At 68.7% G+C, this 83922-nt stretch carries 79 protein-coding genes and 1 pseudogene; 16 read left to right on the top strand and 64 right to left on the bottom strand.

The genetic code is table 11. The features are described from left to right. Positions 1–253 (top strand): HNH endonuclease signature motif containing protein (locus EFY87_RS20410; RefSeq protein ID WP_220093690.1); only part of this gene is annotated, 253 nt, incomplete at its 5' end. 368 nt (positions 254–621) lie between these two features. On the opposite strand, the gene EFY87_RS17460 is transcribed toward EFY87_RS20410, so the two are convergent. Further along, positions 622–1182, bottom strand: a complete 561-nt coding sequence (locus tag EFY87_RS17460; RefSeq protein ID WP_123272768.1) for a HutD/Ves family protein — start codon at positions 1180–1182, stop codon at positions 622–624. A gap of 154 nt (positions 1183–1336) precedes the next feature. Continuing rightward, a complete protein-coding gene (locus tag EFY87_RS17455) occupies positions 1337–2359 on the bottom strand; it encodes a zinc-dependent alcohol dehydrogenase family protein (protein WP_123272767.1) in 1023 nt (340 codons plus the stop codon). A gap of 197 nt (positions 2360–2556) precedes the next feature. On the opposite strand from EFY87_RS17455, the gene ppk2 reads away from it, so the two are divergent. Both ppk2 and EFY87_RS17445 read left to right on the top strand, forming a co-directional pair. Next, positions 2557–3459, top strand: a complete 903-nt coding sequence (gene ppk2 / locus EFY87_RS17450; RefSeq protein WP_425459372.1) for a polyphosphate kinase 2 — start codon at positions 2557–2559, stop codon at positions 3457–3459. Positions 3460–3533: 74 nt separating this feature from the next. Continuing rightward, positions 3534–4748 carry an MFS transporter gene (locus EFY87_RS17445; RefSeq protein ID WP_123272765.1) on the top strand — a complete coding sequence of 405 codons (1215 nt, stop codon included), beginning with the start codon at positions 3534–3536 and terminating at the stop codon, positions 4746–4748. Between the two features lie 11 nt (positions 4749–4759). On the opposite strand, the gene pdxY is transcribed toward EFY87_RS17445, so the two are convergent. Both pdxY and EFY87_RS17435 read right to left on the bottom strand, forming a co-directional pair. Further along, on the bottom strand, positions 4760–5608 hold the full coding sequence (pdxY, locus tag EFY87_RS17440; protein WP_123272764.1) for a pyridoxal kinase PdxY: 849 nt from the start codon (positions 5606–5608) through the stop codon (positions 4760–4762). 45 nt (positions 5609–5653) lie between these two features. Next, positions 5654–6601, bottom strand: a complete 948-nt coding sequence (locus EFY87_RS17435) for a quinone oxidoreductase family protein (RefSeq protein ID WP_123272763.1) — start codon at positions 6599–6601, stop codon at positions 5654–5656. 304 nt (positions 6602–6905) lie between these two features. Here EFY87_RS17435 and EFY87_RS17430 point away from each other — a divergent pair, with 304 nt between their 5' ends. After that, positions 6906–7538, top strand: coding sequence for a TetR/AcrR family transcriptional regulator C-terminal domain-containing protein (locus EFY87_RS17430; protein ID WP_123272762.1), 633 nt, complete (start codon positions 6906–6908; stop codon positions 7536–7538). A gap of 67 nt (positions 7539–7605) precedes the next feature. On the opposite strand, the gene EFY87_RS17425 is transcribed toward EFY87_RS17430, so the two are convergent. From EFY87_RS17425 to EFY87_RS20405, 12 genes are all read right to left on the bottom strand, one after another. Continuing rightward, positions 7606–7932, bottom strand: coding sequence for a rhodanese-like domain-containing protein (locus tag EFY87_RS17425; RefSeq protein ID WP_123272761.1), 327 nt, complete (start codon positions 7930–7932; stop codon positions 7606–7608). 130 nt (positions 7933–8062) lie between these two features. After that, on the bottom strand, positions 8063–8917 hold the full coding sequence (locus tag EFY87_RS17420; protein ID WP_123272760.1) for an Fpg/Nei family DNA glycosylase: 855 nt from the start codon (positions 8915–8917) through the stop codon (positions 8063–8065). Further along, positions 8910–9965 (bottom strand): App1 family protein phosphatidate phosphatase, encoded by a 1056-nt coding sequence (locus EFY87_RS17415; RefSeq protein ID WP_123272759.1) that lies wholly within the window; start codon positions 9963–9965, stop codon positions 8910–8912. Before EFY87_RS17415 ends, EFY87_RS17420 begins: the two co-directional genes overlap by 8 nt. A gap of 26 nt (positions 9966–9991) precedes the next feature. Further along, on the bottom strand, positions 9992–10432 hold the full coding sequence (locus tag EFY87_RS17410; protein ID WP_123272758.1) for a MarR family winged helix-turn-helix transcriptional regulator: 441 nt from the start codon (positions 10430–10432) through the stop codon (positions 9992–9994). A gap of 32 nt (positions 10433–10464) precedes the next feature. Continuing rightward, complete coding sequence (locus EFY87_RS17405) at positions 10465–11949, bottom strand: long-chain-fatty-acid--CoA ligase (RefSeq protein ID WP_123272757.1); 1485 nt, start codon at positions 11947–11949, stop codon at positions 10465–10467. A 53-nt stretch (positions 11950–12002) separates the two neighbouring features. Next, on the bottom strand, positions 12003–12914 hold the full coding sequence (gene murQ, locus EFY87_RS17400; protein ID WP_220093689.1) for an N-acetylmuramic acid 6-phosphate etherase: 912 nt from the start codon (positions 12912–12914) through the stop codon (positions 12003–12005). Next, positions 12911–13843, bottom strand: a complete 933-nt coding sequence (locus EFY87_RS17395) for a MurR/RpiR family transcriptional regulator (RefSeq protein ID WP_123272756.1) — start codon at positions 13841–13843, stop codon at positions 12911–12913. Before EFY87_RS17395 ends, murQ begins: the two co-directional genes overlap by 4 nt. A gap of 334 nt (positions 13844–14177) precedes the next feature. Continuing rightward, positions 14178–15707: an AMP-binding protein gene (locus EFY87_RS17390; protein WP_123272755.1), complete on the bottom strand. Its 1530-nt coding sequence runs from the start codon at positions 15705–15707 to the stop codon at positions 14178–14180. A gap of 108 nt (positions 15708–15815) precedes the next feature. Beyond that, on the bottom strand, positions 15816–17153 hold the full coding sequence (locus EFY87_RS17385; RefSeq protein WP_123272754.1) for a hypothetical protein: 1338 nt from the start codon (positions 17151–17153) through the stop codon (positions 15816–15818). After that, on the bottom strand, positions 17153–17929 hold the full coding sequence (locus EFY87_RS17380) for an ABC transporter ATP-binding protein (RefSeq protein ID WP_123272753.1): 777 nt from the start codon (positions 17927–17929) through the stop codon (positions 17153–17155). The genes EFY87_RS17385 and EFY87_RS17380 overlap by 1 nt, the downstream gene beginning before the upstream one ends. Beyond that, on the bottom strand, positions 17929–18741 hold the full coding sequence (locus EFY87_RS17375) for a CPBP family intramembrane glutamic endopeptidase (RefSeq protein ID WP_245988729.1): 813 nt from the start codon (positions 18739–18741) through the stop codon (positions 17929–17931). The genes EFY87_RS17380 and EFY87_RS17375 overlap by 1 nt, the downstream gene beginning before the upstream one ends. Positions 18742–18861: 120 nt before the next feature. After that, positions 18862–19950 carry a sunset domain-containing protein gene (locus EFY87_RS20405; protein WP_158607693.1) on the bottom strand — a complete coding sequence of 363 codons (1089 nt, stop codon included), beginning with the start codon at positions 19948–19950 and terminating at the stop codon, positions 18862–18864. 459 nt (positions 19951–20409) lie between these two features. Between EFY87_RS20405 and EFY87_RS17360 the strand changes: the two genes are divergently transcribed. Next, complete coding sequence (locus EFY87_RS17360) at positions 20410–21996, top strand: amidohydrolase (RefSeq protein WP_123272751.1); 1587 nt, start codon at positions 20410–20412, stop codon at positions 21994–21996. Positions 21997–22102: 106 nt separating this feature from the next. On the opposite strand, the gene EFY87_RS17355 is transcribed toward EFY87_RS17360, so the two are convergent. The 11 genes from EFY87_RS17355 to EFY87_RS17305 all read right to left on the bottom strand — a co-directional run bounded on the left by EFY87_RS17355 (position 22103) and on the right by EFY87_RS17305 (position 32450). Beyond that, the gene (locus tag EFY87_RS17355) at positions 22103–23521 is read right to left on the bottom strand and encodes an amidase (RefSeq protein WP_123272777.1); all 1419 of its coding nucleotides are present in this window, start codon (positions 23519–23521) and stop codon (positions 22103–22105) included. A gap of 113 nt (positions 23522–23634) precedes the next feature. Further along, complete coding sequence (locus EFY87_RS17350; protein ID WP_123272750.1) at positions 23635–24474, bottom strand: phosphoribosyltransferase family protein; 840 nt, start codon at positions 24472–24474, stop codon at positions 23635–23637. Between the two features lie 67 nt (positions 24475–24541). Then, positions 24542–25414, bottom strand: coding sequence for a phosphoribosyltransferase family protein (locus EFY87_RS17345; RefSeq protein ID WP_123272749.1), 873 nt, complete (start codon positions 25412–25414; stop codon positions 24542–24544). Continuing rightward, positions 25411–26100 carry an HAD family hydrolase gene (locus tag EFY87_RS17340; protein WP_123272748.1) on the bottom strand — a complete coding sequence of 230 codons (690 nt, stop codon included), beginning with the start codon at positions 26098–26100 and terminating at the stop codon, positions 25411–25413. The genes EFY87_RS17345 and EFY87_RS17340 overlap by 4 nt, the downstream gene beginning before the upstream one ends. Before the next feature lie 19 nt (positions 26101–26119). Further along, positions 26120–26710, bottom strand: coding sequence for a TerD family protein (locus EFY87_RS17335; protein WP_123272747.1), 591 nt, complete (start codon positions 26708–26710; stop codon positions 26120–26122). Positions 26711–26762: 52 nt separating this feature from the next. Then, the gene (locus tag EFY87_RS17330; RefSeq protein WP_245988728.1) at positions 26763–27887 is read right to left on the bottom strand and encodes a DUF475 domain-containing protein; all 1125 of its coding nucleotides are present in this window, start codon (positions 27885–27887) and stop codon (positions 26763–26765) included. Positions 27888–28168: 281 nt separating this feature from the next. Then, complete coding sequence (locus EFY87_RS17325) at positions 28169–28756, bottom strand: TerD family protein (protein WP_123272745.1); 588 nt, start codon at positions 28754–28756, stop codon at positions 28169–28171. Positions 28757–28784: 28 nt separating this feature from the next. Further along, on the bottom strand, positions 28785–29780 hold the full coding sequence (locus EFY87_RS17320; protein WP_148043392.1) for a hypothetical protein: 996 nt from the start codon (positions 29778–29780) through the stop codon (positions 28785–28787). Continuing rightward, positions 29777–30331, bottom strand: a complete 555-nt coding sequence (locus EFY87_RS17315; protein ID WP_245988731.1) for a TerD family protein — start codon at positions 30329–30331, stop codon at positions 29777–29779. Before EFY87_RS17315 ends, EFY87_RS17320 begins: the two co-directional genes overlap by 4 nt. 181 nt (positions 30332–30512) lie before the next feature. Next, positions 30513–31043: a hypothetical protein gene (locus EFY87_RS17310; RefSeq protein ID WP_148043390.1), complete on the bottom strand. Its 531-nt coding sequence runs from the start codon at positions 31041–31043 to the stop codon at positions 30513–30515. Positions 31044–31052: 9 nt separating this feature from the next. Beyond that, positions 31053–32450 (bottom strand): toxic anion resistance protein, encoded by a 1398-nt coding sequence (locus EFY87_RS17305; protein WP_245988727.1) that lies wholly within the window; start codon positions 32448–32450, stop codon positions 31053–31055. 206 nt (positions 32451–32656) lie between these two features. Between EFY87_RS17305 and EFY87_RS17300 the strand changes: the two genes are divergently transcribed. Beyond that, entirely contained in the window at positions 32657–33235 is a 579-nt protein-coding gene (locus tag EFY87_RS17300) for an NADPH-dependent FMN reductase (RefSeq protein WP_123272741.1), read from the top strand. Between the two features lie 78 nt (positions 33236–33313). Here EFY87_RS17300 and EFY87_RS21220 read toward each other — a convergent pair whose 3' ends face one another. The 3 genes and pseudogenes from EFY87_RS21220 to EFY87_RS17290 all read right to left on the bottom strand — a co-directional run bounded on the left by EFY87_RS21220 (position 33314) and on the right by EFY87_RS17290 (position 36182). Beyond that, positions 33314–33958, bottom strand: a complete 645-nt coding sequence (locus tag EFY87_RS21220) for a P1 family peptidase (protein WP_281276221.1) — start codon at positions 33956–33958, stop codon at positions 33314–33316. Positions 33959–34097: 139 nt separating this feature from the next. Then, positions 34098–34469 (bottom strand): annotated as a pseudogene (locus EFY87_RS21215) (P1 family peptidase); the annotation flags it as partial. 144 nt (positions 34470–34613) lie between these two features. After that, positions 34614–36182 (bottom strand): MFS transporter, encoded by a 1569-nt coding sequence (locus EFY87_RS17290; RefSeq protein WP_123272740.1) that lies wholly within the window; start codon positions 36180–36182, stop codon positions 34614–34616. Between the two features lie 110 nt (positions 36183–36292). Here EFY87_RS17290 and EFY87_RS17285 point away from each other — a divergent pair, with 110 nt between their 5' ends. Next, a complete protein-coding gene (locus EFY87_RS17285; protein ID WP_123272739.1) occupies positions 36293–36919 on the top strand; it encodes a TetR/AcrR family transcriptional regulator in 627 nt (208 codons plus the stop codon). Here EFY87_RS17285 and EFY87_RS17280 read toward each other — a convergent pair. Then, on the bottom strand, positions 36910–38709 hold the full coding sequence (locus EFY87_RS17280) for an ABC transporter ATP-binding protein (protein WP_123272738.1): 1800 nt from the start codon (positions 38707–38709) through the stop codon (positions 36910–36912). The two genes, EFY87_RS17285 and EFY87_RS17280, sit on opposite strands and share 10 nt — an antisense overlap. Next, entirely contained in the window at positions 38706–40553 is a 1848-nt protein-coding gene (locus EFY87_RS17275) for an ATP-binding cassette domain-containing protein (RefSeq protein WP_158607692.1), read from the bottom strand. The genes EFY87_RS17280 and EFY87_RS17275 overlap by 4 nt, the downstream gene beginning before the upstream one ends. Before the next feature lie 90 nt (positions 40554–40643). On the opposite strand from EFY87_RS17275, the gene EFY87_RS17270 reads away from it, so the two are divergent. After that, positions 40644–41243, top strand: coding sequence for a hypothetical protein (locus tag EFY87_RS17270; protein ID WP_148043389.1), 600 nt, complete (start codon positions 40644–40646; stop codon positions 41241–41243). 83 nt (positions 41244–41326) lie between these two features. Here the strand turns inward: EFY87_RS17270 and EFY87_RS17265 are convergent, their stop codons facing one another. After that, positions 41327–42166, bottom strand: a complete 840-nt coding sequence (locus EFY87_RS17265) for a TrmH family RNA methyltransferase (protein WP_123272735.1) — start codon at positions 42164–42166, stop codon at positions 41327–41329. A gap of 105 nt (positions 42167–42271) precedes the next feature. Between EFY87_RS17265 and EFY87_RS17260 the strand changes: the two genes are divergently transcribed. Further along, a complete protein-coding gene (locus tag EFY87_RS17260) occupies positions 42272–42976 on the top strand; it encodes a class I SAM-dependent methyltransferase (protein WP_123272734.1) in 705 nt (234 codons plus the stop codon). A gap of 63 nt (positions 42977–43039) precedes the next feature. Here EFY87_RS17260 and EFY87_RS17255 read toward each other — a convergent pair whose 3' ends face one another. Genes EFY87_RS17255 through EFY87_RS17245 form a run of 3 tightly spaced genes read right to left on the bottom strand, consistent with a single transcriptional unit; the run spans position 43040 to position 46424 of the window. Next, the gene (locus EFY87_RS17255) at positions 43040–44899 is read right to left on the bottom strand and encodes an ABC transporter ATP-binding protein/permease (RefSeq protein WP_123272733.1); all 1860 of its coding nucleotides are present in this window, start codon (positions 44897–44899) and stop codon (positions 43040–43042) included. Further along, complete coding sequence (locus tag EFY87_RS17250; RefSeq protein WP_220093688.1) at positions 44899–45861, bottom strand: extracellular solute-binding protein; 963 nt, start codon at positions 45859–45861, stop codon at positions 44899–44901. Before EFY87_RS17250 ends, EFY87_RS17255 begins: the two co-directional genes overlap by 1 nt. Positions 45862–45905: 44 nt before the next feature. Next, positions 45906–46424 (bottom strand): PadR family transcriptional regulator, encoded by a 519-nt coding sequence (locus EFY87_RS17245; protein ID WP_123272732.1) that lies wholly within the window; start codon positions 46422–46424, stop codon positions 45906–45908. A gap of 93 nt (positions 46425–46517) precedes the next feature. Here EFY87_RS17245 and EFY87_RS17240 point away from each other — a divergent pair, with 93 nt between their 5' ends. Next, positions 46518–47150, top strand: a complete 633-nt coding sequence (locus tag EFY87_RS17240) for a TetR/AcrR family transcriptional regulator (RefSeq protein ID WP_123272731.1) — start codon at positions 46518–46520, stop codon at positions 47148–47150. A 4-nt stretch (positions 47151–47154) separates the two neighbouring features. On the opposite strand, the gene EFY87_RS17235 is transcribed toward EFY87_RS17240, so the two are convergent. The 5 genes from EFY87_RS17235 to EFY87_RS17215 all read right to left on the bottom strand — a co-directional run bounded on the left by EFY87_RS17235 (position 47155) and on the right by EFY87_RS17215 (position 51639). Continuing rightward, on the bottom strand, positions 47155–48360 hold the full coding sequence (locus tag EFY87_RS17235; protein ID WP_123272730.1) for an NAD(P)/FAD-dependent oxidoreductase: 1206 nt from the start codon (positions 48358–48360) through the stop codon (positions 47155–47157). Between the two features lie 181 nt (positions 48361–48541). Further along, a complete protein-coding gene (locus EFY87_RS17230; protein WP_123272729.1) occupies positions 48542–49579 on the bottom strand; it encodes a zinc-dependent alcohol dehydrogenase family protein in 1038 nt (345 codons plus the stop codon). A 10-nt stretch (positions 49580–49589) separates the two neighbouring features. Next, a complete protein-coding gene (locus EFY87_RS17225) occupies positions 49590–50189 on the bottom strand; it encodes a copper resistance CopC family protein (protein ID WP_148043388.1) in 600 nt (199 codons plus the stop codon). 5 nt (positions 50190–50194) lie between these two features. Then, complete coding sequence (locus tag EFY87_RS17220) at positions 50195–50938, bottom strand: YcnI family copper-binding membrane protein (protein WP_123272727.1); 744 nt, start codon at positions 50936–50938, stop codon at positions 50195–50197. Continuing rightward, positions 50935–51639, bottom strand: a complete 705-nt coding sequence (locus EFY87_RS17215) for a GntR family transcriptional regulator (protein WP_181445509.1) — start codon at positions 51637–51639, stop codon at positions 50935–50937. The genes EFY87_RS17220 and EFY87_RS17215 overlap by 4 nt, the downstream gene beginning before the upstream one ends. 110 nt (positions 51640–51749) lie before the next feature. Between EFY87_RS17215 and EFY87_RS17210 the strand changes: the two genes are divergently transcribed. Next, positions 51750–53183 carry an aminopeptidase P family protein gene (locus tag EFY87_RS17210; RefSeq protein WP_123272725.1) on the top strand — a complete coding sequence of 478 codons (1434 nt, stop codon included), beginning with the start codon at positions 51750–51752 and terminating at the stop codon, positions 53181–53183. On the opposite strand, the gene EFY87_RS17205 is transcribed toward EFY87_RS17210, so the two are convergent. The 7 genes from EFY87_RS17205 to EFY87_RS17175 all read right to left on the bottom strand — a co-directional run bounded on the left by EFY87_RS17205 (position 53184) and on the right by EFY87_RS17175 (position 60427). Next, a complete protein-coding gene (locus EFY87_RS17205; protein WP_123272724.1) occupies positions 53184–54632 on the bottom strand; it encodes an aldehyde dehydrogenase (NADP(+)) in 1449 nt (482 codons plus the stop codon). A 20-nt stretch (positions 54633–54652) separates the two neighbouring features. Next, entirely contained in the window at positions 54653–55654 is a 1002-nt protein-coding gene (locus EFY87_RS17200) for a proline racemase family protein (protein WP_123272723.1), read from the bottom strand. A gap of 19 nt (positions 55655–55673) precedes the next feature. Continuing rightward, positions 55674–56594 carry a dihydrodipicolinate synthase family protein gene (locus tag EFY87_RS17195; RefSeq protein ID WP_123272722.1) on the bottom strand — a complete coding sequence of 307 codons (921 nt, stop codon included), beginning with the start codon at positions 56592–56594 and terminating at the stop codon, positions 55674–55676. A 37-nt stretch (positions 56595–56631) separates the two neighbouring features. Then, positions 56632–58011, bottom strand: a complete 1380-nt coding sequence (locus tag EFY87_RS17190; RefSeq protein ID WP_245988726.1) for an FAD-dependent oxidoreductase — start codon at positions 58009–58011, stop codon at positions 56632–56634. Then, complete coding sequence (locus EFY87_RS17185) at positions 58004–58363, bottom strand: (2Fe-2S)-binding protein (RefSeq protein WP_220093687.1); 360 nt, start codon at positions 58361–58363, stop codon at positions 58004–58006. Before EFY87_RS17185 ends, EFY87_RS17190 begins: the two co-directional genes overlap by 8 nt. After that, positions 58363–59541 carry an NAD(P)/FAD-dependent oxidoreductase gene (locus tag EFY87_RS17180; protein ID WP_220093686.1) on the bottom strand — a complete coding sequence of 393 codons (1179 nt, stop codon included), beginning with the start codon at positions 59539–59541 and terminating at the stop codon, positions 58363–58365. The genes EFY87_RS17185 and EFY87_RS17180 overlap by 1 nt, the downstream gene beginning before the upstream one ends. 130 nt (positions 59542–59671) lie before the next feature. After that, a complete protein-coding gene (locus EFY87_RS17175; protein ID WP_220093685.1) occupies positions 59672–60427 on the bottom strand; it encodes an MgtC/SapB family protein in 756 nt (251 codons plus the stop codon). A gap of 258 nt (positions 60428–60685) precedes the next feature. Here EFY87_RS17175 and EFY87_RS17170 point away from each other — a divergent pair, with 258 nt between their 5' ends. Beyond that, positions 60686–61432 (top strand): GntR family transcriptional regulator, encoded by a 747-nt coding sequence (locus EFY87_RS17170; RefSeq protein ID WP_220093684.1) that lies wholly within the window; start codon positions 60686–60688, stop codon positions 61430–61432. Positions 61433–61445: 13 nt separating this feature from the next. On the opposite strand, the gene EFY87_RS17165 is transcribed toward EFY87_RS17170, so the two are convergent. Genes EFY87_RS17165 through EFY87_RS17145 form a run of 5 tightly spaced genes read right to left on the bottom strand, consistent with a single transcriptional unit; the run spans position 61446 to position 66262 of the window. Continuing rightward, complete coding sequence (locus EFY87_RS17165) at positions 61446–62267, bottom strand: alkaline phosphatase family protein (RefSeq protein WP_220093683.1); 822 nt, start codon at positions 62265–62267, stop codon at positions 61446–61448. Continuing rightward, positions 62264–63346: an ABC transporter ATP-binding protein gene (locus EFY87_RS17160; RefSeq protein ID WP_123272718.1), complete on the bottom strand. Its 1083-nt coding sequence runs from the start codon at positions 63344–63346 to the stop codon at positions 62264–62266. The genes EFY87_RS17165 and EFY87_RS17160 overlap by 4 nt, the downstream gene beginning before the upstream one ends. Then, on the bottom strand, positions 63343–64200 hold the full coding sequence (locus EFY87_RS17155) for an ABC transporter permease (protein ID WP_123272717.1): 858 nt from the start codon (positions 64198–64200) through the stop codon (positions 63343–63345). Before EFY87_RS17155 ends, EFY87_RS17160 begins: the two co-directional genes overlap by 4 nt. Next, positions 64188–65114: an ABC transporter permease gene (locus EFY87_RS17150; protein WP_123272716.1), complete on the bottom strand. Its 927-nt coding sequence runs from the start codon at positions 65112–65114 to the stop codon at positions 64188–64190. The genes EFY87_RS17155 and EFY87_RS17150 overlap by 13 nt, the downstream gene beginning before the upstream one ends. After that, positions 65111–66262: an ABC transporter substrate-binding protein gene (locus EFY87_RS17145; protein WP_123272715.1), complete on the bottom strand. Its 1152-nt coding sequence runs from the start codon at positions 66260–66262 to the stop codon at positions 65111–65113. Before EFY87_RS17145 ends, EFY87_RS17150 begins: the two co-directional genes overlap by 4 nt. A gap of 219 nt (positions 66263–66481) precedes the next feature. Here EFY87_RS17145 and EFY87_RS17140 point away from each other — a divergent pair, with 219 nt between their 5' ends. Continuing rightward, positions 66482–67153, top strand: a complete 672-nt coding sequence (locus EFY87_RS17140) for an HAD family hydrolase (RefSeq protein WP_123272714.1) — start codon at positions 66482–66484, stop codon at positions 67151–67153. A gap of 10 nt (positions 67154–67163) precedes the next feature. On the opposite strand, the gene EFY87_RS17135 is transcribed toward EFY87_RS17140, so the two are convergent. Genes EFY87_RS17135 through EFY87_RS17115 form a run of 5 tightly spaced genes read right to left on the bottom strand, consistent with a single transcriptional unit; the run spans position 67164 to position 72232 of the window. Further along, entirely contained in the window at positions 67164–67910 is a 747-nt protein-coding gene (locus EFY87_RS17135; RefSeq protein WP_220093682.1) for a gamma-glutamyl-gamma-aminobutyrate hydrolase family protein, read from the bottom strand. Between the two features lie 2 nt (positions 67911–67912). Next, positions 67913–68692: a 3-oxoacyl-ACP reductase gene (locus EFY87_RS17130; protein ID WP_123272713.1), complete on the bottom strand. Its 780-nt coding sequence runs from the start codon at positions 68690–68692 to the stop codon at positions 67913–67915. Between the two features lie 47 nt (positions 68693–68739). After that, positions 68740–70095: an aldehyde dehydrogenase family protein gene (locus tag EFY87_RS17125; protein WP_220093681.1), complete on the bottom strand. Its 1356-nt coding sequence runs from the start codon at positions 70093–70095 to the stop codon at positions 68740–68742. Between the two features lie 5 nt (positions 70096–70100). Beyond that, positions 70101–71480 (bottom strand): glutamine synthetase family protein, encoded by a 1380-nt coding sequence (locus EFY87_RS17120; RefSeq protein ID WP_123272769.1) that lies wholly within the window; start codon positions 71478–71480, stop codon positions 70101–70103. 17 nt (positions 71481–71497) lie between these two features. Next, a complete protein-coding gene (locus EFY87_RS17115; RefSeq protein ID WP_245988725.1) occupies positions 71498–72232 on the bottom strand; it encodes a FadR/GntR family transcriptional regulator in 735 nt (244 codons plus the stop codon). 146 nt (positions 72233–72378) lie between these two features. Here EFY87_RS17115 and EFY87_RS17110 point away from each other — a divergent pair, with 146 nt between their 5' ends. After that, a complete protein-coding gene (locus tag EFY87_RS17110; RefSeq protein WP_148043387.1) occupies positions 72379–73497 on the top strand; it encodes an LCP family protein in 1119 nt (372 codons plus the stop codon). A gap of 138 nt (positions 73498–73635) precedes the next feature. Here the strand turns inward: EFY87_RS17110 and EFY87_RS17105 are convergent, their stop codons facing one another. From EFY87_RS17105 to EFY87_RS17085, 5 genes are all read right to left on the bottom strand, one after another. Beyond that, the gene (locus EFY87_RS17105; RefSeq protein ID WP_123272710.1) at positions 73636–75048 is read right to left on the bottom strand and encodes a phytoene desaturase family protein; all 1413 of its coding nucleotides are present in this window, start codon (positions 75046–75048) and stop codon (positions 73636–73638) included. 13 nt (positions 75049–75061) lie between these two features. Further along, a complete protein-coding gene (locus EFY87_RS17100) occupies positions 75062–76837 on the bottom strand; it encodes a DUF3556 domain-containing protein (protein ID WP_123272709.1) in 1776 nt (591 codons plus the stop codon). Positions 76838–77059: 222 nt separating this feature from the next. Continuing rightward, complete coding sequence (gene phaZ, locus EFY87_RS17095; protein WP_123272708.1) at positions 77060–77884, bottom strand: poly(3-hydroxyalkanoate) depolymerase; 825 nt, start codon at positions 77882–77884, stop codon at positions 77060–77062. Beyond that, complete coding sequence (locus tag EFY87_RS17090; RefSeq protein ID WP_123272707.1) at positions 77881–79563, bottom strand: PHA/PHB synthase family protein; 1683 nt, start codon at positions 79561–79563, stop codon at positions 77881–77883. The genes phaZ and EFY87_RS17090 overlap by 4 nt, the downstream gene beginning before the upstream one ends. A 133-nt stretch (positions 79564–79696) precedes the next feature. Next, positions 79697–81202, bottom strand: coding sequence for a class I adenylate-forming enzyme family protein (locus EFY87_RS17085; protein ID WP_123272706.1), 1506 nt, complete (start codon positions 81200–81202; stop codon positions 79697–79699). A gap of 159 nt (positions 81203–81361) precedes the next feature. On the opposite strand from EFY87_RS17085, the gene EFY87_RS17080 reads away from it, so the two are divergent. Next, positions 81362–82654: a PucR family transcriptional regulator gene (locus EFY87_RS17080; protein ID WP_123272705.1), complete on the top strand. Its 1293-nt coding sequence runs from the start codon at positions 81362–81364 to the stop codon at positions 82652–82654. 185 nt (positions 82655–82839) lie between these two features. Continuing rightward, positions 82840–83424, top strand: a complete 585-nt coding sequence (locus EFY87_RS17075; protein ID WP_123272704.1) for a TetR/AcrR family transcriptional regulator — start codon at positions 82840–82842, stop codon at positions 83422–83424. Here EFY87_RS17075 and EFY87_RS17070 read toward each other — a convergent pair. Further along, positions 83356–83787 carry an aldehyde dehydrogenase family protein gene (locus EFY87_RS17070; RefSeq protein WP_245988730.1) on the bottom strand — a complete coding sequence of 144 codons (432 nt, stop codon included), beginning with the start codon at positions 83785–83787 and terminating at the stop codon, positions 83356–83358. The genes EFY87_RS17075 and EFY87_RS17070 overlap by 69 nt on opposite strands. Between the last annotated feature and the right edge of the window lie 135 nt (positions 83788–83922).

The following is an 83922-nucleotide window of genomic DNA, read 5'->3' as shown; positions in this document are numbered from 1 at the left end:
GTTACGCACCGCCGTCATCACCCGAGACCACGGATGCACCTTCCCTGGGTGTGACCGGCCACCGGGCATGTGCGAAGTCCATCACGTGAACCCGTGGTGGGCCGGCGGCACCACCTGCCTGATCAACTCGGCCATGTTGTGCGCGTTCCACCACCACCTGGTCCACCGGCTCGGGCTGCTCGCAGCCGTCACCGCCGCCGGGGTGTGCTGGGACCTGACCCCCGACCGGATGCCCACCCGCGACGCAGCCTGAGGAGCAGCGGAGCGGCCGCCTGAGCGGCATCGGACCAGTTCGACAAGCGTGGCCCCGCGACGCCCGACGCATGCCAGGCCGGACCACGCCTCACCTAGCGGGGTACGGCCGCGCCGACCGGCGTACGACCTCGGGCTGCGCGCTCCTCTCGCCGAGCGGGGTGGAAGCCCACCGACCGGGGTACAACCACGCACACTCAAACCCCGGATATCTACCCCGCTCGACACCGAAGTACCCCGCTCGACGACGGGACGATCGGGCCTCGATACGCCGCCCTCCGCTTCGTCCTTCGATACGATCCCCCGCTTCGCCCCTCCACGACTCAGGACCGGCTTCGCCCTCGCTTCCCGGCCGCGAGCGCTCCGAATCTAGTTTCTTCCTGATACATCACTAGCGGACCGGATCGAAACAATCGCCGCCGCGCCGGATGCCGCGTCCACTTCCGTCGCCCCCGCCAGGCGCACGAGGTCGAAGACGCCCAGCTGCGCACCACAGGCGACCTCGCCGTCGAGGCAGACCACGAAGACGTCTGCGCCGGGAGATGCGTCGACCACGGCGCGATCGCGCACGACGGTCGAGACGTCAGCGACATACCGTCCACGACGCGTCATCACATTGAAGTCGCGCGTCGGTCCGTCCGGCACGGTGCACCTGATCTCGGCTCCGCCGTCGAACGCGTATGGCGAAAACCGTTGCAAATCAACAGATCCCGCGGAGTGCAGCGCCATACGACCGGCCGAGCACAGCACGATGACCCGATCGACCCCGGCAAGCCTGGAGAAGTCCCCGTCCTGCTCGACCTCGGCGACGCTCAGTCGCCAGCCGAACTCGCCCTCGGCCGGGTAGCGCGCCAACTCGTGGGTGACGCCACCACCACCCAGCCAGGGCATCGTCGATGCGTCCGCGAAACGGACGGGTTCACTGAACATTCCGCAATCCTTCGATCATGCGCATTCGCACGCCGGCCCCGGCCCGCCGAGTGACGGCGGATTCCCCGAGCGACGGTGCAATCCCGCCGTCATTCGGCGAGGAAGCCGTCATTCGCGACACCGGGCCGCCGCCCCGCCCCACCCGACTGCCCCGTCATACCGTCAACAGGGTCTTGATGGCGCGCCGCTCATCCATTGCGGCATACCCCTCGGCGGCGTCGCTGAGCGGCAGCGTGAGGTCGAAAACCTTGCCGGGATTGATCTTTCGGCTCCAGATGCGGTCGATGAGATCCGGCAGATAGTGGCGGACCGGCGCCGGGCCGCCGAGCAGGCTGACCGTCGCGTAGAAAAGCTCCTGACCGGTCAGCGAGACGTCGTGCGACACTCCGACGAAGCCGACGTGTCCACCCGGGCGCGTCGAGCGGATCGCCTGCTGCATCGCCTCCTGGGTGCCGACCGCCTCGATGACGCCGTGTGCGCCATACCCGCCGGTGAGCTCCTTGATGCGCTCGACGCCTTCGTCACCTCGCTCGACCACGACGTCAGTGGCACCGAACTCCCGCGCCAGCGCCTGGCGCGGCTCGTGCCGGCTCATCGCGATGATCCGCTCGGCGCCGAGTTCCCGTGCGGCGAGTATGCCCAGGAGACCCACCGCGCCGTCACCGACCACCGCCACGGTCTTGCCCGGACCGGCCTGCGCGGCAACCGCGGCGAACCATCCGGTGCCGAGCACGTCGGACGCGGCGAGTAACGACGGGATCAGGTCAGCGTCGGGCATACCCGGGGTCACCACCAGCGTGCCGTCCGCCCACGGGATGCGCGCGTGCTCGGCCTGAGTGCCGCTGCGACCGACGGGTTCGACGTGCGCGCAACGGGATTGGTAGCCCGCCTGGCAGATCTCGCAGGTGCCGTCCGAGGCCATGAACGAGCCGACGACGAAATCGCCGGGCGCGACCGTCCTCACGTCGGCACCGACCTCTTCGACGACACCGACATACTCATGCCCCATCGGAGTTGGATCCGTCACCTCATTGATGCCCCGGTACGGCCACAGGTCCGAGCCGCACACGCACGCTGCCGCAACCCAGATGATCGCGTCAGTCGGCAACTCGATCCGCGGGTCGTCGCGCTCCTCGACCCGCACATCACCCGCTGCATGCAACACCACTCCGCGCACGTGCTCATCCTCTCGTCAGCCCCCGCATGGCAGCAACGCCATACGGCCTGAGCTATTCCCACGCTACCGACGGCGCGCGGTCGGCAAATGCCCCTGCCGACGAGGCCGACGCAGGACCTGAGCAGTTCACTTCCCAGCACCCGGGAATTTCCCGAAAATCCTTGGCGATCGCCACCGAGAGCCCCAGACTTGGCCAAATGGAGGACACACAGCCTGCCGCGCCGGAGGCAGCCGCTTCGCTCGTCACCGCCCCGCAGGTGGACCTGCCCGCCGTACACCACGACGCGTGGAAGATCGGCTATCCCTACGACACGAAGATCACGCGCAAGGAATACGAACGGATCAAGCGCGACCTGCAGATCGAGATGCTCAAGATGCAGGCGTGGGTCAAGGGCACCGGGCAGAAGATCGTGATCGCCTTCGAAGGCCGGGACGCCGCCGGCAAGGGTGGCGCGATCAAGCGTTTCACCGAGCACCTCAACCCGCGTGGCGCCACCGTCGTCGCGCTCGAAAAGCCCACGGAGCGTGAGCAATCCGCGTGGTACTTCCAGCGGTATGTCGCCCACCTCCCGGCCGGCGGCGAAATCGTCTTCTTCGACCGCTCCTGGTACAACCGGGCCGGTGTCGAGCATGTCATGGGCTACTGCACCAATGACCAGTACGAGGAGTTCATGCGCTCCTGCCCCGAACTCGAGCACATGTGGGTCTCGTCCGGCATCCGGCTGATCAAACTGTGGTTCTCCGTCGGACGGCAGGAGCAGATCACCCGCTTCGAACGCCGCGCGACCGACCAGGTCAAGCAGTGGAAGCTCAGCCCCACCGACCTGGCCAGCCTCGACAAGTGGAACGCCTACACCGAGGCGAAGGAAGCCATGTTCGAGCACACCGACACGGCATGGGCACCCTGGACGGTGATCAAGTCCAACGACAAGAAGCGCGGCCGCCTGGAAGCGATGCGCTACGTGCTCGATCTGCTCCCCTACCCGGGCAAGGACCGTGCCGTCATCGGCTACCCCGACCCCAAGATCGTCGGGTCGGCCAAGCAGATCCTCGACGAGGGCGAGGACGGCTTCCAGGGCGGCTACCGCTCCGGGCGCTGACTTCCCCGGGGTCGGCGGGGTCGGTGTCCGACCCGCCGGCGGCAGGTGAGCCGGCACCGGGCCACGATGGGGGTATGACGACAGCCGCCCGGCCGAGTGGGGCCGACCACCTCCGGCACCGGCGGTCCTTCTGGCTGATCGCCGCGGCCTTCGCAGCCACGATGGCGTTCACCACGCTGCCGACGCCGATGTACGGCCTCTACAAGGCGCGCGACCACTTCCCGACCGTCCTGATCACGGTCATCTTCGCGGCATACGGCTTCGGCGTGATGGCCGGGCTGTTCTTCGCCGGCCACGTGTCCGACTACCTGGGCAGGCGGCGGGTGCTGCTCGGCGCGGTGGCCACCGAGGTCGTGTCCTGCCTGATCTTCATCCTGCGCAAGGACGTCGGAAGCCTGCTCGTCGCGCGTTTCATCTGCGGCGTGGGCATCGGTGCGCTGACGTCGACCGCGACCGCGCACCTCACCGAGCTGCGCGGGGTCGGCGCACCGGACGAGGACGGCCGGCGGGCCAGCCTGGTCGCTAGTGCGGTCAACACCGGCGGGCTGGCGCTCGGCCCGCTGATCGGCGGGATCCTCACCGAGTGGCTCCCCGACCCGCTGACCCTGCCGTTCCTCGTCTTCCTGGTCGTGCTCGCGCTCGTCGCGGTGACCGCACTGATCGTGCCCGAGACCGTCGCCCGGCCGGATCCGGCACCGTCATACCATCCGCAACGCGTGAGCGTATCCGCAGAGGTACGAGGTGAATTCATCGCTGCCGGACTGGCCGCGGCGGGATCGTTCGCGGTGCTCGGCTTCTTCACCTCCCTCACTGGCAGCGTGCTCGGGGACGTGATGCACCAGCGCTCGCGGCTGGCGACCGGCCTGATCGTCTGCGGGGCGATCGGTGCGTCGTCGGTCTCGCAGGTCGCGCTCACCCGCCTGCTCCCGCGGCGCAAGCTGCAGACCGGCGTCGGGCTCATTGCCGCGGGTCTGGCGCTGGTCGCGATCGGCACGATGGTCGCCTCGCTGGCCGTCTTCGCCGTCGGCGGAATCGTGGCCGGCGCGGGCATAGGGCTGATCTTTGCCTCCAGCATTGCCGCCGCCAACCGGATGGCACACCCCACGCGCCGCGGGGAGACCGTCGCCGGGATGTTCCTCGCGGCATACGCTGGGATCACCGTGCCGGTCATCGCGTGTGGCGTCCTGCTCACCTGGGTGCCGACGGTCACCCTGGTCGTCTGGTTCTCCGTGCTGATCATCGTGATCGCGACGGCGTCGACCTGGCGGATGCTGCGCTACACGCGGTGATCCTGCCGGGTTCAGCGCAACCGGAAAACCTCAAAGCGGCCGCCCGGGTGGGCGATCGCGTCCTGCGACTCGATCAACTGGATCTCCCGCGTGCCCGCCAGGTGGGTGCGCTCCATAATCGAGAAGACCGAATCCGCCGTGTCCGCAAGGGCTTTCGCCGGTGTCTCGGTGAGCCAGCGGGCAAGGAAAATCGCCGCGGTGGCGTCACCGGCGCCGGAGACGTACATGGGCAGCAACGGCGTCGTCACCAGCCAAGCACCATCGTCGGTGACGACCGCGAGTTGCACTGAGTCTGCCGGGGTTTCGTCGGTCTGCACCGAGGTGACGAGCACCGTGCGCGGTCCGCGAGCCCGCAGCGAGTCGACCGCGGCGAGCAGGTCGACCACGGTGCGCACCTCGGCCCCGGTGAGGTAGTCCAACTCGAACTGGTTCGGCGTGACGATGTCCGCCGCGGGGATCACCTTGTCCCGCATGAACTCCGGGATGCCCGGCCGCACGAAGAAGCCGCGCTCCACGTCACCCATCACCGGGTCGGCGCAGTAGATCGCCCGCGGATTGGCTGCCTTCACCCGGGCCACGGCGTCCAGGATCACCGCGCCGACCTGCTCACCGCCCTGATATCCCGACAGCACCGCGTCGCACTCGCCGAGCACCCCACGCTCCTCGATGCCGGTGATCACGCCGGCGACCGTCTCCGGCTCGAAGACGGGACCACGCCATTCGCCATACCCGGTGTGATTGGAGAAGTGCACGGTGTAGACCGGCCACACCTCGAAACCGAGGCGTTGCAACGGGAACACCGCCGAACTGTTGCCCGCGTGCCCGTAGGCGACCGACGACTGGATCGACAGGATGTTCACCGCGGCAGTGTATGGCGCGAGCGGCCCGCCATACGCCCGGACGCCTCAGCCGGGGACGACCACGGCGCGCTCGTCGCCGCCGTGGGTCCAGGCGCGGCCGACCTCGCTGAGCGGGTACGCACGGTGGGGCACCTGCAGCACGCCGGAGCCGATCAGCCCGATGACCTCGGGCAGGCCGGTCGCCAGCGTCTCGCGGGTTGCGGAGCCGGCGCCGCTGCCGACGATGCGGATTCGCCTGCTGCGCAACAGAGTTGACGGCACAGCTGCGTTCGGGCCGGCGAGCGCGCCGATCTGGGTGTAGGTGATGTCGGCGTCGTCCTCGGCCAGGCCGGTGCGGCCTAGCGCGTCGAACGCCGCCTCGGCGATCGCTCCCCACACGAAGTCGAGGACCAGGTCGGGTGCGTGGCCGTCGAGTCCGGTGCGGATGGCCGCGGCCGGGTCGTCGCCCAGCGCGACCGGAACCGCGCCGTATGACGCCACCTGCTCCAGCCGTGCGGCGTCCCGGCCCGCGCCGACCACGCGTTGCGCGCCGAGATGGAGCGCGGCCTGGACCGCCATCCGGCCCGACATACCGGTCGCGCCGAGCACGAGGACGGTGCCGAGCTCGCCCAGCTCGGCCTTGCGCGCACGCAGCGGCAGGTACCCCGACATACCCGGGTTGGTGCCGGCGGCGACGGCGAGCGGGTCAGCTCCGGCGGGGAGTTCGAAACCCATTGGGGTGGCGAGTCGTTCGGCCATGGTGCCCCAGGGGGCGCGGGTGAAGCCGGTGTAGACGAGCGCGCCGTCGGGGCGCCGCCCGACCGCGTCGACACCGGCGACCTGCGGGTAGGTGCCGGTGCTGCCGTAGTGCCGGCCCGCCGCGAGGGACCGGACGATCTGGTGGATGCCGGCTCCGACGAGGTCGTAGGTGGTTGCGCCCTCAGCCGCCTCGGGCTCCGGGAAGTTGGCGCATACCGGCGTCGCGCCCGCCTCGGTCACTACTGCTGCCTTCATGATGTCTCCTTAACGTCGTTAAGTTGTCTTGCTGCCAGCATGTCCCTAACGGCGTTAAGGTGTCAAGTCATGGGTGAGCAGAAACGAGCGAGCGAAGCGAGCGACCCAAAGGGCTCAGGGCGAATCGCCGCACCCGACGCAGGAGGGGGCGGCGATGAGCGAGCGAAGCGAGCGACCAAGGAGTACAGGCGAATGACGAGACCCGAGGGACGAGGGGCTCGTCAATGAGCGAGCGAAGCGAGCGACCCAAAGGGCTCAGGGCGAGTCGCCGCACCCGACGCAGGAGGGAACGAGGGCATCGTCAATGAGTAAGGGCGTCACGCGGACCCGCATGGTCGAGGCGGCGCTCGATGTGCTCGACGAGCGTGGGATCGACGGGCTGACAGTGCGCGCGGTGGCAGACCGGCTCGGCGTACGGCCGCCGGCGCTCTACTGGCACGTGCAGGGAAAGCAGGAATTGCTCGACGAGATGGGCACCGAGATCCAGCGCAGGATCTTTGGTCGGCTGGATTTCGCTGGCATGGAACAGGATTGGCCGTGGGGCTTGCGTGACTTCGCGCGCGTGCTGCGTGCGGAATACGGCCGGCACCGGGACGGCGCACGGACCTTCAGCGGGACCCGGTTGACCGATCCGTCGCTGCTGACGACGCAGGAGCCGTGGCTGCGGGCGGGGGCTGATGCCGGTCTCACGCTGGAGCAGATGGTGACGGCGGCGCAGCTGATCAGCAATTTCGTCGTCGGGTTCGTGATCGAGGAGCAGGAGCGGGCACAGTCCGGCCAGGAGCGCTACTCCCTCGCCGACCGGGATGCCGCGCTCGCGGACGCACCACTCACCCGGGCGTCCGGGCGGATCCTCTTCGCGAGCGCCGACGAGCGGTTCGAGCGGCAGCTCGCCATACTCCTGGCGGGTATCGCCGCGAACCCTCCCATCGAGTGACGGCGAGATCGCCGAGTGACGGCGCAATTCGGCGAAGAAGCCGTCATTCGCGGAAGGGGGACGCGCGTCAGATGACCTGGGCGGGAGCGCCGGAGTCGGTGACGACCGGCTTGCCGGCGAAGGCCCACTGCTTCATGCCGCCGGCGACGTTGACAGCGTCGAAGCCCTGCTGGTTCAGCCAGGCAACGGCCTTGCCCGACCGGTTGCCGGAGCGGCAGACGACCTGCAGCGGGTCGCGCTCGCCGGACTCGGGCAGTTCGTCGAGCCGCGCGGGCAGCTCACCGAGCGGGATGTGGATGGCGCCCGGCGCGTGCCCGGCGTCCCACTCGTTCTGTTCGCGCACGTCGATGACGACCGCGTCGTCGGCCAGCTGTTCGGGGGTCGTGTCACTCATGGGTCCATCCTCGCCCATCCACCGGTGTCTGCTCGCCCATCCCCGAATCGAGCGGACCCGACCGGGCACGAGAGGACCCGAAAACGGGTCTGCTTAATGGGTCCGCCCGTGCGGTTGTGGGTCCGCTCGATCACTTGAGCAGGCGCGACATCCGCCGGTCGGCCAGCGGCTTCCCGCCGGTCTGGCAGGTCGCGCAATATTGCATCGACCGGTCGGCGAAGGAGACCTCGCGCACCACGTCGCCGCAGACCGGACACTTCTCGCCGGTGCGCCCGTGCACCCGCATGCCGGCACGCTTGGCGTCCTTCAGGTCCTTCGCCGGCTTGCCGGACGCTGCCGAGATCGCCTCGGTGAGGATGTCGCGCAGAGCGGCATACAGCCGGTCGACCGCTGCGTCGTCGAGCTTGCCCGCCACGGCGTATGGCGAGAGCTTCGCCGCGTGCAGCACCTCGTCGGAATAGGCGTTGCCCACCCCGGCGAGCACCGACTGGTCGCGCAGCACACCCTTGATCTGCGCCCGCTTCTCGTGCAGCAGCGCCCCGAAATCCGCACGGGAGATCTCCAGCGGGTCGGGCCCGAGCGAGGCGATGCCGGGCACGTCCTGCGGGTCGCGCACGACGTGGACTGCCAGCCGCTTCTGCGTGCCGGCCTCGGTCAGGTCGAAGCCGGAGTCGTCGGCGAACCGCACTCGCAGCGCGATCGGCGACTTGCCGGGGCGCACCACCGTCTGCGGCAGCGCCTCCGACCAGCGCAGCCACCCGGCCCGCGACAGGTGGAAGACCAGGTGAATGCCGTCGACGTCCAGATCGACCCACTTGCCGTGTCGCGTCACCCCCGTCACTGACAGCCCGCCGAGTGAATCCACCGGCGGATCATAGGTTTTCAGCACGGAGAAGGAACCGAGTTCGACACGCGCCACCGGCAGGTCGAGCACCCTGGAACGCAGGAAGTCGACCAGGCCCTGGACCTCGGGCAGCTCAGGCATCGGCCTGACTCCTCGCCTCGCGCGGCTCCTCGGCGAGCGCCCGGCGCACCAGCCGCAGCAAGGTGAACCCGTCGGGGCCCTCGCAGACCATCATCCGGACCGGTCGGCCGCGCAACTCATCACGCACCAGCGGGTGCCCGTGGGAGAGCAGCTGGTGCGTGGCGGTCAGCTGCCGGATCGCGATGCACGCGACGTGGTCGGGGCGTTCGACGGCGAAGTCTTCGTAGAGCACCGGGTCGTGCTGCCCGTCGTCACCGACGAGCAGCCATCGGATGTGGGGGAATTCGCGGGCCAGCCGCCGCAGCGACTCGCGCTTGTGCGCCTGGCCGCTGCGGAAGATGCTCTGGTCGGTCGGGCCCCAGTCGGTCAGCAGCGCCGGGCCGGACGGGAAGCCGTGCCGACGCAGGAAGCGGGTGAGGATCGGCTGGGCGTTCCAGGCCCCGGTCGACAGGTAGACGATCGGTGCGCCGGGGTGCGCCGCGAGCAGCGAACGGTACATCGCCGGCATCCCGGGCACCACCTTGCGGGCGGTCTCCTCCAGCACGAAGCTGTTCCACGCGGCGATCATCGGCCGCGGCAGCGCGGTGACCAGGCAGGTGTCGTCGACGTCGCTGACGATGCCGAACCGGATGTCGTCGCCGATCACCTGCACTGGAGCCTCGACGTCCAGTCCGTCGACGCCGATGGTCGCGGTGTGCCAGCCGGGGGTGAGTCCGTGGTCCCGGAGTTCGACGTCGAGATAGCCGCCGCGATCGGTGGTCGCGGTCGCGGTGGCCGCGCCGAAGCGCACCTGCACCTCGACCGCTGCGAGCGGCGCGGTGAAGAAGACCTTGAAACCACGGCGGATGGGAGCCTCGGCCGCAGTCGGAGCGGTGGCCGGCTGGCCGTCGCGCGCGAGCACGACCCGGGCGAGCAAGCGTGCGAAACCGGCACCGCCATACCCGGTGAACGGCATGACCTGCTGCTGCCACCCACGCTTGCGCAGCCGCCGCGCGACGACGGCGTTGACCGCGTCCTCGGCACGCGCTGCGGGGTGGACTTTCGCCATACGGTCAGATTACGGGGCGCGTGCGACTACTGCCGACGCTCGTCCGGATGAACCACGCGCAGGATGATCTCGGTGGCCTTGCGCAGCGCGGCGCGTTCGTCCTCAGCCAGCCGGGCAAGCTCGGGCGCGAGCGCGGAGGCACGGGCCACGCGGAGCCGACGCAGCATGTCGCGTCCGTCGTCGCTGAGCGCGATCAGTGCGACCCGCGCGTCGCTGGTGTCCGCCGACCGAGTCGCCCAGCCGGCGGCTTCGAGGCGCTGCACCTGGGTGGTCATCGTCGGCTGGCTGCAGTGATCGGCGTGCGCGAGCTCGCCGATGCGCGCCGGACCGATCTCGTCGATCAGCGACAGCAGGCGCGCTTGCGCGGGAGGTATGGCGAGCTCTGCGTGCCGGGTTGCCCATCGGTTGAGCCGGGCAACGGCGGCGAGCAGCCGGACGCCTTCCTGGTCGGCGGTGTCGGGTTTCATGACCGGATTTTATATAGCGATTCTATATTGCGTCAACCGGTGGTTGTCCGCAGTTCGCGCTTGAGGATCTTGCCCGTGGCACCCTTGGGCAGTGCCTCCACGAAGGTGATCGTGCGCGGATACTTGTATGCCGCGACGCGCTCCTTCACGTAGTCGGTCAACGCCTCGGCGTCCGTCGAAGATCCCGGCGTGCGCACGACGTATGCCGCGACCTCCTCGCCGTAGTGCTCGTGCGGCACCCCGACGACCGCCGCCTCGACGACGTCCGGGTGCTCGTAGAGCACCTCCTCGACCTCCCGCGGATAGACGTTGTACCCGCCGCGGATGATCATGTCCTTGGCCCGGTCGACGATGTAGTAGTAGCCGTCCTCGTCACGACGCGCCAGGTCGCCGGAGAAGAACCAGCCGTCCCGGATGGCTTCCTGGGTGGCCTCCGGGCGACCCCAATAGCCCTTCATGATCAGGTCGCCGCGGATCGCCAGCTCGCCGATCTCACCCTCCGGAGCGTCCGAGCCGTCCGGCTGCGCGAGCCGCATCTCGACACCCTGTAACGGCAGGCCGATCGAGCCGACCTTGCGGGGCCGGTCGGGCAGGTTGAACGACGCGACCGGCGAGGTCTCCGACAGGCCGTAACCCTCCAGGATCTGCGCGCCGAACCGCTCCTCGAACTTGCGCATCACCTCACCCGGCATCGACGCGCCGCCGGAACAGCAGGTGCGCAGCGCGGACAGGTCGACCTCCTGGTCCGCCGCGGCGAGGAGCATCGCGTTGTACATGGTCGGAACACCCTGCAGGATGGTCGTCCTGTCGCGCTGCATGATTTCCAGCACCTTGCCCGGCTCGAAGCGCGGGATCAGCGTCAGGGCGGCGCCGGAGACCACCGAGGTGTTCAGCCCGCAGGTGAGTCCGAAGACGTGGAACAGCGGCAGACAGCCCATGATCACATCGCCCGGTCCGGTCTGCACGAGTTGCTGGTGGACCATCCGCGCGTTGTCGTCCAGGTTGTGGTGGGTCAACTCGGCGCCCTTGGGCCGGCCCGTCGTGCCGGAGGTGTAGAGGATGACCGCGGTGTCGTCGTCCGCCCGGTCGACCGGCTGCGGCAGCGGGTCTGCGTCGCCGAGCAACCCGGCCTGATCGGCCGGGTCGACAACCTCGAAGTCGACGCCGGCGTCCTGCGCGCCGCGCGGACCGTCGCCCGGCATACCGAACATCACCGATGCGCCGGAGTCCTCCAGGTAGTAGGTGATCTCGCGCGGCTTGAACAGCGGGTTCATCGGAATCACCGTCGCGCCCGCCCACAGCGCGCCGTAGAAGATCACCGGGAAGGTCGGCAGATTGGGCTGCGACAGGGCGATCCGGTCTCCGGGCCGTATGCCACGGGCGACCAGCCGACCGGCGAATTTCGCGACGGCGTCACGCAATTGCGCGTAGGTGAGCGTGAAGTCGTCGAGCTTGATCGCCAGCGCATCGGGGTGCTTCTCGGCGGTGGACGCAAGGTTGGCCGCGAGGTTCGTCATACGGCAACTGTAGGACGTCGTGTGACGTGGCTCACTGTGATCGCCGAGAAGCGTCAGCCGGCTGCAGCGACGATCGCCGCCGACACGCTCCCGCCGCCGTGGCGCAGGAGATCGTCGGCCTGGTCGGCGTCGACATCGGCCAGCAGCATCACCACTGCGACCTTGGTCCGCCCGCCGGCTTCGGCCATCGCCCGGGCAGCCGTCGCGTCGTCGGATTCGGTCGCCGACGCGACGATCCGCAGCGCCCGGTCGGCCAGCTTGTCGTTGGTCGGCCGCATGTCGACCATGAAGTTGCCGTAGGTCTTGCCGACGCGCACCATCGCCGCCGTCGACAGCATGTTGCACACCATTTTCTGCGCGGTGCCCGCTTTCAGCCGGGTCGACCCGGTGAGCACCTCGGGCCCGGTCTCGACCTCGATCGCCACGCCCGCTTCGCGGCCGACCAGCGAGCCGGTGTTGCAGGCCACCGCGACGGTGGCCGCCCCGCGTTCGCGGGCCCGGCGCAAACCTGCGATGACGTATGGCGTCCGACCGCTCGCCGCGATGCCGACCAGCGTGTCGTGCGGGCCGATCTCGAGGCCGTCCACGTCTCGGGCGGCCGCTGCGGTGTCGTCCTCGGCACCCTCGACCGCCTGCACGAACGCCCCCACGCCCCCGGCCAGCAGCGCAGTCACCTGGTGCGGGTCGGTGGCGAAGGTCGGCGGGCACTCGACGGCATCGAGCAGCCCGATCCGCCCGCTGGTGCCGGCGCCGAGGTATACCAGACGACCGCCGGCTCGCAGCGAATTCGCGATCAGGTCAACGGCTTTGGCAATCTGCGGCAGGGCCTGCCGGACCGCGAGCGCCACCGTCTGGTCCTCGTCGTTCATCAGCTCCAGCACGCGTTCGGTGTCCATCGAGTCGAGGCCGGCGCTGCGCGGATTGCGCGCCTCCGTCGCCAGGTCACCCAGGTTCAGCGGTGTCATGCTTGTGCGTTTCCCCGTGTCGAAGTACGCCGCCGTGGTCCGCTGGCACGCACTGCGTGGTGGGTGCGGGCCAGCGCTTCGGTGGTCGCCTCCAGCGAGCTGCGCGCGACGCCGACGAAGAGGAAGTCGACGACGGCGAGTTGAGCGGTGCGGCTGGCGAGCGCGCCGGACCGGAACGCCGTCTCACGGGAGGCCGTGGTGAGCACGATGTCGGCGTGCTCGATGATCGGCGCGCCGGCGAAGTTGGTGATGGCGATCGTCGTCGCGCCCGCCCGCTTGGCCGCCGCGAGCGCCGTGACGACATCCTGTGTGCTGCCGGAGTGGGAAATGCCGACTGCGACGTCGCCGGCGCCGAGCAGGACGGCGGCGGTCATCGCGGAATGAAACTCGGTCCAGGCGAACGCGATGCGGCCGGCCCGGATCAGCTTGTACTGCAGGTCGGTTGCGACCAGGCCGCTCGCCTGCACGCCGAAGATGTCCACGCGGGGGGCATCCGCGACGGCGGTGATGGCCGCGTCGAGTGCGGTCAGGTCGAGGTGTTCGGCGGTCTCCTGCAGCGCACGCACCTCGTGATGCACGATCGCCGCGACGATGTCCTCGGTCGACTCCGCCTCGTCCAGGTCGGCAGGTGGTTTGCGCACCGGTGCGCCGAGCGCGGACTCCCGCGCGGCGGCGCCGGCGAGCGCGAGCCGCAGTTGCGGGTAGCCGCCGAACCCGATGCTGTGGCTGAACCGTGCGACGGTGGCGACCGAGGTCGCCGCGCGTGCGGCGAGCTCGGTGATGGACAGCTGCGCCGCCGCCGCCGGGTCCTCCAGAACCACCTCGGCGACCCGGTGCTCCGCAGGCTGCAGCTGCGGCGACACCGATCGCATCCGCACGAGCACATCGCGCGTCGGATCTGTCGCCGGGTCAGTGGTTCGTGTGGCCATGACCTCCCTTTCGGCCTGTGGACGGGGCCACACTGCACGCACTGGCTCCGACTGCGCCGCTCCCGATGCTCTCGCCCGTCACTGTAGTCACTCTCGGGGAAGATTGTGCCACTGCTGACTCAGGAGCGGGAAACGATTGACACCCGTCGGCGACCCGCGTGGCTCGGCACAAACCATCGCGGACGCATGACCAATAGTGCACGAAGCACCCGCCTAGCCGCACAAGAACGCACAGAATGCGCGATGTCTGGAGGTTCCCTGAGCATGCAGCGCGCCGCGGTGGTGGAGGCGACGTCACAGGCTCGGACCGGCCTGCTCTGCGAGTGCCAGTCGGTCAGCTCACGCCGCGCTCGCGACCGGCCCAGAACGGCTCCCGCAGCTTGAACTTCTGCAGCTTGCCGGTCGCGGTGCGCGGCAGGTCGTCGGTGAAGTCGATGCGCTTGGGACACTTGTAGCCGGCCAGCCGCTCACGGCAGTGCGCAATGAGCGCCTCGGCCGTCAGCTCGTCGTCGTTCGTGACGACCAGCGCGGTCACCAGCTCGCCCCACTTCTCGTCGGGTATGCCGATGACGGCGACCTCCCGGACGCCCGGGTGCGACATCAGCGCGTCCTCGACCTCGATCGAGGAGACATTCTCGCCGCCGGAGACGATCACGTCCTTCTTGCGGTCGGAGATAACCAGGTAATTGTCGTCGTCGAAGTAGCCGCCGTCGCCGCTGTGGAACCAATTGCCGGCCTGGGCAGCAGCCGTCGCGTCGGGTTGCTGCCAGTAGCCCTCGAGGTTGTGGTTGGACGCGCTGAGTACCTCTCCGTCGGTGTCCAGTCCGACCCGGACGCCGAGTGCGGGCACCCCGGCACGCATCAGCCGCTTGGCGCGGTCGGCCGTCGACAGGTCGTCCCATTCGCCGCGCTCGCGGTTGACCGTCATGATCGGGGAGGTTTCGGTCAGGCCATAGATCTGCATGAACTCCCAGCCGAGCTCGTCGATGACCCGCTCGATGGTGCGCGATGGCGGCGGAGCACCGGCGCAGATGATGCGCACCCGGTCGCGGCCGGGAATCTCGCCATCCCAGTCCTGGGCGGCGTCCAGGACGCTGTTGACCACCGCCGGCGCACCGCACATCAGCGTGATGCCGTGCTCCTGCACCCGGCGCAGGATCTCCGCGCCGTCCACCTTGCGCAGGATGATGTGCTTGCCGCCCAGGCCGGTCACGCCGAACGGCATGCCCCAGCCATTGACGTGGAACTGCGGCAGCGTGTGCAGGTAGACATCGCGGTCACTGACCCCCGCGTGCAACGCGAAGACGGTGGCGTTGATCCAGAGGGCACGGTGGGTCAACTGCACGCCCTTGGGTCGTGCCGTGGTGCCGGAGGTGTAGTTGATGGTCGCGGTCGCACCCTCGTCGGGCGCGTCCCATGGCCGTGGGTCGGCGCCGTCGGCATACAGGTCGTCGTCCTCGCCCAGCACGAACTTGTGCGGTGCGTCGATCTTGGCCAGATTGTCGGCGAGCTCGGGGTCGGCATAGACGACGTCGGCGCCGGAGTGCGCCACGATGTAGTCGAGCTCGGGTTGTGCGAGCCGGAAGTTGACCGGCACCAGGATCCGGCCCCAGCCGCTGACCCCGAAGAATGAGGTGAGCAGGCGCGCCGAGTTCTGCGAGATCACGGCGACCCGGGCGCCCACCGGCACGCCGAGCTGGTCCAGCTTCGCGGCCTGCGCACGGGCGTCCGCCGCGAGCTGTGCATAGGTGCGCGACCCGCGTGACGGTGCCGGCTGGTCCGGCTCGTCCACGACGCCCACCCGGTCGGGGTAGACGAGTTCGGCACGATCCAAGAAGTCGCGCACGGTCAACGGATAGAACACCAGGACCTCCTACGAGCGTGGCAATGCGTACGCGCTTCATTAGATCGGCTTGATCCGCGAGGCGGCACCGCCATCCGGGTAGGTCACCCGCACGCAGTTGCCGCTCTGTCAGCGCGGCCGTGCGGGCGCGAACGCGGAATTGCTGCGCGCGTAGCCGATCCCGAGCGCGGCGGCGCCGGCAAGGATCGCCGGCCCGGAGCCGAGCGTCGCCGCAAAACCACCGGCCAACACGACGATGCCAGGGTGCATGGCCCACAGCACCGCCATACCGCGGCCCGGTCCGCTGCCCATCAGCCCGCCAGGCGCCGGGCCCTTGTGGGCGTAGAGCAACTGACCGCCGGCGACGAGCAACACCGCGCCGAGCGCGTATGCCGCTGCGGTCCCGCTGGATCCGGTCAGGAGGCCGGCGGCCGTCACGATCACGAACTGCAGCACCGCCACCGGAGCGAGGTGCAGCACCGCCTCGTGGCGCCAGGAGAGGCCGAGCAGCGACTGGTCACCGGCGGCGGCCGCCTGGCCCTGCAGACCACGGGTGAGACCGGTGGTCCCGATGTGTGCGGCCACCAGGACGATCGGCAGCAGCAGCGGGGAGTCGGCGTGTTGCACCGCATGCAGCCCGAGCACGACGAGCGTGGCCAGCTCGAAGACGGCCCAGCCGAGTGAGGAGGTCCAGGTGCGCAGCAGGCCGTAAACATCGGCGAGCACCACCGTCAGGTTCGGGCCGGCGACCTTGATGCGCGCCGGCTTGTGCCGCAACTTCAGCGAAAACGCTTGCGCGCGAGCACGTCTGGTGTCGGAGACGACCAGTGACGAGGTGACCGCCTCGGACAGCAGCGACTGACGCAGCAGCACCGGGCCGGGCAGTGCCTCCACGAGGGGCCAGCTCGCCATACCGCCGATGGGCGCGTGGCCGCGCACCTGGCCGCGCAGCCACGTCTGCACGATCAGCAGACCGCCGAGCAGGCCGATGACCGCCCCAATCGCGAGCGCCACCGGCGCCCCACCGGACATTGCGAAGCCGATCGGGATCGCGACCCCCAGGCACAGGCAGGCGGTCAGCACCATCAGCCGGCTGCCCCACCACGAGTCGCGCAGGGTGAGGCGGCGCGGCAGGTCGGTCGCCACCACGAACTCGACGTGCCCCGGCTCCGGCAGCACCGGTCCGCGCGCCCCGCCCAGCTTGAACGCGACGGCGGCCACCACCAGCACCACGATGACGACCAGACCGATCGTGGCGGCCGGCTGCTGCTCGAAGAAGCGGCGTATGCCGGGCCACTCACCGAAGACGTAGTGGGCGAGCATCGAGCCGTAGACGGTGCCGACCAGTGCCGCGAGGTAGGCGCCGAAAAGAGATGCGGACAGCGGGCCGCCCTCGTCCCGATAGCGCAATTCGTAGGCGTCCGAGAGTCTTTCGCGTTCCTCGGGGGTTGCTTTTCCGCCCGGCATCACGAGCCCTGCGGGAAGCGCACGATGCGGGTGGCGGTGCGGTCGGCAAGTTCTCGGTCGTGGCACACCCACACGACGGAGCTGCCGGCGTCGGCGCGTTCGCGCAGGACGTCGCCGAGCAGCGCGCGCCGGTCCTCGTCGAGGCGTTGCTCCGGCTCGTCGAGGACGAGCAGCGCCGAGGGCCGCAGCAGCACCATCGCCAACTCCACGAGTTGCCGCTGGCCGGAAGACAATTCGGCCAGATAGCGGTTGCCGAAGCGCAGGATGTCGAGCCGGTTGAGCACGGCCGCGATGCGTTCGCCCGCGCCGTCGCGGTCGCCGCCCCAGGTCTGGTCGATGAGGATCAGGTGGTCGGCGACGGTCAGGTCTCGGTAGCCGGCGACCGGCCCGATGAGCGGCGCGATGACGCGGCGGGTGCCGGCGTCGCGTTCGTCGATCGGCAGGTCGTCCATCGTGACGGAGCCGGAGGTGGGCTGCAGGTTGCCGGTCAGCACCCGCAGGAAGGTCGTCTTGCCAGCACCGTTGGAGCCGACGATGGCAATGTTCTCACCGGGTTTCACCGTCAGCGAGGTCGGCGGCAGCATGGTCACGTCGCCGGCGGTGCAGGTGACCTTGTCGGCCTTGATCTGCCGGAACGACGGCCCGTTCGCCGGCAGCTTCGGCGCCTCGCGAGCTGGTTGCTTCGTGGCGTTGTCCGCGGCCGCGCTCCGCTGCTCGCTCGGCGCAGGCTTCGGCTGCCGGTTTGCCGGCGCCTTGGATCCCTTGCGTTTGGCCATCAGGACAACCAGCTGACGTGACCGACCAGCAGGGCATAGCCGACGAACGCGACCGAGTCGAGGATCGTGTGGGTGATGATCAACGGAAGAACTCTCCTGGTGCGTAGATAGACGGTGCCGAGGATCAGCCCCATCACGATATTGCCGGCGAACCCGCCGAACCCCTGGTAGAGGTGGTAACTCCCGCGAATGACGGCCGAGCAGACGATCACCAGCGGCAGCGGCCAACCGGCCTGAGACCACCGGGTGTAGAGGTAGCCGACCATGACGACCTCTTCGAGGATCGCATTCTGCGCGGCGGACAACAGCAGCACCGGGGTGACCCACCAGTGGCTGCCGAGATCGGCGGCGACCACGGTGGTGTTGAAGCCGAGGTCGCGGGCCACGACATACAGGGCCAGACCGGGCAGGCCGATCAGAGCCGCCATACCCATGCCCCAGAGCAGATCCCGGCCCGGCCGGGAGGCGTCGATGCCGAGGTAGCGGGTCGGTCGGGCGATCTCACGGGCGAGCAGGTGTATGGCGAGCAGCGCCGGCACCACCCCGAGCGCGACACCGACGAGTTGGTAGGTCAACGCAAGCCAGGATTGAGTTGCCTGAGCGGTGTTGAGCGACGAGGTCTGGTGGTTGAGTGCGGTCGTCGACTGCAGGGACCGGATGATCGACAGAATCGAATAGATCGCGGACGACCCGAGGCTGAGTAGCAGCACCAGCGCCGTCTCGGTGACCAGGGTGCGCGGCGGCAGGGTGGTCGGTGGCACCTCGAGCGGTCCGCGCCAGAGCGTGCGAACCTCACGCGTCAGGGCCGTCACCCGGCCATATAACCATCTGACCCTGGGCCGGTGTCGCGCCTGGCCCAGGGTCGGGTGGTGGTTCACCGCATTCCGGCCGCCGGACGGGCGTGCGACGCCGGAGGTGCGGCCGCAGTGCGCTTATCGCTTGGTGCGGTCCCAGTGCGCGAAACCGGCTGCCTTCGCGGTCGCCTCGTCGCTGAACCAGACCTCGGGCTCGGTCGCGTCATACCGCGGGCTGTCCGGGGTGTGGAAGAGCATCGAGTCGGCGTTGCCCTTGATCGGGTGCCCCGGGGGCGTGGAGCCGTCGGGTCGCGGTGACGCCGCGCCCGGGCCGAAGCGCTCGGTCATCGGGTCGGGTTCGGCGGGCTCCTCCGGCCCGGCGTCTGCGGCTGTTGCGGGCTCGGGCTGCTCGGCCGGTGCCGGTTCCTCGGCTGCCGGCGGCGCGGGCTCTGGCTCTGGCTGCGTGGCGGGTGCGGCGTGCTCGGCGGACTCCGCTTCGTCGTGGCCCTCGGTTGCCGGCGGCTCGTCGGTCGATGCCGCCGGCGTGACCACACCTTCCGCGGGCTGCTCGACGGGTGTGTCGGCATACGCCGACTCCTCGTGCTGTACCTCGGCCGCCGGGCTCTCGCCGGGCGCGTCGGCCGGTCGGACCTGCGGGTCGTCGTTCTCCTGCGCGACCTCGGCATCGGTGCTGGTCCACTCGGCGGGTGCGGCGTCCTCCTCGGCCGGCGCCGGCTCCGGCTCGGATGCCTGCTCGGGCGCGGGCTCGGGCTCGACGACAGGTTCCGTCTCGGGCTCGGGCTCGACCACAGGCTCCGTCTCGGGCGCAGCTTCGGTCTCGGCCGGCTGCGACTCGACGGCAGCGTCCGCGATCTTCGGCTCGGCCTCGGGTTCGGGTCCGGGTCCGGGTTCGGAAGGCTGCTCGGATGGCGCGTCGGAAGCGGGTGCGCTCTCCTTTGTGTCGGCTGCCGGGGCCACCGGAGTCTCGTCGGCTGCCGCCGGCTCGCTGGGCGGCTCCGGCTGGTGCGCCTCCTGGTCGAAGACCGGCCGGCCTGGGGCTGCTGGAGCAGAAGGGGCAATGCCGCTGGTGGCGTCGGCCGCCGCATCGCTGCGGGCGACGTGCCGTCCGACCGGGTCGGCGTCATTCGCGCCGCGCCGGCGGGACAGGATCCACCAGACAATCAGCGCAATCACAATGATCGCGACGATGATCCAGACCCAAACCATGATGCTCGACCCCTCTTCGGTGAATTGGTCGGCGAAGTGCCGGCCCGGGAAGTGAAGCCGGCCGCCGTTCCGCCTCACCCTAGTGCCGATGTGGGCAAACCGCCTTCACCCACACGCACCCAATCAGCGACCGTTGCCGGTTGTGTACGCCCCCGCCGCACGTTTCGCGTCCCCAAGGCTCGACCGTCGCGGGTACGGGACAGCATCTCGCGGGGAAACCGTCCTCAAGGCTCGACCGTCGCGCGTACGGGACAGGATTTCGCACAATCCCCGGCCGGAACCCTCGACCGTCGAGAGTTAGGGACGCCCCGGGCCAATCCCCAGTACGCAAGCCTCGACCGTCGAAGGTTGCGTACGCGCAATCGCCGTTTCCCGACCCGAACCCTCGACCGTCGAAGGCACGGGACGCCGGCCGACCCAACGGGCGTCCGCCGGGCGCGCGATCTCTAAGCTGACCCCGTGCCGACGCTCTTCCGCCACCCGCGCATCTACACCGGCGACCCCGCGTCGTCATACGTCACCGGTCTGCTGGTCGAGAACGACCGGATCTCGACTGTTGGCGCCGACGCCGACCTGGCAGCCGCGCACCCGACGGCCGAGGTCGTCGACCTGCCGGGCGAACTGGTCATGCCGGGGATGCACGACGCGCACATCCACACTGCCGGGGTCGCTCGCGCGCTGGCCGCTGTCGACCTGCGCGCAGTCCGGTCGCTGGAGGAGGCGCTCGCGACCGTTCGCGATCATGTCAGCGGAATGCCTTCAGGGGCTTGGGTTTTCGGGGGTCGCTGGGACAGCAACAAGTGGGCGGTTCCGGTGCAGCCGACCGCGCACGACCTCGACTCGGTGAGCGGCGACCACCCCGTCGCACTGTCGAGCATCGACGGTCACACCCTCTGGGCGAACACCGCAGCACTGCGCGCTGCCGGCATCGACGCGTCCTGGACGGACCCTCCCGGGGGTATGGCGGTACGCGACGCGGCCGGAAACCCCACCGGCATACTGCGCGAGACCGCACAGGATGCCATCGAGGAGCTCGAAGCCGAGAGTTCCGACCTGCGCGCCCCGCTGCTCGCCGCCCAGGAGCACCTGCTGTCCGTCGGGCTCACCGCGGTCACTGACCTCAACGGCGAGGACGCGCGGGCGGCATACCTATCGATCAAGGCTGCCGGCGAGCTGAAAATCCGTGTTGTCAAAGGCATTCCGATGGATGCCCTGCAGCGCGCGATCGCTGAGGGCCGCCGCACCGGCGACGGCGACGACTGGTTCCGCGTCGGACCGTTGAAGCTCTTCAGCGACGGCGCGCTCGGCTCACGAACCGCACACCTGAGCCGCCCGTATGCCGACAAACCGGACAACCTCGGCATGGCCGTGATGACGCACACTGAGTTGTATGACGCAGCCCGCTCCGCCGTCGACGCCGGCATCGCCGTGGCGACCCACGCCATCGGCGACCGGGCCAACCACGTGGTGCTCGACGTCTACGAGAAGCTGCGCCGCGACACCGGCACGACGCTCGCGCTGTCCATCGAGCACACCCAGTTCCTGCAGCCAGGCGATGTGGCGCGGTTGCGGGCGCTCGGCGTCACCGCGTCGATGCAACCGACCCACTGCACCAGTGACATCGCCCTGGTGGAAGCTCTGCTGTCGGAGCACGACCTGGTCGGCTACGGCTGGCGCAGTGTGCTGGACTCCGGTGCCGCGCTGGCGTTCGGCTCGGACGCTCCGGTCGAGGAGGCGAACCCGTTCCACGGCATCCACGCGGCGATCACCCGGCAGCGCGGAGACGGCACACCGGCGGGCGGCTTCCAGCCGGCGGAGCGGATCAGCGTCAAGGAGGCGATTGCGGCATACGCGACCGGGCCCGCCGTGCTCACCGGCACCGCTGACGCGCGAGGCACCCTCACCGCCGGGAAGCTCGCCGATTTCATCGCCGTCGACACCGACATCACCAGCCCCGCCGTGTTCGCCGACGAGCCGCTGCGCATCCGGGAGGCTCAGGTGCTGCAGTCCGTCGTCGGCGGCGAAACCCGCTGGCAGCGCTCCTGATCCGGCGATCCCGACGGTCGCGCGACCTCGGGAGGATGCCCAGCGCGCGCCAGACCGCGCGATCGGCATACTCGGAACGACGCGCGAGCGGCACACCTCGGAGCGATCAGCGGTCCTGGATCCGCGGCCAGGCGCGGTCCTGCTCCAACTGCAGCGCGAGGCGCAGCAGCAGCGACTCGGTGCCGTGAGTGGACGACAGCATCGCGCCGATCGGCAGCCCCTCGTCGGTGCGGCCGGCGGGGATGGAGAGCGCCGGGCCGCCTGTCGCGTTGTGCAACGGGGTGAAACCGGCGTAATCGACCAGCCGCCGGAAGTGCTCCTCGGCCGAGAGCTCGGCACCCAGGTAGCCCAGCTTCGGCGTCGTGTGCGCCACGACGGGACTCAGCACGACGTCCGGACCCTTGGCGAACGCGATGCGCGAAGCGGGCGACGACGCGAGCAACCGCGCCAGGTAGACCGGTGCCTTGCGCAGCCGGCGCTTGCCCTGCGCGGCCAGGCCCAGCGTCAGCGGCTCCAGCTTGCCGGTGTCGAACCCCGGCCCGAACATCCGGTGCCCGGAGGTGGTCACCGCCAGCGCGAGCAGGCGCCAGTAGTCGACGAAATCGTCGCGGAAGAACTGCGGCACCGGCAGCCGGTAGGGCTCGACGTGGTGGCCGAGCGCTTCGAGCCGCCGGCCGAGCGCCTCGACCGCAGCACGCGTCGGCGCGTCGCTGGGCGCGGTCACCGGTGAGTCCAGCAACAGCCCGATGCGCAGCGAGCGGTCAATCGGCCGGTCGACCGCCTCGATCGGGGGCAGCAACCGGTTGCGGTGCACCCGCTGCGCCGCCAGATAGAACCCCGCGACGTCGCGGACCGACCGGGCGAGCACCGAGTCCGTGACCACCCGCACGGGCGTCCACTCGCTGCCATCGTTCGTCCGCAGCCGCCCACGGGTCGGTTTCAGGCCGATCAACCCGCAGGCCGCGGCCGGGATGCGGATCGAGCCACCGCCGTCGTTGCCGTGCGCGATGGGTATGACGCCCGCAGCGACCCACGAGGCCGATCCGCCCGAGCTGCCACCGCTGGAATAGCCCAGGTGCCACGGGTTGTGGGTCTGCCGGGTCAGTGTCTCGGTGGTGGCGGTCCAGCCGAACTCCGGCATGGTCGTCGTGCCGATCGGGATGATGCCGGTCTGCAGGAACTGCGCCGCAACCCGGCCATCCTTCGGTTGCACCGTTGCCGGCACCGCCGCGGACCCCTCGGTCATCGGCATGCCACCGACCGGGATGTTGTCCTTGAAAGCTGCTGGTACGCCCGCAAATTCGGCGTGTCCGGGGGAAGCAGCACGCGAGCGTGCCCGGTCGAAGTCAGGGTGTGCCAGCGCCTGCAGCGCTTCCTCCACCCGCTCGGCCCGGGCAATCGCGGCATCGACCGCCTCGAGAGCACTGATCTCACGGCTCCGAATGCGCGCGGCCACACCCGTCGCGTCCAGGTCGCCGAGGGCGTCATCGGTGAAGGCATGGACTCGGGTGCTGGTGTCAGACATGCTCACACCAGCAACTTACCGCGCGGTAGGTGACGCATTCCGGCGGCCAGCCGCGCAATCCCGCGAGTATGCCGAGCGCGCGCCCCACCGCGCGCTGGGCATACTCGAAACCCTCAGCCGGCGCTGGTCTGCGTTTCGCGGTGCGCGAGCCCACGAACCTCGTCCCAGACACGGACCCGTTCGCGGTATGCCGGCACGGCGGCCAGCCCGTCCTGCGCCATCGCCGATTCCAGCCAGCGCAGCAGCGCCGGCGGTGCCTGCTCGACGAAGACCCGCAACTCCCCGTCCGGAAGTGCGAGAACCCGCCGGCACAGCCGCGCGTTGGGGACGAACCGCTGCCCGGACGCGATCGACAGCAGCGCTTGCACGCCGTCGATCGCCGACTCGTTCAGCACCGACTCGATCTGCGGCGACACCGCGAACTGCCCGGCCTGCACGACATACAGGTGCCAGACCTCGTCGACTCCGGCTTCCAGCAGGCACCGGTCCATCGCCCGCTCGTGGTTGCCGGTGACGCGGATGTCGTCCAGCGCCAGCACGAGCCGCCCGGCGACATCCCGGTCCGGGGTGAGATCTCCGGCCGTGATCGCCCCACGGCGGGCGGCAAGCGTCATCCGCGAGTAGTCGCCATTGCTGATCCCCTCGCGCCGCACCCCGAACGTGCCGACCTCGAGATCCGTTCGCAGCGCTCGCAATTGGTGCACGAACGGAAGCACCAAGCTGTATGCCGCGGGCGGCACCCGGCCGAAGGCCGAACTGGTCACCAGCACGGGGCGGGACGGCAGTCGCTGCGCCGCGAGCGCGGCGAGTGCCACCGCGAACCGGCGCGCAACAGCGGCGTCGCCGTGCTTGAACCGCGAATAACCGGCCGCATCGACGAGGGCAGCGCCCGGCAGACCGACCGCGGAGGTCAGCTCGGTGAGCCAGATGCGCCGGGATGCAGGCTCGCTCATCGCCGCGCCCTCCTGCGTCGGGTGCGGCGATTCGCCTTGAGCCCTTGTGGTCGCTCGCTGCGCTCGCTCATCGGCATACTCCTTCCGCCGCGGTGACCGGCCGGCGCTCGGACTCCGCACGCAACGCTGCCGTTCCGTGCGGGTAGCCGGCGAGGAACGCTGGGCCGGTCGCCTCGGCGTCGGCCCGGAAGCGCGCCACCAGGTCGGCCGGGCATTGCGCGAGGAAGTCGGCGATGCCGGGTTCGGCGAGCAGCCGCTTGAGGAACCGGATGGTGGGCACGAAGTCGCCGCGCCGTACCGACGGCAGCATGTCGAAGACGGAGCGCACCTGCGCGTGGTTGAGCGCCGCCTCCACCCTCGGGTCGGCGGCCAGCTGTTCGTCGCAGGTGGCGACGTATGCCGTGACGACCTGTCCCACACCGTTGTCCTGCAGCAGATCCACCATCACCTGCTCCGCGAGGCCGGTCACGCGCACGTCGTCGACGACGATCGCGATGGCGTCGCGCACCGGTTCGGTGAGCCGAAATCCGATGCTCGCCAGATCGTTTCGCCGGTCCTGCTCGGACGATGCGGCGTAGTCGATGTGGGTGACCGAATCCTTCCGGACGTGTATGACGTGCGCCGCGCCGTGGTCGCCACGGACCGCGTTCACCGCGTCGCGCACCGCGATCGCCAGGTAGTAGCAGGCCGGCCGCGCGACCAGGTAGGCCACCGGAAGCACGATCGGCCGGTCCGTGGTCGTCAGCCACGGATGGGCGGTCAGCAAGGCGGCACCGAGCTCGGCACCCAGCGTGCGAGTCGAGGGCAGGTCGCCATGCTTCATCAGCGAATAGGTGCGCGTGTCGAAGGCGCGCCCGGTTACCGCGTCGGCCGGGGTACGTGCGCTGCCGGTCAGCGGATGCGCGACCACCTGGCGGACCTCTGCGAGTGCGCCCGTCACGGCTGCAGCCCTCGCAGAACCCGCAGCGTCGACACACCGTCGGGTCGCACCAGCTCCGCCGTCATACCCACTGCCCGTGCGCCGACCATGTCGGCGTCCGGGTTGTCACCGACGTGCCTCACCCGGGCGGGCGGCAGGCCGAGAACGGCGCACGCCTGCGCGAAGACCTCAGGGTGCGGTTTGGCGACGCCGACCTCATTGGAGAAGACCCCCGGTAGACCGCCGAAACCGGCCGGCACCAACAGCTTTCGCATCAGCTCACCCGGCAGCATGCCGGTGTTGCTGGTCAGCACGACCGGCATCGGCAGCGCGGACACCGCGGCGGGAAGTTCCACGTGCAACGGCCGCGGTGGGTGTGCCAGCGCCAGCTCCTCCTGGGCCGCGACGAGTTCGCCGGCGCGTGCCGCGACCTGCTCCGTCGGCAGGCCGAGGGCGACCAGCGCCGCCTCGATCCGGCCCGCGAAGCCGATGTCGGCGCCCAACCGCACACAGCGCTCGTCGACGGCGCGGTCGGCCGCACGCACGGCGGTGTCGAACACGTCGGCCGGCACGCCAGGCGCGAGCGCGTCCCGCAGCATGCGGTTGCGCGCCGGCTTGAACTCCGGGTCACTGGCCAGCAGCGTGCCCCAGATGTCGAGGCTGACGCCGGCCGGGATTGCGGCGCGGCGGGGCGCCGCGGTCGTCATACGAAATCGAGACTCGGCGTCAGAGGACGCTGAGCGCCAGCGGCTCGAGGTCGCGGGCGGTGCGGCCGTTGCCGGGCGCGCCGATCGCGGTGAAGGACCAGCCGGCCGGTGTGCGGGACACGCGAGCCATCACCAGCGCGGTGTGCGTGCCCGAGCCGGTCAGCTGGAATCGCGCCAGCTCAGCATCGCCGGCCATCGAGTCGACGACCCGGACCACGGCGTTGTCGATCTCGGTGAAGTTCTCACCGCTGTAGGAGTTGACGACGAAGACGATGTGCTCGACCGACGGGTGCACCGCACCGAGGTCGACGTTGATCGACTCGTCGTCGCCGTCGCCCTCACCGGTCAGGTTGTCGCCGGTGTGCTGGATTGCGCCGTCGCTGGACCGCAGCTTGCCGAAGTAGACGGTGTCCAGCACCCGGCCGCCGCCGATGACGAGCGCGGAGGCGTCCAGGTCGATCGCTCGCTGCACCTGCTTGGTGCCGCCGAAGAGCGTCTTCTTGGTGATCGTCTTGACGTCCCAGCCGAGGCCCATGCGAACCCGGCTGAGGTTGCCGCCGTCCTGTTTGCGCAGGTCGACGGTCTGGCCTTTGGACAGGTTGATGCTCATCTGATTTCTCCTCCACCCCACCGTGGGAGGTGATCGTCGGGTTTGTGATGCGTCATACGGATGCGGTTTCGGGTTCGCCGGATTCCTCGATCTCGGCGTCGCGCTTGTTGGCCCGGACCGAACTGACCCAGGCGGCCAGGATGAAGGCGATGCCGATGCCGCCGATCACGAACTCGCCCAGGTCGAAGCGGATGCTGAGCACCAGCATGACGGCGAGCGCGCCGATCGCCCAGTGGGCGCCGTTCTCCAGGAAGCGGTATTCGGCAAGGGTGCCCTGGCGGACCAGGTAGATGGTCATCGACCGGACGTACATCGCGCCGACGCCCAGGCCTAGCATGATCAGGATCGGGTCGGGGGTGATGGCGAACGCGCCGATGACACCGTCGAAGGAGAACGTCGCGTCGAGCACCTCCAGGAAGAGGAACATCGAGAACGCGGCCTTGCCCGCCAACAGCAGGGTCTGGCCGGTCGAGGCGTGCGCGTCGGCTTCCTCGAACTCGTGATCCTTGGCCTCTTCGCGGGCCTCCATCATCGTCGACATGCCGCTCACCGCGAGGTAGAGGATGATGCCGAGCAGCCCGGAGAAGAGGACGATCGAGCGCATCTGCACGGCCGTGTGCACGTGCGTCTCGTGCACCAGCGTCTCGCTCGCGACCAGCAGGAACAGACCGGCGATGATCACCGACAGCACGTCGAGCCGGCCGAGCCGCTGCAGCGGCCGCTCGATCCAGGCGAGCCAGTGGATCTCCCGGTCCTCGTCGAACATGAAGTCCAGGAAGAGCAGCAGCAGGAACATGCCGCCGAAGGCCGCGATCGCCGGGTGCGCCTCGGTGAGGATGTAGCCGTAGGTGCCCGGGGTGTGCGGGTCGCCCTTCTCCAGCGCCAGGTGCAGCGCCCGCCACGGGCTGATCGACCCGGACAGACAGACGATGATGAACGGGAAGATCAGCCGCATCCCGAAGACGGCGACCAGCACACCGACCGTCAGGAACATACGCTGCCAGAACGGGTTGAGCCGCGTCAGGTATTTGGCGTTGACCGCGGCATTGTCGAACGAGAAGACGATCTCGACCACGATCAGGATCGCGCAGAGGCCGACGCCGGTCCAGTTGTCATAGAGGAACGCGACGGCCAGCACGATCACCGTGATGACGAAATCGATGCGGAAGTGCTTCAAGGCTTGCAAAACGGTGTGCTCTTCTCGACGTGACGGGGTCAAGTGGGTGTGGTGCAGGTATGACGCACAATCCCGGTCCACGGTTTCGCCGCCGGCCGGAATAATGCTCCGTGCAGCCCAACGACGATCCGTGGTCCGGGGTTCCGCAGGTAACTCCATCCCGTGGTCGGGGTCCCCGCGAAGTAATCGGGGTTGCGGGTCCCGGCGACGTATCGGAGCGAGGCACGAGCGGAGAACTTCGTTGGGCGCAGCGCAGCGGAGGAGAAACTTCGTGGGGCGGTTTATCCCACCTGCAGGCCGAACTGCGTGATGACGCTGGCGAGGCCTCCGGCATACCCCTGGGCGATGGCGCGAAACTTCCACTCGCCGCCGTTGCGGTAGAGCTCGCCGAAGATCAGCGCGGTCTCGGTGGAGGCGTCCTCGCCGAGGTCGAAGCGGACGCCCTTGGTGCTGTTGTGCGGGTCGTCGGCGTCGTAGATGCGGATGTAGGCGTCGGCGACCTGGCCGAAGTTCTGCCCGCGCGCGTCGGCCTGGTCGATGGACGCGACGACCACGATGCGCTGCACGTCGGGGGAGACCTGCGCGAGCGAGACGTTGATCTGCTCGTCGTCGCCCTCGCCCTCGCCGGTGCGGTTGTCGCCCTGGTGCTGCACGGCACCGTTGTCGCCGGTCAGGTTGTTGTAGAAGACGAAGTCGGAGTCGCCGCGCACCCGGCCGTTATCGGCGAGCAGCAGGACAGAGGCGTCCAGGTCGAACGGTGCTCCGTCGGTGGTGCGGGGGTCCCAGCCGAGGCCGATGACGGCGTTCGTCATACCCGGCGCGGCCTTCTCCAGCGAAATGTTGCCGCCCTTGCTGAGGCTGACTGCCATGGTGATTTCCTTTCGGTGTCGATGCTCGTCAGACGAGCGGGGTGTAGGGGTCGCGCCAGGAGATCTCGCGATAACCGTATGCGGCGCAGATCTGCTGCAGCGTCCCGGAGTAGGGGTCGTGCTCGGCGCGCAGGACCAGCCGGCCCTCCACGACGTAGCCGGTGAGCAGCGCCTGGGCGCCGAGGGTCGGCCCGGCCACGAGCGGGATCTCGAGGCGGGATTCGCCGTATGTCGTGACGGTCACCGTGCCTCCGGGCAACTGTTTGCTGGGCCGGGTGGGAACGGCGAAGAGCACCAGGCGGTGTATGTCGGTGATGCGTCGCAGGTTGACCGCCACGCCGCTGGTGGTGGCCCGGAAGATCGGCCGGCGCGGATCCGGACCCTGCTGGGAAAGGCCTGGCAGTACGAGGGATTCGCGACTGTCACCGGTTTCGAAGACCAGTCCGAGGATGACTTCGGAGGGGTTGGACACGGCGACCTTGGCGTCGAGACCGCCCGCCGCGGACTGCATGCGGGTCAACTCCACCACCGGCTCGTTCTCGGTCATCGGCCGGCGCTCCCCGGCGTTGATGGTCGGCAGTCCGAGGCCGTGGTCGGCGGTGCGGGTATGTCCGTGCGGCGACCGGGACGGTGCGGCCGGAGCCTGGCTCGGCGCGTCCAGTGACAACGACGTGCCGCCCGGCGGGGTCGCGGGTGTTTCGTCGAAAAGCGTGAGGGAGGTTCCGGCGGGTGGGGTGCCAGCGGGCGGGGTCGGCGGTGCGCTGTCGCCGAGGTCGAGCGAGGCGCTCACGGCGGGAGCGGCGGGTGCGCTCGGTGCGCTCAGGTCCAGCGATGCACTCGGCGGTTGTGCTGGGCTCGGGACTACTGGGGCGCTCAGGTCCAGCGAAGCACTTGGCTGCTCCGCGACTGAACCAGCGACGTCGGCGAGATCGGGCGAGGGACTGACAGCAGGCGCGGGCGGCGCCGGCTGCGCGGCCCGCAGGCTGCGAGCGCGCAGGTAGGGAAGATCGGTGCGGATGGTCATAGCGAAACGCCGAATTCCTGGGCGAGACCGTGCAACCCGGAGGAGTAGCCCACCCCGAGAACGCGCAGTTTCCACTGACCGCCGAGCCGGTACAGCTCCGCCAGCTTCAGTGCGGTCTCGGCGGACAGGCCTTCTGCCAGGTCGACCGAGGAGATGATCGACGCGCCGCCGTCGAGATTGAGCAGCCGGACCACGAGTCGCTTGAGCTGGCCGAGGTTCCGGCTGCTGCCGCTGCCTTCGGAGAGGTAGATGGCGAAGACGATCCTACTGACGTCGTCGGGCACCGCCGTGAGTTCGACCTCGACCTGCGCGTCATCGCCGCCGAGGGCCTGCTGCAGCTGCGCCGTGGAGAGATCGGCCGACACCAGCTGGTTGAAGTAGACGACGTGATCGGGCGAGAGCGCCATACCGTTCTGGCCGACCAGGATCGTGAGCAGCGTGAGGTTGTCGTCGAGCACTCGCTCGCCGCCGGTGTCCCAGTCGACGCCGAAGACAACACCCTGCAGATCAGGCAGTTCTCGCTGCAGCGCGATGTTGGCGCCCTTGGCCATCGGGCTCACGATCCACACCCTCCACTCTCGGATCCACCCTTACGGGCAATCCTCTCGCGACCGTCGTTACTCATGGACGCCACTCAATCACGCCGGTTCCATCCATACCCGTCCCGTTCTCGCGACCGTCGCGCCTTCGGGACGCGAAACACACCGAACCCGCCACACCCGCGACCCAATCTCACAAGTTCAGCTCGGACTCGCCGAACTTGTCCTCCAGGAAGCGGCCGTGCACCTGCAACGACTGCAAGTCGCGCTCCCGGCTGGCCTGCGCCAGTTGCTCGACGCTGCGTCGCAATGTGGTCAGCTGCTCCACCAGCGCGTCCGTGGCAGCGGTGCCGTCGACACCGCCCGGACCGGCGGCGCGCATCGCCCCGACATACGCCCGGATCGACCCCGGCAGATAGTCGGTGAGCGTGCCGTTGATCGCGACGCGCACCCCGATGTCCAGCCGGTCCGCGTCACCCGAGGTGAGCACCTCGCGCACCGTGTCGGTGACCGCCCTGGCCAGCACCACGCCGATCGTCGGCAGGTCTCCGGCGCTGCTGTTGATCTCCAGGATCAGCGACTGGTTCTTGCGCAGCAGCGACGCGACCGAGTCACCGGACGGGTCCGCGACGGCCTGCGTGGCGGACTCGAAGCGCGCCTGCGCCTGCCCCCGCATCCGGCCGCTTGACCCGTCCGGGTCGAAAAGGCGTGACAGCAATCCCACGCAGTGACCTTACTGCTGGCCGCCCGGCAACTGCTGGGGCGGAGCGCCCGCCGGCTGGAAGCTCGCCGCAGTCGTCGCGTCGATGCCCTGCGCCCGCATGGAGCGCTCGAGGTAGGGCTTCGCGCGCTGCACCTGGCCCTCCAGGGCACCGATCGTCTGCGCCATGGATTGCGTTGCCTGCGAACGGAACTGGTCGATCGCGTCCATCGTGGCGAAGACGTTGTCGAACGCCGCCTGCAGCTTGTCGATCTCGATCGTGCTGCTCGCCGCCTGCTGGTTGATCTCCGCACCCTGGGTGCGCAGCTGCTGGGAGGTCTGCTCGATCATGTTCGAGGTGGTGCTGTTGAGCGCGGTGATCTGGTCGAGCACGACCTTCTGCTGCGCGAGCGCCTGGCTGACGATGATCGCGGTGCGCAGCGCGGCGACCGTGGTGGTCTGCGCGCGGTCGACGCCGCGGATGAGCTCCTGGTTGTTCTTGCGCACCAGGTCGAGCGCCAGGTAACCCTGCACCGACACGGCCATCTGCGTCATGATGTCCTGCCGCCGCTGCCGTACTGCGAAGAGCACGTCCGACTTCATGATGTCGGCGTCCTCACTGCGGCCCGCGGTCTGCAACTCGGCGATCTTGCCCTCGACCGCGCTGTCGAGAGCGGTGGCGAGCTGGTTGTACTCCCCCAGCTTCTGCATCGCCTGCCACATGTTGTTGCGCTCCACCTCGATGGAGGCGTTGTCCTTGCGCAACTCGTCCTGTCCGGCGGCCAGCGAGCGGATGATGGCGTCCAGGTGGCTCTGCGCCGACTGGTACTTCATGAAGTAGTTCTCGATCTTGTTGCCGCCGGGCAGCCACTTGAGCACCTTCTTGGCGCCCTTGAGGTCCGCGCGGTTCGGATCGAGGTCGGTGATGGTGCGGCGCAGGTCGATCAGCGTGCCGCTCACCTTCGACTGCGCGGAGTCCTTGCCCGCCTGGGCGGCCGGCCGCTGCAGCATCCGGTTGGACACGTCCGAGGAACGGCGGATCTCGGTGTCGCCCATGTTGACGATCGAGTTGACCTTCTCGGTGAACGACGGAGCCTTCATGTCCATCGAGGTCAGCTCCGTGACGAACGCCTGCGCCTTCTGCTGCAGCGCGGTCTGTGCTTCCGGCGCGACGGGCACTGCCTGCACGGCCTGCTGGTCCTGGATCACCGGCACCGGGCTCGGCGCCTCCAGCACCAGCCCGCCAGCCGCGGGAGCAGTCATCGGGGGCAGCGAAGGCGCCGGAGCAGGGGCCGTCTGCACGGGCTGCGACGCCGCAGGCTGCTGAGGCGCGACCGGTTGCTGCTGCGGAACCGGGGCGGGTTGCTGCCCGCCGCCGGAGTTCTGCTGGAACTGGTCACCGAGCCCACCGCTCAGATCGAGGTTGGACATGTTGCAAGCCTCCTAGTCGCCGCGGCTGTGTTCCGCGGACCCCGAGTGTTCCGTCTTAGCTTAGGTATGGCGGGCCGGTCTCGCAGCCGCCGGGCGCCTGCGGCGCTTCCTCGTCATACGACGCAGCAGCGGCCCAGCCGTTCCACCCCACCCCTCCAACGCGCGACGGCTGCCCCGAGTTCGGCCAGTTGCCATATCGTCGCAGGGTGAGTTCTCTGCGCATCGCGTTCATCATCGGCAGCACCCGCCCGGACCGGGTCGGTCCCACCATCGCCGACTGGGCGGTCGACCATGCCACGCGACGCGGCGATGCGGCATACGAGCTCGTCGACCTGGCGCACGTCGGACTCCCCCTGCTCGACGAGCCCGAACCGGCGGCCGCACACCACTACCGGCAGGATCACACCCGGCGCTGGTCGCGGCTGATCGACGGGTATGACGGCTTCGTCTTCGTCGCCCCGGAGTACAACCGCGGCGTCTCGGCCGCGCTGAAGAACGCGATCGACTACCTGTATGCCGAGTGGAACGACAAGGCGGCCGGGCTTATCTGTTACGGCTCCAGCGGCGGCCTGCGCGCGGGCGAACAGCTGAAGTCGACGCTCGGGGAGGTGCAGATCGCGACTGTGCGGGCGCAGGTGTCGCTGTCGATCTACGACGACATGACCGACTTCGTGCAGCTCACGCCGCGGGACTACCAGCTCGGCAACCTGGACGCCATGCTCGATCAGCTGGTGCGCTGGGCAGCGGCGATGCGCGCGCTGCGGGGTGGGCTGGTCCGGCCCTAGGAGACGACTCCGACCCGCCGCTGACGGTCGAAACCACCGCTGACGCCGCTGCTGCACCGTCACCGGCCGTTGTGGCCGTCAGTCAACGCCAAACGACCACAGCACGTCATTCGGGAAGCCCGGGCTGCGGTGGCCGTCGCGGCCGATCATCGTGTCGGCGGCGACGAGCGCGTTGACCACGGCTTCCTCGGTCGCCTGCACGACCGCCTCGTAGAAGCGGTTCATCGCCGGCCACGGCACGAAGTCGAGATGTTGCAGGGCGCTGGGCATACCGCCGATGCCGCTGTCGAGTGCCCCAGCACCTGCCGTCGAGAAGGCGAGGAAGACGTCGCCGGAGAAATGGCTGCCCGTGGTCCCGGTGCGGGCGAGACCGAGCGTCACCCGACGGGCGAGCGCCTTGCACTGGCCGGGCAGCAGCGGTGCGTTCGTCGCGACGACGGTGATGCAGGACCCGGAGCCGGGCGGCGCAGCGGTGCGTGCTTCCTCCATCGGATTGTCCTCAGCGAGTCGTATGCCGAGCCGGCGCCCGCGGATCGTCAGCTCGCGCCGGGAGCCGAAGTTGGCCTGGGTGAGGACGCCCACGACATACGGCTCTTCGGCGAAGCCGACGACACGGGACGCGGTGCCGGTGCCGGCCTTGAAGGCATAGCAGTTCATGCCGGTGCCGCCGCCGACGCTGCCTTCCGCGAGCGGGCCGGAGTTGATCTGCTTGGCGGGCGACATCGGGCTTTCCGACGCTGCCTTCCGCGAGCGGGCCGGAGACCGCTGCGTCGAGTGCCGCGATCGCGGTCTCCTCGCGCACGTGCCGGCCGTTGATGTCGTTGAGGTATCCGTCGAACGTCTCGCCGACGACGGGCAGGTGCCACCCGGCCTCCAGCGCGGGGTTGCGGGCCAGCGACCACTCCAGCACCCCGCGGTGGACCGGGCCGACCGCATGCATGTTGGTGATCGCGACGGGCAATGCGAGAGCACCGCTCTCCTCGATCCAGTGGCTGCCGGTCAGCTCACCATTGCCGTTGAAGGAGAACATCCCCGCCGCGACGGCGCTCCCCACCCGGTCGCGCCCGAGCGGCAGGATCGCCGTCACTCCGGTGCGGACTGGGCCGTTGCCCGGCACGAGCAGCCCGTCGCCCGCTATCAGCGTCGCGTAGCCGACCTCGACGCCGGGCACGTCCGTGATGGCGTTCCACGGACCCGGAGTCCCGTCGAAGGCGAGGTAGTCGCGCGCTCTCATGCTTCCTCCAGTCTGGCGGGCAGGCCCACGCCGACCCTAGCGAGCAGCGGCCTCTTCCTGATCGAGAGGACCCCATAGCGAACGAGCGGACCCACAAGGCGGGTCCGCTATTGGGTCCGCTCGATGCGTAAGGGGTCCTCTCGATCAGATGGTGGGCGCGGGGTGGCTCCGGCGGCCGCGCACCAGGAGCGCACCGACGACGACGGTCGCAACCCCGGCGACGACGGCAGCGATCAGCAGCACCACGTGGATGCCGTATGCCGTGCTGTCCACCGCGGCGTGGGTCAGCTGCGTCCGGAACTGCTCCGGCGCATGTCCGGCGACCAGCCGGCCGGCACCGGAGGCGATCGCGTCCTGCAACTGTGCGACCTGCCCGGACGGCAGGTGCGCCGGGGCGACGTCGTGCGCCATACGGGAGCCGGTGCGGGCCGCGAAAACCGCTCCCAACGCCGCAACTCCGGCCGCCGTGCCGACCTGGCGCAAGGTGTTGACGACGCCGGTCGCCATACCAGCACGGTCGGGTTCGACGCTTGCCAGCGCGGCACCGGACAGGACTGCGCTGGATGCGCCGAGGCCGATGCCGGCGAGCACGAATCCGGGCGCGAGCGCGGTCCAGCCGGACGACGCATCGACCCGCGATGCCCACCACAGTCCCGCGGTCACGACGAGCAGGCTGCCGCCGACCGTGACCGGGAGCGGGATGCGGTGGCTCAGCCGGGCGAAGACCGGTGCCGCGATGAACGAGGTAACGGTCAGCGGCAGGAAACGCAGACCGGCCTGGAACGGCGTGTAGCCGAGCGTGTTGACGAAGTAGAGACCGACGTAATTGGTTGCGGCCACGATGGTTCCAGCGATGACGAAACCGGTCAGGCCGACCCCGACGTAGCTCGGCCGGCGGAAGAGCTCGAGGTCGACCATCGGCTGGTCGATGCGGGCCGAGCGCACGAGGAAGGCTGCCACCGCGAGCGCCGCGACCACGAACGAGCCCACGATCAGCGCCGACCCCCAGCCCTGCGACTGACCGCGGATCAGCCCGAACACCAATGCCGCCAACGACACCGTGAGCATCGCCGTCCCGGTCACGTCGATGCGACGCGGCTGCTCGGCCTTCGACTCCGGAAGTCCGAGGCGGGCGCCGAAGAATGCGAGCACGCCGATCGGCACGTTGATCGCGAAGATCCACTGCCACCCGGCGTGATCGACGATGAAACCGCCGACCAGCGGGCCGACCGCGGTCGCTCCGGCGAGGGTGGCGCCGAACGCGCCGATCGCCTTCGCCCGCGCCTTCGCCTCCGGGTAGGCATGCCCGAGGATCGGCATCGCAGTGCCGAAGAGCATCGCCGCGCCGACGCCTTGCAGTGCTCGCATTCCGCCCAGCATCAGCGGGTTGACCGCCAGTGCGCAGGCGAGCGAGCCGAGCGTGAAGACCGCCATGCCGACGGAGAAGAGGCGTCGCCGGCCGAACCGGTCGCCCAGCGTCGCCGCCGTCAGCAGCAGGGCCGCGAGCGGCAGCGTGTAGGCGTCCACCACCCATTGCAGGTCGCTGAGGTTCGCGTGCAGGTCGGCCTGAATGTCGGGCAGCGCGACGTCGACGATCGTCATGTCGAGCATGAGCATGAACATCGCGGTGCAGATCAGGGCCAGCGCCACGCCCGGGCGACGCGGCGGCGTGGCGGTCTCGGACGCGTGACGCCGGAGGGCGGTGGTGCTCATGGCGGGCTCGTTTCGCAGGTCGCGGATTGGACTACAGCTGTTAACCGAAGTTAAGTGAACACCCGTAGCGCAACGTGCGTCAAGTAATCGCTTCTGGCAGGATCGCTCGTATGGCGGCACAGCGCACCACCCAGCGCCGGACAGTTGCGGCACGCGGCGACGGCTCACGCCTGCGCGAGGAAATCCTGGACGCGGCGATCGCCCTCGTCGAAGAGGTCGACGACCCGTGGAAACTGTCCCTGCGCGCCGTCGCGCGCCGGGTGGGAGTCGCGGCGACGTCGATCTATCTGCACTTCGACTCGCTGGACGAACTCCTCATGGCGGTGAAACTGGCGCTGTGGCAGCGATTTGGGGACGTCATGGTCGCGGCGGCGGAGGCGGGGGGCACGCCATACGAGCGCGTCGTGCGGTTCGGCCAGGCGTATGTCGAATTCGCGCGGGACAATCCCGGGGCGTTCCAGCAACTGTTCACGATGACCTGGAAACTGCCGCTGCCCGCCGGCGAAAGCTTCATCGGCGCAGCGCAATTCGAGCTGCTCGTGGACACGCTCGCCGAGGTCAGCGCAACGCACCAGGAGGCGCAATTGCGTGCTACCCAACTGTGGTGCGGCGTGCATGGGATGGTGGTGCTGCGCAGCCCGATGAGCCACTATCCGTGGCTGGAGATCGAAGAACAGCTCGCCAGTCTGGCGCGGGTGTGGACGACGCCGGGGCTCCCGATCGAGCGTCAGCGATAGCCCGCCGCCTGCAGCCCGTAGAGCTGCGCGTAGCGACCGCCGGCCGCCATCAGCTCCGCGTGCGTGCCCTGCTCGGCGACAGTGCCGTCGGCGAGCACGATCACCCGATCCGCTGACGCGACGGTGGAGAAGCGGTGCGTGACGATCAGCGTGACCCCACCTGCGCGCGAAGTCGCTTTGGCTGCAGCGGAATAGCGATCGAAGAGCGCATGCTCGGTGGCCGGGTCGAGCGCCGACGTAGGCTCGTCGAGCACCAGCAGCAACGGGGACCGGCGCACCATGGCACGCCCGATCGCCAGCCGCTGCCATTGCCCACCGGACAGCTCGACACCACTCGGCCACGACGAACCGAGCCTGGTGTCCAGTCCGTCCGGCAATGCCGCGAGCACGTCGGAGGCCGCCGCGTCGTCGAGGGCCGCGAGCAGCCGCTCGTCAGAAGGTATGGCGGGCGCCACTCCGGGCGAGAGGTCGCCGACGCCGACGGCCTCGCGGGCGGTGAGCTCCAGCTTGAGGTGGTCCTGGAACGCACCGGAGCAGTGCCGGCGCCAGTCATCCAGTGAAAGCTGTTGCAGCGGAGTCGAATCCACCAGGACGGAGCCGGCGTTGACGTCATACATCCCGGTGAGCAGGCCGATCAAGGTGGACTTGCCGGCGCCGTTCTCACCGACGACGGCGATGACCTCACCGGCCGGCAGGTGCAGGTCGAGGTCGTGCAGCGCCTCGCGCTCCGAGCCGGGGTAGCGGAAACTCACACCCCGCAGGGTCAGCCCGTCGTGCAGCGCCTCCGGTGCGGCGGTCGTGCCGGCGTGAGCGGCCGCGGCCGTTTCGCCATACTCCGCCAGCCAGCGGTAGCGCTTGACGGTCCGCAGCATCTGCCCGAGGAAATGCACCGTCGACTGCAGGCTGCCCACGACGTCGCGCAACTGCCCGACGACCAGCACGCCAGTTGTGAAGCGCGCCGCCGAGATCCGGCCGTGGAGAGCGTCGTGCGCCATCCAGACCAGGATGCCGGTGGCTGCGACGACATACAGCAAGGTGACTCCGGTGGAGAGTGCCGCACCACGAGTCTCCGCCTGGGCGAACGGCTTTCGCCATTCGCCGGCCTCACGGCCGACCAGCCGCAGCAACAGGTTCCGGGCTCCGAAGATGCGCAGCTCCGACGCGGCGACCGGGTCGACCGCGAGACCGGAGAAGTGTTTGCTGCGGCGGCCGGCGGCGGCGGAGGCGTCCTCGGCCCGCTGCTCCCAGCGCATGGTGCGGTTCGCCCACCAGGTGGCCGGCACGCCGATCAGCAGCAGCAACAGCAGCCGGAGGTCGGCGCCCGCGGCGACGACGATGGTGGTGACGGGTGCGACCAGGTTGTTCACCGCGTTGATGAGTGAGTTGTACGCCATACCAAGAGCGCCCATGCGCTCGCGCAACGCGTGCATCTGGTCGCGGTATTGCGGGTCTTGCAGATGGTCCAGCGTCGCCGCGGTGCCACTGATGCGCGCCACCTCCGCGTCGAAGTGGTGGCCGATCCGCTCGTTGAGACCGACGCGGGCCTGCACCCCCGCAGTGCCCAGGAGGAAACCACACGACTCGGAGAAGGCGATGCCGCCGACCCCGAGGACCAGCAGGTGCAGCGAATGCGTGGTCAGTCCGCCGACGATCAGGCCGAAAAAGAGCGGCCGCAGATATTGCAGCACCCGGCCGACCGCTTCGAGGAAGGCGATGAGCGTCGCGCTGGGGCTGATGCGCCACGAGGTGCGCAGGACGAGCCCGATGGATTGCAGGTGGTAGCGAATCATGCGCTTTCCCCTGCCATTTCGGCATTCTGGTCGGATACTGCACCGGCTGCGGCGAAGCGCGCTGCCTGCAGCCGGAACATGTCGGCGTATGGCCCGCCGGCTACCAGCAGCTCGTCATGCGTGCCGTCCTGCACCACACCCTCCGGGCCGAGCACGACGATGCGGTCGGCGTGCCTGACGCTGGACAGCCGGTGGCTGACCAGGATGGTCGTGACACCCCGCGTCACTTCCAGGAATCGGCTGAAAATCTCCGCCTCGGCGCGCACGTCGAGTGCCGCCGTGGGTTCGTCGAGCACCAGTACGCCGGCTCCCGCGGCGACGGCCGTGAGTGCGCGCGCCAGGGCGACGCGTTGCCACTGGCCGCCGGAAAGGTCTGTGCCGCCTGCATATCCGGGCTCCAGGATGGTCGCCCAGTCGTCGTCCAGCCGGGTCAGCACGTCGGCGCCGGCGGCGTCGCGCAACGCCTCGTCGGCCGTATGCCGCAGGGCTTGCTCGTCGATGCCGCGCGCCACCAGCGGGAGCGCGACGTTGGTCTCCAGACTGAGGTGGTAGCGCACGAAGTCCTGGAAGATCGTCGCAACCCGCCGCCGGGCCGCGTCGTCCAGGGCAGGGTCCCGGCCGTCGATACGCACCGTTCCGGCGTCGGGCGCGTAGAGCCCGCACAGCAGCTTGATCAGGGTCGACTTACCGACACCGTTCACCCCGACAACAGCAACCGATTGCCCGGCCGGGATGTGCAGGTCGAGACCGCGGAAGACCGGCTCGGCGCGTGAGCGGTAGGTGAATGTCACGCCGGTGACATCGACGGCCGCGGCACCACGTTGGTCAATTGCGCGAGGGGTGCCCGTCCGCTCGGGCAGGGTCGCAGCCAGCCCGAGATCGCTCCTCAGGCTGCGGATCTCGTTCTCGTAGAAGCGTGCCCGGATCGCCTGCACGTTGAAATCACCGAGTGCGCCGAGCGAAGACATCTGCATCAGGCCCTGCAGGACGGCGACCGTCGAGCCGACGGCAAGCGATCCAGTCCAGGCTGCGTGTCCGGCCCACACGTACGAGCCAACCAGCATGATCCCGGCGACAGTGCAGCCGATCAGCGCTCCACGTAGCGCCCGGGAACGGCGCTGCCAGATGCCGGTGAACGCCGCGCGCCATACCTCCGCATAGCGCCGCAGCAGCCACGGCGTCATCCCGAAGAGCCGCAGCTCCTTGCCGCCTGCGCGCTCCAGCGGGAGGGACCGCAGGTAGTCCGCCTGCCGGCGTCCGATGCTGCCGTCCTCGACGAGGTCCTTCAGCAGCACGTCGAGGTAGCCGGTCCAGGTGGCGTGCAGCACGCGGAAGGCGAGCAACGTCCACAGCGCGACAGGCCAGGACCACTGCGCCACCGCCGCGAAACCGCCCAGCCCGACGGCGCCATACCCGATGACGGACCAGACGGCATACATCGCGTTGACCCCGAACATGCCGCGCAGGTATTCCTCGATGTCGTTGAATCGTGCTCTGGTTTCTGAGTTTTCGAGATGCCCGATGCCGTGCGGTGCATTGGCTGCCTCGGCCAGCAGGAGGGTCTGCTGCCGGGTGAAGCGCGTCTGCAAGGCGTATGACGCGGCGCCCTGCCATGCCTCCGCGAGTGGCGACGCGCCGAGCCCGATCACGGTCAGCACCAGCCATCCCCACGCCCTGTCGGACCGGTCGGCGACCGCCTGCAGCGCCTGCCCACTGGAGTAGATCATCAGCCAGATCGCGAGGCCGCGCGCGGCGGCGATGGCGAAGAGTGCGGCGACCAGCGGGCGGCTGGAGCGCCACATCATCCGCCAGAAGTGGCGTTCGACGCCGACCCAGCGACGCATCCAGAGGATCAAACGCGATATATCGAGAGTTTGCACGAGGGGAAATGTAGACACAGACCTACTTCGATCGCTACGGCATATCCTGAGTAGGTGAAGATCACCGACCCGGTCATGGTGCGGTCGCTGTTGCGCGACGATGTGGCGCACTACCTCGCGCCGTTCCTGCACGCGGATCATTCGGTCGCCGAGGCCGCACAGTTGCTGCAGGTCTCGCTGCCCAAGGTGCACTACTGGGTTCGCAGCCTGTATGACGCGGGCATCCTCGAGATCGTCGCCGAGCAGCGACGCAAGGGGCGTCCGATCAAGCGATACCGAGCAGTGGCAGAAGAATTCATCATCCCGGCAGAGAAGCTGCCGGAAGACTACTTCGCCCGGGTGATGCGACGGTCCAACGCAGAGATGATCGACGCACTGGCCGCGGCGGCACCGGAGTGGGTCATATCCGGTGACTTTCGCGTGTCGGCGTCGTCCCCGACACGCGGTAGCCAGGACCGGATCCTCCGTGAAGGAGCGAGATTCGGGACGACAACCCACCAGAGCGGTTGCTCGTTGCGGATCACGGAGAGCGAGGCGCGGGAGCTCGCCGAGGAGTTGCGGGATCTGCGGGACCGCTGGATTGCTCGTAGCGACGACGAATCAGCGCTGGATCGGTACCAGTTGGACATCGCGCTGGCACCGATGCCCGACTGATCGAGGGGGCCCCATACTGATCGAAGGGACCCACAAAGTGGGTCCATTTTCGGGTCCTCTCGTGGCGTATTGGGTCCTCTAGATCAGGGGGTGAGGCGCTGCCGGAACGCCTCATGCAGCACGATCGACGCGGCCGTCGCTGCGTTGAGCGAGCTCGCCGAACCGACCATCGGGATGCTGACGACTCGGTCGCACGCCTCGCGCCAGGTGCGGCTCATGCCCCGCGTCTCATTGCCGACCACGATGACCGACGGGCCGGTGAAGTCGATCGCGCGCAGGTCGGTCTCGCCACCCTCGTCAGTGCCGAAAACCGTGTAGACCGTGCCGGATTCGCGTTGGCGGCCGATCCAGCAGAGGACCTCCTCGGCGGACGAGGTTCGCACCGTCGGCACCGCGAAGAGCGAGCCGGTCGAGGCGCGCACGGCCCGCGGGTCGTAGGGGTCGGCCGCGTGCCCGGCGACGACCAGGCCGCTGCCGCCGAAGGCGTCCAGGGAACGCAGCAGGGTGCCGATGTTTCCCGGTCCGGTCGGCCGGTCGAAGACCGCGAGGAGTGGTATGCCGTCCGGGCGCGCAAGCCGGTCGAGGTCGTCCGGCGGCATTCGCATGATCGCGACCAGTTCGGGCGGCTCGTCGGTGTCGCGTTCGGCAAGCTCGGCCAGCAACTCGTCGGCGAGATCGAAGCGCCGGCCTGGCGCAGTGCGCCATACCTCCTCGGCCCAGCGGGACGGAGTGAACCCGACCGGACGCAGAAGAGCCTCGAAGTCCCCATCATGTTCCAGCGCAACGGAGATCGGCCGAACCCCCTGGACGATGAACTGCCCGGCCCGATGCCGCTTGCTGCGATTGCCGAGCAACGCCTGCCACTGCTGGAAGGTCGCGTTGCGGGAGAGGACACGCTGCACGCTCGGGCTCACAGGTGTCATTGTCTCCTGCGCCGAGTGACGCAGTGCGCACCGAGTGATGCAGGTGCAATTGCGTCGCTCGGTGGAGAGCGCGTCAATCAGCGAGAGGAGTGCCAGGATGGCGGAATGAGCGAGACTTCGGACAGCCGTGCGCAGCGCCTCGCCGCCGAGTCGCTCGCCGCCGGGAGCCCGACGGCGTGGTTCGAGACGTTGTATGACGCTGCCGGGCGCGGAGCGGCCGAGATCCCCTGGGACCGCGGCGCGCCGCATCCGCTGCTCGCCGAGTGGCTCGTGCAGCACGCCGGAGAAGCGGCCGGTGCCGACCGGACCGCTGTCGTGCCGGGCACCGGACCGGGACACGACGCGGAACTGCTGGCAGCATTGCATTTTCGGACCACCGCGTTCGACGTGTCACCCACCGCGATCGAGCGGGTCCGCGCCGCGCATCCGGACAGTGCTGTCGACTACCGGGTCGCCGACCTCTTCGCGCTTCCGCCGCAATGGCGAGGCGCCTTCGACCTGGTGGTGGAGGTCATGACGGTGCAGTCGATGCCGCGCACGGTGCGGGCGGCAGCGACGGCCGCCATCCGGTCGCTCGTCGCACCCCGTGGCGTGCTTCTGGTGATCGGGGGTGTGCTGCCTGCGGACCCGGACCCCGACTACGGCCCGCCGTGGCGGCTGACCCATGCCGAGATCGAGGCGTTCGCCGCCGATGATCTCGCGCTCGAGGCTCTCGACCACGGCCCGGACGGCCTTCGCTATCGCGCCGAGTTCCGCCGCTCGCGCCTGCTTGCGGACACCACCTCCGCGATTGAGCGGACCCCATGCTGAACGAGCGGACCCACAATTGGGGCGCATTTGTGGGTCCGCTCGTTGCGTTCTGGGTCCGCTCGATCACAGAGACGGCGGCGCCGGCGCGACGGCGGGCACGGGCCAGACGCTGATGCCGGCCGGGTCGAGGTGGGCGCGAACGACTTCGCCCACCACCGGAGCGCCGTCGTGATGCGCCGAAATGACCTGGTGCGCCTCCAGTTCCAGCCCTTGTGACCACCGCAGCCGCACCACCAACCGGCTGCCCAGGTCGGCGACGTCGGCCACGGCCACCTCGTGCTCGCCATCGGCCGCGATCCGCACGAATTCCGGCCGGACGCACCACGTCACCGGCGTGCCGCCCGGCAACTCGTCGGCTGCCGCGCACACCCGCACGCCGTCCGTCACCACCGCACCGCCAGCCACCATCACACCTGCCGACACGTTGCGCAGCCCCAGCAGCCGCGCGACCGCCGGGGAGGCCGGGGCGTCGAAGACCTCGCGCACGGTGCCTGCCTGCTCCAACCGCCCGCCGGCGATGACCAGCAGCTCGTCGGCGAGCATCGCGGCCTCTGCCGGGTCGTGGGTGACCAGAACCGTCGCGAGCGAATCCTGTTGCTGCAGACTGCGAACCAGCGCGATCAGCTCCTGGCGCACCGGGTAGTCCAGCGCTGAGAACGGCTCGTCGAGCAGCAGCAACCGTGGCGTGCCCGCGAGCGCGGACGCGAGGACCACCCGCTGCCGCTGGCCACCGGACAACTGCTCCGGCAGCCGGTCCTGCAGTCCGTCGAGACGCAGCCGCTGCAACCACCACGCGGCTACCGCTTGGTCGGCATGTATGCCGAAAGTCGCCTGATCCCAAGTGGTTCGGTCCGGGAAGAGACCGTGTTGCTGCGGCACATACCCCAGCCGGCGGTCCTCGACCCGCACCCCGTCGATGCGGTCCGGCCCGAGGCGCACGATGCCGACGTCGGGTCCGAGCAGGCCGGCGAGGGAACGCAGCAGCATCGACTTGCCCGCCCCGGATGCCCCGAGCACCGCGATGCGCGGGCTGGCCGCCTGATGCGCGACCTGGAGGTGGAAGCCGCCGACGTGGGTGTCGACGTCGAAGCTGACGGGCTCCGCGACGGGGCCCTCCGGACGCACTGGCGGCACTGACGGCGCGGGACGCCGCAGACGCGCACGCACCGCACCCGGGAGCCGGAAACTGGCCAGCAACAACACAATTGCCGCGACCGCAAGGGCGACCGCGGTCGGCGCCTGCGTCGTCGGGATGCCGGTCTGCGCGAACTGCACGCTGGTGAAGACCGGCAGCGTGTAGGGGTGGTAGGCGAGCAGAACCGTGGCGCCATACTCACCGATCGCCCGCAGCCAGGTCATCAGCAACCCGGCCCGGATGGCGCGCGCGGCGACCCGCAGGTCCACCCGCACGAATCGCGACAGCGGACGGTGCCCGAGCGTCGCCGCGACGTCCTCCAGCTGCGGGTCGACGGACTCGAACGCCGAGCGCGCCGCAATGACCAGGAACGGCGACGCCACGAAGGTCTGTGCAATCACCACGCCGGCGAGCGACTCGGTCAGCCGGCCGTTGAACCGCTCGCCGAGCCAGGTGTAGGGACCGACCAGGTAGATGAGCACGATGCCGCTCATCACCGGCGGCAGCGCGAGCGGGAGTTGCACCAGCACGCCGACCACCCGGTGCAACGGCCCACGCGAGTGGGCGAGCCAGTGCGCCAGCGGCACACCGAGCACGCCCACGACCGCCGCGCTGATAGTCGCGCCGACCGCGGATGTGCGCGCTGCGTCGAAGAGGCCGGACTCGCCGAATCCGGTCTGGCTGGAGGTCGCCAGCCGGATGACGAAGGCGACGAGCGGGACGGCCAGGTAGAGGGCGAGCAGCGCCCCCAGCACGGCGACCGGGCCGCTGCGTCGCCGCTCGGTCACTAGCTGGACAGCGCCTTGGTGACCGCCGCAGGCACGCCCGTGCCCGTGACCTTCGGCGGGGTGACCAGCTCAAAAGCCTGTGCGCTGAGGGTCTTTCGCGCGTCAGGTCCGAGCAGGTAGGCGACGAACGCCTCGGCGCCGGACTCGTTGGGGGCGTTCTTGACCACGGTCGCAGTGTATGACGCAGCCAGCTGCTGGCCGGTCAGCTGAACCGTTGGTATGGCGGCGACCTTCGCCTCACTGGTGTAGAAGAAGCCGGCGTCCAGCTGACCGGACTGCAGGTCGGCGACCAGAGTCTCTTCGGGGAAGATGATCTTGTCGTTCTTGGCGAGCGCAAGCAGCTTCGGGTGAGTGGCACCCTCGGCGAGCAGCGCCTGGTGCGCGAGCTTGCCCTTCGGGTCGGCCTTGGGGTCGGTCGTGCCGACGCGGAAACCCGGCTCGGTGATGACGTCATACCAGGGCCCGGACTGGATCTTGGCAGCGAACTTGCTCTTCGGGTTGTAGCCGAGCACAAGCGGGGAGGTGGCGTAGGTGACGAACCAGCTCACCCAGTCACCGTTCGCGCTGCCGATCAGCAACTGGTCGGCCTTCGGGCTGGCGCTGATGAAGACGTCGGCCTTGCGGACCTTGCCCTTGATCTGGGCGGCCAGGTCGTTGGAGCCGGCAGCAAACCCGGCGAACTTGTAGCCGGTCGCCTTCTCGAAGGCCGGGCCGATCTGCTTCTCCATCAAGGCAACCAGTGATCCGGCATACAGCACATTGACGGTGCCGGACCCCTTCGGTGCCGAGGAGGACATGGTGGCCGGAGAGCTGGAGGTCGTGCCGGCGGCTGCGGTGCTCCCGGTAGCGGAGCCGGTCGATGACGACTTCGAGCCACCGTCGGAGGAGCCGCAGGCGGCGAGCGCCGCGCTGCCTCCGACAAGTCCGAGAGCCAGTAATCCGCGACGTGAGAGATCGGTCATGCGCTCGAAGTTAGCAGCCAGGTAGTCACAGTGCGACTAGTACGTCAGGTTTCGGAGATTTCGTCCAGGAAACCGAGGACGGCACGGGTCGAGCACGCTCGCCAGCGGGCGAGGGTCCGCTCAAAATCATCGGGTGCGCTGGCGTCGGCGCGAGCCTGCAGCTCCGCGAGACGCGCGGTGAAGACCGCCCGCTGGGCGCTGATCAGCGGGCCGGGGTCGCGACCGATCCGATCGAGCAGCGCGAGCTTGAGCAGCAGCGCCGATCGCGCGTCGCGAGCACGGGCGACCGGCTCGAGGAGCCACTGATCGACCAGCTCGCGGCCCGTCGGCGTGACCTCCACCGTCATCCGGTCCGGACCCGGGCCGCGGTCGATGCCGACCTCGCGCAGCAGGGCCGCGTCAGTGAGCCGGCCGAACTCGCGATAGACGACGGCGCGCTGAATGCGCCATACCCGGCCGAGCGCGCCGTCAGCTGCGTAGAGTGCCGCCACCGCGAAGCCATGCGTGCGCCCTTCGGCGACGACGGCAAGCACTCCGAACCCCGCCGTGCTGATCGTGACCATGGCTCACCCTCGCATGCCGGAGAATACTGATGCCGCAAACGATCTGAATCTCGTTCGTCCGCAACGCCGTCCACGGCGCTTCGAGATGGAATCATGGGCGAAGTGATCGACTCCCGAGACAACAGGCAACAGCCGACCGACCTCGACGTCCACGCGGGGCGGCGGCACGACCTCGCGGTCGCGGCGCTGCACACCTGGAGCGAGCACGGCTACTCGCAGGTGTCCGTGCGCAACGTCGCACGACGCACTCGCTTCTCGCACGGGATGGTTCATTACTACTTCCAGAGCAAGGACGCCCTCGTCGCCGAGTGCGTGCGGCTCATCGCCGACGCGCATATCTTCGCCGCCGACTGCTCCGGCGCGGCCGGCGTCACCGACTACTCCGGCCGGCTGGCCGGCGCGCTCAGCGAGAGCTTCCGCACCCACCGCCGGCTGCACCGGGTCCGCTACGACCTGCGCAACCAGAGCCAGTTCGAGCCGCGCCTGCGGCCCTTCGCGGCAGTTGTCGAAGACGACCGGGCCCGGTGGCAGCGCGACGTGCAACGGCGTTACGAAGCACTGGGCTGGCATTTCGACCCACCGTTCGAACTTCTCGCCGAGCAGGTCGACGCGCTGGTCGAGCGGGCGGTCCGGGCCGACCTGCTGGGCTCGGATCTCGACAACGCGGCGGCCGAGTTGCACGAGGACCTGCTGCGGGTGCTGCCCAAGGACGAGGCTGTCCGCTGAGTTCTCAGCTGGTCGGGATCGCACCGATCAGTTCGCCCCGCCCGAGCTTCCCGTCGCGGGACCGGGCGATCACGTCGCGGGCGCGGTCCGAGGAGTCCCAGACGTTCCACAACAGCACGCCGCGGACCACATCGTCTCGCAGGTAGTAGACGACGGCAGCGGTCCGGTCGGCGTTCCAGTCCTCGACGGTGTCCAGCCGCGAGTCGAGGTCACCGACAGCCTCGTAGCCGTTGTCGAACAGGTCCGACCAGAAGATCGGCGTGTAGTCGTAGACCTCGTCGGCACCGGCCATATTGCGACCGGCGTGCTTGCCCATCTTCTCGGCGCTGTCGACGTGCTCGACGCGCCGTCGGCCGAGCAGCGAATCAAGGTAGCTGGCGACATCGCCGGCGGCATACACATCGGGGGCGGAGGTGCGCAGTTGCTCGTCGACGACGACCCCGTCGTCGACGGTGATGCCGGCCGCTTCGGCGAGTTCGACGCGGGGGACCACGCCGACGCCGACGACGACCGCGCCGGCCTCGATCACGGAGCCGTCGCCGACCCGGATGCCCACCCGGTCATCGGCCAGTTCCCCGCCGGACACCGTCTCACCAGCGAGCAAGCGCACGCCGTGACCCGCGAAGTCGTCAGTGACCAGCTGCGCGATGGACTCGGGGAAGAGGCGCTGCTGCACCAGCTCCTCGTCGAAGATCATCGTCACGCGCACGCCGTTCTGCGTCAGCGCCGAGGTGATCTCCGCGCCGATGTAGCCGCCGCCGACCGTCGTGACCGGCATGTCTTCGCCGGCCAGTTCCCGCAACCGGCGGTAGTCGGATGCGTTGCGGTAGTACATGATCCGGTCGGAGCCGGGCAGGTCGAGGGTGCGGGGACTCGCCCCTGTGGCCAGCAGCAGCTTGCCGTAGGTCACCGTCGCACCACTTGTCACCTGCACCGTGTGCGCCGCAGGGTCGATCGAGGTCACCTCGGTGCCGATCCGCAGATCGAAGTCCTGGCCATCCAGCAGCGCACTCCGCTCCAGGCTCGAACTCTCGTCGAGCCACAGCTTCTTGGACAGATCCGGCCGGTAGACCGGTCCGTCCGCCTCGGCGCCGAGCACCAGCACCGAACCACTGTCGTCGAGCTGCCGGATGCCGTCGACGGCCGCTGCCGCCGCCACCCCTCCCCCGACGATCACGTAGTCGTAGTTGCTGCCGTCGAGATCTGCCATGGCTCTCCTCGAATCACGATGCCGGGTCCTTCGATCGTATGCCGTACCCCGGCATACCCCTCATGCCGAACGGACATGCTCTCGCCGAGCGGGGTACATCGGCATCGAGCGGGGTACCTACATGCACGCTGAACACCGCTGCTTGTACCCCGCTCGGCGGGTTTCTACCCCGCTCGGTGAGTCAGCGGGCGGGATCGATGATGGTGATGCCGGCGGGTGTGGCGAGTTCCATCGCGGGCAGCAACGCGGCCGCGTCGGACAGGCCGACGACCCGCTCGATCAGGTTCTGCGGGGCGAGCGCGCCGGATGCGATGAGTTCCAGCATCCCCGGATAGTCGGCCGCGGACATGCCATGGCTGCCGAAAAGGTCCAGTTCCCAGGCGATCACGCGGTCCATCGGCACCCGCGGATGTCCGGCGACCGGAGGCAGCAAGCCGACCTGCACGTGCCGCCCGCGCCGGCGCAGGCTGCGGACGGAGTCGGCGCACGTCTGCTCGGTGCCGACCGCGTCGACCGCCACGTGTGCGCCACCAGTGAGCCCGTGCACCCAGGCCGGTATGTCGCAACCATCCTCGACGAGCATCAGGTGATCCGCGCCGAGGTCACCCGCCTTGGCGAGCGCCCGCTCGTGCCGGTCAACCGCAATCACTTGGGCGCCAAGGGATTTCGCAATCATCACCGCGGACAGCCCGACACCTCCGGCACCCAGCACCGTCACCCATTCACCCGTCCGGACCTGCGCTCGTCCCACGAGCGCCCGGTAGGCAGTGGCGAACCGGCAGCCGAGACTCGCTGCCGCCTCGAACGAGACGGCGTCGGGCACCGCGACCAGGTTGGTGTCGGCGGCGTGCAGTGCGACATACTCCGCGAACGAGCCCCAGTGGGTGAAGCCGGGCTGCTCCTGATCGGGGCAGACCTGAGCATTGCCCGACATACACCACTCGCAGCGGCCGCAGCCCTCGACGAACGGCACGGTCACCCGGTCGCCCACGCGCCAGCGCCCGACCCCGGGGCCGACCGCGGAGACGACTCCGGCGAGTTCGTGACCAGGGACATGAGGGAGGGTGATCTCGTCGTGCCCGGCCCAGGCGTGCCAGTCGCTGCGGCACAGGCCGGTGGCGCGAACCTGCACGACGACCCCGCCGTCCGGGGCGGCCGGCTGGGGGACGTCGCGGACGTCGAGCGGCCCCGCAATCTCGTCGAGCACCAATGCGCGCATCACGCGGCGATCATTCCTCGTCGTCGTCGAAATCGTCGACGCCGTCCGCCTGCCGGTCGCGGCTACGGGTCAGCAGAATGACCGCGGAACCGCCCACGCCGACGATGGCGATGACCACGACCGCGACGATCGCGCCGCCCGGAACGCCATCGCTGCGCGAGCCGCTACCGCTGCGCGATCCGCCACCCGATGCCTGAGTGGTGCATGGCTTCGGCGACGCGATGCCCGAGCCGCCGCCCTTGCCGGTGAGGTCGAAGGAGATGTTGTCGGAGACCGGGTGGCCGTCGGCGGAGACGATGCGCCAGGTGACCGTGTATTTGCCGGCCGGCCCGAGCGCGACCGGTGTCGTCACGACTCGGTCGGTGACCGTCGCGCAGCCGGTCTCGTAGTAGCGCCCGTCCGGGCCCTGCACGGTGACCTGCGGCCGGGCCGGCCTGGTCAGCACGATGTCGTCGAAGGTCAGCGTGACGGTTTTCGGTGCCGCCGCAACCGATCCGCTCGCCTTCGGCGAGCTGCCGACCAGGTAGTCGTGCGCCTGCGCCGCCGGTATGACGCCGCACACCGCCACAAGAAACGCGACAGCGACGAGGATGAGCCGGCGTGGCGTCATGCCGTTCACCGGGCCCGTCGGGTCGCGGCATACAACCCGAGAAGGAACGCGAGCATCCCGACCGCAAGGGCGGCGACGCCGAACCACACCCCGGCGTCGGACGAGTCATCGGACTGCTGGGGCGTTCCCTCTGCCACGGTCGGCGCCCCAGTCGGCGCGGGGCTGCTCGCGGCACCGATCGTCAGCACCGGCGCCGGGTGCTCCGGCTCCGGTTTGCCCGGCACGGTCGGCTGGCCCCACGTAACCACCGATCCGTCCGAATAGGTCTGAATCGCCAGGAAACTCACCGATGGGACGTCCGGGACAACGCCCACCGAGATCGGGAACTGCTGGAACTGGCCAGGCTTGATCGCCGCGCCCTTGCTCGCCGTCCAGACGATCTTGGTCGGAGCCTCGGTGATGGTGCCGCCACCGGTCGTGACCGGCTTGGCCAGCTTCGACGTGGTGACCGTGGCAGTCCAGCCCGGCACCGGCTGGTAGGAGACCGCGGTGAACGGGTGGTCGATCGGCAGGTCGATCTCAAGACGGACCGTTGAGGCGTTCGCCTTCTCGGTGGGCACCTTGAAGGTGAGCGTTGCATACGAACCAGCCACTGCTGTCGTGGGATTCACCGTCACGTGAGCTTCGGCCGCGACCGGGACCGCGAGCAGCAACCCGGACACGGCGAGAGCGGTGGCGGTGCGTCGGCGGGCCGTGGATCCGGCGATTGACGGTCGGAACCGCGAATGACGCCGCTGCAGGGCCGTCATTCGCCGCCTCGACCGTCAGCGGGCGCGTGACCGGGTATCTCGCCGGGCGCATGCCCGGCCCAGCGACCCCGCGTCTGCGCGATGTGCCGCTTCATCAGCCGGGTGACCAGGCGCTTGTCGCGCTGCTCCATCGCATCGAGTATGGCGTGGTGCTCTGCCGCGCTCTCGACGAGCTGTCCGTCTGCGGTGATCGCATTGAGGCCGTAAAGCCTTGTGTGCGCACGCAACTCGGAGATGAGTGTGGTCGCGCGGCGGTTGCCGGCATACTCCAGCAACCGCAGGTGAAACATGCGGTCGCTCTCGGTGTAGTCGATGAGGTCGCCGCGCTCGGCGCCGCGCACGATGGCGTCCGCCATACTGCGTAGCTTGGGGAAGTCGGCCGCCGGGACCTTGGGGGTCGCCCGGGCGACCAGCGGCGGCTCGACGAGCAGCCGCAGCTCGGTGATCTCGTCCAGTTGCTCGTCGCCGATCTCGGTCACGCGGTAGCCCTTGTTGCGCACGGTGACGACGAGCCCCTCGCGGACCAGGTCGAGCATCGCCTCGCGCACCGGCGTGGCCGACACCCCGAAGCGCTCGGCGAGCGACGGGGCGGAGTAGAGCACGCCAGGCAGCAGGCCACCGCTGATGATGGCAGCGCGCAGCGCGTTGGTGATGTCCTCTCGCAACAAGCCCTTGTGCAACGGCTGGACGGGATCTGGCATGCCACACATCGTAAGTGCGCGGACTTCCCGGGCTCCGGAACCCGCCTGGTGCGCAGCCAGGTGAAATGTACAATTGCACTGTTCATGACACCAGCACCGGGAGCCCGCAGATGACCGACCACGAGACCGCCCCTGCCGACCTGCGCATGCGCGGTCTGCCCCGCCTGGCAGAGACTCCGCGCTTTCTCGACGACATCCGCGGCGGGTGGGGTCGCGAGGTGCGGCGACCGCGTCTGGTCGCCGGTGCGGCCGCGGCGGCCGCTGCCCACCGGGACCGGCTGGCGCAGGCACTGCCGGGCCGGGTCGTCGTCATCGGGTCCGGGCGATCCCCGGTGCGCAATGACGATTGCAACTACGAATTCCGCGCGCACTCCGATTTCTTGTGGCTGCTGGCGGCGCCCGTGGAACGCGCCGTGCTGGTGATCCGCACCGACGCGGGCTCCGCGGACGCCACGCTCTTCATGCCGCCACCGGCCGGGCCCGGCGACCTCGGTTTCTTCTCGGACGCGAACTACGGCGAGTTGTGGACCGGCCCGGTGCCCGGGCTCGCCGAGTGGAGCGCGGCCCTCGGCATCGAGGTGCAGCCGATCGACAAGCTGGCCGGATCGCTGGCCGCCGAGTCCGCCGTGCTGGTGGGCGGGTATGTCGAGGAGGGTGACCTCGGCCCGGTGCGGCGCGAGGATGGGGCAGTGCTCGGGCAGACGCTGTCCGGGCTGCGAATGGTCAAGGACGAGTGGGAGATTGCGCAGTTGCGCGCCGCCGTCGACCTCACCGTGGATGGCTTCGCGGCCGTCGCCGCCGAGATCCCGGCAGCGATGCGGTCCGGGGGGGAGCGGTGGCTGCAAGGCACCTTCAACCGGCACGCCCGGACCTTCGGCAACGACGTCGGCTACGGCACCATCGTGGCGACCGGCCGCAACGCGGCGGTGCTGCACTGGACACGCTGCGACAGTGCGCTCGGCGAGCAGGACGCCCTGTTGCTCGACATGGGTGTCGAGGAGAAGAGCTACTACACAGCCGACGTCACTCGGACCATCCCGGTGTCCGGCACCTTCACTCCGCACCAGCGCATGGTGCATGACCTGGTCGAGAAATCCCACCGGGCCGGACTGGCCGCAGTGCGGCCCGGGCGCACGTTCCTGGACTTCCACCACCGGTGCATGGAGGTCATCGCCCAGGGCCTGGCCGACTGGGACCTACTGCCCGTGTCGGTGGACGAGGCGCTCTCGCGCGACGGGCAGCAGCACCGCCGATTCATCGTCTGCGGCATTGGGCATCACCTCGGCCTGGACGTGCACGACTGCTCCCAGTCGACGGTGTCCGCCTATCAGGAGGCGACCCTGCAGCCCGGTATGGCGCTCACGGTCGAGCCGGGCCTCTACTTCCACGCGAACGACCTGACGGTCCCACCCGAACTGCGCGGCATCGGCGTGCGGATCGAGGATGACCTGGTGGTCACTGATACGGGCATCGAGGTGCTGTCCGAGGCGCTGCCGATCACCGCGGCTGGGCTCGAGGAGTGGACGCGAGCCCAGCTGGGCTGATCAGGCGCGTCGCTGCGGCACACCCCATGGGTTGTCGTCGCGCAGCGGCTCGGGGAGCAGCTCCTGCGGCGTCGACTGGAACGCGACCGGCCGCAGCAGCCGGGTGATGGCGGCGCTGCCGACGGAGGTGCCGGAGTCGTTCGTGGTCGCCGGCCACGGCCCGCCGTGCTGCATCGCGGCGGTGACGGCGACGCCGGTCGGCCAGCCGCCGATCAGCACCCGTCCGGCGTGCTCGGCGAAAAGCCGCACCAGCGCGGCGACCTGCGGGTCGGCTTCCTCACCGGACGCGCAGTGCACGGTCGCGGTCAGGTTGCCCGGGAAGAGGTCGGGGAGGCGGGGCAGGAGGGCGGCGAGATCGTCATACTCGACGACGATGGAGAGCGGCCCGAACGACTCCTCGAGCAGTGCGTCGCGGTGTGCGAGTAATTCGCTGAGCGCCACTCGGACGAGAGTCGGTGTGGCCCAGGCGTTTTCGTTCGCGTCGACGCGGACCGACCCGTCGGCGATGACGTCGGCACCGGCACCGAGCACCTCGCTACGGCGGCGTTGGTAGCCCTGCGACACGGCCGGGTTGAGCAGCCGGTGCTCGGCGATCTGCTGCGCCGCGGCGCGTAGCGCATCGGCCAGGCCGTGCCCGGACGGCACGAAGAGGAAGCCGGGTTTGGTGCACAGCTGGCCGGCCGAGCCGCTGACGCTCGCGACGTAGCCGCTGACGATCTCGTCCGCCCGCTCCCGCAGCGCGGCCGCGGTGACGACGACCGGGTTGACGCTGCCCAGCTCGCCGAAGAACGGGATCGGGGCAGGGCGTGCCGCGGCGATGTCCGCGAGCGCCCGACCGCCCCGGACCGATCCGGTGAACGTCGCAACCTTGATCGCGGGATGGCGCAGCAGCTCGACGCCCTCGTCGAAGCCGTGCACGAGTTGCAGTGTGTCCGTGGGCATTCCGGCAGCCCTCATCGCGTCCGCCGCCAGGCTCGCGCATCGGTCGGACAGCCGCGGATGACCCGGGTGAGCCTTGACGACCACCGCGCACCCGGCCGCCAGCGCGGACGCGGTGTCGCCGCCGATGACCGAGAATGCGAAGGGGAAGTTGCTCGCGGCGAAGTTGAGCACGGGGCCGGCCGGCAGCAGGCAGCGGCGCAGGTCCGGGCGCGGTCCGAGGGGGAAGCCGGGGTCCGCGGCGTCGATGCGCACGTCGAGGTAGTCGCCCGCGCGGATCACGTCCGCGAACATCCGCAGCTGGTATGCCGTGCGCGTGACCTCGCCGATCAGCCGCGCCTCGGTGAGGCCGGTCTCCTCCTGCGCGAGCGCGACGACTTCCGCGTCGGCTGCCAGGGCAGCTGCCACGGCGGCCAGCGCGTGGGCTCGGGGCGCCGGTGCGGTCCGCGAGTATCTCGCGTGGGCCTCCTGTGCGCGCCGGGCGATCTCCTCGATATCGGTGGTGGTCATGCTGCTCCTGTCAGGAATCTCTAGAACTCGAAGCCGGCGGGGAACGGATCGGTGGGGTCGAGCAGATACTGCCCGATGCCGGTGACCCACGCGCGCCCGGTGATGGTCGGTATGACGGCCGGCCGCCCACCGACCTCGGTCTCGCGCACGAGGCGGCCGACAAAGCGGCTGCCGATGAACGACTCGTTGACGAAGTCGGTGTCCAGCGAGAGCTCGCCACGGGTCCACAGCTCCGCCATACGGGCCGACGTGCCGGTGCCGCACGGTGACCGGTCGAACCACCCCGGATTGATCGCCATGGCATGCCGCGAGTGGTGCGCGGTTGAGCCCGGAGCGATGAATTCGACGTGATGGCAGTGGTTTACCCCCTCGATCGTGGGGTGCACTGGCGGCGCTTCGTCGTTGATGCGCGCCATGATCGCCAGCCCGGCTCGCAGGATGTCGTCCTTGCGGGCACGATCGAAGGGCAGCCCGACGGCATCGAGGTCGACCATCGCGTAGAAGTTGCCGCCGAACGCCAGGCTGTAGTGCACCTCGCCGAGCCCGGGAACCGCGATGACCTGGTCGATCCGGTCGGTGTAGCTGGGGACGTTCTCGATCGTCACCGAGTCGGCGTGGCCATCGGTGACGGCGACGCGGGCGATGACGAGCCCGGCCGGGGTGTCCAGCCGGATGGTGGTGACCGGCTCGGTCACCTGAACCATCCCGGTCTCGACGAGCACCGTTGCCACTCCGATGGTTCCGTGACCGCACATCGGCAAGCAGCCGGACACCTCGATGTAGATAACTCCGAAGTCGGCGTCCGGTCGGGTCGGCGGTTGCAGGATGGCACCGCTCATCGCGCTGTGCCCGCGCGGCTCGGTCATCAGCAGGCGGCGTAGCTCATCGTGTTCGGCGATGAAGCCGAGTCGCTTGTCGTTCATGGTCGCGCCGGGGAAGACGCCGAGCCCGCCGGTGACGACGCGGGTCGGCATACCCTCGGTGTGCGAGTCGACCGCGCTGATCACCTTGCTGGTGCGCATGATTCGCGTCTCCTTGGGCTCAGTTGCGACCGGCGCAATAGTCCAGCGCGCGCTGCGTGTCGCGGCGCACGATCTGCTCCTGCTCGGGCGACAGCGGGCCTCGCGGCGGGCGCGTCCGGCCGCCGTAGCTCTCGCCCGCCACGTCGATCGAGAGCTTGATGGCCTGGACGAACTCGGTGCGTGAGTCCCACCGGAAGATCGGGACCAGGTGCTCGTACAGCGTACGGGCCTGGTCGATCCGGCCGCTCATGATGAGGTCGTAGAGCTCGACGGCTTCCCGCGGGAAGGCGTTGGGGTAGCCGGCGAACCAGCCGACCGCACCCGACACCAGTGACTCGAAGAGCAGGTCGTCGGCGCCCGCGATGACGGCGATGTCACACCGTTCCTTGATCTCCAGCACGCGCCGCACGTCACCGGAGAACTCCTTGACGGCGACCACGTTCTCCAGTTGCGCCAGCTCGGCGATGAGATCCGGGGTCAGGTCGACCTTGGTGTCGATCGGGTTGTTGTAGACCATGATCGGCAGACCGACCTCGTTCACCGCCGCGTAGTGGGCGATGATCTCCTGCCGGTTGGCGCGGTAGACGATCGGCGGCAGCAGCAGCACGCCGTCGGCGCCGTCGTCCTTGGCACACTGCGCCCAGTGAACTGCCTGGTGCGAGCCGACGCCGTGGACCCCGGCGACCACCAGCCCACGTCCGGCGACCGCCCGGACCGCCGTCCGGACGACCTGGCGACGCTCGTCGTCGGTCAGCGAGGAGTATTCGCCGAGCGAGCCGTTCGGCCCGACCCCGCGGCAGCCGTTGTCGATCAGCCACGCGCAGTGTGCGGCGTATTTCTCGTGGTCGACGGCGAGACCCGCAGGCGCAGACGGGTCCTCCGTGAAGGCGAGCGTCGTCGCGACGACGACGCCTCCGAGGTCGAACTTCTCCGTGGGCATGCTGCTTCCTTTCCCCGCTGACTGCTGCGGATGTCGTTCATTCGCGGGCGAATTCGCCCAGGCGGACCGGCGCGGCGATGGGTCGCTGATCCGTGGTGGTCGTGCCGAGCAGACCCGGTGACTGGCGCAGGATCTCCTCGACGGTGCGCCCGCAGGTGCGGCCCTGGCAGCTGCCGAGGCCCGCTCGGGTGCTCAGTTTGGCTGCGCGCAACGACTGGGTGGCACCCTCCGTGAGGGACAGGGCCCCGAACGGCACGTCCTCGCAGCGACAGATCGTGGTGTCGTCGCACAGCCAGTCGGTCCAGCCGGGCCGGATGCCGTGCGCGCGTTCGAGTCGGATGGCGAAGGCGCGCTGCCGGGCACGCTCGGCCAGCAACTGCCGGGGTATGACGCCACCGGCCGCCTCGAGACCCGCGATCGCGCCCTCGACAGCGGACAGCGCCATACCGCCGATGCCGGTGAGTTCGCCCGCGGCATACACACCCGGGACGGTGGTGGCCTGCCGAGCGTCGACCGCCACGAATCGGTCTGCGGTGATTGCGCATCCGGCCGCGATCGCCAGCTCCAGGCGGGGCGTGAAGCCGTGGCTCACCGCGACGGCGTCGACCGCGATGTCCCGCTCGGTCCGGGCAACCGGGCGCCAGTCGCGATCCAGCCGGGTGACCCGGACCGACTCGACCCGGCCGTTCCCTTCGGCGGCGATCACGGCACTGCCTGCGACATACGGAATGCGGTGCCGCAGGTGACCCGTCACATAGGCGGCGAGTTCGGTCAGCTTGCGGGCCGAACTCGCCAATTCCCAAGGGCGCGAGAGCCATCCGCGGCACAGGGCCGACGGCCCGGCCGCCTCGTGCACGCCGACGACGGTCGCGCCGGTCGCGATCAGCGACGCCGCGGTCGCCAGCAGAAAGGGCCCGGCGCCGGCGACCAGCACCCGCTCACCGACCGCGACCCGCTCAGCCTTGGCGAGGGCTTGCGCGGCGCCCGCGCTGAAGACGCCCGGCAGGTCCCATCCCGGAAAGGGCAGCACCCGGTCGTGGGCGCCGGTGGCGAGGACGAGCCGCTCGGGCGTGAGCAGGACTTCTTCGCGGCGGAGGGCACCGGAGGGACCGGAGAGCGCGTGGACGCGGGCGGCCGCGCCGTGTTCCTCAGGTTCGATCGCCCAGACTTCGGTGCCGGTGAGGACGCGGCAGCGCGGATGTTCCTCCAGCCGAACCCGTAACTGCTGGAACGACTTCCAGCCGTGATGCAGCTGCGCCTCGTCGGCGGCGGCACGGTCGTCCGGCAGGTGCCGCCAGAACTGCCCGCCGACCAAGTCGTGCGCGTCGAGCACGGTCACCTCGGCCCCGGCGTCCAGCGCGCGGCTCGCTGCGTGCAGACCGGCCGGGCCGGCTCCGATGACCAGGACGTCAGACATCCGCGACTCCATGCGCCGGCCGAGTGCCGGCGGAGCGCAGCGGGAGAGGCGCATCGAGGCCTTGACTGACCACCCGGTCGCCGTCCACGGCCCGCCGCTGGCAGAGCCGCACGTCGCACGCGTCGTTCACGGTCGCGATGCAGTCGAAGCACACGCCGATGCCACAGAAGACACCGCGCGACGCACCACCGGGCGAGGTGCGCCAGCTCAGCCGGCCGGCGCCCAGCAGCACGCCGGCGAGGGTCTGACCCGCGGTGCCGGTGTATGGCGTGCCATCGAGCGTGATCGTGATCGGCACGTCGGAGGGTGGCCGTGTCGGGTCCGCGGCGGGCGGCATGCGACGGGACACCATCAGGCCACCTCCGCTTCCAGGTGCGGTGCCAAACTCGGCCGGTCCGGCGCGAACGGCGCCGGGTCGATGGTGCATTGCCGTCCCGCCATCAGATCGGCGACGAGTTCCGCTGTGCCCAATGACAATCCGATGCCAGCGCCCTCGTGACCGGTCGCGTGCCACAACCCGGGCAGCCGCGGGTCGGCGCCGATGACCGGGAGATGGTCCGGTAGGTAGGGCCGGAAGCCGCCATACGAGCGCATCATCGGCACGTCGGCGAGAAACGGGAAGAGCCGGATGGCCCGGGCGGCGATCCGGCGCAGCGCCACCACCTGGAGGGTGTCGTCGAATCCCGTGCGCTGACGCGATGAACCGATCAAAACCGTTCCGGCAGCTGTTGATTCGACGACGCTGGACACCTGCAAGTCCGCGTCGTCCGAGGTAACGGCTCCGACGTAGTCGGCGTCATACACCTTGTGCAGGATGCGCCGCGGCATCCGCGTCGTCACCAGGATCATGCCCCGGCGAGGCAGCACCGGCAGCCGGACGCCGAGGCGTTCCGCCACGGCCCCGGACCACGGACCGGCTGCGATCAGCACCCGGTCGGCGGACACCTGCCCGCGGGAGGTGCGCACGCCCGTCAGTGTGCCTGCCGAGTCGAGCAGCGGCCCGAGCACCTCGTGACCTTGCAGGAGGCGCGCCCCGCCGTCGGTGGCCGACTCCAGGAGTGCGAGGGTTGCGGCGGCCGGCTGCACCTGGGCGTCCTGCGGGTAGAAGACGGCGCCAGTGACCCGGTCACTCAGCCAGGGCTCGTAGCGGCGCGCTTCGCCGGGGGTGATCGGGCGGGCGTCGACACCTGCGCCGGACTGACCGCTCGCGAACTGGCCGAGCGCGTGGGCGCCCTCGTCGGTGAGCGCGACGACGAGACCGCCCTTGGCGTCATACTCGATTGCCGGGACGCGCCCGGTCTCACCCGCCAGGGCGTTCGGGAGCTCGCCCCACAGCCGGGCCGAAAACTGCGCCAGCTCGAGCTCGGCGCCCGGCTCCTTGTCCGACAGCAGCAGGTTGCCCTCGCCGGATGCGGAAGTTCCTCCGGCCGCGCCCCCACGGTCGACGATCGTGACATCGTGACCGTCGGCCGCCAGCCGCCGCGCGCAGGCAGCGCCGACGATTCCGGCACCCACGATGACTACGTGCACGGAGGTTCACCTCTCTGGACGATGCGATCCCAGTGCAATGTTACATGCCACTTCGCTTCGGGCTCCCAACGATTCCGCAGAGGGGGCTGAGCGGTCATGATCAGCCCACCGTGGAAGAGACCTTCGACTACTACTCGTCGGGTTCGCCGTCGTGTTCGGTCCCGACTCGCAGTACGCCGTCCAGCTCGGTCAAAGAGGTGATCAACGGCTGCAAGTCGCCGCGTCCGGACAGCAACACCTTGACCTCGACGGACGATCCTTCGCCAATGACACCAACGCGGCCGGGATCTGCATCGGCATCGACCTCGCGGCTGGTGTTCAACCCGGCCACGGCGAACCCGGACTGGGTCACGATGGCAAGGACGTCACGCAGCAGCCCGCGACCATCCAGATAGTCCACCGTGAGAGTCGGCCACGGAGTCACGACATACCGCGCCACCAATCTGGCAAGAGGCGGCAACAGAAGGATCGTGACGAAGTAGCCGACGGTTGCGACGCAGGCGAGTCCCTCCAGACCCGCTCCAGCCGCAGAGCCCACCGCAGCGGTCAGCCAGACGCTCGCTGCCGTGGTCAGGCCGCGCACGGACCCTCGCCGGACGAAGATGATCCCGCCACCGATGAAACCCAGGCCGGACACGATCTGCGCTGCGACGCGAGATGGATCGACGATGACCCTGCCCGGCACGAGCACGTCGGTAAAGCCGTACTTGCTGACCAGCATGAACAGCGCGGAAGCAAATCCGACCACCGTGTAGGTACGGATGCCTGCAGATCGCTGTTTGAGTTCCCGTTCCAGGCCGATCACGGCAGACAGCCCGAATGCGACTGCAAGCTCTCCGATCTGGGTCCAGCCCTGCCCCATTGGCTCCGTGGCCAGTGCGATCACGTCAGATCACCCCGGCACTTGAACATAGTCACGAAGACCTGCCGGCCTCGTGAGGCGGCGCACCGGCATGGCGACCACCGGTCCTTCCTGCCCAATTCCGGCATCCGGCAAGTGTACTTCCATAAGTCTAGTCTATTGACGCAAAAGTGCTGGGGGTGAATACTCTTGGACGGATTACTCGGTCGTAGCTGCAACTCGCCGGCACAAGGTCACGATATGGTCCCTGAGGTGCGCACCCTCACGATGCGAAGCCGCGTGATGAGCGATCTTCCCGACGTGCACGCGGGCCCGGAGCAGCCCGCGCACTCGGTCATTGAGGCATGGCTCGCCGGTTTGATCTCGTCGGCCCGTCTGCGGCCCGAGGACAAGCTGCCTCCGGAGGTCGAACTCGCGAGCGCATTGGGCGTCAGCCGAATGACGTTGCGGCAGGCATTGGGCAGCCTTGAGGCGGCGGGAAAGCTGGTCCGCCGCCGAGGACGCTGGGGTGGGAACTTCATCGCCCAACCGCGCATCGATTTCGACCTCACCGGCCTTCCCAGCTTCACCGACCAGATGCGCCGCGCGCACCTGCGTGCGGGTGCAAAGGTGATCCGGACCACGACGTGCCGTCCGAGCCGGGCCGTGCGGGAGGCACTGCAACTCTGCCGCGGTGCCCAGGTGCACACAGTAGTTCGGCTGCGCTCAGCGAACCGTAGTCCGATCGCAGTCGAGGAGAGCTACTTCCCGGCTGACCTCTTCGCAGACCTGCTGAAACACCGTTTGTCCGGTTCCCTCTACACCCTCCTTCGCAGCCAGGGCCGAGCCCCGGTCTCAGCGACAGAAGTGCTCGAGCCGGTGATCGCGCCGACCGAGTATGCCCACCTGCTCGACGTCGATCAGGCAACGCCCGTCCTGCGGGTCTGCCGCACCGCCCTGGCGGGCGACGGAAAGCCGGTCGAATACTCCGAAGATTACTTTCGTGCGGACCGGGCGAGAATCATGCTGACCGCCCGTATCGACAACTGATCCCAGCGGAGCCTCAGCCCCACTCACCTGCCAGGTACGCGAGCATCAAGGGCGTCAGTTCGGTCGGATGTATGGTCTCGGGAAGTATGGCGGCGTCTGCACCGATCACCTGCGCGGCCACGAAAGAGCGCCGCACCTCAGGCTCGCCGCCGCCGTGGCCGCCGCGATCGAGATGACCGTGATCGGTGGTGACCACAACCAGCCAGCGTTCGGAGCCATCCGCGTCTCGATCTGTGATTGCTTCCAGGACACGCCCCAGCTGCGCATCGACACACGTGATCGCCGAGCGATACTCGGGGGTCTGCGCACCGAAGAGGTGACCCGCTTCGTCGGCCTGGCAGAAGTACACGAAGCTGGCGTCCGGAGCGTGCTCGCGCAGCACCGCGACGGCCACGTCGGCAACCTCTCCGTCTGCCCTGCGGTAACCGTAGGTTTCACCATCGCGGACCACGAGGCCGTGCAAACCCGCCCGCTGCTGCTCGGCGCGGGCGTGTATGACGGGACCGACTCCGGCCGGGTCGACCAGCGGTGGCCAACCGGCCGCCGCGAACGTCGTGGTCTTCTGATCCGCATAGAACGCGCGACTCAGGAAGTCGGGGTGATGGGCCAGCCGCTGACCCACGAACGAGTTGTCCCTGACTCCATGCTCATCGTGGGATGCACCGGTCAGCAAGGAAGACCACCCTGGTCCGGAAATGGTCGGTACCTCCATCTGCATGGACGCCACCGCTGAGTGCTGCATCATCGAACTCAGCACCGGCGCCACACCTTCTTCGAGGGCAATGTCCAACCTGAGCCCGTCGATCCCGATGAGGCAGACCTTGCGCCGGATCATGACTCAGCACGCTCCCGGTGACCGTCCACCAGCGCCTCGTCGCGGGTCGGAGTGAGGCGCACCCGATCGCCGGTGTGAAAGCGCGACGCCGCAGGCGACGGCAGATCGACTCGGAACGCCGTGCCCAGCGAATCGATGGTGACGTCCAGACTCGTGACGGCACCCCGCATGATCATGGCGTTGATCTCGGAGTCGCCATCCCCGGCAGCGTCAATGCGGAGGTCCTCAGGACGGATAAGGGCATCCACCGCGCCCGTCAGACCCGCGTCCGGATTGGATACGACAAGTCGACGGTTGAGCACCAGCAGCGCGGATCCATCCACCGTCGCCGGGATCCGGTTGACCGCCCCCACGAACTCCGAAACGAACGCTGTCCGCGGGTGCTGATAGATCTCGGACGGCGTACCGAGTTGCTCGATGCGACCGTCCGACATGACGCCGATCTGGTCGGCCATTGTCAGCGCTTCTTCTTGATCGTGGGTGACCATCAGTGTGGTCGTGCCGGTCTCTTGCTGGATCTGCCGGATCTGACCACGCAGCTGGGCGCGGACTTTCGCATCGAGAGCCGACAGTGGCTCGTCGAGAAGGAGCACCCTGGGGCGCACCGCCAACGCTCGCGCAAGCGCAACCCGTTGTTGCTGGCCACCGGAGAGTTGCTGCGGGTACTGACCGGCCAGTTCGGACAGTCCCACGAGGTCAAGCAGCTCGTCGGCCCGGGTGGAGCGCTCGGTCTTGCCAGCCCGCGCAACCCGCAAGCCATAGGCGACGTTCTCTCGCGCGGTCATATGTGGGAAGAGGCTGTAAGCCTGGAAAACGATGCCAATCCCGCGACGCTTGACGCTCGCGCGCGTCACGTCCGTCCCGTCGATCAGGACCCGTCCAGCGCTCGGCGTATCGAATCCGGCAAGCACCCGCAAAGTCGTCGTCTTCCCACAGCCCGACGGGCCGAGCAGCGCCAGCAAGGTGCCGCCCTCGATGCGCAGATCGAGGGCGGACAGCACCGTCTTGCGTCCGAACTGTTTTGTCACGCCGACAAGTTCGACCTCGGCGGCGCTCGTCGTCTCCGGTTGCGCGCTCACTGCAGGACTCCCTCTCGCAGATTGTCAGTGTCAATTCCAGCAGCCTGTCCGGCATCCGCCGGGGCAATGTGTCTGTGGCTTCGTGACACGACCGACAGCAACAGCATCAGCAACCACGTCGCTACGATGGCGATGAATGACAAGGCCGCTGCCGCACGGGGTGCCGTCTGGCCCGCCACCGCTACGAGTACCGGGAACGTCGAGTGCAGCAGCAGACTCGCCACCGCATATTCACCGATCGCCATCGACGAGGACAGCAGCGCCGCGACCAGAATCGCCGACCGCACGTTCGGCTGGATGATCTGCAGGATCGTGCGAATGCTTCCGGCGCCGAGGCTATGTGAAGCATCCATCAGAGTCCGTATGTCGATCGCGCGGATGCCTGAATCTAGCGCCCGGAAGACAAGGGGTAGCGCCAGGATCACGTAGAACGGCACCAATGAGTAAACGCTCACCAGGAACGATGGGAAAACCGCGCGGAAGAAGATGTTCGCGCCGGTGACCAGCGCGACCGGCGGGACGACGAAAGGAATCAGTGACAACCCCTCTGCCACGGCCAGCAAACGCTGGGATCGCAGGTGCAGCCAGATCAGCGTCGGCAAGAGCAGCGCGATCGACACGACGGACGTCAGGATGGCCAGTTCAATGGTCTGCACCACGCCGGTCCAGAAGCCCGTCTCTGCCAGTGCCGGATGGAGCGACTGCAGGGTGAATCCATGGCCTGGCAGTGTGAAACCGAAGACGGCCGCAGACAGCAACGGAATCAGATAGAACAGCATCGTGACCACGAAGACGATCACCCGGATGGTGTCCGCGGCTTTCCAGTTGCGGTCGCGAACAGTCACCGCAGCCATCGCGTCGTCCTCCGGAGCACCACGGAGCGCAACACCATGGAGATGACCACCACGACCATCATGCCCGTCACCAGCGATGCAGCTAGTGTGTCATTGGTCGTGACGTTCCCTGAGATGTAGAAGCCGACCAGCACCGGGACCAGGTTGACGCTACCCCCGGTCAGCGCGTAGGCGGTCGCGTACGCGCTGAAAGAGTTCGCGAAGAGCACGAGCAGTGCACCCCCAACCGACGGGATGAGTATCGGGGTCACGATGTGCCGGAAATACTGCAACTTACTGGCACCCAGGCTGAGCGCAGCCTCACTCCATTCCTTCCGGATGCCTTCGACGGCTGGCAGCATCAGGATTGCCATGAGCGGGACCTGGAAATACAGATATACGACCGCCAAACCCATGAAATTCGTCAGCTTGAGCGAGTTGCTGATGTCCAGCCCGACGGAATTCTCCAGGGCACGAGTCACCAGACCCTGCGTTCCGATGGCAGCGACGAACGCGAATGCCAGCGCGACACCGCCGGATTGGGACGCGACGGCGGAGAACGACTGAACGACCGAACGCAACCATGTGGGACGCCGGGCCGTCGCAAGCGCCCATGACAAAGTCAGGCCAAGCGCGCCGCCAACGATCGCTGTCACCAGCGACAAACGGATCGAGGTCTCGAACGCATTGCGGTACTGAGGCTGCCACAACTGCGACAGGGGCTGACCGGAGAACTGACCGTCACTGCGGATGCTCGTCCAGACGTTAGCGACGATCGGAATGATCAGGAAGATGGCGACGAAGAGAGTGTATGGCGCAATGCCCGCCCACTGTCTCAGCCGCCCGATCCAGGAGGCGAGGGGTGTCCGGCCGGACCCGGACGCGTCCGGCTGCGGACCGCGCCCGGCCAACTGATCCGGGACACCACTCGTCATGCGTTCAGGACCTTCGATCCCCACTGTGCCATGACCAGCTTCTGGGCGGCCGCTGCCTGCGCCGCGGTCGGAAAGGTGATCTGCTTCAGCGTCGTGGGGTCTGGAAGAGATGCCAGCGCCTTCGCCGACAACGAGCCGGCCTTCACGAGCTCCTCGAACCGGGCGGGAACCGCACCGCCGAGAGCATACTGCTCAGAACCCTCGTCGCTGGTCAGCCAGTCGACCCACAAGCGACCGGCATTCGGCTGAGGGCAGTCGGCGGCGACCGGCTGGGCATAGTAGTTGCCGAACACGGCGTCGGTCGGAACCGAGTAGGCCAGGTCGACACCCGATTTTTTCAGATCCGGCTTGAAACCGAGCAGGTTGAAGTTCCAGTCGATCACCACAGCTGCCTGGCCCGTGCTCAACGCCGAATCATTCGAAGTGGCCTTCACGAAATTGCCGTTCTTGACCAGCTCCGCGAAGAAGTCGATGCCCGGCTGGACGTTGTCGGCCGAGCCACCGTTTGCGATAGCCGCCGCGAACACAGCGGCGAACGAATCCGTTGCCGTGCGTGGATCCCCACCGAGGCTGACCTTGCCCTTGTAGATCGGCTTCAGGAGATCCTTCATGGTGGTGGGCGCGGGCACCTTCTTCGTATCTGCCCCGATGCTGATCACCCCGTAGTAGGCGGCAGTCCACCACCCGTCCGGATCCTTCAAGTGAGTCGGAACCGCAGCCCAATTGGCCGGCTTGTACTGAGCGATCAGCTTCTGACTGATGGCCTGTTGCGTGAACTCGTATCCGATATCGACCACATCAGGCTCCGACGACTGACCCTTCAGTGTCTTCAGCGCGGTAAGTTCCTGCGCGCTGGAGCCATCGGGATTCGCCACGCTGATGGGTATGCCGTATTTGGCTGTGAAAGCTTTGAATGACCCGCCGTAGTTGGCCCACGTCTTCGGGTACGCGATCAGTTGCAGCTTGCCTTCCTTCTTCGCGAGCGCAGCGATCTCGTCAGGTGTCGTCCCGATCTTCTTACTCTTGTTGGAGCCAGACGAACCGCCACAAGCAGCCAGTCCGACACCGAGGGCCGTGGTTCCCGCGGTAGCGATCGCCGCCTGGAGCAGACTGCGTCGACTGAGTGAATGTTCACGGATGAGGGCCATTTCGTCTCCTAGATGACACTGCGACCGGCGGAACCGGGCGCGGGCGAGTCGGTGAGTGTCTAGCCACTGAAAAGATAGCGCGATACGTCTGGCTCGGTCTAGACTTTTGGAAGTTTCACCGGCAGACGCTGCCGACTCGGCAAACACTCGCGCCCCAGACAGCGCGAGCATTTCGGTCACACCACCGCAGCACACGCTCGTCCAAGGGGGACTCATCAGATGCAGCTGACCGACCTGGATGCTGTGGTGTTCGACTTCAACGGCACGCTGTCAGACGATGAGCACGTCCTGGCGCAGCTGATCATCCAGCTCGCGCACGAGGTATGCAGAGTCGACATCGACCAGGGGCGCTACGCCCGAGACTTCCTCGGCCGCAGCGACATAGAGATTCTCGCCGCGATCCGCGCCGAAGCTGACTCGCCTGACGTGCCGACCACGCGCGAACTCATCGACGTGCTGAATCACCAGTATCTCCAGGCGATTGCGACCACACACTTCGTTCGTCCGGAAGCTGCGGCCCTGCTCCACCGCCTGAATGACGCAGACGTCATGCTCGCTGTCGTGACCGGCGCGGGCCGTGACGCGGTCGAACCCGCATTGCACATGGCGGGAATACTGGACATCTTCGACACGGTCGTCACCGGTGAAGACGTGATCGACGGCAAACCCAGTCCCGAGGGCCTCCAGTTGGCTATCAGGCGCCTGGATATCTCCGATCCGTCACGGGTCGCCGTCTTCGAGGACTCCGCGCCTGGGCTGCGCGCGGTGCGGGCCGCCGGAATGATCCCCATCCTGCTTACTCAGGGCGGGACCGGTGACGATCTGTCGCCACTGGCAACCGTTGTGGTGAGCGATCTCGGACCCGATCTCGCCGACCTCGTCCTGAGGTGAGCATGGACACTCAGGGCGATGGCGTCCCGTGGGCAGCGCGCACGAGCGCCTCGATCGGCGCGTGGTCGGCGCCCATCTCTGGGTGCCACTGAACGCCCACGCAGAAGACCGCCGAATCTCCTTCGGGTGCGTGGCGTTCCATCGCCTCCAGAGTGCCGTCCGCGGCACGGCCCGTCGGGACGAAGCCGGGGTGCGTTGCCACCGACTGGTGGTGATGACACGGTCCGACGACCTCGCCGCCCTCCGCTGCGGCCAGCTGCGAGCCCGGGGCGAGGGAGATCCGGGTCGACCCGAAGACCTCGCCACCGGGGGAATGCTGCGTGTGCCCGACCTCGTCCGGCGTGTGCTGCTGCAGCGTACCGCCGGCGTGCACAGCCATCAGTTGCATCCCGCGGCAGATGCCGAGCGTCGGTATGCCGAGAGCCGTCGCCGCGTCGAGCAGCGCCAGCTCCCACGCGTCCCGGTCCGGGCGGATACCAGCGGTCTCCGGGTGCGCGGGGGCGTCATACAACTCCGGGTCGACGTCCGCGCCGCCGGCGATGATCAGCCCGTCGAGCCGGCTCACGACGGCAGTCGCGGCGGCAGCCAGGCCCGGACCTCCGGCCGGGGCGGGTGTCAGTAGCACCGGCACCCCGCCCGCGGCCACAACCGCATCGGAATACTGCGCGAACTGGACGTCGGCAACCTGGTGCCACAAGCCCCAGGACGCCTCCTCCCGATAGGTGCTGATGCCGATGACCGCCAGTGAATCCTCCACTGTCACAACGGAGTCACGTAAGCGCCCGAGATGCCGCCGTCGACCAGGAAGGTGTTGGCGGTGATGAAGCTGGCGTCGTCGGAAGCCAGGAAGAGCACCGCGCTGGCCATCTCCTCCGGCTCACCGAACCGGCCCATCGGCACGTGCACCAGCCGCCGCGCGGCGCGCTCCGGATCGGATGCGAAGAGCTCCCGCAGCAGCGGCGTGTTCACCGGACCCGGGCACAGCGCGTTGACCCGCACGCCCTCACGCGCGAACTGCACACCCAGCTCGCGGGACATCGACAGCACCCCGCCCTTGGAGGCCGAGTAGGAGATCTGGGAGGTCGCCGCACCCATCACCGCGACGAACGAGGCGGTGTTGATGATCGATCCGGACTGCTGCTCCAGCATGTAGGGCAGCGCGGCCTTGCAGCACAGGTAGACCGAGGTCAGGTTGACTTCCTGCACCCGGCGCCACGCATCCAGGTCGGTGTCCAGGATCGAGTCGTCGTCGGGCGGGCTGATGCCCGCGTTGTTGAACGCGATGTCGACCGAGCCGTAGGTGTCCTTGGCCGTTTTGAAGAGCGCGTCGACCTGCTCCTTGTCGGTCACGTCGACGTGCACGTATGTCGCAACGCCCGCGCCCCCCAGCTCCTCGACCAGCCGCGCGCCCGCGTCATCGGCGATGTCCCCGACGACGACCTTCGCGCCTTCGGCGACGAACCGCCGCACCGTCGCCAGGCCGATGCCCGAGCAGCCGCCGGTGACGACGGCGACCTTGCCGTCAATGCGTCCTGTCATTTCTGCAAATCCTCGAATCGTGTGGTGTTGGAATGGAAAACGGGCATCTAATGACTGAAGAAGACGTTCTTGACCTCGGTGAAGCCGTCGGGGGCGTCGGGGCCGAGTTCGCGGCCGAGACCGGACTGCTTGAACCCGCCGAACGGTGTCCAGTAGCGCACCGCGGAGTTGCTGTTGACCGAGAGGTTGCCGGACTCTACGCCGAGCGCCACGCGCAGCGCGCGACCGAGGTCGGTGGTGAAGATCGAGCCCGACAGGCCGTAGTCGGTGCGGTTGGCCAGAGCGACCGCTTCGTCCTCGTCCTCGAAGGTCATCACCGACACCAGCGGGCCGAAAACCTCGTCCTGCCAGGCTGGCTCGTCCACCGATGCAGCCTCGGCGACCATCGCCGGCAGCCAGAAACCGCCGAGGTCAGGCGCTTCACCCCGGATGACGACGTTCGCGCCGTCGACATACGACTGCACCTTGTCGCGGTGCGCCGCCGAGATCAGCGGGCCCATCTCGGCCTGCTCATGGCTGGGGTCCATGACCTTGATCCCGCGCACCGCGGGCTCCAGCAGCGACATGAACTCGTCATACGCCGATCGCTGCACGAGGATCCGCGACCGCGCACAGCAGTCCTGGCCGGCGTTGTCGAAGACGCCGTATGGCGCGGCAGCCGCCGCGGCCGCGATGTCCGCGTCGGCGAAGATGATGTTCGAGTTCTTCCCGCCCAGCTCCAGCGTCACCCGCTTCACCTGGTCGGCACAGCCGGCCATGATGCGCTTGCCCACCGCGGTTGACCCGGTGAAGCACACCTTGCGCACCAGCGGATGCGTCACAAAGCGTTCTCCCACAACGTTTCCCGCGCCTGGCAGGACCGTGAACACACCCTCCGGTATGCCGGCGACGACCGCCAGCTCGCCCAGCCGCATCGCTGTCAGCGGCGTCAGCTCGGCGGGTTTGAGTACGACCGTGTTGCCTGCCGCGAGCGCCGGGGCAAACCCCCAGCCGGCAATCGGCATCGGGAAATTCCAGGGCACGATGACACCGACCACGCCCAGCGGTTCCCGGAACGTGATGTCGACTCCACCCGGCACCGGGATCTGCCGGCCGAAGAGCCGCTCCGGGGTCGCGCTGTAGTAATTGAGCACGTCGCGGACGTTGCCGGCCTCCCATCGCGCGTTACCGATGGTATGCCCGGCGTTGCGAACCTCCAGCTGCGCCAGCTCCTCCAGGTGCTCGTCCACGACAGCCGCAAACGCGCGCAAGAGGCGGGCACGCTCACCGGGCGCCACCTGCCGCCAGCTCGCGAACGCCGCGTGGGCTCGCTCGATCGCCGCGTCGGTCTCGACCGGGCCGGCGAGCTCGACTTCCGCGAAAGCGTCCCCGGTGACAGGGCTGATCAGGGTGTGAATGGTCAACGTTCTCAAAGCCTTTCGAATCCACGGCGGCGTTCCCAGTCGGTGACCGCAGCCCCGAAGGCGGTCAGCTCGACAGCAGCCATGTTGGTGTAGTGGTCGACGACCTCGTCACCCAGGGCCTGCCGGGCGATCCGCGAAGCGGCAAAGACGTCCCGCGCCGCGCCCAGATCGTGCGGCACACGCGGCAGGTCCGTCAGGTAGGCATTGCCCTCGATGGGAGCGGGCAGCGGAAGGTCGGACTCAATGCCGTGCAGCCCGCCGGCGATCATGGCGGCGAGCGCCAGGTAGGGGTTGACGTCGGCGCCGGGCAGTCGGTTTTCCATGCGTGCAGCCGCGCCGTGCCCGACCAGCCGCACCGCGCAGGTCCGGTTGTCCTTGCCCCAGCCGATCGTCGTCGGTGCGAAGGAACCATCGGCAAATCGCTTGTAGGAGTTGATGTTCGGCGCGTAGAGCAGAGTGAAGTCGGCGGCCGTGGCGAGGACACCGGCGACGAACTTGTCGTAGAGCGCGCTGCGGCCATCGGCCTCGGCGTCACGCTGCGGGTCGGTGAAGACCAGCTCGCCGTCCGGCCCGCGCAGCGACAGGTGGATGTGGCACGAGGAGCCTTCCCGCTGGTCGTACTTCGCCATGAAGGTCAGGGACTGCCCGTGCTGCGCGGCGATCTCCTTCGCGGCGCTCTTGTAGTAGGCGTGGTTGTCGGCAGTGACGAGTGCCTCGTCATACAGGAAGCCGATCTCGTGCTGGCCGAAATTGCACTCGCCCTTGGCGGATTCGACGTTGAGCCCGGAGGCGTAGAGGCTGTTGCGCAGTTCGCGCAGCAGGGGCTCGACGCGCGCCGTGCCGAGCAGCGAGTAGTCGACGTTGTACTGGTTGGCGGGGGTCAGGCCGTGGTAGTCCCGGGTGAACGCGTCCTCGTAGCTGTTCTCGAAGAGGATGAACTCGAGTTCCGTTCCGGCATACGCGGTCCAGCCGTGGGCGGCGAGCCGGTCCAGTTGCCGGCGGAGTATGCCGCGGGGCGACGCGACGACCGGCTGATGGTCGGGCCAGACCAGGTCGCACTGCACCATGGCGGTGGCGGGCTGGTGCGCGACCCGGCGGGCGGTGTCCCAGTCGATGACGAACTCCATGTCGCCATACCCCTTGTCCCAGCCGCTGGTCGGGTAACCCTCGACGGTGTTCATGTCGACGTCGACGGCAAGCAGGTAGTCACAGCCCTCGGTGCCGTCGGCGGCGACGTGGTCGAGGAAGTGTTGCGCGTGGAACCGCTTGCCCTGCAGCCGTCCCTGCATGTCGGTGAAAGCAGTAACGACGGTGTCTATCTCGCCGACCTGAATGAGGTCGCGCAGTTGTCGCTGGGACAGGTGGCGGTCGTTGCGTTGCGGCATGATTTCCTTCCTCAGGGTCATCCGAGCAGACCGCGGAGCAGTGCCGCGGTGTCCGAACAGTGTTGGTGCATCACGCGATTGGCGCGTGACTCGTTGCCGGCGAAGATCGCCGCCACGATGGCCCGATGCTGCGTCGACGAGTGCTTGATGTTGCGTGGCAGCACGGGGATCGCTTGCAGCATGGTGTGCAGGTCGTCCTGCGCGTCGGTGACGGCCGTGATGAGCCGCGTCGACCCGGACAACCGCGCAACCGTGAGGTGCAGAATGCTGTCCGCGCGCCGGTGGATCGCCTCGTCGGGCGCCCGGTCGACGGCGTCGAGAGCCGCGGTCAGCGCGGCACGGTCGTCGGAGCTGAACTCGTCCCGCGCGCAGCGCGCGGCAGCCAGACCCGCCGCGCCCGGCTCGACGATCGCCCGGAACTCCAGCGCATCCCGCAGGTCCTCGACGCGCCCGATGATGGCGCCCAGGCCGCGTCGACCAGTCGCCGGTGCGGCGTCGAGCACTTCGGTGCCGCCACCACGACCCCGCCGGGTCCGCACCACTCCGGCGGACCGTAGCGCGCTGATGGCCTCCCGCAGTGTCGCGCGGGAGACCGCCAGCAGTTCGGCCAGATCCCGCTCCGGCGGCAGCATGCTCCCGGGCGGGTAGATCCCCAGCCGGATGGCGATCGCGAGCTGCTCCACACACGCCTCGAACGCGTGATGGGCACGGATCGGCCGCAGCACGACCCGATCGAGACGTTCAGCGGTCACCGGCACAGTCTCGCGCGGGCGGCGCATTTTGGTCAATGGTCGAACTTCAGACCTTTAGAGCGGGGTGTTGAACGCTGGCGACATCGACCGGCAATCTTGCAGCCACCGCGCGGGTGACGCTCAGGGTCGGATCCTACGGTCGCGCCATGCCGCCAGGGGACGACGAGATTGCCGCGGAACCGCCGGACGAGAGTTCGGTGGATCGCGTCGAGGCGCTGCTCGGCGACGAGTCCGATGAGCAGCCGAAGAAGTCGCGGCGGCTGAAGGTGCTGATCGTCGCCCTGGTCGCGCTGCTCGCCGTCATCGTCATCGGTGTCGGTTCGGTCGTCGCACTGGTGGACTACGGCGTCGATCACCATCTGACCAGGGCGGCCCTGCTGCCCACCGGCGGCGCCCCCGGACAACGCGCGGTGGCGCGCAACCCGGTGGCCGGCAACGCCCAGAACATCCTGCTGATCGGCTCGGACTCACGCGCGGGCAGCGTCACCGACGTGCAAGGCGGTGGCGGGAACTCTGACGTCATACAACTCGTACACATCAGTCGCGGTGACCACAAGATCTCGGTCGTCGACTTCCCGCGCGACCTGTATGTCGCCATCCCGGGCTTCCCGATGAACAAGATCAACTGGGCGTACGCCCGCGGCGGTGCGCCGTTGCTGGTGGCGACGATGCAGAATCTGCTCGGCGTCCACATCGACCACGTCGCACAGATCGATTTCACCGGATTTGCCGACCTGACCAACGATCTGGGCGGTGTCGACGTCTACGTGCGGCAGGGATTCAGCGAGGGCAAGACCAACTCCGACGTCACGAATCCGCCGGGGTTCGGCAGCTGGACGACCGGCTGGCACCACATGGACGGCGCGCAAGCCCTCGGCTTCGTGCGCGAGCGCCACCAACTGACCGAAGGCGACATCGACCGTGGACGCGACGAGCAGGAGTGGCTGCACGCGGTCATCAAGAAGCTGATGAAGCCGTCGGTGCTGCTCAACCCGTTCAAGCTGGCCAGTGCGACCAACGACATCGCCAAGTACGCGACCGTCGACAAGGGCATGTCCGTCGGCTACCTGGACGGGATGGCCGTGCACCTCGCGGGGCTCAACGGCTCCGACATCACCTACTACACCGCCCCGTGGAGCGGTTTTGCCACCAACGCCGACGGTGATGTCGACGTGGTCAACATGCCGCAGATGAAACTGCTCGGCCGGGCCCTCAACCGGGATGAGATGGCGGGCTACACCAACGGCGAGAACGACATCCACTGACGGGCCGAGACCCGACGAGCCCGTCTCGGGGCGGTACTGAGGGCCGGCGGTCCCCCTGAGACCGCCGTCCTACTCATAAGAGACTGACGACCGGGCAAACCGTGACGTTCCACCTGAAGCCGCCGCCTGCCGAGCGCCTCAGAGCTTGGACAGCGCCAAGCGCGCCGCGTTGTACCCGCACATGCCGTGCGCGCCGGGCCCGGGCGGGGTGGCCGCCGAGCAGATGTACATACCCGGCACCCCGATCGTGTATGGCGAGGCGGTGATCCGCGGGCCGAAGACCAGCTGGCGGACGTCCTTGGCGCCGGTGATGATGTCGCCACCGACGTAGTTGGCGTTGTAGACCGCCATCTGCGTCGTGGAGCGCACCGCCATACCGACGATCCGGTCGCGGAAGCCGGGCGCGAAGCGCTCGATCTGCCCGATGATTGCCTCCGTCGCGTCGCCCGGGTAACCGTGCGGGACGTGCGCGTAGCTGTAGAGCGGGTGCACGTTGCCTGCCGAACGCGACGGGTCGGCAAGGTATTGCTGGCCGACCAGCACGAAGGGCCGCTGCGGCATCTGCCCGGCGACGACCTGCGCCTCGGTCCGCACGATCTCCGCGAGGTCGCCGCCCAGGTGCACGGTGCCCGCCCGGTGGGCGTCGGGGTTCGTCCACGGCACGCCGCCCTCGACCGCGAAGTCGACCTTGAACGCGCCCGGGCTGTGCCGGAAGCGGGTGAACGAACGGGCGATCCGGCGGGGCAGCCGGTCGCCGAGGATGCGCACCACGTCCTCGGGGGTCAGGTCGAAGACGGTGATGTCGGCGCGCGGCAGCTGCGCTGCCCGCTCCACCCGGACACCGGTCTCGATCTTCCCGCCGAACTCGGTCAACCGGGCCACCATGGCGTCCGTGATCGCCTGCGTGCCACCCCGCGCGACCACCCAGCCACTGTGATGCCCGGCGGTGAGGATGCCCAGCCCGATCGCCGAGCTCAGCGGACGGTTCAGCGGCTGGAAGGCGTGTGCCGCGACCCCGCCGAACAGTGCCTGCGCGGCCGGGGTCCGGAAGTAGCGGCCGAGGGTGGCCGCCGGGACGAGCGTCGGCATACCGAACCGGGCCATCCCGATCGGGTGACGCGGGATCCGGATCAGCGGCTGGAAGATGTCCTCCGACAGGGCGCCGAAATGCTCCGACGGCCAGCCGAACAACCGGCGCCAGCGCGTGCCGTCCGCGCCGAGGCCGGCGGCCGTGTCCTGCACCGATCGGTGCAGGACACCAGCCGACCCGCCATCCAGCGGATGCACCATGTCGATCGGCGCCGACAGCCACTCCAGGCCGTAGTCACCCAGCCGGTGTCGTATGACGAAAGCCGACGTCGGACCCATCGTGTGCACGGCAGAACACTCGTCCTGCACCAGGCCGGCCACGATGCCCCCCTCACAGCTGCGGGCACCTCCGCCGACCCGGGCCCGGGCCTCCAGCACGGTGACCTCGACCCCGGCCGCTGCCAGTTCGACGGCGGCGGAGAGCCCGTTCGGTCCACTGCCGACGACGACGGCATGAGTCACGATGACGTCCCTTCTACGCGGCGGCGGTGCGGCCGGAGGTCTCGGCGTTGGCCCGCCAGGTGACCTCGACCGGGATCGGGCCGTTCGGCAGCCAAGGCTGTTCCTTCACCGCATCCCTGACGTTCCAGCGGCCCCGCTCGACGATGCCGAGGGCGGCGTCCATCACGAAGTACTCCTGATATTTCTTGTGGATCGGCTGCGACTCGACCCAGACGACGACGAACTCTCCGGGGTTGTAGTGCAGGCGGCGCTGGATCTCGTCGATCAGCTGGTCGTCGTGCAAGTGACCATCGCCGAAGTTCCAGCCAATCACACTGTTGCAGCAGAACTCGGCCTCCCGCAGCGAGTAGTCGTTGTACTCATCGCCCAGGTAGTTCTGCAGCACCGAGTAGATGCCGCGGCCCTGGCTGTGCATCGACCGCCAGGCGATCGTCAGCTGCAGGGTCATCTCCGCGAAGTCCGGAGGGGTACCCATGCCGTTGACCAGTTGGTCGATCTGGTTGTCGGCACCCTTGGTCAGTTCGTTCAGCCGCGACTCCATGCCCGGCTTGAACGCCCACACGGCGGACGCCCAGTTGCCGGCATACTGCCGCATCGACGGCAGGAACGAGACCAGGTCAGGCCGCAGGTTGCCCAGCACCGGGAAGAACAACAGTGCGACCAGGACGACCGGCAGCATCCACGGCTGGCTGAAGTCCAGCACACCGTAACCGTCATGTGCCTGGTAACCGGCAAACAGGAAGATCGTGATGTAGGCGAACAGGATGTTCCACTCCAGCGGCACGGCCAGCGGGAAGGTCGAGGTGATGAAGAGGTGGAAGAGCACCATGCAGCAGACCGCGACGATGGTTAGCCACGGCCATGGACTGAGCAACAGCACCAGCGGCACGACCAGCTCGGCCGTCGTGCCGAGCACGTGCGCCATGAAGAGCGCGAGACCGGACGGACGCAGGTCGTCGGGATATGACTTGTAGTGTGCCAGCCGCAGGAACTTCGGCGTGAACGGGGCATTCGACACCATCGGCGGGACGACGTTCTCGAAGTGCAGGTTCATCTTCGACACCGCGGCACCGACCCAGATGACGACGATGATCAGCTTCGCCGCGATGATGAAGTCCTTGAACGTGAACGCGCCATACCCGGCCAGCACCGAGATGATCAACACGGGCAGGTGCTGCTCGCCGCGGGAAGCGAGGAAGAGGATCTTGTCGCGCAGACCACACAGAAGCAGCAGCACGATGCTGATCAGCATCAAGGTCGGGTCGAGCAGCTTGTGCCCATCTACCTCGGTGGTGGGGCCGAAGATCGGCGCCACGTAGCCGAGCAGGCACAAGAGGTAGAGAACGACATCGCCGACGGTGCGGTTCGCGCCCCTGGTCAGGGGGACCACTCGCGGCCACGGAGGCAGCCGGATCGTGTTGGGCCTGGCCCAGTAGGCGATGCCCCCGGTCATCGGCTTGAAGTGCGCGGCGAGCGGACCCCAGGTGCCGCCCAGCCCGAACAACTCCAGGAAAAGCGTCCACATGACGAACTTCTGATAGATGATCGCCTGGTCCCACCAGTCTCCGACCGCGAACGGCGAGTAGCCCGACGTCAAGGTCGCCAGGGCGATCCCGCCGCCGATGTAGAGGATCAGCAGCTTGACGATGTAGATGGTGTGCACCATCTTCTGCGTGCCGAAGCCGTTCTCGGCCCAGAACGTGGCCAAGAACTTCAGGCGCTCCTGATGCGGGCGGGTGAGGAACTCGGTCGGGTCGACCTGCGGTACGACCGGTGTCTTGAATGGCATGGCTTCCTGCTCCTTGCTCGGCGCGGGCCGCGTTGACGACCCGCCCCGAATCTAGGTTCGCGAAGGTGTGCCAGGTCACGGCCGCGCAGACCAAAACTGCTGGCACTCTTCGTCCTTCGCCGACAACGAGCCGCCACTATCGCGCGCGTCAGCGTTCCGATCGAGGGGCAGGTCAGCCTGATCCGGCGACCCCGTCGCGCACGCCGCAGGTGATCGGGGTCGTCAGGGCTGCTCGTCGCGCAGGAACTCGCCGATGATCGGCGCCAGCTCCTCGGCCATCGTCACCAGGCCGAGATGGCCGTCGTCATACACGTACAGAGTGCTGTGCGGCAGGAGCCGGTGCATGGCGCGAGCATTCGCCAGCGGGATGATCGGATCGTCGTTGCCGGCGAGGATCAGCACGGGCTGCCGGATGAGCGGGAGGGCGGGCAGGCTGGTCCAGCCCGCACCGGCCAGCAGCTGATAGAGGTACCCGCGCCGGGACCCCGCCCGGGACTCGCGGTGCAGCACCCGGGCGGCGAGTTCGGGCTCGCGGCGCAGCCGTCCGCCATACAGCTCGGCAGCGTTGTCGACCGCGAACTCGGCGTCTCGGTGTCGCCGCGGGGTCGTGAGTTTCCACAGCACGGCGGGGGACGCCGGGACCATCAGGAAGCCGGCCGCCGTGGCGGCCAGCACGGCGCGGCGGCAGCGGCGAGGGAACTGGAAGGCGAGCTGCTGGGCCAGTGCACCGCCCCACGAGATGCCCAGCACGTCGAACCTTTCGTACCCAAGACTGTCCAGCATCCGTCCGACAAAGCGAGCGAGCAGCGGAAAGTTGTAGGGCAGCCGCGGCAGCGGCGAACCGCCGACGCCCGGCACATCGAAGGCGACCACCTCGATCCGCGGGTCGAGCCGGTCCACGAAGGGCTGCAGGATCTCCAGACTGGCCCCGATGCCATTGCATAGCACCAGCGGTGGCCCGTCCTGCGTGCCGGGCCGGACCGCGACCCGGACCCACTGACCACCGACGTCGACCTGACGCAGGGTCGTGGCGTGCGCGCGGTTCACTTGTCGAAGGCGTACGTGCCGGGAGCGTCGGCGAGCGCCGGCAACCCGGGGCCACCGGTCTCTGCCGGAGCTGGCACGGTCTCACCGGTGCGCGCGTCCAGCCACTCGGAGAAGTCGGACCACCAGGTGCCCTGGTGGGTCTGGGCTCCCTTGAGCCACGTCTTCGGTTCGTCCGGTTTGTCGTCGTTCGTCTGGTAGGTGGCCTTCGGGTTGCCGGGAGGGTTGACCAGCGCGGCGATGTGACCGCTCGTCGACAGCACGAACCGGGTCGTGCCGCCCAGCAGGGCCGTGGTGCGATAGCAGTTTCCCCACGGCGTGATGTGATCGGCGATGCCGGCCAGGACGTAGGCGTCCACGGTGACCGCGGAGAGGTCGATCGGCACCCCGCGGACCGTCAGGTCGCCCGGCCGGGTCAGCTTGTTCTCGATCGCCATGTCCACGAAGTCGGCATGCAGCCCGGCCGACATCCGGGTGGTGTCGGCGTTCCAGAAGAGGATGTCGAACGCCGGCGGTTTCTTGCCGAGCAGGTAGTTGTTGACCCAGTAGTTCCAGATCAGATCCGAAGGGCGCAGCCAGGCGAACACCTCCGCGAGGGCCGCGCCATCGAGATATCCCTTGCGCCGCGACATCGCTTTCGCCGCGCCGGCAGTGCCGGGATCCACCAGCGCCGAGATGGTCCCACCGCTCGCGTTGTCCAGGACCGTGACCCCGAGGAAGAGCGCCGCCAGCCGGTCCTGGTCGCCGGTGCCGGCCAGGTATGCCGCGGTGATCGCGGACAGGATGCCGCCGGAGCACAGCCCGGCGAGCACCGTGCGGTCGCTGCCGGTGATCTGCTCGACGGCATCCAGTGCCTCGATGATCGCCCCGACATACGTGTCGAAATCCCACGCCGCGTGGCGGGCGTCCGGGTTGCGCCAGGAGATCATGAACACCTGCCGGCCGGACCGGACGTGGAACTCGACCAGGCTGCGTTCAGGCGCGAGGTCCAGGATGTAGTACTTGTTGATCGTCGGCGGCACGACCAGCATCGGCACTTCCCGGACCTCGTCGGTCTGCGCGCCATACTGGATGAGCTCGAGCTGCTCGGTGCGCAGCACGACCGAGCCGGGGGTGACGGCGACGTTCTCACCCACCTGGAATGCGCTGGTGTCGACCATCTGCGGCACTCGCGGCGAACTGGTCAGGTCCTTGACCAGTTGCGTCCCGCCGCGCACCAGGCTCAGCCCCGCGGTGTCGATGACGGCCTTCGCGGACGCAGGATTGACCAGCGGCACGTTGCTCGGCGCCGCGGCCTCGATCAGGTTCTCGATGACGAACGACACCCGGCTGCGATCGCGCTCGCTCAGGTCGGCGTCCGCGAGCAGCCCCTCGGCCGCGCGCCCGCCGGCGAGGTAGAGCTGCACGAGCCGGCGCAGCAGTGGGTTGGCCGACCATGCCTCCTCGGTGAAGCGGCGGTCGCGCTTGTCCGGCGCCATCTCGGAGGTGCCGAGCAGCACCTTCGCCGACTCGGTGCCGAAGTTGCGCAACCGGTATGCCGTGCCCGCCGGATGTCGGGCCAGGGAGGCAGCCCAGCGCGCGGTCGCCAGGTCCGGAATCAGTCGTCGCAGTGGCCCGCGCGCCGCGTCGACCAGCAGCGCGTCGAACGGGGCCGCAGTGTTGGCCAAGTCGTCGGTTGTCATCGTCGCTCCTTCTTCCGGTCTGCGTCAGAGCGCCGCGCAGTCCGCGAAAATGTCCTGGGTGACCGATTCTCCGCCATACACGCCCCGATCGGCGAGACCGCCACGGAAAGTGTGCGGACCTGGTGCTTCCGTGTCAGCTGGCCGACGAAAGCTGTTCTCGCAGCATGCCTTTGACGAGTTTTCCGACGGAGTTCTTCGGCAGTTCGGTGCGTATGACGATCTCGGTGGGCACCTTGTACCGGGCGAGCGACGCGGTGCAGTGGTCGAGCAACTCCTCGGCGGTGACGGTCCGGCCGGGCTTGGTCGCGACGAACGCCACGGGCACCTCGCCGTAGAACTCGTCCGGTTTGCCGACGACCGCCGCCTCGAGAACCGCCGGGTGGTTGTAAAGGCACTCCTCGATCTCCTTGGGATAGATGTTCTCTCCGCCGCGGATGATCATGTCCTTCAGCCGGTCGACGATCGCCAGGTAGCCGTCCTCGTCGATGATGCCCACGTCCCCGGTGTGCAGCCAGCCGTCCCGCACCACCTTCTCCGTCTCTTCGGGGCGGCCGAGGTAGCCGCGCATCACGTTCGCACCCCGTATGACGACTTCACCGCGCTCGCCGGACGGCTGGGGAATGCCTTCGGCATCCACCACCCCTATCTCCACGCCCGGGAACGCAACGCCGACGGTTCCCGCCTTGCGTGGCCCCTCCACCGGGTTGGCGGTGGCACCGACGGTGCACTCGGACAGCCCGTACGCCTCGACGAGCGCCATCCCGAAGCGCTCCTCGATGCGGCCGATGAGCTCGGCCGGCATGGGTGCCGCACCACACATCGCGAACCTGAGCGACGACGTGTCGACCGCGCGGTCGGCTCGCGCCTCCAGGATGGCGTAGATCGTCGGCACGGCCGAGAAATAGGTCGGGCGGTGGGTCTCCACCACGTCCCAGAAGGTGGCGGGGGAGAAACGGGGTCCGACGACGACGCTGCCGCCGGCACGCAGTGGCGACAAGACACTCACGAGCAGCCCGTTGACGTGGAACAACGGCAGGATAAGCAGGCTGACGTCATCGGCGGTGAGCGCGAGGTGCTCGATCAGCGAACGGGTCATCGCGGTGACGTTCGCGTGATCGAGGAGCACCCCCTTGGGCCGGCCGGTGGTGCCGCTGGTGTAGATGACCAGCGCGAAGTCGGAAAGGCTCGCGCGCGGGTCTCCGGCGGCGTCCGGTGCATCGGCGTTGCCCGCGAGGCGCGCCACGTCCAGCCACGCGATGCCGACCGAGTCCGCAAGTGCGCCTGCGCGCTCGTCCCCGACGAGGACGGTCGCGGTGGAGTCCTGCAACTGGTAGCGGACCTCGTCATCGGTCAGCGCCGGGTTGACCGGGGTCATCGCGGCGCCCTGGAACCACGCCGCGAACATCGTGGTGACGATCTCCACCCGGTTGGGCAGCATCACCGCGACCGTGTCACCGGGGGCCACCCCGAACGACTCCAGCCGCGCCGCCAGCCGTCGTACGGCGGCCGCGAACCCCGCGTTGTCAAAGACGGTCTCCTCGTCGCGGATGCACAGTGCGTCTGGCGCGAGCTCCGCACGCAGGAAGGGAATTCGTGCCAGGTCGCTGGCCGCGGCCTCGGCTGTTGGTGACTCGGTCATGCCGGCAACGCTAGGTACGGGCCCGGCCGCTGGCACCGGCTCCGTGAGCCAGTCCTTTTCCCCGGATTTGTCACCCAAAGACAGTGAGCGCTCGCCGCGCCCGGTGTCACACTGACGGAAACCTTCCCGGGAACGAACATCGCAGAGGGGACGCGTGCCATGCCGGATGTATCGCCGCGCTCCGCTCTGCCGGCCGACGCCGAACTGCAGGCACACGTCGCCGTGGTGGCCGCCGGGCTGAACGACCGGTTTGCCGAGCTCACGACCGACATGCGCGACCTGCTCGCCGCACGGATCTCCGAACTGCAGGGCGACACCGCGATCATCGACCTGCTGGAGTCGAGCGTCGCCGGCAACATCGAGAACATCCTGCACTCGCTGCGGCACTGGATCCCGGTGGAGAACATCGAGCCGCCGTCGGCCGCGGTCGAATACGCCCGGCGGCTGTCGCAGCGCGGCATACCCGTCAATGCCCTGGTGCGTGCCTACCGGCTCGGTCAGCAGTTCCTGCTCAAGGAGGCGTATGCCGAGGCTGTGCGCCAACTCGCCGACCCCACGGCCCGCGAGTGCGCCTACGAACAGATCGTCACGCTCACCTTCGACTACATCGACTGGATCTCGCAACGGGTGGTCACCGTCTACGAGACCGAGCGCGAGGAGTGGCTCGCCGAACGCAACACCGCGCGGTTCGGCCGGGTCGAGGCGCTGCTCAGCGGTGCCGCCAGCGACGTCGACAATTCCGAGCCGATCATCGGGTACCGCCTGCGCGGGCGGCACCTTGGGCTGGTGCTGTGGGTCGACGACAGCGGGGCGCAGCAGGACCAGCTGACCCGCTTCAACCGGGCCGCCGCGGCCATCGCCGATCACCTCTGCGCCACGGGTCTGCTCGTGGTGTCGCGAGACCAGTCGACGGCGTGGGCCTGGATCGCGGTGCCCGAGGCGGTCGAGGCGGTGCCGCCGATACCGGCGTCGATCCTGGATCACGCGTCCGGCCCGCCGTTGCCGATGATCGCAATCGGGCGGCCGCACGGTGGACTGGCAGGTTTTCGCCATACGCATCGGGAGGCACTCCAGGCGCAGCGGGTGGCGATGATCCGGGACGACCCGCAGCACGCCGTCACCGCATTCGACGAGCCCGGGCTCACGGTGGCTGCTCTCCTTGCCCAGGACGTCGACCAGACCCGGTGGTGGGTGCGCGAGACGCTGGGTGACCTCGCGCTCGACGACGAACAGAACCGGCGGCTGCGCGACACGTTGCTGTTGTTCTTCCGCAATGACAGCAGCTACACCGCCACCGCCGACGCCATCGTGATGCACAAGAACTCGGTGAAATACCGGATCGCGAGCGCCGAGAAGGCGATGGGCCGCCCGGTCGGCCAGGACCGCCAGGCGATCGAGCTCGCACTCACCGCGTGCCACTGGCTCGGTCCGGCGGTGCTGCGCACGCAGTGATGCGTTCACGCCGGATAATCGCAAGCACGTCGACCATCGATATTGGTGCGCAACGAACCGTCTTCGAGGTAGCCGTACAGCTGTGCGCGGCAGAGAAGCCGCTCATCAAGTGTAAGTGTTGAGAACTTCGAACATAGAAGATAATGTAACCGCTGTAAACATTTGCCGATTGGTGCGGTGCGGACATGGTTGAAAGGGCAACGTCGAGCTACCACCACGGTGACCTTCCGGCCACGATGGTGCGCTCCGCGATGGAGATGCTCGACGAGGACGGCAACGTAGAGCTGTCTCTTCGCGGAGTCGCCCGCAGGGCTGGCGTGTCGAGTGCGGCGCCGTATCGGCACTTCCCGGACCGGCTCTCGTTGCTGTCAGCCATCGCGGCCGTCGGATACCAAGAACTGATGACCGACCTCGCCTCCCGGCATCCGGAGCCGAGCACCGCCGACGAGCTCGCGGAACTTGCTGTCTGCTATGTGGAGTTCGCCCTGGCCCGTCCCGGCCTGTTCCGGGTGATGTTCACCGAAGGCTGCGACCGCACCAGTGCGGACCGGGTCGCCGCGGTGGAAGCCATCCACGTTTACCTCGGCCAGGCCGTCGGGCGGATCTTTGACACCGACGACGCGGCTGCGTTGGCGACAGGTCTGTGGTCCGTCGTCCACGGCCTGGCCTTCTTGCACCTGGACGGGAAGCTGGACACCACGTCAGACATCGACGTCAAGGAACGAGTGCGCCAGACGATCACGGCACTCGTGTCGGCCCGGCTTGCCTAGCCGGGGTCGACCGCCAGCGTGCCGTGATCGCGTGCGACGACCGGTCATTTCACGCCGGGCAGCCGCTTGAGTACCCGCAGGCCGCGGGTGACGATGTGTGGCATACCGGGCAGGATCCCAACCGTCTGGCACGCCGACCGGCAGTACCCGTTCGACGGCGATCGTCTGGGATTCGGTGTATTTGAGGATCCCGTGCTCACCATGCCGTCGACCTAACCCGGATGCCTTCATTCCGCCCATCGGCGCATCGACTGATCCCCATGCCGGCGCGTAGGCGTCATTCACGTTCACTGTCCCTGCCTCGAGCTGCGCCGCGACGCGACGACCACGTCGAGCATGTGCGGTCCACGCCCGGAAATTCAGGCCATACTCGCTGGCGTTTGCCTGGCGGATTGCTTCAGTTTCTGACGGCGGCCACGAAAAAATTCCCGGGGGCGGTCAGGTAGCTGCCCGGTAGCGGTCATGAGAAGTGCCCGCTGGCGGTCATGGGATCTGCCC

The organism is Flexivirga caeni (assembly GCF_003724155.1).
In the GTDB taxonomy this organism is placed as follows: domain Bacteria; phylum Actinomycetota; class Actinomycetes; order Actinomycetales; family Dermatophilaceae; genus Flexivirga; species Flexivirga caeni.
This window is presented reverse-complemented; position numbering and strand designations above follow the sequence as displayed.

Coding starts and splice junctions, on each gene's coding strand:
- EFY87_RS17460 (WP_123272768.1), bottom strand. CDS start 1,182: ATGTTCAGTGAACCCGTCCGTTTCGCGGACGCATCGACGATGCCCTGG.
- ppk2 (WP_425459372.1), top strand. CDS start 2,557: ATGGAGGACACACAGCCTGCCGCGCCGGAGGCAGCCGCTTCGCTCGTC.
- EFY87_RS17445 (WP_123272765.1), top strand. CDS start 3,534: ATGACGACAGCCGCCCGGCCGAGTGGGGCCGACCACCTCCGGCACCGG.
- EFY87_RS17435 (WP_123272763.1), bottom strand. CDS start 6,601: ATGAAGGCAGCAGTAGTGACCGAGGCGGGCGCGACGCCGGTATGCGCC.
- EFY87_RS17430 (WP_123272762.1), top strand. CDS start 6,906: ATGAGTAAGGGCGTCACGCGGACCCGCATGGTCGAGGCGGCGCTCGAT.
- EFY87_RS17425 (WP_123272761.1), bottom strand. CDS start 7,932: ATGAGTGACACGACCCCCGAACAGCTGGCCGACGACGCGGTCGTCATC.
- EFY87_RS17420 (WP_123272760.1), bottom strand. CDS start 8,917: ATGCCTGAGCTGCCCGAGGTCCAGGGCCTGGTCGACTTCCTGCGTTCC.
- EFY87_RS17415 (WP_123272759.1), bottom strand. CDS start 9,965: ATGGCGAAAGTCCACCCCGCAGCGCGTGCCGAGGACGCGGTCAACGCC.
- EFY87_RS17410 (WP_123272758.1), bottom strand. CDS start 10,432: ATGAAACCCGACACCGCCGACCAGGAAGGCGTCCGGCTGCTCGCCGCC.
- EFY87_RS17405 (WP_123272757.1), bottom strand. CDS start 11,949: ATGACGAACCTCGCGGCCAACCTTGCGTCCACCGCCGAGAAGCACCCC.
- murQ (WP_220093689.1), bottom strand. CDS start 12,914: ATGACACCGCTGAACCTGGGTGACCTGGCGACGGAGGCGCGCAATCCG.
- EFY87_RS17395 (WP_123272756.1), bottom strand. CDS start 13,843: ATGGCCACACGAACCACTGACCCGGCGACAGATCCGACGCGCGATGTG.
- EFY87_RS17385 (WP_123272754.1), bottom strand. CDS start 17,153: ATGCCGGGCGGAAAAGCAACCCCCGAGGAACGCGAAAGACTCTCGGAC.
- EFY87_RS17380 (WP_123272753.1), bottom strand. CDS start 17,929: ATGGCCAAACGCAAGGGATCCAAGGCGCCGGCAAACCGGCAGCCGAAG.
- EFY87_RS20405 (WP_158607693.1), bottom strand. CDS start 19,950: ATGGTTTGGGTCTGGATCATCGTCGCGATCATTGTGATTGCGCTGATT.
- EFY87_RS17355 (WP_123272777.1), bottom strand. CDS start 23,521: ATGTCTGACACCAGCACCCGAGTCCATGCCTTCACCGATGACGCCCTC.
- EFY87_RS17350 (WP_123272750.1), bottom strand. CDS start 24,474: ATGAGCGAGCCTGCATCCCGGCGCATCTGGCTCACCGAGCTGACCTCC.
- EFY87_RS17340 (WP_123272748.1), bottom strand. CDS start 26,100: ATGACGACCGCGGCGCCCCGCCGCGCCGCAATCCCGGCCGGCGTCAGC.
- EFY87_RS17335 (WP_123272747.1), bottom strand. CDS start 26,710: ATGAGCATCAACCTGTCCAAAGGCCAGACCGTCGACCTGCGCAAACAG.
- EFY87_RS17325 (WP_123272745.1), bottom strand. CDS start 28,756: ATGGCAGTCAGCCTCAGCAAGGGCGGCAACATTTCGCTGGAGAAGGCC.
- EFY87_RS17320 (WP_148043392.1), bottom strand. CDS start 29,780: ATGACCATCCGCACCGATCTTCCCTACCTGCGCGCTCGCAGCCTGCGG.
- EFY87_RS17315 (WP_245988731.1), bottom strand. CDS start 30,331: ATGGCCAAGGGCGCCAACATCGCGCTGCAGCGAGAACTGCCTGATCTG.
- EFY87_RS17305 (WP_245988727.1), bottom strand. CDS start 32,450: ATGTCCAACCTCGATCTGAGCGGTGGGCTCGGTGACCAGTTCCAGCAG.
- EFY87_RS21220 (WP_281276221.1), bottom strand. CDS start 33,958: ATGTCGCCCGCCAAGCAGATCAACTCCGGCCCGCTCGCGGAAGGCAGC.
- EFY87_RS17290 (WP_123272740.1), bottom strand. CDS start 36,182: ATGAGCACCACCGCCCTCCGGCGTCACGCGTCCGAGACCGCCACGCCG.
- EFY87_RS17285 (WP_123272739.1), top strand. CDS start 36,293: ATGGCGGCACAGCGCACCACCCAGCGCCGGACAGTTGCGGCACGCGGC.
- EFY87_RS17280 (WP_123272738.1), bottom strand. CDS start 38,709: ATGATTCGCTACCACCTGCAATCCATCGGGCTCGTCCTGCGCACCTCG.
- EFY87_RS17275 (WP_158607692.1), bottom strand. CDS start 40,553: ATGCGTCGCTGGGTCGGCGTCGAACGCCACTTCTGGCGGATGATGTGG.
- EFY87_RS17265 (WP_123272735.1), bottom strand. CDS start 42,166: ATGACACCTGTGAGCCCGAGCGTGCAGCGTGTCCTCTCCCGCAACGCG.
- EFY87_RS17260 (WP_123272734.1), top strand. CDS start 42,272: ATGAGCGAGACTTCGGACAGCCGTGCGCAGCGCCTCGCCGCCGAGTCG.
- EFY87_RS17250 (WP_220093688.1), bottom strand. CDS start 45,861: ATGACCGATCTCTCACGTCGCGGATTACTGGCTCTCGGACTTGTCGGA.
- EFY87_RS17245 (WP_123272732.1), bottom strand. CDS start 46,424: ATGGTCACGATCAGCACGGCGGGGTTCGGAGTGCTTGCCGTCGTCGCC.
- EFY87_RS17240 (WP_123272731.1), top strand. CDS start 46,518: ATGGGCGAAGTGATCGACTCCCGAGACAACAGGCAACAGCCGACCGAC.
- EFY87_RS17235 (WP_123272730.1), bottom strand. CDS start 48,360: ATGGCAGATCTCGACGGCAGCAACTACGACTACGTGATCGTCGGGGGA.
- EFY87_RS17230 (WP_123272729.1), bottom strand. CDS start 49,579: ATGCGCGCATTGGTGCTCGACGAGATTGCGGGGCCGCTCGACGTCCGC.
- EFY87_RS17225 (WP_148043388.1), bottom strand. CDS start 50,189: ATGACGCCACGCCGGCTCATCCTCGTCGCTGTCGCGTTTCTTGTGGCG.
- EFY87_RS17220 (WP_123272727.1), bottom strand. CDS start 50,938: ATGACGGCCCTGCAGCGGCGTCATTCGCGGTTCCGACCGTCAATCGCC.
- EFY87_RS17215 (WP_181445509.1), bottom strand. CDS start 51,639: ATGCCAGATCCCGTCCAGCCGTTGCACAAGGGCTTGTTGCGAGAGGAC.
- EFY87_RS17210 (WP_123272725.1), top strand. CDS start 51,750: ATGACCGACCACGAGACCGCCCCTGCCGACCTGCGCATGCGCGGTCTG.
- EFY87_RS17205 (WP_123272724.1), bottom strand. CDS start 54,632: ATGACCACCACCGATATCGAGGAGATCGCCCGGCGCGCACAGGAGGCC.
- EFY87_RS17200 (WP_123272723.1), bottom strand. CDS start 55,654: ATGCGCACCAGCAAGGTGATCAGCGCGGTCGACTCGCACACCGAGGGT.
- EFY87_RS17195 (WP_123272722.1), bottom strand. CDS start 56,594: ATGCCCACGGAGAAGTTCGACCTCGGAGGCGTCGTCGTCGCGACGACG.
- EFY87_RS17190 (WP_245988726.1), bottom strand. CDS start 58,011: ATGTCTGACGTCCTGGTCATCGGAGCCGGCCCGGCCGGTCTGCACGCA.
- EFY87_RS17185 (WP_220093687.1), bottom strand. CDS start 58,363: ATGGTGTCCCGTCGCATGCCGCCCGCCGCGGACCCGACACGGCCACCC.
- EFY87_RS17170 (WP_220093684.1), top strand. CDS start 60,686: ATGAGCGATCTTCCCGACGTGCACGCGGGCCCGGAGCAGCCCGCGCAC.
- EFY87_RS17165 (WP_220093683.1), bottom strand. CDS start 62,267: ATGATCCGGCGCAAGGTCTGCCTCATCGGGATCGACGGGCTCAGGTTG.
- EFY87_RS17155 (WP_123272717.1), bottom strand. CDS start 64,200: ATGGCTGCGGTGACTGTTCGCGACCGCAACTGGAAAGCCGCGGACACC.
- EFY87_RS17150 (WP_123272716.1), bottom strand. CDS start 65,114: ATGACGAGTGGTGTCCCGGATCAGTTGGCCGGGCGCGGTCCGCAGCCG.
- EFY87_RS17145 (WP_123272715.1), bottom strand. CDS start 66,262: ATGGCCCTCATCCGTGAACATTCACTCAGTCGACGCAGTCTGCTCCAG.
- EFY87_RS17140 (WP_123272714.1), top strand. CDS start 66,482: ATGCAGCTGACCGACCTGGATGCTGTGGTGTTCGACTTCAACGGCACG.
- EFY87_RS17130 (WP_123272713.1), bottom strand. CDS start 68,692: ATGACAGGACGCATTGACGGCAAGGTCGCCGTCGTCACCGGCGGCTGC.
- EFY87_RS17120 (WP_123272769.1), bottom strand. CDS start 71,480: ATGCCGCAACGCAACGACCGCCACCTGTCCCAGCGACAACTGCGCGAC.
- EFY87_RS17110 (WP_148043387.1), top strand. CDS start 72,379: ATGCCGCCAGGGGACGACGAGATTGCCGCGGAACCGCCGGACGAGAGT.
- EFY87_RS17100 (WP_123272709.1), bottom strand. CDS start 76,837: ATGCCATTCAAGACACCGGTCGTACCGCAGGTCGACCCGACCGAGTTC.
- EFY87_RS17090 (WP_123272707.1), bottom strand. CDS start 79,563: ATGACAACCGACGACTTGGCCAACACTGCGGCCCCGTTCGACGCGCTG.
- EFY87_RS17085 (WP_123272706.1), bottom strand. CDS start 81,202: ATGACCGAGTCACCAACAGCCGAGGCCGCGGCCAGCGACCTGGCACGA.
- EFY87_RS17080 (WP_123272705.1), top strand. CDS start 81,362: ATGCCGGATGTATCGCCGCGCTCCGCTCTGCCGGCCGACGCCGAACTG.
- EFY87_RS17075 (WP_123272704.1), top strand. CDS start 82,840: ATGGTTGAAAGGGCAACGTCGAGCTACCACCACGGTGACCTTCCGGCC.